General features: G+C 70.9%; 72 protein-coding genes and 2 pseudogenes. 38 read left to right on the top strand and 36 right to left on the bottom strand.

The features are described from left to right. Positions 1–454: 454 nt before the first annotated feature. Positions 455–1468: a cytochrome P450 gene (locus ABZ823_RS25120; RefSeq protein ID WP_361664560.1), complete on the top strand. Its 1014-nt coding sequence runs from the start codon at positions 455–457 to the stop codon at positions 1466–1468. A gap of 25 nt (positions 1469–1493) precedes the next feature. On the opposite strand, the gene ABZ823_RS25115 is transcribed toward ABZ823_RS25120, so the two are convergent. From ABZ823_RS25115 to ABZ823_RS25105, 3 genes and pseudogenes are all read right to left on the bottom strand, one after another. Further along, positions 1494–1901: a hypothetical protein gene (locus ABZ823_RS25115; RefSeq protein WP_361664557.1), complete on the bottom strand. Its 408-nt coding sequence runs from the start codon at positions 1899–1901 to the stop codon at positions 1494–1496. A gap of 379 nt (positions 1902–2280) precedes the next feature. After that, positions 2281–2710: pseudogene (locus ABZ823_RS25110) on the bottom strand (transposase family protein). 266 nt (positions 2711–2976) lie between these two features. Further along, positions 2977–3657 carry a GPP34 family phosphoprotein gene (locus tag ABZ823_RS25105; protein WP_361664554.1) on the bottom strand — a complete coding sequence of 227 codons (681 nt, stop codon included), beginning with the start codon at positions 3655–3657 and terminating at the stop codon, positions 2977–2979. A 485-nt stretch (positions 3658–4142) separates the two neighbouring features. On the opposite strand from ABZ823_RS25105, the gene ABZ823_RS25100 reads away from it, so the two are divergent. The 4 genes from ABZ823_RS25100 (at position 4143) to ABZ823_RS25085 (ending at position 8805) form a co-directional block, all read left to right on the top strand. Beyond that, a complete protein-coding gene (locus tag ABZ823_RS25100; RefSeq protein ID WP_361664551.1) occupies positions 4143–5771 on the top strand; it encodes an ABC-F family ATP-binding cassette domain-containing protein in 1629 nt (542 codons plus the stop codon). A gap of 391 nt (positions 5772–6162) precedes the next feature. After that, positions 6163–6939 carry a dimethylargininase gene (gene ddaH / locus ABZ823_RS25095; protein WP_361664548.1) on the top strand — a complete coding sequence of 259 codons (777 nt, stop codon included), beginning with the start codon at positions 6163–6165 and terminating at the stop codon, positions 6937–6939. Positions 6940–7169: 230 nt separating this feature from the next. Further along, complete coding sequence (locus tag ABZ823_RS25090) at positions 7170–8144, top strand: acyl-ACP desaturase (RefSeq protein WP_361664546.1); 975 nt, start codon at positions 7170–7172, stop codon at positions 8142–8144. A gap of 193 nt (positions 8145–8337) precedes the next feature. After that, on the top strand, positions 8338–8805 hold the full coding sequence (locus ABZ823_RS25085) for a hypothetical protein (RefSeq protein ID WP_361664543.1): 468 nt from the start codon (positions 8338–8340) through the stop codon (positions 8803–8805). 103 nt (positions 8806–8908) lie between these two features. Here the strand turns inward: ABZ823_RS25085 and ABZ823_RS25080 are convergent, their stop codons facing one another. The 3 genes from ABZ823_RS25080 to ABZ823_RS25070 all read right to left on the bottom strand — a co-directional run bounded on the left by ABZ823_RS25080 (position 8909) and on the right by ABZ823_RS25070 (position 10073). After that, positions 8909–9283 carry a hypothetical protein gene (locus tag ABZ823_RS25080; RefSeq protein WP_361664540.1) on the bottom strand — a complete coding sequence of 125 codons (375 nt, stop codon included), beginning with the start codon at positions 9281–9283 and terminating at the stop codon, positions 8909–8911. A 150-nt stretch (positions 9284–9433) separates the two neighbouring features. Then, positions 9434–9649: a hypothetical protein gene (locus tag ABZ823_RS25075; protein WP_361664537.1), complete on the bottom strand. Its 216-nt coding sequence runs from the start codon at positions 9647–9649 to the stop codon at positions 9434–9436. 172 nt (positions 9650–9821) lie between these two features. Next, positions 9822–10073, bottom strand: a complete 252-nt coding sequence (locus ABZ823_RS25070; RefSeq protein WP_361664534.1) for a WhiB family transcriptional regulator — start codon at positions 10071–10073, stop codon at positions 9822–9824. 282 nt (positions 10074–10355) lie between these two features. On the opposite strand from ABZ823_RS25070, the gene ABZ823_RS25065 reads away from it, so the two are divergent. Then, entirely contained in the window at positions 10356–11150 is a 795-nt protein-coding gene (locus ABZ823_RS25065) for a VOC family protein (RefSeq protein WP_361664531.1), read from the top strand. 84 nt (positions 11151–11234) lie between these two features. On the opposite strand, the gene ABZ823_RS25060 is transcribed toward ABZ823_RS25065, so the two are convergent. The 3 genes from ABZ823_RS25060 to ligD form a co-directional block, all read right to left on the bottom strand. Beyond that, the gene (locus ABZ823_RS25060) at positions 11235–12290 is read right to left on the bottom strand and encodes a LacI family DNA-binding transcriptional regulator (protein ID WP_361664528.1); all 1056 of its coding nucleotides are present in this window, start codon (positions 12288–12290) and stop codon (positions 11235–11237) included. Between the two features lie 97 nt (positions 12291–12387). Continuing rightward, the gene (locus ABZ823_RS25055; protein WP_361664525.1) at positions 12388–13338 is read right to left on the bottom strand and encodes a multicopper oxidase domain-containing protein; all 951 of its coding nucleotides are present in this window, start codon (positions 13336–13338) and stop codon (positions 12388–12390) included. A 115-nt stretch (positions 13339–13453) separates the two neighbouring features. Next, positions 13454–14479 (bottom strand): non-homologous end-joining DNA ligase, encoded by a 1026-nt coding sequence (gene ligD / locus ABZ823_RS25050; RefSeq protein ID WP_361664522.1) that lies wholly within the window; start codon positions 14477–14479, stop codon positions 13454–13456. Between the two features lie 172 nt (positions 14480–14651). Here ligD and ABZ823_RS25045 point away from each other — a divergent pair, with 172 nt between their 5' ends. Further along, positions 14652–15728: an ATP-dependent DNA ligase gene (locus ABZ823_RS25045; protein ID WP_361664519.1), complete on the top strand. Its 1077-nt coding sequence runs from the start codon at positions 14652–14654 to the stop codon at positions 15726–15728. 348 nt (positions 15729–16076) lie between these two features. Here the strand turns inward: ABZ823_RS25045 and ABZ823_RS25040 are convergent, their stop codons facing one another. Beyond that, on the bottom strand, positions 16077–16541 hold the full coding sequence (locus tag ABZ823_RS25040) for a MarR family transcriptional regulator (protein ID WP_361664515.1): 465 nt from the start codon (positions 16539–16541) through the stop codon (positions 16077–16079). 208 nt (positions 16542–16749) lie between these two features. On the opposite strand from ABZ823_RS25040, the gene ABZ823_RS25035 reads away from it, so the two are divergent. The 6 genes and pseudogenes from ABZ823_RS25035 to pcaD all read left to right on the top strand — a co-directional run. Then, entirely contained in the window at positions 16750–17532 is a 783-nt protein-coding gene (locus tag ABZ823_RS25035) for a CoA transferase subunit A (RefSeq protein ID WP_361664513.1), read from the top strand. After that, the gene (locus ABZ823_RS25030) at positions 17532–18176 is read left to right on the top strand and encodes a 3-oxoacid CoA-transferase subunit B (RefSeq protein WP_361664510.1); all 645 of its coding nucleotides are present in this window, start codon (positions 17532–17534) and stop codon (positions 18174–18176) included. Before ABZ823_RS25035 ends, ABZ823_RS25030 begins: the two co-directional genes overlap by 1 nt. 45 nt (positions 18177–18221) lie before the next feature. Continuing rightward, the gene (pcaH, locus tag ABZ823_RS25025; protein WP_361664507.1) at positions 18222–18995 is read left to right on the top strand and encodes a protocatechuate 3,4-dioxygenase subunit beta; all 774 of its coding nucleotides are present in this window, start codon (positions 18222–18224) and stop codon (positions 18993–18995) included. Between the two features lie 6 nt (positions 18996–19001). Continuing rightward, the gene (pcaG, locus tag ABZ823_RS25020) at positions 19002–19607 is read left to right on the top strand and encodes a protocatechuate 3,4-dioxygenase subunit alpha (RefSeq protein ID WP_361664504.1); all 606 of its coding nucleotides are present in this window, start codon (positions 19002–19004) and stop codon (positions 19605–19607) included. After that, complete coding sequence (gene pcaB, locus ABZ823_RS25015) at positions 19604–20935, top strand: 3-carboxy-cis,cis-muconate cycloisomerase (protein ID WP_361664502.1); 1332 nt, start codon at positions 19604–19606, stop codon at positions 20933–20935. Before pcaG ends, pcaB begins: the two co-directional genes overlap by 4 nt. Further along, positions 20932–21771, top strand: a pseudogene (gene pcaD, locus ABZ823_RS25010) (3-oxoadipate enol-lactonase); the annotation flags it as partial. The gene pcaB and the pseudogene pcaD, both read left to right, overlap by 4 nt. 39 nt (positions 21772–21810) lie before the next feature. Here pcaD and ABZ823_RS25005 read toward each other — a convergent pair. Beyond that, complete coding sequence (locus tag ABZ823_RS25005) at positions 21811–24498, bottom strand: AAA family ATPase (RefSeq protein WP_361664499.1); 2688 nt, start codon at positions 24496–24498, stop codon at positions 21811–21813. 327 nt (positions 24499–24825) lie between these two features. Between ABZ823_RS25005 and ABZ823_RS25000 the strand changes: the two genes are divergently transcribed. Next, the gene (locus ABZ823_RS25000) at positions 24826–25866 is read left to right on the top strand and encodes a DUF2510 domain-containing protein (protein ID WP_361664496.1); all 1041 of its coding nucleotides are present in this window, start codon (positions 24826–24828) and stop codon (positions 25864–25866) included. A gap of 237 nt (positions 25867–26103) precedes the next feature. Here the strand turns inward: ABZ823_RS25000 and ABZ823_RS24995 are convergent, their stop codons facing one another. Continuing rightward, a complete protein-coding gene (locus tag ABZ823_RS24995; protein WP_361664493.1) occupies positions 26104–26718 on the bottom strand; it encodes a TetR/AcrR family transcriptional regulator in 615 nt (204 codons plus the stop codon). A 205-nt stretch (positions 26719–26923) separates the two neighbouring features. On the opposite strand from ABZ823_RS24995, the gene ABZ823_RS24990 reads away from it, so the two are divergent. Both ABZ823_RS24990 and ABZ823_RS24985 read left to right on the top strand, forming a co-directional pair. Beyond that, entirely contained in the window at positions 26924–27841 is a 918-nt protein-coding gene (locus ABZ823_RS24990) for a phosphatase PAP2 family protein (protein WP_361664490.1), read from the top strand. Continuing rightward, entirely contained in the window at positions 27838–28830 is a 993-nt protein-coding gene (locus ABZ823_RS24985; RefSeq protein WP_361664487.1) for a hypothetical protein, read from the top strand. Before ABZ823_RS24990 ends, ABZ823_RS24985 begins: the two co-directional genes overlap by 4 nt. 85 nt (positions 28831–28915) lie before the next feature. Here the strand turns inward: ABZ823_RS24985 and ABZ823_RS24980 are convergent, their stop codons facing one another. From ABZ823_RS24980 to ABZ823_RS24910, 15 genes are all read right to left on the bottom strand, one after another. Further along, positions 28916–29707: a phospholipid scramblase-related protein gene (locus ABZ823_RS24980; protein WP_361664484.1), complete on the bottom strand. Its 792-nt coding sequence runs from the start codon at positions 29705–29707 to the stop codon at positions 28916–28918. A gap of 62 nt (positions 29708–29769) precedes the next feature. Continuing rightward, positions 29770–31821: a phosphocholine-specific phospholipase C gene (locus ABZ823_RS24975; RefSeq protein ID WP_361664481.1), complete on the bottom strand. Its 2052-nt coding sequence runs from the start codon at positions 31819–31821 to the stop codon at positions 29770–29772. A 345-nt stretch (positions 31822–32166) separates the two neighbouring features. Continuing rightward, a complete protein-coding gene (locus ABZ823_RS24970) occupies positions 32167–33699 on the bottom strand; it encodes a CYTH and CHAD domain-containing protein (protein ID WP_361664478.1) in 1533 nt (510 codons plus the stop codon). A 71-nt stretch (positions 33700–33770) separates the two neighbouring features. Beyond that, the gene (locus ABZ823_RS24965) at positions 33771–33926 is read right to left on the bottom strand and encodes a DUF6131 family protein (RefSeq protein ID WP_361664475.1); all 156 of its coding nucleotides are present in this window, start codon (positions 33924–33926) and stop codon (positions 33771–33773) included. Between the two features lie 63 nt (positions 33927–33989). Next, on the bottom strand, positions 33990–34547 hold the full coding sequence (locus ABZ823_RS24960; RefSeq protein ID WP_361664473.1) for a hypothetical protein: 558 nt from the start codon (positions 34545–34547) through the stop codon (positions 33990–33992). A 253-nt stretch (positions 34548–34800) separates the two neighbouring features. Next, on the bottom strand, positions 34801–36990 hold the full coding sequence (locus ABZ823_RS24955; protein ID WP_361664470.1) for a discoidin domain-containing protein: 2190 nt from the start codon (positions 36988–36990) through the stop codon (positions 34801–34803). A gap of 53 nt (positions 36991–37043) precedes the next feature. Continuing rightward, a complete protein-coding gene (locus ABZ823_RS24950) occupies positions 37044–38564 on the bottom strand; it encodes a glycoside hydrolase family 13 protein (RefSeq protein ID WP_361664569.1) in 1521 nt (506 codons plus the stop codon). A 170-nt stretch (positions 38565–38734) separates the two neighbouring features. Further along, positions 38735–39610, bottom strand: coding sequence for a carbohydrate ABC transporter permease (locus ABZ823_RS24945; protein ID WP_361664467.1), 876 nt, complete (start codon positions 39608–39610; stop codon positions 38735–38737). After that, positions 39607–40563, bottom strand: a complete 957-nt coding sequence (locus ABZ823_RS24940) for a sugar ABC transporter permease (protein ID WP_361664464.1) — start codon at positions 40561–40563, stop codon at positions 39607–39609. Before ABZ823_RS24940 ends, ABZ823_RS24945 begins: the two co-directional genes overlap by 4 nt. 5 nt (positions 40564–40568) lie before the next feature. After that, on the bottom strand, positions 40569–41915 hold the full coding sequence (locus ABZ823_RS24935) for a sugar ABC transporter substrate-binding protein (protein WP_361664461.1): 1347 nt from the start codon (positions 41913–41915) through the stop codon (positions 40569–40571). A gap of 110 nt (positions 41916–42025) precedes the next feature. Then, positions 42026–43024, bottom strand: a complete 999-nt coding sequence (locus tag ABZ823_RS24930) for a LacI family DNA-binding transcriptional regulator (protein WP_361664458.1) — start codon at positions 43022–43024, stop codon at positions 42026–42028. An 82-nt stretch (positions 43025–43106) separates the two neighbouring features. Then, on the bottom strand, positions 43107–43922 hold the full coding sequence (locus ABZ823_RS24925; protein ID WP_361664455.1) for an ABC transporter permease: 816 nt from the start codon (positions 43920–43922) through the stop codon (positions 43107–43109). A gap of 11 nt (positions 43923–43933) precedes the next feature. Continuing rightward, a complete protein-coding gene (locus ABZ823_RS24920) occupies positions 43934–44824 on the bottom strand; it encodes an ABC transporter permease (RefSeq protein WP_361664451.1) in 891 nt (296 codons plus the stop codon). 10 nt (positions 44825–44834) lie between these two features. Beyond that, the gene (locus ABZ823_RS24915) at positions 44835–46040 is read right to left on the bottom strand and encodes an ABC transporter substrate-binding protein (protein WP_361664448.1); all 1206 of its coding nucleotides are present in this window, start codon (positions 46038–46040) and stop codon (positions 44835–44837) included. A gap of 52 nt (positions 46041–46092) precedes the next feature. Then, complete coding sequence (locus ABZ823_RS24910; protein WP_361664445.1) at positions 46093–47130, bottom strand: ABC transporter ATP-binding protein; 1038 nt, start codon at positions 47128–47130, stop codon at positions 46093–46095. A gap of 114 nt (positions 47131–47244) precedes the next feature. Here ABZ823_RS24910 and ABZ823_RS24905 point away from each other — a divergent pair, with 114 nt between their 5' ends. Together ABZ823_RS24905 and ABZ823_RS24900 are read left to right on the top strand one after the other, a co-directional pair. Continuing rightward, the gene (locus ABZ823_RS24905; protein WP_361664443.1) at positions 47245–47991 is read left to right on the top strand and encodes a GntR family transcriptional regulator; all 747 of its coding nucleotides are present in this window, start codon (positions 47245–47247) and stop codon (positions 47989–47991) included. A gap of 40 nt (positions 47992–48031) precedes the next feature. After that, positions 48032–48787, top strand: coding sequence for a hypothetical protein (locus tag ABZ823_RS24900; protein ID WP_361664440.1), 756 nt, complete (start codon positions 48032–48034; stop codon positions 48785–48787). 75 nt (positions 48788–48862) lie between these two features. Here the strand turns inward: ABZ823_RS24900 and ABZ823_RS24895 are convergent, their stop codons facing one another. Beyond that, the gene (locus ABZ823_RS24895; protein WP_361664437.1) at positions 48863–49531 is read right to left on the bottom strand and encodes a hypothetical protein; all 669 of its coding nucleotides are present in this window, start codon (positions 49529–49531) and stop codon (positions 48863–48865) included. A gap of 222 nt (positions 49532–49753) precedes the next feature. Here ABZ823_RS24895 and ABZ823_RS24890 point away from each other — a divergent pair, with 222 nt between their 5' ends. The 5 genes from ABZ823_RS24890 to ABZ823_RS24870 all read left to right on the top strand — a co-directional run bounded on the left by ABZ823_RS24890 (position 49754) and on the right by ABZ823_RS24870 (position 54838). Further along, positions 49754–50410: a helix-turn-helix transcriptional regulator gene (locus ABZ823_RS24890; protein WP_361664434.1), complete on the top strand. Its 657-nt coding sequence runs from the start codon at positions 49754–49756 to the stop codon at positions 50408–50410. A gap of 32 nt (positions 50411–50442) precedes the next feature. Then, the gene (locus ABZ823_RS24885; RefSeq protein WP_361664566.1) at positions 50443–50976 is read left to right on the top strand and encodes a toxin-antitoxin system, toxin component; all 534 of its coding nucleotides are present in this window, start codon (positions 50443–50445) and stop codon (positions 50974–50976) included. A 22-nt stretch (positions 50977–50998) separates the two neighbouring features. After that, on the top strand, positions 50999–52174 hold the full coding sequence (locus ABZ823_RS24880; RefSeq protein ID WP_361664431.1) for an MAB_1171c family putative transporter: 1176 nt from the start codon (positions 50999–51001) through the stop codon (positions 52172–52174). Between the two features lie 109 nt (positions 52175–52283). Further along, positions 52284–53246: a polyprenyl synthetase family protein gene (locus tag ABZ823_RS24875; protein ID WP_361664428.1), complete on the top strand. Its 963-nt coding sequence runs from the start codon at positions 52284–52286 to the stop codon at positions 53244–53246. 173 nt (positions 53247–53419) lie between these two features. Then, positions 53420–54838, top strand: a complete 1419-nt coding sequence (locus ABZ823_RS24870; RefSeq protein ID WP_361664425.1) for an FAD-dependent monooxygenase — start codon at positions 53420–53422, stop codon at positions 54836–54838. A gap of 105 nt (positions 54839–54943) precedes the next feature. On the opposite strand, the gene ABZ823_RS24865 is transcribed toward ABZ823_RS24870, so the two are convergent. Genes ABZ823_RS24865 through ABZ823_RS24855 form a run of 3 tightly spaced genes read right to left on the bottom strand, consistent with a single transcriptional unit; the run spans position 54944 to position 57962 of the window. Continuing rightward, entirely contained in the window at positions 54944–56137 is a 1194-nt protein-coding gene (locus ABZ823_RS24865; protein ID WP_361664422.1) for a DUF6545 domain-containing protein, read from the bottom strand. Between the two features lie 55 nt (positions 56138–56192). Beyond that, positions 56193–57356: an MAB_1171c family putative transporter gene (locus ABZ823_RS24860; protein WP_361664419.1), complete on the bottom strand. Its 1164-nt coding sequence runs from the start codon at positions 57354–57356 to the stop codon at positions 56193–56195. A gap of 3 nt (positions 57357–57359) precedes the next feature. Continuing rightward, on the bottom strand, positions 57360–57962 hold the full coding sequence (locus ABZ823_RS24855; protein WP_361664416.1) for a toxin-antitoxin system, toxin component: 603 nt from the start codon (positions 57960–57962) through the stop codon (positions 57360–57362). 461 nt (positions 57963–58423) lie between these two features. Here ABZ823_RS24855 and ABZ823_RS24850 point away from each other — a divergent pair, with 461 nt between their 5' ends. After that, complete coding sequence (locus ABZ823_RS24850) at positions 58424–58648, top strand: hypothetical protein (protein WP_361664412.1); 225 nt, start codon at positions 58424–58426, stop codon at positions 58646–58648. Between the two features lie 26 nt (positions 58649–58674). Here ABZ823_RS24850 and ABZ823_RS24845 read toward each other — a convergent pair whose 3' ends face one another. Beyond that, positions 58675–59865 (bottom strand): amidohydrolase, encoded by a 1191-nt coding sequence (locus ABZ823_RS24845; RefSeq protein ID WP_361664409.1) that lies wholly within the window; start codon positions 59863–59865, stop codon positions 58675–58677. Between the two features lie 182 nt (positions 59866–60047). Between ABZ823_RS24845 and ABZ823_RS24840 the strand changes: the two genes are divergently transcribed. Further along, a complete protein-coding gene (locus tag ABZ823_RS24840; RefSeq protein WP_361664406.1) occupies positions 60048–61511 on the top strand; it encodes an ornithine decarboxylase in 1464 nt (487 codons plus the stop codon). A 157-nt stretch (positions 61512–61668) separates the two neighbouring features. Further along, positions 61669–62763 carry a glutamate--cysteine ligase gene (locus ABZ823_RS24835; protein ID WP_361664403.1) on the top strand — a complete coding sequence of 365 codons (1095 nt, stop codon included), beginning with the start codon at positions 61669–61671 and terminating at the stop codon, positions 62761–62763. A 3-nt stretch (positions 62764–62766) separates the two neighbouring features. On the opposite strand, the gene ABZ823_RS24830 is transcribed toward ABZ823_RS24835, so the two are convergent. Together ABZ823_RS24830 and ABZ823_RS24825 are read right to left on the bottom strand one after the other, a co-directional pair. Beyond that, entirely contained in the window at positions 62767–63456 is a 690-nt protein-coding gene (locus ABZ823_RS24830; RefSeq protein ID WP_361664400.1) for a 4'-phosphopantetheinyl transferase superfamily protein, read from the bottom strand. Beyond that, on the bottom strand, positions 63401–64309 hold the full coding sequence (locus ABZ823_RS24825; RefSeq protein WP_361664397.1) for a metallophosphoesterase: 909 nt from the start codon (positions 64307–64309) through the stop codon (positions 63401–63403). The genes ABZ823_RS24830 and ABZ823_RS24825 overlap by 56 nt, the downstream gene beginning before the upstream one ends. Before the next feature lie 366 nt (positions 64310–64675). Between ABZ823_RS24825 and ABZ823_RS24820 the strand changes: the two genes are divergently transcribed. Together ABZ823_RS24820 and ABZ823_RS24815 are read left to right on the top strand one after the other, a co-directional pair. Then, the gene (locus ABZ823_RS24820; RefSeq protein ID WP_361664394.1) at positions 64676–65803 is read left to right on the top strand and encodes an ATP-grasp domain-containing protein; all 1128 of its coding nucleotides are present in this window, start codon (positions 64676–64678) and stop codon (positions 65801–65803) included. Between the two features lie 221 nt (positions 65804–66024). Then, on the top strand, positions 66025–67713 hold the full coding sequence (locus ABZ823_RS24815) for a carbohydrate binding domain-containing protein (RefSeq protein WP_361664391.1): 1689 nt from the start codon (positions 66025–66027) through the stop codon (positions 67711–67713). Between the two features lie 79 nt (positions 67714–67792). Here the strand turns inward: ABZ823_RS24815 and ABZ823_RS24810 are convergent, their stop codons facing one another. Continuing rightward, positions 67793–69133 (bottom strand): 6-phospho-beta-glucosidase, encoded by a 1341-nt coding sequence (locus ABZ823_RS24810; RefSeq protein ID WP_361664388.1) that lies wholly within the window; start codon positions 69131–69133, stop codon positions 67793–67795. Positions 69134–69135: 2 nt separating this feature from the next. Between ABZ823_RS24810 and ABZ823_RS24805 the strand changes: the two genes are divergently transcribed. Both ABZ823_RS24805 and ABZ823_RS24800 read left to right on the top strand, forming a co-directional pair. Beyond that, the gene (locus ABZ823_RS24805; RefSeq protein ID WP_361664385.1) at positions 69136–70248 is read left to right on the top strand and encodes a beta-galactosidase domain 4-containing protein; all 1113 of its coding nucleotides are present in this window, start codon (positions 69136–69138) and stop codon (positions 70246–70248) included. A gap of 2 nt (positions 70249–70250) precedes the next feature. Continuing rightward, positions 70251–72101: a LamG-like jellyroll fold domain-containing protein gene (locus ABZ823_RS24800; RefSeq protein ID WP_361664382.1), complete on the top strand. Its 1851-nt coding sequence runs from the start codon at positions 70251–70253 to the stop codon at positions 72099–72101. A 42-nt stretch (positions 72102–72143) separates the two neighbouring features. On the opposite strand, the gene ABZ823_RS24795 is transcribed toward ABZ823_RS24800, so the two are convergent. Continuing rightward, a complete protein-coding gene (locus ABZ823_RS24795) occupies positions 72144–73031 on the bottom strand; it encodes an AraC family transcriptional regulator (RefSeq protein ID WP_361664378.1) in 888 nt (295 codons plus the stop codon). A 146-nt stretch (positions 73032–73177) separates the two neighbouring features. On the opposite strand from ABZ823_RS24795, the gene tkt reads away from it, so the two are divergent. The 8 genes from tkt to ABZ823_RS24755 all read left to right on the top strand — a co-directional run bounded on the left by tkt (position 73178) and on the right by ABZ823_RS24755 (position 82780). Next, the gene (gene tkt, locus ABZ823_RS24790; RefSeq protein WP_361664375.1) at positions 73178–75253 is read left to right on the top strand and encodes a transketolase; all 2076 of its coding nucleotides are present in this window, start codon (positions 73178–73180) and stop codon (positions 75251–75253) included. Between the two features lie 19 nt (positions 75254–75272). Beyond that, on the top strand, positions 75273–76418 hold the full coding sequence (gene tal / locus ABZ823_RS24785) for a transaldolase (RefSeq protein WP_361664373.1): 1146 nt from the start codon (positions 75273–75275) through the stop codon (positions 76416–76418). Beyond that, complete coding sequence (zwf, locus tag ABZ823_RS24780) at positions 76415–78157, top strand: glucose-6-phosphate dehydrogenase (protein ID WP_361664370.1); 1743 nt, start codon at positions 76415–76417, stop codon at positions 78155–78157. The genes tal and zwf overlap by 4 nt, the downstream gene beginning before the upstream one ends. Continuing rightward, positions 78154–79089, top strand: coding sequence for a glucose-6-phosphate dehydrogenase assembly protein OpcA (opcA, locus tag ABZ823_RS24775; RefSeq protein WP_361664367.1), 936 nt, complete (start codon positions 78154–78156; stop codon positions 79087–79089). Before zwf ends, opcA begins: the two co-directional genes overlap by 4 nt. Continuing rightward, on the top strand, positions 79082–80731 hold the full coding sequence (gene pgi, locus ABZ823_RS24770) for a glucose-6-phosphate isomerase (RefSeq protein ID WP_361664364.1): 1650 nt from the start codon (positions 79082–79084) through the stop codon (positions 80729–80731). Before opcA ends, pgi begins: the two co-directional genes overlap by 8 nt. Before the next feature lie 16 nt (positions 80732–80747). Further along, on the top strand, positions 80748–81629 hold the full coding sequence (gene gnd / locus ABZ823_RS24765) for a phosphogluconate dehydrogenase (NAD(+)-dependent, decarboxylating) (protein WP_361664563.1): 882 nt from the start codon (positions 80748–80750) through the stop codon (positions 81627–81629). Between the two features lie 6 nt (positions 81630–81635). Next, the gene (locus tag ABZ823_RS24760; RefSeq protein ID WP_361664361.1) at positions 81636–82262 is read left to right on the top strand and encodes a histidine phosphatase family protein; all 627 of its coding nucleotides are present in this window, start codon (positions 81636–81638) and stop codon (positions 82260–82262) included. A gap of 62 nt (positions 82263–82324) precedes the next feature. Then, positions 82325–82780, top strand: coding sequence for a TerB family tellurite resistance protein (locus ABZ823_RS24755; RefSeq protein ID WP_361664358.1), 456 nt, complete (start codon positions 82325–82327; stop codon positions 82778–82780). Positions 82781–82878 lie beyond the last annotated feature (98 nt).

Below are 82878 nucleotides of genomic sequence, written 5' to 3'. Positions count from 1 at the left end.
ACCGGGGGCTCGGACAGGTTGTTGGACGGCAGGTACGACAGCAGCTGCTTGACGTACTCGATCGCGTCCTTCTCGTCCCCGGCCATGTGGTATCCCTCATCCGCGCACGTCTCATTTCCGATGGAGCTGACCTTGATTCACCCGAATCGACTCTGCGGGACGTGCCGTCATGAAAGATCATCCTAAGCCCCCTACGTATTTCAGACGAGGAGGGTTGGCGGATTTTCGAAGCGACCGTCTTTCGTACACGCTTGCTGCCGCCCGCGAGTGCGGGGATGTGTGGAGACTCGCGCGCGGTGTCTACGTTGCCGCATCCCTGAGCGCGTGCCGCACGGTACTGCAGCGGACAAACCAAGAGTACAGTCGGGGATTGATGGCATTTCCTCCGACGACGCAGCCTCCTGACGCAGTTTTTCCGGTTCGGACTGAGGTGGCTCACGGCAGGTCGGCCCGAATGCGTGGACTGCGTCCTCAAGGTGTCGCTGGTCGCACACCGGAAATCGCCCGCGACATTAGGGAATTCGTTGCCGATTGGCCGGTAAACCAGGACCTGGAAGTACTCCCGATGATGCTTCGGACTTTCACAGAAATCGGGAACAAATTCATGTTCGGCGGCGACGCAACATACTTGGCTGAGGCAGTTGAAGGCCTTCGCAAGATCAGCGAGGAGATGCCGCCTCCCCGGTCCCGCTGGTACCCGGATGTCGACAAGCGGGCCAGGGCGTTCCTGCGGGCCCAGTTCACTCAGAAAGTCCAGGACGTGATCGATCGCCGTCGGACGGAGCAGAACACAGGCGAGGATCTATTGGCCCAGATGCTCCGGCCGTCCTCGCAATACGGGACGCTGCCCGATCGCGTCGTTATCGACAGTCTTGCCGTCATGGCCGTCTCCATGTCCGACATCCCCTCCGTGGCGGCCGGCTGGATCCTCCTCAGCCTGGCGCGCCATCCAGAATCGGCGAGGCGCATCGCTCGCGAGGCACAGTCGCTTCCCGCCGATCCGCAGGATGTGACCAGCATCGCTGTCGACAAACTGCATTACACGAAAGCCTTCGTCCACGAAGTTCTGCGACTGCATCCGCCGAACTGGCTTTTCAACAGACAGACCACCCGCCGTACCACGCTCAACGGCTACGAAGTCCCGGCCGGCGCCAAAGTCCTGGTATGCGCATACTCAGCACAGCGCGATCCCAGACAGCAAGAAGACCCGGACAAGTTCGACCCTTCGCGCTGGATGTCCAGCGATGGACAACTGCGGAAAGTCAATGCCTTTCTCTCATTCGGCGACGGTCCATCCAAATGCGGCGGGATCGCACTCGCAACCTTGGAACTCACCCTCGTAACAGCAGAGGCAGCCCGCCGATACGAATTCCACGAGCCACCAGGTCCTCTACCCTCACATGAGATCCATTCCAACGGATGCAACGCGCCTGCGGGCCTCAGGCTCCGGGTTACAACACGAATCTGACGAACCGGCAGGCCATCAGGACACCTCAGCTGGAGTGTTCCAGATGAACTGTATAGTTATGCTTCATCCCGTCGGCATCAATATAGCCACGCGCATTTGCGTACGCGCCCGTGCCGCCGGTGATAGCCGTCTTCCACGGCGGCGGAGGCCCCTGCCGCGTATTGACGAGCGTATTCTGCCAGGTTAGCTGCCCGTTACGGAGACTGTAGACGCCCGTGCACAGCTCGGTGGCCGGATGAGCGGGGGTAGGATTCACAGGTCCGGTGACCTGTGTGCACATCACTACGGAGAAACCGTACTTACGCCCGTTGTGGAAGAGTTTTTCCGAGATGAGAACCTGATCGCCGACCCCTGCCGATCTACCTGCACTGCCGCTTCTCTTGTATTGCGTCAGCTTCCCGTGCAGTTTGATCACGTCGTAGCGCGTGACCACTTCCTTGTGATCCTGGGGTCGGGATCTCGAAGACGCAGAGGCGGAGCCTCCGATTACTGCTAGTGCGATCATCGAAGCTACAACCAGGCAACGCCTCGAAATGGACATGGTCGCTTCCTTTCCGACGGTGATACTTACTGAGACGCAAGCAAGCATGACCATATACGGTCGAAGCGACATGGAAACGCTACCAGCGGCGTTTGAAATCTGCGTGTCGCACGATTCCTTAATCCCACCTCGAGACTCTCAAAATATGACACTGATGCAATGCACAGAGCACTGGAACGCATAATCAAATATTCAGCACCTCGTTCGAGGAAGCGGCGAAACGGGTCTCGTCCATATGGGGCGAGACCGCGTAAACATTCACTGAGCCTTTTCAGCGTTGCCTCTCCAGGGTGAGGACGGCTTTGGCGATGACGGTCATGCGGTTGGGCCTGATCCGGGATCTGCGGAAGAGCTGCCAGCACTTCGGCCGTGCCATGGCGCGCTCGACAGGGGCCCGGGTCTGGGCGAGGGCGCGGTTGACGGTGCGTTGAGTGGGAGTGAGCTCCCCGCCGGGCGGTCGTTTGAGGCTGGGGATCGGCGAGCAGCCCGGTGACGCAGGCGTGGGCGGTGCCGGCGGATATCCCGAAGCCGGCCGAGATGCGGGAGAGGGAGCCGTGGCGGCGCAGGTAGACGAGAGCGACAAGCGCACGCCGGTGCGGCGGCAGTTTCCACCGCCGGTCATCCTCACGCGTGACGATGAGCATCGTGACCCACTCGACCAGGGCGTGCGGGAGGTCGAGTGCGGCAGGATACGGAACCAACAGGGCTCCGCTGCCGATGGGTTGAGACTTCGAACACCTCCCTCAACGGCACGGAAGCCCTGTGCGTTGCGTACCCCTCCCTCACCCCGGCCCGTCACCCGATCAGTGGCCACGCTGAAAGAGCTCACTGATCGAGTGGCTCGGGTACTGCGCGCGGTGTCAGGGCTACTGTCACCGGTACGGACGGGTGTCACCGGTACGGACGGGGCGGCAGACCGCTGTGCCCGACGCGCTGGGAGGCCGTCGAGAGCGCCCGCACCAAGCACTCACCCGCAACCGCGGGCCCCGGTGGGCGGCGCGGCGGCTCCCGGCCCGGACACGGCCCCGCGTACGCCCTGAAGGACCCCCTCCAGTGCCGGAGCAGCGCCGCTGCCCCGCTCCGCCAGTGCCTCGATGCGCTCCCGGTACCGTGCGCCGTCCGCCGGACTCACCACCGTGCGCAGTCCGGCCTCGGCGGCCAGGGCCAGAAGGGCCACGTCGCGCTCGGACACCTGGGTGACGGACACGGGGCCCGTGAGCGCCTGCCGCGCCTGTCGTTGCAGCGTCTCCACCGCCTGCGTCCGCTCCAGCTCGTACTCCGGGGACCGGAAGAGGCCGAGCACCCTCCTGCTCTCGGCGCGCAGAAAACCGGCTGCGGCGAGCTGCGCGCGGACGTCGTCGAGGGTGAAGCGGGCGTATCGCGTCACCCAGGACGCCCAGGAGCGGGGCAGGGACTCCATGACGAGTTCGAGAAGCCCGTCCAGAACGGGATCGCCGCTACGGGCGTCGAGATCCGACGGGGTGACGACACCGGCCACGTCGACGAGCAGTCCGCGCCCCGCCAGCTCGACCAAGGCGCCCGCCCGCACCAGATGATCGAGCCGGCTGTCGCAGACGAGCCTGCGCCGGGTGGTGTCCCAGGCCAGCAGATACAGCCGGGCGGGCAGCGAAGGGGAGTCATCGGGCATGGGGGCCTCCTTGCTCGCGGCTCGACAGGCGCGGCTGGACGGCCTGTACGGGCGCGAGTGGGTGAGGGGGACGGGGAAGGGCGGGGTACGCGCTGGGGTGGGTGCGGAATACGAGTGCCCGGTACGGACTTGAATACGGCTGCCCGGGTGGTGAGGGGAAGCGGGTGTCACGAAGGTGCCCGCCGGACGCGGACGAGACGGAGGCCGCGGACGAGACCGAGACCGACGTTAATGCTTTGACACACCCTGGGCTTGTTCCTACCGTGGATCGCGGTCCTGTTGCCGTCGATTGGAGAAGGACGTTGCTCGTCTGAGGTCCTGAGACACCGCGTCACACAGCGCTGACCGCGTCTGTGTGCGTCGTGTGCGACCTCGGCGTACGAGCCGTCCTCCGGTGCGGGGCCCTTTCCGTGTCCGCGGACCGTCGCCCCCTGCGGTGTCTCACACGCGTTGCCCCACCCACTCCGAGCGAGCGCGAGGCCCGCATGTCACACACCCCTGCCATCACCTGTACGTCCCTGTCCTTCTCCTGGCCCGACGGCACCCCTGTCTTCGACGACCTCCAGCTCGCGTTCGGTCCCGGCAGGACCGGGCTCGTCGGCGTCAACGGAGCGGGAAAGTCCACCCTGCTGAAGCTGATCGCCGGAGAGCTCGTCCCGACCGGCGGCACCGTGCGCGTCGCCGGCGAGGTCGGTTACCTGCCGCAGAACGTCACGCTCGACACCGAGCTGAGGGTCGACGAGGCACTCGGCATCGCCGGGACGCGCTCCGCGCTGCACGCGATCGAGTCGGGCGACGCGGCCGAGGAACACTTCACGACCGTCGGCGACGACTGGGACGTGGAAGAACGCGCCGAGGCGATGCTCGGCGAACTCGGTCTCGGTCACATCGGCCTGGATCGCACCATCGGGGAGGTCTCCGGCGGCGAGTCCGTCCTGCTGCGGCTGGCCGCGCTGCTGCTGCGCCGCCCCGAAGTGCTCCTGCTCGACGAGCCCACCAACAACCTCGACCTGTACGCGCGCCGACGGCTGTACGCGGCCGTCGAGGCGTGGTCGGGAGTGATGGTCGTGGTCAGCCACGACCGTGAACTGCTCGAGCTGGTCGACCAGATCGCGGACCTGCGCGCCGGAGAGGTCGTCTGGTTCGGCGGCACGTTCTCCGCGTACGAGGATGCGCTGGCCGTCGAGCAGGAGGCGGCGGAGCGCATGGTGCGCGTCGCCGAGGCGGACTTCCGCAAGCAGAAGCGGGAACTGGCCGAGGCCCAGGTCAAGCTGGCCCGCCGCAAGCGGTACGGCCAGAGGATGTGGGACAGCAAACGCGAACCGAAGATCGTCATGGGGGCGCGCAAACGGGCGGCTCAGGAGTCCGCGGGCAAGCACCGCATCATGCACGAGGAGAGACTCACCGAGGCCAGGGAGCGGCTCGACGAGGCGGCGGGTGCGGTACGGGACGACGACGAGATCCGTATCGACCTGCCGTACACCGCGGTCCCGCCGGGGCGGTCCGTGCTGACGCTGAGGGACCTGGAACTGACGTACGGCCCACGGGTGGCGGGCAGCCTCGACCTGCACGGTCCGGAGCGGATCGCGCTGATCGGGCGCAACGGCGCGGGCAAGACGACCCTGCTGCGGACGATCGCCGGCGAACTCGAGCCGGTGTCGGGCGAGGTGAGGGCCCATGTGCCGCTGCGCTTCCTGCCACAGCGGCTGGACGTCCTCGACGACGGGCTGACGGTCGCGGAGAATGTGGCCCGGTTCGCGCCGGGCGCCACGGGCAACCGGATCCGGGCGCGGCTGGCCCGCTTCCTGTTCCGCGGCGCGCGGGCCGACCAGCCGGCCGGGACCCTGTCGGGCGGCGAGCGTTTCCGTGCCGCTCTGGCCGCGCTGATGCTGGCCGAGCCGGCTCCACAGCTGCTGATGCTCGACGAGCCGACCAACAACCTCGACATGGCGAGCGTCCGGCAGCTCACCACGGCCCTGGAGTCGTACGAGGGGGCGCTGATCGTGGCCGGGCACGATGTGCCGTTCCTGGAGTCGATCGGCATCACGCGCTGGCTGCTGCTCGACGGCGAACTCACCGAAACCACACCGGAGGCCGCGAGACACCCGGCGTAGAGAGAGCCCTGCGGAGGTCCGGACGCCGCCCGGGGTCCGGGCCCCTCCTGGGGGTGACCGGAGGCCGCCGGAGGTCCGGGCGGCCGGTGACCTTCAGGCTGCCCGGACAGCCCCACGAAGTCCGCCCCCCGGGGAACCCCGGGAACCCGGGGACCACCGGGGAACCCGGGGAACCCGGGGAACCCCGCGGAACCCAGAGGCCGCCGCGCCCCCGGAGGCCCGCTGACCACCAGGCGGCCCAGGGAGCCCCCGAAGTCCGCCAGAGTCCGTTTGCCGTCCATGGAACAGGAAGACCGCGGTACCTCCGCGGCGGCGCGTACCCGGGGGTTCGCCCCCGGGGGACGGCCCTGCATGATGGCGGGCGACATCAACAGCCGAGACGGAGTTCCACGTGCCCAGCAAGAAAGCCCTCGTCCGCCGACCGAGCCCCCGCCTCGCCGAAGGGCTGGTCACGCACATCCAGCGGGAGAAGGTCGATGTCGGCCGCGCACTCGAGCAGTGGGAGGCGTACACGGGAGCGCTGCGCACGCACGGCTGGGAGACCATCGAGGTGGAACCCGCCGATGACTGCCCGGACTCGGTGTTCGTCGAGGACGCGGTGGTGATGTACAAGAACGTCGCGCTGATAGCCCGGCCCGGCGCCGAGTCCCGGCGCGGCGAAACGGCGGGCGTGGAGGAGGCCGTGGCCCAGCTCGGCTGCTCGGTGAACTGGATCTGGGAGCCGGGCACCCTCGACGGAGGCGACATCCTCAAGGTCGAGGACACGATCTACGTCGGCCGCAGCGCCCGCACCAACACGGCCGCCGTCAAGCAGATTCGCGCGGTGTACGAACCGCTGGGCGCCCGGGTGGTCGCCGTGCCGGTGACCAAGGTGCTGCACCTGAAGTCGTCGGTCACCGCGCTGCCCGACGGCACCGTCATCGGCCATGTGCCACTCGTGGACAAGCCGGCGCTGTTCCCGCGTTTTCTGCCGGTGCCGGAGGAGTCCGGCTCCCACGTCGTACTGCTCGGCGGCGGAAAGCTCCTCATGGCGGCCAGTGCCCCGAAGACGGCCGAGTTGCTCGCCGACCTCGGGCATGAACCGGTCCTGGTGGACATCAGCGAGTTCGAGAAGCTCGAGGGCTGTGTGACGTGTCTCTCGGTGCGCCTGCGCGACCTGTACGACTGACCGGCTGAGCAGCGCCCCCCGCTTCGACCCCGCGACCCCTCGGCCACGGGGTCTTCGGCGTGCCCATCGCCGGTCGCGGCCCTGGTCTGACCCATCATGAGGACACCTGCGGGCGAACCGTATTTACGGCGCGCTTAACCTACGGGTTCGTAACCTACGACTACGTAGCCTACGATCCCGTAGGTTTCGGTGCCGCCCGCCGGTCTGTTCAGCATCTCCCTGGAGTTCCCGTGACGATCACCTCCCCCCACCTCGGCAGCGCGTCCGTGTGGACCGACGCCCGGCTGCTGTACGCCCTGGAGGAAGTGGTCGAAAAGGAGTTGAACCGCCATCTGAAGGTCGCCAAGGACTGGATGCCGCACGAGTACGTTCCCTGGAGCGACGGCCGCAACTTCCCGGGCTTCTTCGAGGACGGCACGGCCTGGAAGAAGGAGGAGTCCAAGGTCACCGAGGTCGGCCGGATCGCGCTGATCGTCAACCTGCTGACGGAGGACAACCTCCCCAGCTATCACCACGAGATCGCCACCCTCTTCGGCCGTGACGGGGCCTGGGGCACCTGGGTGCACCGCTGGACCGCCGAGGAAGGCCGGCACGGCATCGTGATGCGCGACTACCTGCTCACCTCGCGCGCGGTCGACCCCGACAAGCTGGAACGGTTCCGCATGTCGCACATGAGCGAGGGCTTCGAGTCGGACAACCGGCACTCGATGCTGCACTCCGTCGCCTATGTCGCCTTCCAGGAGCTGGCCACCCGCATCTCGCACCGCAACACCGGCCACCAGTCCGGCGACCCGGTCTGCGACCGGATGCTCACCCGGATCGCGACCGACGAGAACCTCCACATGGTCTTCTACCGGAACCTGCTGAAGGCCGCGTTCGAGATCGCACCCGATCCGACCATGCAGGCGGTCCGGGACGTCGTGGTGAACTTCCGCATGCCGGGCCACGGTATCCCCGGCTTCGAGCGCGCAGCCGCGCAGATGGCGATCGGCGAGGTCTACAACCTGCGCATCCACCACGACGACGTCCTCCAGCCGGTGCTTCGCTACCTCAAGGTCATGGAGATCGACGGTCTCGGCCCCGAGGGCCGCCGGGCCCAAGAGGAACTCGGCCTGTTCCTCGGCGGACTCGACGCCGAGGCCCTGAAGTTCGACGAGAGGCTGGCGGCTCGCAAGGCCCGGATGGCGGCGCGCGCGGGAGCGTAGCGCGGGCGGCCGTCGGCCATGCCAGGCCCCCGCCGTAACGTTTCAGCAGCAAACGCCAGGCCGCGCCACCCTTTTGCCACGGGGAACCGTCCATCAGCATGAATATGCCGGTTGGTGTTCCCCCGCGGGCATTCTCCGGTCCAGTCCCCGTACGACGCCTGGTCGGGCCGGGTGGCGGCCCCTGGAGCTGCTCATGACGAATGCGATGTGGACACACGACGTGGAGTGGCTCGCCGCCGCCACGCCGGACCCCCGGGCGGGCAAGCGGGGGTGGCACCCGGGCGACGGCACGGTGCTGATGGAGGCCGGACGGCACTGGGACCTGGTGAGTGTCCCCCGCCAACTCGGTCTGCTCACCCTCGACATCCTGTGGTACGACCCGGTGCGCACGCCCGGACCGACGCTGGTGGACTCGGCGGCACGCCGGGTGGGCTTCCTCGTTCCAGCGGATCCGGCCGTTCACTGGTACGGGGAGGGAGTGCGTCGCGCGGGCGCGGGGTCATGGGTCGCGGTGCCCCCGCCTGACCGGTCGCCGAGCCCGCTGGAGTGGATCGTTCCCCCCGATGGAAGCGGAGCGCTGCATTCCCCGCTCATGCTGCGGCTGGCACTGCGCGAGGCCGGCGAGACGCTCGCCGTCCTGGCACCGGTCAGCGAGGACTAGTGCCGGAGTGCCGCAGCCCCCGGGTAGCCCTCCCGGCGAATCAAGCAGCACGGCTGTCACCTCCGCGCGGACCACGGACCGCCGTGAGGCGGACGGCCCGGTCTCAGTCGGCCGTGTGGCCGGCGAGGAGCGCCACGCTCTCCTCCCATAGTTCCTTCTGCACGCGGGGGTCCCGGCCGGGCTCGGGGCACTCCAGCGGCCGGGCGTCGCGGACAGAGAAGTAGCCACCGCTGGTGCGGGCGAACGCGGGGTCGGTGGCGAGCCGCACGATGATGCCGGCGCCCTTGCGGGGGTCGCCGATCCTGAGGGCGTTCAGCAGACGCCGCAGGACCGCGGAGCCGGGCAGGTGACGGCCGAGTCCGGTGGCGTTGAAGCCGGGGTCGCAGCAGTTGACGGTGATCTTCCCGGCGTCCAGGCGCCGGGCGAGTTCCTGGGTCCACATGATGGTCATCAGCTTGGTGCGCCCGTACAGGGCCATCGACTCCCGGCGGCTGTAGGGATCGGTACGGCGCAGGTCCTCGGCCAGTGCGTACGCGGTCGGGCAACGCGGTCGCGGTGTCCGTCGATCGTCGACGACGGTCCGCCCGCGCGCCCCTGCGGCGGTGCCTCGGTGCCGGTCGCGAGCCTGTTACGCGGCTTCGTAGTGGTGTGCTTCCGCTCCGCGCCACTTCACCCACGCGGGGTCGTCCAGCAGGTCCTCGGCATCGGGCAGACCCGCCCGGCCCAGGAACTCGATCACGTCCTCGTCGGAGAACGCCAGCCCCAGGCTCTCCCCGCGCGCGGTCACCCGTCGGCCGCCGGTGCCCGACGGCGGATGAACGATGACAGGAGCCCGTCCGGACATGTCTCCAGGATCGTCCCGCGCGCCCGGACGCGCATCCGGACGGGGCACTGGCCACGATCCGTCCTCGTACCCGACGGCACAGCCCCGAGAACCCGCATTCCCCCGTCCCACGGCACCCCGCGTGCCGTTCAACGGGCCGGTCGGACGGCTCCCGCGACGGACCGGACGGACCTCATCCGTTCTCCCGCCCCCGCCGCAGTTGCAGCCGCTCCTTCTCGGACAGCCCGCCCCAGACGCCGAACCGTTCGTCGTGGGCGAGCGCGTACTCGAGACACGCGGAGCGGATCACGCACAGTCCGCAGATACGCTTCGCCTCCCGCACCGAACTGCCCGGCTCCGGGAAGAAGAAATCGGCCCCCGTCTGCGCGCACAGCGCCTGCTCCTGCCAGGCGGTGTCGTACGCGGTGCTCGCTTCGATGTGCATGCCCGTGAGCGTGCCGCGCGGCGAAAAACGTCCGATCAACGCGGGATCAACGCCTCACCCGTGGTCTCGTCCACGGCTCACAGGGTGCCCCGGTCCCATACGCCGACGCACGACGGCGCGCGGCGCCAGTGCTGCGGAGGTCCACTACACAGACCACTCTACCCGTGACCGACCGTCACAGGGGCCCAACCCATGACTCCGGCGGCGATTGTCGGTGGGCGGTGCAAGACTCGGCAGTGCAGGCACCGGGAACCCTCGAAGGACCCTCGAAGGAGGGCAGTCATGCTCACCACCCGCTTCGTCGACGGCGCCCCGAACTGGCTGGATGTCGGCACTCCGGACATCGACGGCGCCGTCTCCTTCTACGGCGGTCTCTTCGGCTGGCAGTTCGAGTCGGCGGGCCCCGAAGCCGGGGAGTACGGCTTCTTCCAGCTCTCCGGCAAGACGGCGGCCGGCGGTATGGAGATCACCGAGGAGCAGGGACCGCCCTCCTGGACCGTCTACTTCCAGAGCTCCGACGCGGAGGCCACGGTGAAGGCGGCCGAGCAGGCCGGGGGCAGCGTGCGTGTCCAGCCCATGGACGTCATGGGCGAGGGCCACATGGCCATCGTCGCCGACCCCGCGGGTGTGCCGTTCGGTGTCTGGCAGCCGGCCCGCACCAAGGGCATCGAGGTGGCCGGCTCGCCCGGCGCGCTGTGCTGGGTGGAGCTGTACACACCGGACATCGCCCGCGCCGCCGCGTTCTACCACCGGGTGCTCGGCTGGGAGACCGAGGGCGTGCCCTTCCCCGGCGGCACCTACACCTGCATCAATCCCGCGGGCGCCGGATCGGACGCCATGTTCGGCGGTCTCGTTTCGCTGGCCGACGATCCCGTGGAGGCGGGGTCCGACGCCCACTGGCTGCCGTACTTCGCCGTCACGGACGCGGACGCGACGGTGAGCAGCGCCCAGGAGCTCGGTGGCACTGTCCGAATGCCGGCGACGGACCTCGAAGGGGTGGGCCGCGTCGCCAGGCTCGCCGACCCGTACGGAGCGCGCTTCGCGGTGCTCAAGAACGCGCCGCAGCAGCAGGGCTGATAGTCCGTCAGGGACCGGCCGGAGCCGCGCAGCGCGCCCTTCACCAAGCCCGCGGTCCGCGCGCCCGCCCCCGCGCGCCCGCCCTCACGCGGACGCGCGCCGCACCAATGTCGTCGGCAGCACCACGCTGGACGGCGCGTCCCCCGCGAGGGACGCACCGTCCGGCCCCGGTGTGTCGCCGCGCCGGTCCAGGCGGCGCAGCAGCAGCCGCGCCATCAGCCGTCCCATCTCCTCTATGTCCTGACGGACCGTCGTCAGGGGCGGTTCGGTCTGCTCGGCGACCGGCAGCATGTCGTCGAAGCCGATGACGGCGACGTCGTCGGGCACCCGGCGCCCCAGCGCGCGGAGCACCCGGAGGGCGCCGGAGGCGGTCAGGTCGTTCGCGGCGAACACGGCGTCCAGGTCCGGGCAGCGCTCCAGCAGCCGGCGCATCGCGCGTTCGCCGCCGGTCGGGGTGAAGTCCCCTTCGACGATCAGCCGCGGGTCGGCGTCGACCATGACGTCCCGGAAGCCGTCGAGCCGGTCCACCGCGGACGTCTGGTCCAACGCGCCGGTGATGTGGGCGATGCGGCGGCGGCCGAGTCCCACGAGATGACGCACGGCCTCACGGGCCCCGCCGCGGTTGTCGCTGTCCACGTACAGGGTGCTGCGCGTGCCGTCGCCCCAGCCGGGCCGCCCGCCGAACACCGTGGGCACCCCGGCACGCTGCACCAGCTCAGGCAGCGGGTCCTCCAGGTGCAGCGAGAAGACGAGGGCGCCGTCGACATGGCCGCCGGCCAGGTACCGGCCGACCCGGGCGTGGTCGGCGCGCCCCTCCGTCAGCAACAGCACGAGCTGGGAGTCGTGCGCCGTCAGTTCCTTGCTGATGCCGCGCAGTTGGAGGGCGAAGAAGGGGTCGGCGAAGACCCGGGTCTCCGGTTCGGCGATGACGACGGCGACCGCGTCGTGCCGCTTGGTCACGAGACTGCGCGCGGCCTGGTTGGGCACGTAGCCGAGTTCCTCGACGGCCCGGCGCACCCGCTCGACGAGGGGCCCTCGCACACCGTTCCCACCGTTGACGACCCGGGACACGGTGGCCCGCGAGACCCCGGCCCGGGCGGCCACGGCCTCCAGGGTGGGACGCGGCGCGGTCTCGGTCACGTGGGGCCCCTCCCTCAGCGGTCGCGGATCAGGATAGCCCGCGACCCGCCTGTCGCTGAGAGCGTTCCCCGGCCCTGGCAGGGCCGGGGCCGGGCCGTCAGCCGCCTTCTTGGTGCTTGTGCACGTCGTAGGCCGGGATCGTTCCGTCCCGGTTCTTCACCAGGAACAGCCCGCCCATGCCCTTGTCGGCGTGGTGCTGCACATGGCAGTGGTACATCCACGCGCCCGGCCCGCCGGCCTCCCCCGCGATCACCTGGAAGCCGAAGGAGTCCCCGGGGCCCACGATCCTGTTGTCGATGATCGGGCTCGGATCGTCCGGTCCTGCCAGGAGGCCCGTACGGTTGTTCGCCCAACGATGGCCGTGCATATGGAAGGTGTGGTAAAGATCGCCGTGCGTGATCATCACGAACTCGACACGGTCCCCGAGCGTCGCCTGGAAGTCGGGGGCGAAGCCCTGCTCGTGGTTGTTGATCATCGTCTGGTTGAACACGATCGTGTGTGTTCTCAAGGGGAGGATGTCTCCCGCGCGGCGCACGATCACCGGCCCGTACAAGCCCTTGTGGATACCGTCCGAGCCGTGGTCCGTGCCGAGGATGTGGTCGTGGTAGTGCCAGTAGCCCGCGCTGCCCTCCCGCCAGGTGCCGTCCGCACGGCGGCCGGGGGCGTGGGTGCGCCAGACGTACGTGCGGGTGCCACCCGGCCGTACCCCGCTTCGGCTCCACCGGGTGCCGTCCTGCGCGATGTCGTAGTCCAGACCGTGCACATGGAGGCTCACTGTGCCGTCCGTCGTGTTCTCGAACTGGATGTACAGCGTGTCGCCCTCGACGATCTCGATCAGCGGGCCGGGGATCGTCGCCTTCCCCCGCTGAAGGCCGTAGCCCATGCGCCCGTCACTGAGCCTCTCGGCGTACATCTTGATGCGCTTGACCCGGCCGCCGGTAGGCGCCCTGCGCAGCGGCGTGCCGGCGGCCTGCGGGGCCACGGCCAACGAGGTCGCGACGGCCGCCCCGCCCAGCAGCATCCGGCGGTTGAAGCTGCGTCTGTCCATGCCGGACTCCCCATCCTATACGGAGTTCACGGAGAAGTGCCGCGGGGACGAACCGGGGACGGTAGCGGCACGGCGTGAGCTTATCCGCATGGAGGACAAATACTCCGTATTGCCCTTACATCGGCGGAGTGCCGTCTTTCCGGGCCCGGCTCGGCTGGACCCGCTTCGGCTCGCCCGGCATCTTCGGATACTCCGGCGGATAGGGCAAATCGCCCAGCCCGTGGTCGTGTTCGTCCCGCCGGGCCAGGTCCAGGAGTGCCTCCAGGGAGAAGGCGTGGTCGTCCATGTCCGCGTGGACGTCACCGAGCCGGGCGAACCGGTCCGGCATGGTCGCCAGGTCGAAGTCGCGGGGCACCACGTCATCGACCTCGTCCCAGCGCAACGGCGCGGACACCGGGGCGTGCGGCTTGGGACGCACGGAATAGGCGGAGGCGATGGTGCGGTCGCGTGCCGTCTGGTTGTAGTCGACGAAGATCTTCTCGCCCCGCTCCTCCTTCCACCACGCGGTGGTCACGTGCTGCGGCATCCGGCGCTCCAGCTCGCGGCCCACGGCGATGGCGGCGCGACGCACCTGGGTGAAGGTCCAGCGCGGTTCGATGGGCACGAAGACATGCAGTCCCCGGCCGCCGGAGGTCTTGGGCCAGCCGCGCAGCCCGCCGAACTCCTCGAGAACAGCGCGCAGTTCATGGGCGGCACGGACCGCGTCGGCGTAGTCGGTGCCGGGCTGCGGATCGAGGTCGATGCGGAGTTCGTCGGGGTGGTCGACGTCGTCGCGGCGCACGGGCCACGGATGGAAGGTGAGCGTGCCGTACTGGGCGGCCCACACCACGGCGGCGACTTCGGTGGGGCACATCTCGTCGGCGCTGCGGCCGCTCGGGAAGGTGATGTGGGCGGTGGGGATCCAGTCGGGCATGTTCTTGGGCGCCCGCTTCTGGAAGAAGAACTCGCCGGTCACGCCCTCCGGGTAGCGCTCCAGGGTGGTGGGCCGGTCGCGCAGGGCGCGCAGTATGCCGGGGCCGACGGCGATGTAGTACTGCGCGAGGTCCAGCTTCGTGAAGCCGCGTTCAGGAAAGAAGATCTTGCCCGGGCTGGACAGGCGTACCGTCCTGCCGCCCACTTCCAGCTCGACCGCATCGCCCATGCGAGCCACGGTAGGCGCACCGGACAGGCCCCGCACACCGGGCGCGTCGCACCGCGTGGCGGGCGCGGGTCGTCCGGTGCCGGCCCTGGTGTGAGGGGCGCGATCATCCCTGCTCCGGCCCGGGTGCGTACTCGACAGGCGGGTGCCAGGATCCCCTCCTAGAGTCAAAGCCATGGATCTGCCGGTGATGCCACCCGTCAAGCCGATGCTCGCCAAGCCCGTGGCGAAGATCCCGCCGGGCATGCAGTACGAGGCGAAGTGGGACGGGTTCCGGGCGATCGTCTTTCGCGACGGCACCGAGGTGGAGCTCGGCAGCCGCACGGGAAAGCCGCTGACGAGGTACTTCCCGGAGCTGGTGGAGGCACTGCGGGAGCGCTTGCCCGAGCGGTGCGTGGTGGACGGGGAGATCGTGATCGCCCGGGAGGGACACCTCGACTTCGACGCGCTGACGGAGCGCATCCATCCGGCGGACTCCCGGGTGCGCACGCTCGCGGAGAAGACCCCCGCCTCGTTCGTGGTCTTCGATGTGCTGGCACTGGACGACCGGTCGCTGCTCGACGTCCCGCTGAGCGACCGGCGCCGTCTGCTGGAGAAGGCGCTGTCGTCGGTGACGCCGCCGGTGCACCTCGCGCCCGCGACGACGGACCGCGCGGTGGCGGAGGAGTGGTTCAGGCACTACGAGGGGGCGGGGCTGGACGGAGTGATCGCCAAGCCGCTCTCCCTGCCCTACCGGCCGGACGAGCGGGTGATGTACAAGGTCAAGCACGAGCGCACGGCGGACGTGGTGGTCGCGGGCTACCGCTTCCACAAGAGCGGCCCGGTCGTGGGTTCACTGCTGCTCGGGCTGTACGACGACCGTGGCGCCCTCCAGCACGTGGGGGTCGCCGCAGCGTTCCCCATGAAAAGGCGCGCGGAACTCGTGGAGGAGCTGGAACCGCTGCGGATGGAGGACGTCGGGGGCCATCCGTGGGCCGCCTGGTCGGACGAGGCGGCGCACGAGACGGCCCGGCTGCCCGGTGCGCCCAGCCGCTGGTCGGGGAAGAAGGACCTGTCCTGGGTGCCGCTCCGCCCCGAGCGGGTGGCGGAGGTGGCCTACGACCACATGGAGAACGGAGTGCGCTTCCGGCACACCGCGCGCTTCCGTCGCTGGCGCCCGGACCGCACCCCCTCCAGCTGCACCTACGCGCAGCTGGAGGAACCGGTGCGATACGACCTCGCGGAGATCCTCGGCACTCCCGGCGGACGCTGACACAGGCCTTGGCGGCAGAGGGTGATCCGCATCGGCCCAGTGGTGCGCCCGGTCCGCTGAACGTAACGTTCCGCGGCAGCCGTGTACCGACGGACCAGGGCGTTCACGCCTCGAACGGCAGCCCGGCCCGCGCCGGCTCCCTCGCCGCGCCCTCCAGACCGTCCGCGGAGCGCCGCAGGCGCTCGTTCGCCCAAGCGCGCGCTGGGCCCCGCCGAAGACAGGGCCGCCACCACGGCACCTTGGCGGGCCCGCAACGGCACGGCCACCGCCGACACCCCTCCTCCCGCTCACCGTGGCTGCTGGCGTAACCGTGGGCGCGTGCCTCGGCCAGCCGCACGACCGCGCCGGTCAGCTTCCGGTCTTCGCGACGGGCGCCGGGTTGCGCAGCCCCTCGGCCGCCTCCGAGACGCGTCGGATCAGATCGAAGAAGAGGGCCTGCTCCTCGGCGGAGAGCGGGGCGAGGAAGACCTGGTTCATCCGGGCCGTGCGCACTGTCAGCTTCCGGTGCGTGCGCAGGCCGTCGTCCGTGAGGTGCAGCAGGAAGCGGCGGCCGTCCTGGGGGTCGCGGACCTTGTCCAGCAGCCCCCGACGGCCGAGCCGGCTGATCACCTCGGCGATGGTGGAGCGGTCCAGGCCCACCCGCTCCCCCACGGTGCGCTGGTCGAGCCCGGGCTCCGCGACGAGCGCGTTGAGGACCGCGAACTGCGGCGAGGTGATCTCCTCGGAGACCATCGAGTTCCAGAGCAGATAGTGCGCCTGCTGAAGTCGGCGGGCCAGGTGCCCGGGGTGGGTGGAAAGGTCCACCGCGGCCATGAGCGCTCCTGAGGTCGTTTTCGTTGGTGTACTGAACGATACTCGCCGACACCCGACCCGACCTCCGATGCCCAACCCCCCGTAACTCGACCTTTTCAAGGCCTTGACGCTTCTACGCCTGCGGTGGCAGCGTGAACCCACCCTCACCGAACACTCAGTGCCCTGACTAATTCGTCGAGAGGCGCGTGGAAGAGACGGGGCTTCACGGATGGACAAGGTGGTCGCCACGGCCTTGGAGGCGGTGGCCGATGTACCGGACGGCGCATCGCTCGCGGTGGGCGGGTTCGGGCTGAGCGGTGTGCCGGACGTGCTGATCCAGGCGCTGCACGAGCGCGGGGTCCGCGGCCTCGGCGTGGTGTCGAACAACTGCGGGGCCATGGAATCGGGTCTCGCGGTGCTGCTGGCCGCCGGACGGATCGCGCGGGTGACCGGCTCGTACATCGGGGCGAACAAGGAGTTCGCCCGCCAGTACCTGGGCGGCGAGCTGGAGGTGGAGATGATCCCGCAGGGCACCCTGGCCGAACGGCTGCGGGCCGGCGGCGCGGGAATCCCCGCCTTCTACACCCCGGCCGGTGTCGGCACTCAGGTGGCCGAGGGCGGACTGCCCTGGCGCTACGACGGGCAGGGCGGCGTCGCGCTCGCCTCACCGCCCAAGGAGGTCCGCGTGTTCGACGGGGTGGAGTACGTCCTCGAGCGCGGCATCCGCACCGACTTCGCCCTGGTACGGGCCGCGAAGGGGGACCGGCACGGGAACCTGGTCTTCAACAAGTCCTCCCGCAACTTCAACCCGCTCGCCGCGATGGCGGGCCGTGTGACGATCGCCGAAGTCGAGGAGCTGGTCGACCCCGGCGCCATCGACCCGGACGCGGTGCACCTGCCGGGGATCTTCGTCCAGCGGGTCGTGGCGCTGACACCCGAGCAGGCGGCGGACAAGAAGATCGAGAAGCGCACGGTCTCCGCACCGGGCGCACCGGGGGCGGTGAGCGGGTGATGGCCTGGAGCCGCGAGGCGATGGCCGCCCGGGCCGCGCGCGAACTGAGGGACGGTCAGTACGTCAACCTGGGCATCGGAATGCCCACGCTGATCCCCGATCACCTCCCCGGCGACGTCGAGGTCGTCTTGGAGTCGGAGAACGGGATCCTCGGCACCGGCCCCTACCCGGACGAGGACACCGTCGACCCGGACCTGATCAACGCGGGCAAGGAGACCGTCACGGTTCTGCCGGGAGCCGCGTTCTTCGACTCGGCGCTGTCGTTCTCGATGATCCGCGGCGGGCACATCGACGTCGCCGTGCTGGGAGCCATGCAGGTTTCGGCGCGGGGCGACCTGGCGAACTGGGCCATCCCGGGCACGATGATCACGGGAATCGGCGGGGCCATGGACCTGGTGCACGGGGCCCGCACGGTCATCGTCGTCATGACGCACACCGCCAAGGACGGCAACCCCAAGATCCTCACCGAGTGCTCGCTGCCGCTGACCGGCAAGGCCTGCGTCGACCGGATCATCACCGACCTCGGCGTGCTGGACGTGACAGGACACGGGCTGGTCCTCGTCGAGACCGCGCCCGGTGTGAGCGCCGGGGAGGTCGTCGCCAGGACCGGCGCCGAACTGACCGTAGCGGAGGGTGTCGGCTGAACGACGCCCCCGGCTCGCCCCCCTTCTCGAACGCTAGGAACCCGTATGGCCCTCACCCAGCAGGACATCGACCGGGAGATCGCGGCCGAGCAGGCCGCCTACGACAAGCGGGTCGCCGACGGCGCGCCCGTCGAGCACCACCCGCGTCGCGACTATGCCCCCTACCGCTCCTCCGCGCTGCGCCACCCCAAGCAGCCGCCGGTCACCATAGACGTCGGCCGGGACCCTGAGCTGGTGGAGTTGTTCTCGCCCGCCTTCGGGGAACGGGACATCACCGATGTCGACAACGACCTCACCAGGCACCACCGGGGCGACCCGATCGGCGAGCGGATCACCGTGTCCGGCCGGCTGCTGGACCGGGACGGCCGCCCGGTGCGCGGCCAGCTCATCGAGATCTGGCAGGCGAACGCCGCCGGCCGCTACGCCCACCAGCGCGAGCAGCACGACGCGCCGCTGGACCCCAACTTCACGGGCGCCGGCCGCACTCTCACGGACCGTGAGGGCCGGTACCGCTTCACCACCATCCGGCCGGGCCCCTACCCCTGGCGCAACCATGTGAACGCCTGGCGCCCGGCGCACATCCACTTCTCCGTCTTCGGCCGCGCGTTCACCCAGCGGCTCGTGACACAGATGTACTTCCCGAACGACCCGCTCTTCCCGTACGACCCGATCCTGCGGTCCGTGACGGACGACGCCGCCCGGCAGCGGCTGGTCGCGACATACGACCACGGCCTGTCGGTGCCGGAGTTCTCGCTCGGCTACCACTGGGACATCGTGCTCGCCGGCCCGGACGCCACCTGGCTCGAGGAAGGACGCTGACCCGCCATGACGAAGGTCGACACAAGCAGGCCGGAGAGCGCGCCGCCCACCCCGTCGCACACGGTGGGCCCCTTCTACGGGTATGCGCTGCCGTTCCCTGGAGGCGGGGACATCGCGCCGCTCGGCCACCCCGACACGATCACCCTCCGGGGCTATGTGTACGACGGCGAGGGCGCACCACTGCCGGACGCGCTCCTGGAGCTGTGGGGGCCCGGCCCGGACGGCACCCTGCCCACCACCGACGGCTCGATCCGGCGCGATCCGGCGACCGGCGGCCATCTCGGCCGCAACGGAGTGGAGTTCACCGGCTGGGGTCGCGTCCAGACGGACGCGAACGGCCACTGGTACGCCCGGACGCTGCGGCCCGGAGCGCGCGGCCGCAGCGCCCCGTACATCAGCGTCTGCGTGTTCGCCCGGGGCCTGCTCACGCACCTGTTCACCCGGATCCACCTGCCGGGTGACGAGGCGGCGCTCGCCGCGGACCCGCTGCTCTCCGGACTGGAGAGGGCGCGCCGAGCCACGCTGGTCGCCGTGGCCGAGGGCCCTGGCACGTACCGTTTCGACATCCGTCTTCAGGGCGAGGGCGAGACGGTCTTCCTGGAGTTCCAGTGACATCGGGCGCCTACGACGCCGGCCTGCTCGCTCCCGGCTGGGCCGCCTCGCCGACCGCGTCCGCGACGAGCGACACCGCGTATCTGCGGGCGCTGCTGGACGCGGAGGCCGCGCTGACCCGGGCCCAGTCCTCGCTCGGCCTGGCTCCCCAGGAGGCGGCGACAGCGGTGACCTCGGCAGCCGCGTCAGGGACCTTCGACCCCGGTGACATCGCCGTACGAGCCCGCGCCGGCGGCAACCCCGTGATCCCGCTCGTCGCGGACCTGACGCGGGCGGTCGGCGACGCGTACGGACCATATGTGCACCGGGGCGCGACCAGCCAGGACATCCTGGACACCGCGTCGATGCTGGTCGCCGCACGCACGCTGGACCTGCTGCTGGCCGACCTGGAGCGCACACAGCGGGCGGTGGCCCGGCTCGCCGCGCGCCACCGGGACACGGTCATGGCCGGGCGCACGCTCACCCAGCACGCGGTGCCGACGACCTTCGGTCTGAAGGCGGCGGGCTGGCGGTCGCTGGTGCTGGACGCCCGGGACCGCGTGCGGGCGGTGCGGGACGCGCTGCCCGTCCAACTCGGCGGCGCGGCGGGCACACTCGCCGCGTTCGCCGCGTACGGCGCTCGGGACCCGGGGACCCTCGTGAGCGCGTACGCCCGGGAACTGGGGCTCGCCGCACCGCAGTTGCCCTGGCACACCCTGCGCACCCCGATCGCCGACCTGGCGGGCTGCCTGGCCTTCACCGCGGGAGCCCTCGGCAAGATCGCCGCGGACGTCCTGCTCCTGGCGCGCACCGAGATCGCCGAGGTCGCCGAGGGTGCGGGCGGCGGCTCGTCCGCGATGCCGCACAAGGCGAATCCGGTCCGGGCGACGCTGATCGCGGCGGGCGCGCGGCGGGCGCCGCACCTCGCGGCCACGTTGTACGGGTCGTCCGCCGCCGAGGACGAGCGGCCCGCCGGGGCCTGGCACGCGGAGTGGGAACCCCTGCGCGACCTGTTGCGGCTGGTCGGCGGCGCCGCGCGCGACGCCGCCGAACTGGCCCAGGGGCTGCGGGTGAACGCGGACGCCATGCGCGAACACCTCGCTGTCACCGGTGGATTGATCGTCTCCGAGCGGCTGGTGGCCGAACTGGCGCCCGTGCTCGGCCGCGCCCGCGCCGAGGCACTGCTCACCGGTGCCGCCCGGCGTGCCCCCGTCGAAGGCCGTTCTCTCGCCGAGATCCTCGGGGAGCAGCCCGCGTCGAAGGACGTCGACCTCGAGGGGCTGACCGACCCGGCCCGCTACACCGGCTTCGCCGGGACCCTCACCGACCGTGCCCTGGAGCGCTCATGACCGACAAGGTGCCGTACCACCGCGCCGAGGGCCCGGCCACCGCTCCCCCGCTGCTGCTCGGGCCGTCGCTGGGCACCTCCCTCGCCCTGTGGGACAAGGTCGCGCCCGAGCTGTCCGTCACCCACCGGGTGGTCCGCTGGGACCTCCCCGGACACGGCGGTTCGGCGCCGGACCTCATCGGAGCGGGCGCGACGGTCGCCGACCTGGCCCGCCTGGTGCTGGCGCTCGCGGACTCGCTGGGCGTCGACCGGTTCGCGTACGCCGGGGTCTCGCTCGGCGGCGCGGTGGGGCTGCATCTCGCGGTGCACCACCCCGAGCGGGTCTCGTCGTTGGCCGTCGTCTGCTCGTCCGCGCACTTCAACGGCTCCCGGCCGTGGGAGGAACGGGCCGCGCTGGTGCGCCGGGAAGGCCTGGTGCCGGTCGCGGCGACCGCCGGGGACCGCTGGTTCACGGCCGGGTTCACCGTGCCGCGGCTCGTCCAGGACCACCGGGAGGCGGATCCGGCCGCGTACGCCGCCTGTTGCGACGCCCTCGCCGCGTTCGACCTCCGCGACCGGCTGACGTCGATCGCCGTACCGACGCTGCTGGTCGCGGGCCGTGAGGACCCGGCGACGCCGCCGGCGCACCTGCGGGAGATCGCGGACGCGGTGCCCGGCTCGGCCCTGGTGGAGATCCCCGGCGCCTCCCATCTGGCGCCCGCGCAGTGCCCGGAGGCCGTCCTGACGGCGCTGCGGTCGCACTTCTCGTGAGCTTCGTGGCGGGTCGTCCGACGCCGTCCCGCCGCGAGCGGCAGCCTGGTCTCGCTGACGGCGCTGGTCGCTCACGGGTACCACGACAGCCCTCGCGGCGCACAACCCTCACGCGGGACGAGCAGGTCACACAAGCCCCCGGTCGCCCTCCAGGGCCGTCTCCGCCAGGGCCGCCAGCCCGTCCGCCCCGCATGAACGGGCCAGCGTCAGCCCCCTCTTCAGCTCGGGCACCGACCGTGTGGCGATGCCGTACTCGACGCGCGCCGCCGCGTGCTCGTAGGCGCAGGGTGACGCCTCCAGATAGGTCACCGCCCGGGCGTACAGCGCGGTGGCGCGCTGCCCCGTCTCCAGGGCCGCGGCCACCCGCAGGGCCTCACCGATCGCCGTGTCGGTGCCCAACCGCTCGGCCTGCCGGCGGGCCGTCACGGCGAGTTCGGCGGCACGGCGTGGATCGTCGACGGCCAGCGCGCGGGCGAGGTCACCGGCCCAGGGAGCCAGCACGGTGTTGTGACCGCGCCCGGCGGCCGCCTTCTCGGCGGCCTCCAGCTCGCCCACGCCCTCCTCGGTGCGGCCGGTGGCGAGCAGCAGCCGGCCGCGGACGCAGCGGGTGTCGGGCAGCACGATGGTGGAGGGGTACGGAGGCGCGAACCCGTACCGCTCGGCGATCGCCCAGGCCTCCTCCACCTGCCCGCGGGCGAGCAGGGTGTCGACGAGTCCGCAGGTCGCGGACCAGTACATGGGCAGTCCCCGGCCGACTCGTTCGGCGAGGCGCAGGGATTCGCGCAGTGAGGCCTCCGCCTCCCTGAGGCGGCCCCGTCTGCGGTGGGCCAGTCCGACGTAGGCGTGGGCCAGGGCGAGGTGGCCGCCGCTCCACCCGGCGGACTCGTAGGCTCGCAGGGCCTCGGTGAACAGGCTCTCGGCCCGGTCGAGGCGGTCGGTGTAGGCGTAGGCGCTGCCCAGCATCAACAGCAGTTCGATGCCCCACTCGGTGTCGGTCCAGCCGAGTCCGGGGGCGAGGCGGCCGTTGACGAGAGCGCGGTCGCACAGTTCGACGGCCTCCTCGGCGTTCTCGCCGTGGGTCATCGCGTCGAAGCCGCGCAGGATGAGCAGGGCCCGCTCGGAGTTGTCCTTCCCGGTGCACATCCGGGCGAGTTCGGCCAGCTCCCGCGAGCGGGCCGGGGAGCCCTCCTCGGCCGCGTGGATGCCCTCCCACATGTAGTGCACGGCCTGGAGACGCATCCGGGAGGGCCCGGGTTCCAGGCGGGCGGCCTCCGCGTCGACGGTGCGGACCGCCTCGTCCAGCTGGCCGTTGTGCAACAGGGCCTGGGAGAGGCGGTAGACGGCGTCGACGCGCGCGTCGCCCTCCAGCCCGGGCATGGCGAGGGCCGTCTGGAGGTAGTCGATGGTGGTGGCGGGCGAGGTCAGCAGGGTGGCGCAGCCCAGCTCGAAGAGCACGTGCGGGTGGACGTCGGGCAGCGGCGGCTCCAGCAGGGCCCGTTCCAGACAGCGGCGTGCCGCCTCGGGGGCGCCGACGGCGAGGTGTTCACGTGCTGCCTCGCGCATCTGCTCGACCAGTTCCTCGTCGTCGTCCGGGTGGACCTCGAGGAGGTGGCGGGAGGCGGCCGCGGCGCCGAGTCCCGAGTCGGTGACGACCTGTGCGGCGATGCCGTGCATCGCGGTGCGCAACCCGTCGGGGATGGAGCGGTAGACGGCGCTGGCGATCAGCGGATGCACGAACACCAGCTCGCCGTCGGCCGCCTGACGGCTCGCCGGATCGGGCGCGGCCAGGATGCGGGCGGCGCCGAGGAGTTCGGCGCAGCGCACCGCCTCCTCGCGGCGCATGGTGGCGAGCCGTGCGACCAGGTCGACGGTGATGCCGGTGCCGAGGATGGCCGCGGCCCAGGCGAATCGGGTGGCTTCGATGCCGAGGCTCTCCAGGCGGGCGACGAGACCGTTGCCGCGGGCCGAACGGTTCAGGGCACGCAGTTCCGCGGCCGATGCCTCGACCGGTTCGAGCTGGCTGTCCTGCACCTTGGCGAGGAGTTCGACGGTCTCGTAGGGATTGCCGCCGGTCACGGCCCAGACCTCGCGGCAGAACGGGGCGTCGGCGTGTGCGCCGAGGGTGGCGCGGGTGAGTCCGGCGGTCGCTTCGGGCGTGAGCTCGCTCAGGGTGCTGACCGGGTGGCGGGCGGCCGCGGCGATCGTGTCGAGGCGGCGGGCGCTCTCTCCGGTGGCCTCGCCGGGGCGGAGGGCGACCACGACCAGCACACGCAGGTCGTCGAGGCGCTCGCAGAAGGCGGCGAGCCAGTGGAGGGTCTCCTGGTCGGCCCAGTGCGCGTCGTCGATGAGCAGGACCAGGGGCCACTCCCGTTTGGCGAGCCGGGAGACGGCGACGACCAGGCCGTCGCACACGCCGGTGGGGTCGGCCTGCCGGTCGCCCGGTTCGGCTATCCCGAGGGCGGGGCCCGCGACGTCGTACCAGTCGCCCAGGTACTCCCGCGCCTCCTCCGGCATCAGGGAGAGAAGCGCGGGCTGGAGCAGTTGCCGTACGACATTGAAGGGGACGGACGTGACGGTCTCCCCGCCGCGCGCCGACCACACCGTGCAGCCGCGCCGCTCCGCGATGCGGCGTGTCTCGGTGAGGAGCGCGGTCTTGCCGATGCCGGCCTCCCCGTCGAACATCAGCAGGCTCCCCGACGCGGAGGGCGAGGTGTCGTCGCGCAAGGCGTCCACGGCCTCGCTGACGACGGCAAGTTCCGCGTCGCGTTCCCACAGGGAAGCCGAGGCGGCCGCGCCGGGCCGTGCCTCCGTCATCCCGGTACCTCCCCAGGTCGCCCAAACGACGTACAGGTATCGAGCCTAGCCCTCCCTGGCGTTCGGCGGAGGTGGGTCGGGGCACCTGTTGCCGTGATGGGTGATGCGCGGGGTCCCGGGACGACGCGAGGGGCCGCCGACCAGCCGGGGAGCGCTGCCGTCGGTCAATTTATCGCAAAGCCCGCCCCAGTGCGGAGCCTGACGGTCCGCCGGAGAGCGAGGACGGGCCGGGGGGCGGGCCCATGACCTCCCGGCCGGGATCCGGCCGGGGGGCGGGCCCGCCCCGGCTCTCATCCCCCTTTCACGCACGCCTCCTAGGGTGGTTCCATGACGCAGGTGACTCCTCCCGGGTGGTATCCCGACCCGGGACAGACAAGTGACGGGCCCGCCTCCGAGCGCTGGTGGGACGGCAGGGCGTGGACGGACCGGACCCGCCCTGCGGAGCAGGCCGCCGCATGGGGTCCGCCGGCGCAGCCGCCGGGCGTCGGCGCGCCTCCGGGCGAGCCGTTCGGGGCCGTGCCGTATCCGGCGGTTGCGCCCGCCCCGGCCCGGCGGAGGCTGCGGACCGGGATAGCCGTCGCGGCGGCGGTCGCGGTCCTCGCGGGGATAGGCGGCGGTGTCTACGCCCTCACCGCGAACGACGGCGGCGGGAACTCGGCGCGTGCCCAAGGCCCCGGACGCGACGGCGGTTTCGGCGGTCAGGAGGGCCAGGGGGGCCAGGGGGGTCCCTTCGGCGACCGGGGCGGCCCCGGCAACCCGGGCGGGTCGGACGGCTCCGGAGGCTCGGACGGCCTGACACCCGCGCCCGGCCCCTCCGGGCAGCCGGGGACCAGGGACGGGTACGCCACCGACCCGTTCAACGGCATCAGCATCCCCGTGCCGGACGGCTGGAGCGGCGGAATCATCCAGGGAGGCGCGGCGATCCAGGCGAGCGGCCAGTACAAGTGCCCCGGTGACACGTCGAAGACCTGCAACACCGGCGGGGCGTACTCGGCGTCCGCGAAGGCGAAGGGGCTGACGGCCACCACGGCGGAGGCCGCGGCCAAGCAGGACATCGTCAAGAACGCCGAGGAGTCCTACGGCGGCACGTCCTACGCCGGTATCACCTCGCACCGGGTGCTCGCCTCGAAGGCGGTGACGGTGGCCGGGCGGAAGGGCTACATGGTCCGCTGGAAGGCGGTCACCGCCAAGGGCGCGGACGGCTATGTCGAGTCGCTCGTGTTCCCCTCGCCCGCCGGATCGGGGGAATTGCTCGTCGTCCGCTTCGGTATCGACGTCGGCTCTAACGCGCCGAAGCCCTCCGTCCTCGACCAGGTCGCCGAGGGCATCGAGGCGGCGTCCGCGAGCGGCGACGGACAGCATGTCTGAACCGGCAGCGCCGCGGCCCCGGCCGGACGCAACGGGGCCGGGCGGGGCTCCCCTCCGCTCAAGAGGAACCTCGCCCGGCCGGGGTGCGCGCCGCCCCCGTCCCCACGGTGCGGCGCGATCAGGCCCCGTCCGGTCATCCCACGGACGGCGGCCCGGTCTCTGATGCCCCAACAGGCAACGTTCGCCCCGTCACGACGCCCGGCACTCCTTGACGGGCAAACGTTGCCTGCCGGGGCACTAGGTCAGTCCGAGCGACGGGAGCACCGCCGCCTCGACGAAACGCACGAGGTACTCCTCGTCCGCGTACTGCCCGTCCAGCAGCGGGCGGGCGCGGAGCACGCCCAGCAGCTGGGCGGGGATGTACTCGAGGGCCGGGTGGTCGGCGCGCACCTCGCCGCGCTCGACCCCGCGCCGCAGGATCTCCTGCAGCGCCTTGATCTCGGGCTCGACCAGCGCTTCGCGCAGCGCCTGGGCGAGTTCCTGGTCCTGCATGACGGCGGGGCCGAGGGCCTGGACCAGCTTGGTGTCGCGGCGGGACCACGCCCCCGCGGCCCGTGCGGCGGCGCGCAGGTCACCGGCGAGGGAACCGGTGTCGACGCCCGCGATCCGCACACAGCGGTTTGACCGGAGGGCGGCCGCCACGAACTGGGGCTTGGTCTTCCACTGCCGGTACAGCGTCGACTTGCTGCACCGTGTGCTGGCGGCGATGCCCTCCATCGTGACCGAGTCGTAGCCGCATTCACGGATCTGCTCGAGCACGGCGTCGAAGAACTCCTTCTCACGCTCGGGTGTGAGCTTGGAGCGGCGCGAGGCGGCAACCGTCTCCGGTGCGTCCGCTGCCTGCGACGTCATGGCGTGGCACCTCCTCCGTCGTGGTCCCGGCCCGGTGGGCCGCTTCACACCAGTGTATCGATACGCGAGTGTACCGGTACGGAAGCGTATCGGTACACTGACGTATCGATGAGCCTTGGACAGGACCCACTCGATGTCGAGTGGGTCCTGTCCTGGGCTCACCACGCACCACCGCACGCAAGACCGTCAGCAAAGGGGCCGGGGGATGGATTCCCGAACCGAGCCTGAAACGGAAGGGGCAGCCGCGATACGCCGGCCGCCCCTCGTCCGGGAGCTCCTCCTGGTAGCCGGGCTCTTCCTCGTCTACAAGTTCGGCCGGCAGCTGGCGAACGGCCACACCGCCGAGGCCTACGGCAACGCGCAGCGCGTGTGGCACTGGGAGCGCTCCCTCCATCTGCCGGGCGAGGGGGCCGTGCAGGACGCGCTGCTGCACGGCGACACCCTCGTCCACGCCGCGAACCTCTACTACGTGGCCGTCCACTTCACGGCCACCACCGCCTTCCTGGTCTGGCTGTACGTACGGCGCCCCGCCCACTACCTCTGGGCCCGGCGGGTCCTCGCCCTGGTCACCGGCGCCGCGCTGGCGCTGCATCTGACGTTTCCGCTGGCCCCGCCGCGGATGCTGGGCGTGGCTCACCTGATGGACACCGGACAGGTCTTCGGCCCCACGGTGTACGGGGCCGAGCCGGAGAGCGACTCGATGGCGAACCAGTTCGCCGCCATGCCGTCGCTCCACTTCGGCTGGGCCCTGATGGTCGCGATCGGCCTGATCGCGGCCACCCGGTCGCGCCTGCGGTGGCTGTGGCTGCTGCATCCGCTGCTGACCCTCGTCGTGATCGTCGGCACGGCGAACCACTACTGGCTCGACGCGATCGTGGCGAGCGCGCTGCTCGGACTCGCGCTCACGGTGGTCCGCGCCCCGGCGCCGGCGTCGGAGGGGGCGCCGACGGCGGCCCCGCGCACCGTGCCCGCGCCGAGGCCCGCGGAACCCGCGACGGCCGCCCGGCGATCGACGTCCTCGCCGGACGTGCGGGCCACCCGGCGCTCGGCACCCGTGAACGGCACGCCCGCCGTCGGACCCTCGACGGCCGAGGGCCCCGGACTGGTGGGGGCGGGCCGATGAGCGCCGCGCTCCTCGCCGTCGTCCTGTCCCTGTTCTCCGCGGTCGCCTACGCGGCCGCCGCCGTGGCCCAGGAGCGGCTCGCCGCCCGGACCTCGGGCGCCGGCGCGCTGCGGCTCTTCGCGCAGGGCGCCTGGTGGTGGTCGGTTCTCCTCAATGCCTCCGCCGCGCTGCTGCATGTCGCGGCCCTCAAGTTCGGCCCGCTGACGCTGATCCAGCCGCTCGGCGCGCTCACCCTGGTGGCCGCCGTGCCGCTCGGGGCACGGGCGGCGGGACGCCGGGTCGGCGCGCGGGAGTGGCGGGGCACGGCCTTCACCCTGATCGGTCTGGCCGCGCTGCTCGTGACCGCGTCCGGGCCCGAGCCCGACGACGTACTGAGCCTTCCGGAGGCACTGGCCGTGGCGGGCGCGACCGCCGCCCTCATCGGTATGTTGGCCCTCCCCCACTCTCGGCCGCACTCGGCGGGGGCAGCCCGCCCCGGGCTGCGGTACGCGACCGCCTCCGGCGTCGCGTCGGGCGTCGCCTCGGCGCTGACCCAGACCGTGACGGTGGCGGCGACGGACCGGTCGGAGCCGGTGCCAGGTGCGCAGGTCGTCGTGGTGGCGCTGCTGGTGGCGGCGTTCGCGACGGGCGGTCTGCTGCTGTCGCAGAGGGCCTACCGGGACGGCCTCGGCGCGCCGCTCGCGGTGGTGACCCTCGCCAATCCGGTCGCCGCCGCGGTGATCGGACTCTCCCTGCTGGGCGAACACCTGCAGGGCGGCGCGGCGGGCCTGCTGCTGACGGTGGCGGGCGCGGCTCTGGCGTCCTGGGGCGTGGTGACGCTTTCGAGGTCGGCGCCCGTCCCGGCGGCAGGGGATGCGGACTTGCCGAAGCCCGGCGGGAACGCCGACCAGCCGGTGTCCGAGGACGCGGCCGACCACCCCGTCGCCGCGCTGCTCGCGCTGGAGCCCGAACCGATCCCGCTCGAGCCGTCCCTGGGCTCGGCACCCTAGGGCTGCCCCAGGGGATTTTCGTTCGGATTCGGATCCGCTGATCCAGACGAAGCCCCCTAGCCGTCTCCGGGCGGCTTCCCCGGGCTCAGCCCCATCCCCGGGAGTCCTGCTTGAGCGCGGTGTCCACGGTCAGCGCCGTCGCGACGACCAGGCTCAGCAGCGGCTCGGGCAACTGGTAGTGGATCTGGAGGACATAGTTGTCGGCCGTGGTGAACATCGTCTTCGCCAGGCCTTCCCAGGTCTTGGTGATCCGTGCGACCTCGTTCCCGGCGTGGTCGACGATCGCGAAGTTCCAGGCGCGCCAGTTCTCCGCCTTGATCGCGCCGACCTGCCGGCCGTCCACGTTCATCGCGAAGTTGATCTTTCCGAACATGTTCTGCTGGATGATCTCGCCCACGCGCTGCCCGTCCGGACGCTCGACCACCACGCGGGACTTGAAGATCTTCGCGGGCCGGACCAGTACGAGCTGGGGCCGTCCGTGGGCGTCGCGGATCTCCAGCTTGTGCGTCATGAACTGGTCGAGGCTGGAGACGAAGCGCAGGATCTTCTTCAGGGCGTTCTGTCCGACCTCGGTGACCGATCCGAGCCTGCTGCCGTGCTGGTCGAAGACGCTGTACTCGTTCGTCAGCTCGATCAGCTTGGCCTTCTGGTTCACGACCAGGACCGGTTCGCTGAACAGGGTGCCGCCGCCGGCTCCACTCGGGGCGACCCCGGCCTGCTGCTGCACCTGACGCAGGACGCGGGGGTCTGGGGGCGCGGCCTGCTGGTCCGCATGGGTGTGCTGGGTCCACTGGGCGCCGTCCCAGTACCGCAGGGTTGCTGGGCCCCCTGGCGGATCCGGGTACCAGCCTGCAGGTGTGTTCGATTGCGTGGTCACCGGGGCACACTACCCCGCGACCGCCGCCGCCGGTCGCGCGGCGGCGGTCCCGGATCTTCGGGTCAGCCGGTGACGATCGCCGGGTCGCTCACGCCCGGCTGCCCGTTCTCGACGTGTCCGGCGAAACGGCGCAGGAAGGTGCGGTCGGCCTCGGACGTCACGGTGAGGTCGTACCACCGCCTGCTCGCCCCGAGTTCGAAGGTGCGCCGCACGGTGGCACCGGCGCGGACCGTGACCGCCCACGCGTCACCGCCGTACGCGCAGACGACCTTGAGCCGCACCGTGCCGGAGCCCTTGTTGGTGAAGGTCAGCTCGACGTCGTCGCCGGTGTGCCGTGCGGAGACCTCGGGGCCCGCCGTCCTGTTCGGGCCCTTGAATACGCGCAGGAAGCCGTTCGGGCCGTGCACGCTCAGGTCGTAGGAGCCGCCCCAGTAGGCCGAGTTCCACGTGTCCGCCACGGTCCTGCCGGCCTCGGTGGTGTACGTCCACGGCCCGTCGGTGCGATTGCCGGAGGTGACGAGGAAGGCGGCGCCGGCGTGCGGGCCTGAGGTGAAGGCCAGCGTGAACTTCCCGGCCGCGGTGTCCGCGGAACCGTCCACGGAGGGCGCGTACTTGAGCGGGCGGGTGGGCCGCAGACCGGGCTCCTGCTTCGGCAGGACGGGGCTCGCGGGCGGCGCCGGCACGTAGTCGGGGTGCCGGTTGCGGTCCGGCGGCTGGTAGCCGTCCGTGGCCGGCAGGTGCACCGGCTCGGTGTCCTTGCGGGAGAAGTCGAACGCGGCGGTCAGGTCGCCGCAGATCGCGCGCCGCCAGGGGGAGATGTTCGGCTCCTGGACGCCGAAGCGGCGCTCGATGAACCGGATGATCGAGGTGTGGTCGAGGGTCTCGGAGCAGACGTACCCGCCCTTGCTCCAAGGGGAGACGACCAGCATCGGCACGCGCTGCCCGAGACCGTAGGGGCCGGCCGGGTGGCTGCCGTCGCCCTTGAAGAGGTCGGGGCCGGCGTCGACCGTGGACTTGCCCTGCGCGGCGGAGGCCGGCGGGAACGGCGGGATCAGATGGTCGAAGAAGCCGTCGTTCTCGTCGTACGTGATGAACACGGCGGTCTTCGCCCACACCTGCGGGTCGGAGGTGAGCGCGTCGAGGACCTGGGAGACGTACCAGGCGCCGTAGTTGGCGGGCCAGTTGGGGTGCTCGGTGAACGCCTCGGGGGCGACGATCCAGGAGACCTGCGGCAGCTTGCCGGACCTCACATCGGCCTTGAGCCGGTCGAAGAAACCCTCGCCCTTGCGGGCGTCGGTGCCGGTGCGGGCCTTGTCGTAGAGGGGGTCGCCGGGCTTGGCGTTCTGGTACTGCATGAAGTAGAGCAGCGAGTTGTCGCCGTAGTTGCCGCGGTAGGCGTCCTGGATCCAGCCCCAGGAGCCGCCCGCGTCGAGGCCGTCGCCGACGTCCTGGTAGATCTTCCAGGAGACCCCGGCGGACTCCAGGCGCTCGGGATAGGTCGTCCAGCTGTAGCCGGCCTCGTCGTTGCCGAGGACCGGGCCGCCGCCCTTGCCGTCGTTGCCGGTGTAGCCCGTCCACATGTAGTAGCGGTTCGGGTCGGTGGAGCCGATGAACGAGCAGTGGTACGCGTCGCAGATGGTGAAGGTGTCGGCGAGCGCGTAGTGGAAGGGGATGTCCTCGCGGGTCAGGTACGCCATCGTGGTGGAGGACTTGGCGGGTACCCACTTGTCGTACTTTCCGCCGTTGAAGGCGAGGTGCCCGTCGTTCCAGCCGTGGGGAAGGTCCTGGATGAACGCCATGCCCAGGTCGTCGGCGTCGGGGTGGAACGGCAGGATGTCCTTGGTGCCGTCCGACTGGTGCCAGACCGACTTGCCGTTCCGGAGGGTGACCGGGCGCGGGTCGCCGAAGCCGCGGACGCCTCTGAGCGTTCCGAAGTAGTGGTCGAAGGAACGGTTCTCCTGCATCAGGACGACGATGTGCTCGACGTCCTCGATCGTGCCGGAGCGGTGGTGCGCGGGAAGGGCCGCGGCACGCTCGATGCTGCTGGAGAGCGCGGTGAACGCGGCGGTGCCGCCCGCGAGCTGGAGGAAGCGGCGCCGATTCACTTGAGGCATGACGGAGTGACCTCTTGTCCTGAGCGGGGCGTGAGACGCCCAATGGTGAGAGAACCTGCGCGAAGCGAGTGTTCCAGCAACACCAAACGTCAGGAAAGGGTCGGATGGCGCCCATGTGAAAGTCGCCGGTACGAGTGATGCCGCCCGGCCCGATGCCTCCCGAAGTCCTGTGACGGCCGGCGCGGGAGGGGTGTCGTGAGCCGGTCGTGCGACGGAGGCGGCCCTGCCCGGACCCGACGGCACCGGCCACCGCTTCGCCCGCCTCCGCCGTGCCGGGTCCTCACCCGCGCCGGGTCTCGGACGCGCTCACCTCGGGCGCTCGGCGCTCGGCGCCCGGTGCCACGGTCACCGATACGTCCTGTCCGGCCGGGCTCGCGACGCCCGCCGCCAGGCCACCGGCAGCTGTTCCTCCCGCGCGCTCGCCGAGGCCCTCTCCTGGCCGTGCAGCAGGCCCCAGGTGAAGGCGGACTCGCCGGCCGTGTGCGCCGCCACGGCCAGACGGCGAAGCGTGTCACGGGCCACAACGCCGTCGTGGTGATCACCGCTGACCTTCTGTACCGCCTTGACCCGCTTGCCGAGACGGCGGGCGGGCTTGCCGAGGGCCGGACGGGCCGCCTGAGCGGCGTACCTCAGCCGCTTGGCGGCCTTGCGGGCCTGATGGATCGCCGTGTCGCGCTCCGAGCCCGGCGGCAGCTCCAGGGCCGGGACCATACGCCGCCGGAGTCGGTCGTACTCCTTCGTCAGCGCCTTGACCATCACCTTCTCGGGCGGCCGGGCGGCCTTGGCGCGCAGTGGCGGACGGGTGGTCAGCTCGTGCAGCCGCTCCAGAAGCTCCCTGTAGCGGGGCGAGGCCAGGGCGTCGAGGGTGCGCCGGCGGGCCTCGGCCCGCTGCGCCGCATCCCAGGCCGTCAGACGTGCGGTGACGGGACCGAGGACCAGTTCGCCGGGCAGCTCCCGCAGCCCCGTGCGCAGTCGGTCACCCAGCACTTCGTGGTCGCGTTCCGCTCCCAGCTCCCCGGCCAGCCACTTCAGTTCGGTGCGGATGGGCTCGGTGGCCTCGCGGTCCAGGACCAAGCGGTAGGACCGCAGGGCACTGCGCAGGCGACGGCAGGTGACGCGCATCCGGTGCACCGCGTCGGGTGTGCCGCGGCGCACCGCCGGGTCCAGCTCCACGAGTGCGCGCGCCTGTTCGCGGAGGTAGGCGCACACGTGCTCGCCGGCGGAGCCCGGGGCCACCCGAGGGGGCGCCTCCGGGGCGCCGTACTGATCCGGTGCCGTCTCCGCCAGGGCGCGGGCCAGCTTGGACGGGCTCTTCGCGCGGTCGATGCCCTTCTTGGCCAGTACCTTCTCGATACCGTCGAGCAGTGCGGGGTCACCCTCCTCGCCGAGCTCGACCTCCATCTCGGTCCACACGGCGTGATGGTCCTCGCCGAGCAGCGAGTCGGCACGCACGGTGTCCAGGCTCAGCTCGGCGAGGGTGCCGCCCTCGGTGTCGACGAGGTCGCGCACGGAACGGGTCGTCCGCAGGCGCACCACCGGCCGCAGTGGTGCGCCGCGGGTGCGGGAAGCGACCAGGTCACGGAGCGAGTCCGGGACCTCCTCGGACAACGGCACCCGGATCTCCTCGCGACTGTCGCCCTCCAGGGGCAGCTTGAGGTGCCAGCCGGCGTCCGTGCCGCCCGTCCTGCGTCGCAGGGTCGCCGAGCTGCGGGCCAGCCGCAGGTCGGCGGTGTCGAAATAGACGGCGTCCAGGTCCTCGATCCCCCGGTCGACCAGCGACGCGACCGGGTCCACGCCGGTCAGGTCGGGCAGCCAGGCGATGTCGTCGGCCGCAGGCGCCGCGTACTTGCGTTCTGTCTCTCGTTTCGACTGGGCCATACAGTGCCGGTTGACTGAATCGGGCGGGTCAAACACCTAGGCGCCCCCGCGCTTGCCGGTAGTGGCGTCGTCTACCAATAGTGGCGTCGTCCGAAGACGGCGTGCCCGAGGGAACCGAGGAGGAACAGGACGGCTCCGACGACGACCAGGATGATGCCGATCGTCCAGAGGACGGAGATGTTCGTCACGAAGCCGATGATGAGCAGAATGATCCCCAGGATGACCATGACGTCCTCCCTGCGAGGGGTGTTGTCACTGATGGCCGGGCGGCGAGGTGTGCCGGTTGTCCGTCACGTTCCCGCGGCACGCGGCCGCCCGCCGTCCGAGAGCAGCTCCTCGAACAGCGCACGGTAGTGGACCATGGCATTGCGTAGCTGCTCCGTGGTGGCCTTCCGCTGGGTGCCGAGCCGGTCGACCTCATGGGCCGCCCGATAGTGCTCCAGCGTCCGGCCGTGCTCGACCGACAGATCCCTCACCTGCTCCTCGAAGCCCTCCGTCGGATAGCCGCGGTCCCGCATCAAGGAGGTCACCAGGCGGTCGGCGTCGTGCACGGCGTCCTCGGGCCGGTCCACGAACTCCTCCTGCACGGTGGCCCACTCCCGGGCGTACCGGTCGCGGACACCGCTGGGCAGAGGCGTGATGTCGAGCGTCTCATGCCGTTTCTCGCGGGCTGTGAGCTCCCGTTCGGCCGCTCGCCGACCGCCGGTCTCCTCCACCGTCCTGTCGTATTCGGGGCCGAAGCGTCTGCGCAGTCGCCGACGGCGCATGAGGAGAGAAGACCCCAGTGCGATCAAGGCAAGCACCACCACGACGGGGATGATGATCGCCAGAAGTGTCCCGGTTGTCATCGGGCCACACCCCTTAAGACATGCCCGATAAGTTAGATAAGTTCTATTTCCGGTATCCCCCCGCGCCAGTGCCCGAAACCAGGGACCCGTCGGCGCGTGGAGGCCCGCGACGGGAAGCGTCGCACTCTTCACCGAGGCGACCTGGACGGTCACCCCGAGTGACCCCCGGGCGGATGGCCCCGCGCTTCGCCGGGCTCCGGACCCCTCGGATACGGGAGGATCCGGGCGGCGAGGCGCGGGGCCCCTCAGGGCGTCACGAGAGGTACGCCTCCACCTCGCTGAACTGGGCGGCCGGCCAGCCGGTGTTGGCGGTCACGTTCAGCCTCAGGTAGCGCAGGTTCGTGCCGTTCGGGAGGGTGACGGTCACCGTGTTGCCGGTCGCCGGGTCGAAGCGGTAGTCCTTCGAGCCGACCACGGTCGTGTACGCGGATCCGTCCGTGCTGCCCAGCACGGACAGGGTCTGGGTGCGTGCCTGCCAGGCCGCGAGCGGCGGCAGTTTCAGCACCAGTCGGCGCGCCGCCTGCGACGACCCCAGGTCGACGGTGAGGGACTGCGGGAAGGCGTTGTTCGTCGACTCCCAGTAGCTGTTCGCGTCCCCGTCGACCGCCTTGCCCGGGGTGTAGACGTCCTGGAAGCCGCTCGCGGTGGCCGGACGGCCCTTGGCGAGGTTGCGGTTCGGGTCCGGAGGCGGGTTGCCCTGGCCCGGCTGCGGCCAGGTCGAACAGTCTGACCAGGTGCTGCCCCAGCCGGAGTTGCCGCCGCCGTCGTTCAGCGTGAAAGCACCGGAGTTGGCCGGGTAGGGGCAGTTGTAGATGCCCGCCGAGCCCACTCCGGTGGCGGTCACATTGCGGAAGGTGGCGGCGCCCTGGGCCTCGGCCTGCACGACGACCGTGCCGGTGTTGCGCACGGTCGCGCCGTCCACCGTCACGTTTCTGACGGGGTAGCCGTGCCCGCCGCCGGAGACGAACTCGAAGGCGCTGTAAGGGCTGTCGTTGATCGTCGTGTTGGTGATGTTGACGGTGGCGTTGATGGCGCTGTCATAGGAGTCGACGCGCAACGCGCTCATGGGGTGGTTCCAGTTCGGGTTCATCGCCCCGGTGCGGACCAGCGTGTTGCCGTCGACCGTGATCGTGCCGGCCAGCGGATGGAAGGGGTCCAGGAACTTCTGGTTGGAGATGGCGATACCGCTGCCGAGGGCGTTGGTGTCGGAGATCAGGTTGTTCCTCACCGCGAGGTCCGTGCCGCCGTAGATCGCGATGCCGTTGGCGAGGTTCGGCTGCGAGATGGTGTTGTTCTCGAAGCTGCTGTTGGTGTCCGGCGAGTACAGCGACCACATGGCGAGCGCGTCGTCGCCCTGGTTGCGCAGGAAGTTGTTGCGGACCCGGACGCCCTTGGCGGTGCCGTTGAGGTTCAGACCGTCCGCGGTGGTGTCGAGGATACGGTTGTTCTCCACGACCAGGTTGTCGTTGTTGCCGGTCAGCCACAGGCCGACCTTCAGGTGCTGGAGCCACATCCCGGAGACGGAGGAGTTCGGGCCCAGCGAGCCGTTCACGAAGTTGTCGGGGCTGGAGTCCACCCGCTCGGTGACCTCACCGATGACGGCGAAGTCCTTGATGTGGACGTTGCCCGACGAGCCGGACTGGTCGATGAAGCGGGAGGTGCGCACCACGGAGTACCAGCCGCCGGCGCCCTGGAGGGTCACGTTCTGTACCCCGCTGAGCGAGGACGTCAGCCGATAGTCGCCCGGCGGGATCCACACCACTCCACCCTGGGCGGCGGCGATGGCGTCCCGGAAGGCCTGGGTGGAGTCCCCCTGTCCGCTTGGATCGGCTCCCCTGGAGGTCACGGAGACCGATCCGGCGGGCTGGGTGGCGGCCGCGGGGACCTGCTCGAAGTCGGCGACGTCGACCGTGACCTGCGTTCCCGTCGACTCGACGGCGACCTTGTCGCCCGCCTGGACGTTCTGCCCGAGCAGCAGCCGGGCGTTGTCGTAGAAGTGGTGGGTCTTCGCACCCGGGATCCAGCCGGTGTCGACGTAGGAGTACTTGGACGTCACCGCGAGGGTCTTCGACAGCCTGGTGCCGTTGACGTAGACGTTGAGCGTGCCGGACTGCCCGTCGGGAACGCTGTAGGCCACGTTCATGGCGTTGGCCGCACGCGGGACGGTGAACTCGACGCGCTGCCCGGACGTGAGGCGGACGGCCTGGCGGCCGGAGGCCTCGGAGGCGAGGGTGCCCTGGGTGTAGTCGGGGCCGATCCTCGTTCCGGTGGTGGTGGCCGACTCGGCCTCGACCGAGCTGAAGGGCAGGGTGGCGCCCGCGGCCGCGTGGGCGGCGGGTGCGCCGAGGGTGACGAGCATGCCGGCGGCGAGGGCGACGGCCGCCGCGATTGCCGGCATGCGCCTGACAGATCTGACCGTGTTGGTGCCGGGGTTGCCGTGCATGTGCTGATCCCTTCGTGGTGGGGGTACGGGGATAGCGCGGTGCGGGGCGGCTGTCAGGCGCGCAGCCAGACCGCCGTGTCCTTCGGTAGGCGGCCCCGTTCGTCCAGGGGGCCGCTGGCCAGCAGGGGCGGGGAGGAGGCGGGCAGTTCGACGGGGGTGTCGGCGAGGTTCACCACACAGCTCGCGCCTCCCGCTCGGGTGAAGGCGAGGACGCCTTCGGGGGTGGGCAGCCAGGTGAGCGGGCCGTCCCCGAAGACCGGCCGGAGGCGGATCGCCTCGCGGTAGAGGCCGAGCATGGAGCCGGGGTCGGCCGCCTGGAGGTCGGCCGCGTACGCCGGCCAGTACGCGGGCTGCGGCAGCCAGGGCTCCCCGCCGAATCCCGCGTGGGGTGCGTCGGCCCTCCACGGCAGCGGCACCCGGCAGCCGTCGCGGCCCGGGTCGGTGCCACCGGAGCGGAAGTACATCGGGTCCTGGATGCGGTAGGGGGGGATGTCGGCCTCGGGCAGGCCGAGTTCCTCGCCCTGGTAGACGTAGACCGCGCCCGGCAGGGCCAGCGACAGCAGGGCGGCCGCACGGGCGCGCCGGGTACCGAGAGCCAGGTCGGTGGGGGTGCCGAAGGCTTTGGTGGCGAAGTCGAAGCCGGTGTCCTCGCGGCCGTAGCGGGTGACCGTACGGGTGACGTCGTGGTTGCACAGCACCCAGGTGGCCGGGGCCCCGACGGGGGCGTGCTCGGCGAGGGTGTCGTCGATCGACCTGCGCAGCCGGCGCGCCTCCCAGGGGCATGAGAGAAACGAGAAGTTGAAGGCGGTGTGCAGCTCGTCGGGGCGCAGATAGCGGGTGAAGCGTTCGGTGTCCGGGAGCCACACCTCGCCCACGAAGACGCCGCCGTACTCGTCGGCCACCCTGCGCCAGGAGCGGTAGACCTCGTGCAGTTCGTCCCGGTCGACATACGGGTGGGGGTCGCGGCCCTCGACGAAGTCGGGCAGACGGGGGTCCTTGACGAGCAGGGCGGCCGAGTCGATGCGGACGCCCGCCACGCCCCGCTCGAACCAGAAGCGCAGGATGTCCTCGTGCTCCTGGCGGACCGCAGGGTGGGCCCAGTTGAGGTCGGGCTGCTCGGGCGCGAACAGATGGAGGTACCAGTCGCCGTCTGGCAGCCGGGTCCAGGCCGGGCCGCCGAACTGGGAGGTCCAGTCGTTGGGCGGGAGTTCGCCGCCCGGACCGCTGCCGGGTCGGAAGTGGAACAGCTCGCGCTCGGGGCCGCCGGCGAGGGCTGCGCGGAACCAGGGGTGCTGGTCGGAGACGTGGTTGGGCACGATGTCGACGATCGTGCGGATGCCCGTCTCCCGCGCTTCGGCGATCAGCTTCTCGGCCTCCGCGAGCGTGCCGAAGGCCGGGTCGATGGCACGGTAGTCCGCGACGTCGTAGCCGCCGTCCTTCATCGGTGACAGGTACCAGGGGTTGAACCACAGGGCGTCCACACCCAGTTCGGCGAGATAGGGCAGTCTGGAGCGCACGCCCGCGAGGTCGCCGGTGCCGTCCCCGTCACCGTCCGCGAAGCTGCGGACGTACACCTGGTAGATGACGGCGGAGCGCCACCAGGCGTCGTTCCGCGGCCCGCCCCGGGGGCCGTGGCCGCCCCGGTTGCCGTTGTCGTGGCGGTCGCCGTGGTCGTTGTGGTCCTTCCGGGCATGGGTGGGCTGTCCCACGATGCCTGCCTTTCTGCTCTGGGGACGGGTCGGCGTCAGCCCTTGGTGCTGCCCGCGCCGATCCCGGCGATGATGTGCCGCTGGAAGACGAGGAAGAGCGCGACCATCGGGATGCTGGCGATGACCATCGCGGCGATGAGCACGGTCAGCTGGATGTTCTGCGACAGCTGGACCAGTGCCACGCTGATCGGCTGCTTGTCGGTGTCGGAGAAGACCATCAGCGGCCACAGGAAGTCCTGCCAGACCGCGACCAGGGCGAAGATCGACACGACGCCGAGCACCGGTCGTGACATCGGCAGCACGATCGACCACAGGGTGCGCAGCCGTCCGGCGCCGTCGATCTCGGCGGCCTCCAGTACGTCCCTGGGGAGCTGGTCGAAGAACCGCTTGAGGAGGTACAGGTTGAAGGCGTTGGCGACCGCCGGCAGCCAGATCGCGAGGGGGTCGTTCAGCAGGCTCGTGTGGATCAGCGGCAGGTCGGCGACGGTCAGGTACTTCGGTACGACCAGCGCCTGGGCCGGGACCATCAGGGTGGCGAGGACACCGCCGAGGATGACCTTGCCTAAGACGGGCCTCAGCTGGGACAGGGCGTAGGCGGCGGCCGTGCACAGCACCAGCTGGAACAGCCAGGCCCCGGCCGCCTGGACCACCGTGTTCCACAGATGCTGCGGAAGCTGCATCAGGTCCCAGGCGTCGGTGTAGCCGCTGAGCTGCCAGTGCCGGGGTACGAGGGTGGGCGGGGTCTGGGCCACCTCGTCCGGTGACTTCATCGCGCCGGTCACCATCCAGTACACGGGGAAGAGGAAGGCGAGCGCGAACAGGGCGACGACAGCGGCGAAGACGGTCCAGTACAGGGCCTTGCCGCGCGGGCGGGCCAGAGCGGCCGGCGAGATCAGGGTCCGGGTGCTCATACGGTGTCCTCCCCGGAGCGGGTGAGCCGGAGATAGACGGCGGAGAAGAGGCCGAGCAGTACGAGGAGCATGACGCTCAGCGCGCAGGCCCCGCCGAAGTCGTTGTAGAGGAAGGCGTACTTGTAGATGAGGTACAGAACGGTGACCGTTGCGTTCTCCGGTCCGCCACCGGTGATCACGAACGGTTCGGTGAAGATCTGCATGGTGGCGATGATCTGAAGGAGCAGCAGCATCAGGATGACGAACCTGGTCTGCGGGATCGTCACATGCCGGACGCGCTGGAGGAGGTTCGCGCCGTCCAGTTCGGCGGCCTCGTACAGCTCGCCGGGGATGGAGGCGAGCGCCGCCAGATAGATCAGGACGGTGCCGCCCATGTTGGCCCAGGTCGCCACGAGCACCAGGGAGACGAGAGCGGTGTCGGCGCCGTTGGTCCAGTTGGAGGTGGGCAGGTGCAGAAAGCGCAGCGCCTCGTTGGCAAGACCGGCCCCGGGATCGTAGAACCACTTCCACAGCAGGGCGCTGACCACCGGCGGAATCATGACCGGCAGATAGACCACGACCCGGAAGAAGGCCCTGGCGTGCCGGAGTTCGTTCAGGACGAGGGCCAGCACGAAGGGGACCGCGAAGCCGATCAGCAGGGCGAGCAGTGTGAAGGTGAGCGTGTTGCGCCAGGCCGCCCCGAACTCCGGGTCGTGCAGCACCCGGGTGAAGTTGGCGATGCCGACCCACTCGGGCGAAGAGCCGGGCGTGTACTTCTGGAAGGCGATCACGACCGCGCGGATCGCCGGATACCAGGAGAACAGGGCGAAGCAGACGAGGCCGCCGAGGAGGAAGCCGTACGCGCGCGCCTGGTCGGCGAGGCGGCGCCGCCCCCGGCCCCCTGCCGGGGTCGGCGCCTGCACCGGGTGTACGGCGATCGCCTCTACGGGCCGTCGTGCGGCGGTCTTCGTCATGGGTGTCAGCTCCGGGCCAGGATGGTGTCGATCTTCCCGGAGGCGTCCTTGAGGAGCTGGTCGATGTCGGCGTCCTTCTTCGTCAGCACGGCGGAGACGGTGCCGTCGAGGACGGAGTAGATCTGCTGGGCGTTGGGCGGCTCGATCTTCATCCGGAGGCTCTGGTTGCCGTCCAGGAAGGACTGGTAGTTCTCCACCGGCACATTGGCGTTGGCCTTCTTCGCCTGCTGGTCCCTGGCGTCGGCGGCGCCGGTGAACAGCCGGGGCTCGGGCAGGCCCACGGGTGCGTTGTTCTTCTTGGCGCGGGCGTAGTCGCCGAGGAAGCCCTTGCCCGGGGTGAGGAACATGTGGTCGAGCCACTTCAGGCCCGCCCGGATCTGCGCGGGTGTGTCCTTCTTGTTGAACATGTAGCCGTCGCCGCCGATGAGCGTGCCCTTGTCGCCGGGCATGGGGGCGATGGCGAGGTCGTCGTAGTTGCCGCCCTTCTCCTTCACCAGGATCGGGATGTTGTCGGGGGCGGAGAGGTACATGCCGAGCTTTCCGGAACCCATCATCTGCTGTACGTCGTTGATGACGAGGAGCTGCTTGCTGCCCATGGAGTTGTCGGTCCAGCGCATGTCGTGCAGGTTCTGAAGCGCGGCGCGCCCCTCGGGGGTGTCGACCGCGGCCTTCTTGCCGTCGGCGGCGACGACGTCACCGCCCTGGGAGTACAGCTCGGCCGTGAAGTGCCAGCCGCCCTGGTTCTGGGCGCTGTAGTCGGCATAGCCCACGGTGCCGTTGCCGAGCGCGGCGATCTTCTTGGCGTCGGCGCGTACTTCCTCCCACGTCGTGGGCGGCTTGTCGGGGTCGAGGCCGGCCTTCTGGAAGAGCTTTTTGTTGTAGATCAGGCCCATGGAGTAGCCGGTGCGCGGAATGCCGTAGATCCTGCCGTCGACGGTGTAGATGTCGCGCAGCTGCTTCTGCAGGGTGTCGTAGCTCTTCAACTCCTTGACGTACGGGGTGAGATCGGCCGCCTGCCCGGTGTCGACGACGTGCTCGACATCCGTGAAGTACGTGTAGAACACGTCCTCCATCTGGCCTCCGGCGAGCTTGGCGTCGAAGGTCTTGGGGTCCTCGCAGGGGAATGCGTCGTGGGCGACGACGTCGATGTCCGGGTTCTGCTTCTCGAAGGAGGCGATGTCCTCCTCGAAGAACCGGCGGTCGACCTTGGCGCTCTTGGGCGGCTCGCAGTTGACCGTGATGCGCGTCTTGCCGCTCGCGGGGCCGTCGTTCGACCCGCAGGCGGAGACGGCGAGGGCGAGGGAGCAGACGCCGATCGCGGCGAAGGTGCGGCGGAACCCGGTGCTTCTCATCGGTGGACCCCTCTGGGCAGGAGCGGTGGGCGCCGCACACTCAAGCACCGGCGACATCTCTTCGCAAGATGTCGCGCAGAATCTGTAATTATTCGACAGCAGGATGGATCTCAAGCACGAGGCGCTTGCGCGGTCGATCCGCGCACCACCAACTCCGGCTCGAACAGCAGCTCGTCGGCCTGTACGGAGCTCCCGCCGATCTGGACGCTGAGCAGCTCGACCACGGCCTTGCCCATCGACTCGATGGGCTGCCGGACGGTGGTGAGCGGGGGTTCCGTGCAGTTCATCAGCGCGGAGTCGTCGTAGCCCACGACGGAGATCTGCCCGGGCACCTCGAGCCCCTTGCGGCGGGCGGCCCGCACGACGCCCAGGGCCAGCGGGTCACTGGCGCAGATGAACCCGGTGACCCCGCGGTCGATGAGCTTGGCCGCCGCCGCGTGACCGCCCTCGATCGAGAACATGGCGCGGGCCACGAACGCGTCCGGCAGTTCCCCGGCGATCGCCCGCGCCGCCGCCAGCTTGCGGGCCGAGGGCACATGGTCGCCCGGGCCCAGCACGAGACCGATCCGCTCGTGGCCCAGCGAGGCGAGGTGCCGCCACGCCTGCTCGACGGCCACGGCGTCGTCGCAGGAGACACCCGGGAAGCCGAGGTGCTCGATGGCCGCGTTGACCAGCACCACCGGGATGTTCCGGTCCGCGAGCAGCCGGTAGTGGTCGTGCGGGGCGTCCGCCTGCGCGTACAGCCCGCCGGCGAAGACCACACCGGACACCTGCTGTTGCAGCAGCAGCGTCACGTAGTCGGCCTCCGAGACACCGCCCTTGGTCTGGGTGCACAGCACCGGGGTCAGCCCCAGCTGGGCGAGCGCGCCGCCGATCACCTCGGCGAAGGCGGGGAAGATGGGGTTCTGCAACTCCGGCAGGACCAGGCCGACGAGCCGCGCCCGCTCGCCGCGCAACTGCGTGGGCCGCTCGTAGCCGAGGACGTCGAGTGCGGAGAGCACCGCCTGCCGGGTGGCTTCGGAGACTCCGGGCTTGCCGTTGAGCACCCGGCTGACCGTGGCCTCGCTGACCCCGACCTTCTTCGCCACCTCAGCAAGTCGTCGCGTCATGCACGCAAGAATAGCGCAAGTAATGCAAGACGCTTGCGTAAGCCAGGGGTAGCCCGCCGGGTCGGCGGGATACCCCTGGCCGCTACACCCGGCTGCCGGTCGCCGTGTCCGACGACAGTCGCTGGGCGAGGTAGATCGGGAGGACGGACAGCAGGACCAGAACGGCCGCGACCACGTTCACCACCGGGGCCTGCTGGGGCCGGGTCATATTGTTGAAGATCCAGATGGGCAAAGTCTCGATGCCGGGACCGGCGGTGAACGTCGTCACCACGATCTCGTCGAAGGAGAGCGCGAAGGCGAGCAGCCCACCCGCGAAAAGCGCCGAGCGCACCAGCGGGAAGGTCACGTCGGCGAAGGCGCGGAAGGTGTTCGCGCCGAGGTCCATCGCCGCCTCCTCGTACGAGCCGGCGGTACGGCGCAGCCGGGCGACGACATTGTTGAACACGACGACGATGCAGAAGGTGGCGTGGCCGACGATCACGGTGAACAGGCCGAGGCCCACGCCGAGCGGCTCGAGAACCGTACTGAACGCGGAGTTGAGGGCGATGCCGGTGACGATGCCGGGCAGCGCGATCGGCAGGACCACCACGAAGGAGATGGCGTCCCGGCCGAAGAACCGGTGCCTGGCCACCGCGAAGGCGATGAGTGTGCCGAGGGCGAGCGCGATGGCGGTGGCGCCGAGCCCCGCCTTCACCGACACCCACAGCGCCTCTCGCGCACCGGAGTTGCCCCATGCCACCGACCACCAGTGCAGGGTCAGTCCGGGCGGCGGCCAGCTCGCGCTGCGGTCCGGGTTCAGGGAGTTGACGAGGACCAGCAGCAGCGGCACGTAGATCACCGCGAAGCCGAACCCGGCGGCGACGCGCAGCGCGATGCGCGAGGAACGGGAGAGTTGCACGGTCGGCTCCTCTACAGACTGCTCAGGGCGCCCGTGCGGCGCATCGCCAGCAGGTACAGCACGATGACGACGACCGGGACCGTGCCGAGGGCGGCGGCCATGGGCAGGTTGAGTTCGATGTTGGAGTAGACGAGGTTGCCTATGAGCTGTGTCTTGCCGCCCACGATCTGCACGGTGATGTAGTCACCGAGGCTGAGCGAGAAGGTGAAGATCGAACCGGCGGCGACCGACGGCAGGACCATGGGCAGGACGACGGAGCGGAAGGTCCGGCCGGGCCGGGCACCCAGGTCCGCCGAGGCGTCGAGCAGGCTGGCGGGCAGCTGCTCGAGCGCGGTGTGGACCGGGAGGATCATGTACGGCAGCCAGAGGTAGGTCAGCGTGATGACGGCCGCCGGGAGTCCGAACCCGGGCCCGCTCAGCCCGAACGGCTTCAGCATCCAGTCCGCGAGCCCGCCCTGGGACAGGATCAGCCGCCACGCGTACACCTTGACCAGGTAACTCGCCCACAGCGGCGTGAGGATGGCCACCACCAGCAACGGGCGCCACCTGGGCCGGGCGACACGGGCGGTGTAGAAGGCCAGCGGGAAGGCGATCACCGCGCACAGGACGGTGACCGCGAGGGCCACGCCGATGCTGCGCAGGATCACCTGGCGGAAGACGGAGGTGGTCAGCAGCGCCTGGAAGTTGTCGGTGGACCAGACCTTCACCACCTCGGAGGTGAAGGAGTTCGTCGTCCAGAACGCGGAGACGAACAGCACCGTAAGCGAGCCGAGATAGAGCACGGCCAGCCACAGCAGGGGCGCGGTCAGCAGCAGGGACAGCCGCAGCCGCCGGCGGCGGTGCAGCAGCCCGGCGAGCCGCCGGACGGGGGTCCGTCCGGCGGCCGGCAGGGTGGCGCTCATCGTCGTGACCTCAGCCCTTGATCTCGGTCCACGCCTGGACCCACTTCGCGTACGGCACGCACTTGACGTCGGTGCGGCCGTCGAGGCACTGCTCGATGGGGGTGTTCCAGAAGGCGACGCTCTTCCAGTAGGCCGTGTCGGCCGCGTGGTAGGTGGTGCAGAAGTTCTTGTCGCTGGTCTCGGCGCACGCCTTGGCGTTGGACGGGGCCTCACCGAAGTACTCGGCGACCTGGGCGTTGACCTTCGGCGAGATGATCCAGTTCAGCCACTGGTAGGCGCAGTTGGGGTGCTTGGCCTTGGCCGAGAGCATCCAGGTGTCGGACCAGCCGGTCGAGCCCTCCTTGGGCACGAAGGCCTTGACCTTGGCGCCCTCGCTCTGTGCGAGGTTGGCGATGACCTGCCAGGTGGTGCCGACCACGGAGTCGCCGCTCTTGAAGGCGGACACCTCCTTGAGGTAGTCGCCCCAGTACTCGCCGACGTCGGCGTTCTGCTGCTTCAGCAGGGCGACGGCCGCGTCGAACTGCTTCTGGTCCAGCGCGTACGGGTCCTTGATCTTCAGCTCGGGCTTGGTGGCCTTGAGGTAGAGCGCGGCGTCGGCGATGTAGATCGGGGAGTCGTACGCGGTGACGTGGCCCTTGTACTTCGACGCGTCGTCGAAGACGGCGGACCACGAGGTCGGCGCGGGCTTGACCTTCTCCGTGTTGTACATCAGCAGGTTGGCGCCTCGTCCGTGCGCGATGCCGTACGCCTTGCCCTTGACGGAGTTCCACGCCTGGAGCTTCAGGTCGCCGAACACGTCCTTGTAGTTCGGCACGAGGGCGGTGTTGACCGGTGCCGCGTCGCCGGAGGCGATCAGGCGCAGGGATGCGTCGCCGGAGGCGGAGACCGCGTCGTACTCGCCGGTCTTCATCAGCTTGACCATCTCGTCGGAGCTGGCCGCGACCTTGGAGTGAACCTGACAGCCGGTTTGCTTCTGGAAGTCGCTGACCCAGTTCACCTTGGCGTCGTTGGAGCCGTCCTCGACATAGCCGGCCCAGGCGACGAGGTTGACCTGCCCCTCGGACTTGCCGAGCTTCGACTGGGCCTTGAGGTCCGGCGGGTTGAGGCCGGTGGAGGAGGAGCCGCCCGAGCCGGACGAGCCGGACGACCCGCAGGCGGTGGCCGCGAGCAGCACCGCGACGGCGGCGGCGGCTTTGAGAGTACGAGTGAGACGCACGACGTTCTCCATAGGTGACGGTGGCGGTGTGGGGGGCAGCGGGCGTGGGGGGTCAGCCGGCTTCGGGGACCTGGACGGCGTGGCGGCGGTGCCACTGGAGGCGCACCCGGGTGCCGCGGTAGGCGGCGACGTCCTCGGAGGAGGTCTCCAGGTTCTGCTGGAGCGCGGTGAGGCGTCCGCCCGCGTCGAGGTCGACGAGGAAGCGGGTGGCGTCTCCCAGGTAGACCACTTCGGCGACGGTGCCGGTGGCGGTGGAGTGCTCCGGCTCGTCCGCCATGGCGGACTCCTTCAGGACGCGGATCTTCTCGGGCCTGATGCTGTACGTGCCCCCGGTGCCGACGACCTGCTCGGCCGCCGCGCCCTGGAGCAGGTTCGAGGTGCCGACGAAGGAGGCGACGAACGCGGTGGCGGGGCGCTCGTAGATCTCAGCCGGGGTGCCGACCTGCTCGATGCGGCCCTGGTTGAAGACGGCGATGCGGTCGCTCATCGTCAGGGCCTCCTCCTGGTCGTGGGTGACGAACACGAAGGTGATCCCGACCTCGCGCTGGATCGCCTTGAGTTCGACCTGCATCTGCTCGCGCAGCTTGAGGTCGAGGGCGCCGAGCGGCTCGTCGAGGAGGAGCAGACGGGGGCGGCCGACGAGGGCGCGGGCGAGCGCGACCCGCTGGCGCTGGCCGCCGGAGAGCTGTGCGGGCCGCCGCTTGCCGAAGGCTTCGAGGCGTACGTCGGCGAGCGCCTCGCGGGCCCGGGCGAGCCGCTCGGCCTTGGGTACCTTGCGGACCTTGAGGCCGTAGGCGACGTTCTGCTCGACCGTCATGTGCGGGAAGAGGGCGTAGTCCTGGAAGACGGTGTGCACGTCCCGCTCGAAGGGCGCGAGGCCGGTGACGTCCTGGCCGGCCAGCTCGATGGTGCCGGAGGTGGGGCTCTCGAAGCCCGCGATCATGCGCAGGACGGTGGTCTTGCCGGAGCCGGACGGGCCGAGCATCGAGAAGAACTCCCCGTCGGATATCCCCAGGTCCACTCCGGCCACCGCGGTCGTGTCACCGAACTCCTTCCGCAGCCCCTGCAGCCGGATCGCGCTTCCCTCCATGGACGGGAACCTTTCTGGTGCACTCTTCCGTTCTTGCCTTCGACTCGTAAAGATATGAACTCATAGTTCAAAGCTCAAGACCCCCTTAGGGTAAAGGTTGAGTCAACGCACAAGGTGGTGGCCGTGAAGCACAACTGGGGCGGCGGGGCCCGGAGAGCCGTGTTCTCTCCGGTGGACACCCGCGCGCGCGTGGAGACGGTCGTCCGCCGCCTCAGCGACGCCATCGAACTCGGGCTGCTCGCCGACGGGGAGCAGCTCCCCGGCGAGAGCGAGCTGGCGGGACAGCTCGGCGTGTCCACCGTGACCCTGCGGGAGGCGCTCATGGCGCTGCGGCAGCAGGGCCTGGTCACCACCCGGCGGGGACGCGGCGGCGGCAGCTTCGTCTCACTGCCCGCCGACCCGGCCGAGGAGCGGATCAAGCAGCGGCTGGCCGGCTGGAGCACGGAGGAGCTGCGCGATCTCGGCGACCACTGGGCGGCCGTCTCCGGCGCCGCCGCCCGTCTCGCCGCCCAGCGCACCGAGCCGGACGATCTCCAGCCGCTGCGGCGCACCCTGGAGGAGTTCGCGGCGGCCGAGGACGCGGCGGCCCGCACCCGGGTCTACGGCCGGTTCCATGTGGAGCTGGCGGCGGCCGCACAGTCCGCCCGGCTCACCCGGGAGCAGGTCTCGCTCCAGACGGAGGTCGGGGCGCTGCTGTGCCTCGTCCTCGGGGACGACTCCTATTGCGAAGAGGTGGCGGACCGTCATCTCTCCGTGATCTCAGCGGTGCAGGATGGGGCGCACGAATCGGCCAGGGAGCTGGCCGAACGGTGCGTACGGGAATCGACGGCACGGCTCATCGCGCTGCGCCTCGCCCTGTAGGACGCGCCGGCCTTCGGTCCGTGTGCGCGGGAGGGCGTCGATGAGCACGAGCCACGGTCTGGTCGCCCCGCCCGAAGGCGACGTGGCGGCACGGGTGCGGTCCGCGCTGGAGGCGGTGTTCGACGCCGTTGCGGAGACCCGCGCCGACACGACGGCGCTGCTCGCACGGGTGGCGGGCCGGGGCCGAGGGCCCGCGACCGTGGACCTGGCGGCGCTGCGCCCGGGCCTCCACGCCCGGCTGCTACGGCATGAGCTGGTCTCCGGGGTCGGGTTCGTCGCGGACCCCGGGCTGCTGAGCGACGTTCCGGCATGGCTGGAGTGGTGGCAGACCGGCGCGGGCGGCGGCGTACGGCCCCTGCTGCTCGACCTGGACCCGGCGCGCTCGGCGTACTCCGACTACACGCACTGGGACTGGTTCGCGCTGCCCCGTGACACCGGGCGGCGGGCGGTGGCCGGCCCCTACGTGGACTACCTCTGCTCCGACGAGTACAGCCTCACCCTGTCGGCGCCCGTCCACGTGGCGGGTCGCTTCGCGGGCGTGGTCGCGGCCGACGTCTACCTCCGGCACTTCGAGGCGGCGGCGCTCCCGCTGTTGCGCGCCCTGCCCTCGCCCGCCCACCTGGTCAATGCCCGCGGCCGGGTGGCGGCCTCGGCCGACCCCGCGCATCTGGCCGGATCGCTCACCAAGGGGCCCGACTTCGCCGCCGTACTGGAACGGGCACGACCGGAGGTCTGGCGGGGGCTGCGGCTGGTCCCGTGCGACGGGATACCGCTCGTGCTCGTCGTCGGCCGCTGAGCCGGACGGCCGCCGCGGGCCCCGGCGCCGTCGGTGACCTGAACACCGACGGAGCCGGGGCGGTGGAGAGAGTCTTCACTCCGGCTGCACGGGCACCACGCTGAGGTGGCCCGTCGTGCGCCGGGTTCGGCGCGGACCCCGCCCTGCGGGCGCCGGGCGGCGCGCCTCGCGCAGCACCAGCGTCAGTTTCGAGTACCCCATGGCCTCCAGGGTCTTGGGCGTCTCCCCCACCACCCGGCAGTCGCCGCCCCAGCGCGGATCGGGGTGCAGCAGGGGGCGCACCGCCCCGTCGTGCTCCATGGCGTGCGAGCCGACCGCGCGGATCCAGTGCGGCAGGCCCTGCCGGTAGGCGGCCTCCATGATCGGGTCCTGGGCGATCTCGCGGCGGATGGCCTGGAGCCCCTGGTCGTGGCCGTGCCGCTCCACCGCCGCCGCGAAGTGTGCCAGCATCGGCAGGCACCAGCTCGACTCGTGCTCGCCGAGGACCGTGCCCGCCTCCGGGTGGAACAGCACGAATCGCAGGAAGTTGTCACCGGGCATGGCCGTCGGATGCGGCCCGACCCCGCGGAAGAGGGCCTCGAACGCCGTGTTCGCGAGCACGACGTCCCAGCGGTGGTCGAAGACGACGGACGGGAAGGGGACGGCTTCCAGAAGCATGGCGTAGTCCCGCAGATACGCCCTTGCTTCCGGACTCTCGGGGACGGGCCGCGGCTGCGACCGCTGCCCTCCTGCCTGAAACGCCATCGGGAGGTCACCCCTCTTGCCCTTGCGGCCTTCACGCGGCGCCCCGATCCTGCTGCCCCGGATCGAGCCGTGTCAACTATCGTGGCATTTGGCGTCCGTTGACGGCCGAATCTCGCCACAGTTGTGGCGAGACCTGGATGTGAGTTCGAGACAACGGTTAATCTCCGGGTGGTTCCGGACGACCATGAGAACGATGTGAGAAGAGACGTAGGAGATCTGTCGGTGACGGATGGCTTCGAGGTTCCGGGCGCCACGGCGACGGGTCTGCTGCCGGCCGTCGTGGCGCGGGTCACCGCCCTCGCCGACCGGCTGGGCGTGCCGCACGAGGAGATCTTCGACGTCGCGCGCCTGTCGGTCGCCTCCGGGGTCCCGGAGCCGGTGGTGAAAGCCCTGCTGAGCGGTGTGCCCGCCGGGGAGCCGGATCTTCAGACGCGCTTCCTGCAACGGCTCGACCTGTTGCGCCGCACCCGGCTCAAGCCCAACGGCCGCAAGTACACCCAGCAGGAGATCGCCGACGGCGCGGGCATGTCCCGCCAGCAGGCGGGTGCCCTCATCAACGGCGACCGGCGCCCCACCATGGAGCACTGCGACGCCATTCAGCGCTTCTTCAGGGTGCATGCCGGGTTCCTCACGGCCGAGGACCCCGAGGCGCTCGCGAACGTCCTCCAGCGCTCGGAGCAGGAGCTCCTCCAGCAACTCGCCGACCGCGAGCGCGCGGCGGCCGACACCGCCGACGATCCGCTGGAACGGCTGCTTCAGGACCACGGCGTCCGCGGCATCGCCTGGCGGGCGGCCCAGCTGCCCACCGACCAGCACCGCGACAAGGTCGCGGAGTGGCTGGACATGCTCCTGGAGAGCGTCAAGCGGCCCGAGTCCTGATCCGGGGGAGAACCGTGGGCATCGGAAGGGAAATGCGCCGCCTGTGCGGCGAGTTGGTCGCGGAGCTGTCGCTCCCGGTACCGGCGGCACCCGCCGACCTCTACGCCGCGCTGTGCGCGGGCATGAGCAGACGGCGCGGCCGTCCCGTCCAGTTCCGTACGGCCCCCTTCCCGCCCGGTACCGCGAGCGGCCTCTGGCTCGACATGGCCGACCAGGATCTCGTGGTCGTCGAGGAACGCACCGCCCCCGACCACCAGTTGGTGATCCTCGGCCACGAACTGTGGCACATGAACGCCGGCCACCACGGCCACCCCGTGCAGGGGGCGACGGTCGCGGCGCGCCTGCTGAGCGACACCGCCGACCTGCAGGCGACCGTGCGCAAGGTCGCCGCCCGCACGTACTTCGACCTCTCCGACGAGAAGGAGGCCGAAAGCTTCGGTCTTCTCTTGGCCAGCAAGTGCCGTACGTGGCTGGCCGGTTCGTCGCTGCGCGGACCCGTCACGCGGGACGACCTGGCGGGCCGCATCGAGGCGTCGCTCGGCTACCGCGGGCCGCAGGGCCGCTGAGCGGCCCCGGGGCACCGACACGATGGACGGTTCGAGCTACTACATACCCGCCACCGCGATGGCGGTCGCCTTCGCCTTCAAGGCACCCGCGCTGCTGCGCTCCTGGCGCGATCCGCTGCTGCGGTCCGTGTGCGCGCTGCTCGCCCTGGCGGCGTCGGTCTTCTTCTTCGCGGCGCCACCGACGATCACCGAGGTCAACCACCTCACCGGCATCACCAATGTCTCGGCCCCGCTGGTGTACGCCCTGCTGAGCGCGTTCAGCGCGTCCTGCCTGGTGCTCGTCGTCAACTGGCGGGGCGGGCCTCCCGCCGTCACCGGCACCCTCACCCGGCGGATCACCATGGGCTACGGCGTGGTCATGGCCGCCCTGGTCGTCCTGTTCGCCCTGGGCGACGCGCCGGTGGAGCGGCTGCGGGACTTCGACACCTACTACGCCCGCGCCCCGTACATCCGCGAGATGATCGTGCTGTACCTGGCGGCGATGACCGTGGCGGGCCTCGCGATGACCGTGCTGTGCTGGCGGTGGGCTCTCCAGGTCCACGGCTGGCTCAGGGCCGGACTGCTGGTCATCGTGACCGGCTATCTGTTCAACCTTGCCTATCTGGCGACCAAGTTCACGGCCGTGATCGCCCGTTGGAGCGGCGGAAACCTCGACGACCTCAGCACCTACGCGGCCCCCGCGCTCGCCTCCATCGGCGGCCAGGTCAGCGCCGTGGGCTTCTGTCTGCCGCTGGCCTGCCAGCGCGTCGGGGACAACTGGGCCACCTGGTCGACCTATCGCCGGCTCGGACCGCTGTGGCGCGAGCTGAGGCCGGTGTCCACCCACACCGGCCGCGAGGGGCGCATCTCCTGGTGGTCGTCGGCGGAGCTACAGGTCACACAGCGGGAGTCCGACATCCACGACGGCATGCTGAGCCTGTACCCCTACTTCGACCCGGCGGTCCGCGCACGCGCGTACGACGCCGCCGTGGCGGCGGGCTCCTCCCCGGTCCAGGCGCGGGCGGAGGCCGACGCGGCGATGGTCGCGGCGGCGGTAAGGGCCAGGGCGGACGATCCGGAGGGCCGGGTCATCGGCACGGCACAGGCGGCTGCCGGACCCCACGACAGCCCGCGTGACCTCGTGCGCATGTCCCTGGCCCTGCGCAGCTCACCCGTCGTCGCGGCCGTCCGGGGCTCGGCCGGAGCGCGGCTTCCATGACGAACGGGCCGACGGGCCGAGAACGCATCAGTCGCGCCCGGACAATGCCCGGGACCGCTCTCCGCGGAGAGTGCGCATCACGCCGACCGCAGGCGCATGGGGGTGCCACGTGAAGACGTACCTGGATCTGCACCGGGAGTTCTCCGCCGACATCGACGCGGAGCTGGAGGCCGTGCTCGCCCGGACGGGCGGGTCCGCGCCCGCCGTCCGCGACGCCGTCGCCCGGCTCCTGCGGCACCAGCCGATGAAATACCCGCTGTCCGTACTGCCGTTGCTGGTGCACGGCGCGGAGACCGGTGAGCCCGCACCGGCCCTGCCCCTGTCGGCGGTGCACGTGCTGTGGTGGACGTCGGCCTGCTATCTCGACGACCTGGCCGACGGAACGGGCGCGACCCTGCCCGAAGGCCTCGGCCTGCACGAGGCGCTGCTCGCGGCCATCGTCACCGGACAGCTCCTGCCGCTCCAGGTCCTGGACTCGCCCCGGGTCCCGGCCGCCGTCCGGCCCGCGTTGACGGCCGAACTGCTGAACAGCGGGGTGGCGGCCGCCGAGGGGCAGATGGAGGACATGCGCAAGACCAGGGGCGAGGCGAGCCGGAAGGCGGTCCTCGATGCCTACCGGGGAAAGTCGGGCGCTCCCTTCGGCATGATCACGGCCATGGCCGCGACGCTCTCCGGGGCGAGGGACGAACGCACCGACCGCTGGCGGGAGTTCGGTCACTCCTTCGGCATTCTGTGGCAGATCTTCAATGACTACGAGGACCTCGCGTCCGGCCGCCACGAGGACCTGCTGAACGGCACGGTGACCTACGCGCTGGCGTGCGCCCTGGAGGAGGCGTCCCCGGGCGAGCGGCAGCGGATCCTGGACCTGCACGCCGAGGCCCGTACGTCCGCGCAGGCGCGGTCGGCTCTGGCCGGCGTCCTCCTCGGCCCGTCCGTCCTGGCCCCCTGCGAGAAGGACATCGGGGAGTTCCGCGACGAGGCGTACCGCGTCCTGGACCGGCTCGGCGGCGACGAGGCGTACGTGTCCGTCCTGCGCCGGCTCGTGGAGCGGACGTCCCGGCTGCGCCCGTGACCGACCGCCCCGTGCGGCGCCGCCGTGGCGCCCGCGCCGCCTCCGCTCCGGTCCCGTCCGTTCCAGCCCCATCCGCTTCCGCGGCGTGCCCGTGCTCGCCGCAGTGTTCCCGCGCCCGACGTGTTCCCGTCCCCGCAGTGTTCCCCGCCCCGCGACAGAAAGAGTGCCAGGTCATGTCTGACGGAGTTGTCCCCCGCCGCGCCGCGGTGGTCATCGGCGGGGGCATGACGGGCATGCTCGCCGCGGCGGTGCTCGCCGACCACGCCGACGTCACGGTCGTCGAACGTGACGTCCTGCCGGACGGCCCCCTCCCCCGCAAGGGGCTTCCGCAGGCCCGGCACGCCCACATCCTGTGGTCCGGTGGTGTGAAGGCCCTCGAGGAACTACTGCCGGGCGTCGTCGACCGGCTCGTCGCGTGCGGCGCCCGCAAGGCCCGCATCATGACCGACCTGGTGTCCAAGGCCCCCTCGGGCCAGTGGTTCCGCCGGTTCGCCCGCAGTCACCACGTGAACCTGCTGTGCAGCCGTGATCTGCTCGACGCGGTCGTGCGCGAGCGCGTCCTCCGGGACCCTCGCATCACCTTGCGGTCAGGAACCGAGGCACTGGCTCTGGAGGGCGGCGCGGACCGCGTCAGCGGCGTACGCGTACGGTCGGCGCAGGCGACGAGCACCCTCACGGCCGACCTGGTCGTCGACGCCGGCGGACGGGCCGCCCGGGCCGCCGTCTGGCTGCGGGAACTCGGCCTTCCCCCGGTGCCCGAGCGCACGGTCGACGCCGGCGTCGCCTACGCCAGCCGGCTCTATCGCGCACCCGGGGGCGCCTCCGACGGCTTTCCCGTCGTCAATGTCCAGGCCGACCCCCGGCAGGCCCCCGGCAGGGGCGGCATCATCACCCCCGTCGAAGGCGGCCGGTGGCTCGTGACCCTCTCGGGAACGCGCGGCGGGCAGCCCACCGCGGACAACGAGGCCTTCCTAAGCTTCGCCCGCTCCCTGCCCCATCCCGTCATCGGTGAACTGCTCACCGACGCCGAGCCCCTGACCGACGTCGTCACCACGCGGAGCACCGCCAACAAGCGGCGCTACTACGAGAAGACCCCCCGCTGGCCGGAGGGCTTCGCGGTCCTCGGCGACGCCGTGGCGGGCTACAACCCGGTCTACGGCCACGGACTGAGTGCCTCGGCGCTGAGTGTGCTCGCCATGCGCCGCGTTCTGCGCCGGCAGCACCTCACCGCTCCCGGGACGGCCCGGCGCATCCAGAAGGCCGCGGCGCGCCCCGTCGAGAACGCCTGGAGTCTGGCCGTGGGCCAGGACGTGTTCTACCCGGGTGCCAGTGACCAACCCCCCACCCGGCTCGAGAGGATGCTCGCCGCCTTCGTCGACCGCGCCGTCGACGCAGGATCACGGAACCCGCGGGCGCTGCGGGTGCTTCTCGATGTGATGAGCATGGAGGCATCCCCGGCCCGGCTGCTCCTGCCCGACATGCTCGCGCTGGTCTTCCTCGGCCGGAAGAAGCCGCTCCTCGACGGTCCTCCGCTGACCCGGCAGGAGTGGAAGGCCGCCACGGGCGCGGTGCCGCTCGGCCGGGAGGACTGACCGCGGCGGACGGGGGGCGGACGGGGTGTCCGTGCGCCCGCCATGGCCGCGCCGAACCGCTGGGGCCGCCGTCCTGAGGACGGACGGCCGACGCCATGGGCCGGGTCAGGTCGGGGCCTGGTCGCGGCGGACACGGCGGCGTCGGCGGACGTCCTTGACGACGCGGGACCGAAGGGCGCGGGAGAGCCTGGCCAGGTCACCCGTCGTGGGAGGCGTGCCGGGCGGGCCGAGGGGCGCCCGCACGGGCGAGGGCTCGTCGCCGACGACGCTGTACGAGTCGACGGCGGCGGCGATCACCGCCGCCTCGGCGATGATGCCGGCGTCCTGCGCCCCCGCCCCACGGGCGACGGCGGCGGCGTACGCCTCGTTCCATATCCGGTGGTCGAAATGGCTGCGGCACGCCACGATACGGTCGGAGATGTAGGTCTGACGCTGCGTCAGCCGCAGTCGGAACTCGAGAGTCCACCAGGGCAGGGGCAGCAAGGCGAGGCCGGGCGCGCCGGGGACCGCGCTGACGGTCCTGGCGAGCGGGCCGAGTTGCCAGTACCGGACGGCGTCCTCGCTGCGGCGCCCGACGAGCGGGAGGATGAAGCCCACGGCGACGAGGAGGGCGCTGGGCTGGCCCATGCTGGGTGCGACACCGGTGGCCAGCACGTCCCAGTTGTGCCCCGTCCACCGGGCGCCGATCGCCACGAGTTTGGCGCCGTCGTAGCCGGCGTAGTGCATCAGATAGCCCAGGGCGAGGGCGCGCAGACCGACCCGCATGGTGCCGTGCACATCACGCGACCAGCGCCAGCACAGGTGGCTGCACACGTAGGAGGCCAGGCCGTGGGCGAGCAGGTACAGCAGGATCATCTCGCGGATGCAGGGGGTGTCGGCGTAGTACACGTCGAAGTCGGTGCGCCGTTCGACGGGGGCGTCGCCGAGGACGTACAGGGTGACGATCAGCACCCACACCAGCAGGTGCAGCGCGATGATCCACTGCGACAGACGTCGGGTGTGGCGCTTGTCGGGGCCGCCGCGCCAGTTCAGGACGAGCACCACCGAGGCCGCGGAGAAGCCGGTGAGCGCGCAGTAGACCAGCGGGGCCGAGAAGTTGGACACTCCGGTGGTCCGGTTGACCAGGATGATCGTCTGCGGCGCGGAGGTGAACAGAACGCCGGATCCCACCAGCAGCAGGGCGCAGATCGAGGACAGCAGCCAGTCCCGGCCCCGGGCGCGGACCAGGGCGGGTAACTTGAGCAGGCAGGCCAGGAGCAGCAGGCCGCCGGCGACGTAGAACCCGAGGTTGGCCTTCATCCTGCGAGGGCCTCGGGCGGTGCGGTCGGACGGGGTTCCGGCTGGGCGCGTAAGGTCATGCCGGCCGGCTCTCCGGCCTGCCGGCCGTGCGCAGCGTGTCGGCGACGATGGGGGTGTGGACGGCTCGGGAGACCCGGACCAGGTCGCCCAGGTTGCCGTCGAGCGTGGTGGGCAGATACGCGCCGGGCACGGGCTCCTCGGGCGTGCCGGCCCGGGTGGCGGCCACGACCATGGCGGCGGCGCCGATGGCCTCGGCTTCCGGGGCGCTCGCGCCGGCGGAGATCGCCCGGTTGTAGGCCCGCTCGCGGACCCGGTCGTCGAAGCGGGGCTCCAGGCGGTTGATGCCGTCGCGGATCCCGGTCTCCCGCTGGGTGAGACGGAGGTCGATGTCCCCCAGGGACCGCCAGGACAGCGGCACCCAGTACCGCCGGTCGGCCGGGTCGACCAGGAGTCTGAACAGCGGCCGCAGGCGGGCGTAGGCGGTGACGCTCTCGATGCGCGGGCCGACCAGCGGCAGGGCGTAGCCGACGGTGACGAGGGCGGCCGCGACGGCGGCCACACCGGGGGCGAGGTCGGTGCTCAGGGTGTCCCAGTGCCGTCCCGTCCAACGCCCCACGACCGCGGCCAGTTTGACGACGCCGAAGACACCGTTGAGCAGCCAGCCCGGCACGAGGACGGCGAGGCCCCTGCGGGTCCAGCCGGTCACCTTCCGGGACCAGCGCCAGCACAGCGTCGTCGTGGCGAACGCCGCCACCAGGTGGGCCACCAGGTACAGGGTGATCATCTCGGCGAGGCCCGGGGTGGTGGCGTAGTAGGTGTCCAGGTCGGTTCGGCGTTCGACGGGTGCGTTGCCCACCGCGAACAGCACCCACAAGGCGACGATGACGGCGGCGTAGGCACTCAGCCAGCCGAGGGCGACACGGCGCACGTGCCGCGGCTCGCCGCCGCGCCAGTAGACGATGACGACGAGGCAGGCGGCGCTGAAGGCGGTCACCACCGTGTACACCAGTGGTGCGGCGAGGTTGGGGATCCCCGTCAGCTCGTTGATGGCGGCGACGCTGGCGGGGGCGGACAGGGTGAAGGAGACCCCGGCCGCGAGCACGACCGCGCACAGCGACACCAGCGCGGGGTCACGCCTGCTGTGCAGCAGCCTGGGAATCCTGATAGCGAGGCCGCTCCACAGGAGCAGTGCCGTCAGATAGTAGAAGCGACCGTCCACGACTCAGACCCAGAGACCTCTGCCCAGCGAGTCCTCGATGCGTCCGGCCACCTGGCCCAGGTCGGCGCGCCAGTGGGTCCTGCGGAAGGTGCGCAGGTCGGTGCCGAGCCGCAGACCGAACATCTCGGCCTCCGCCTCGTGGCGGTCGTCGAAGCGGGTGCGGGCGGCGACGCCCATCTGGGGCGCGCCGAGCCCGCCGAGTCTCGTGTCCCGGGCGGCGAGGAGCCGGCGTACGACGTCCTCGACGGCACCGGCCTCGAAGCTGTGCGCCCGCGCGGTGGCCCGGCCCGCCGGGATGTGGGCTCCGCAGTGCCCCTCGAACATGTGCCATATCTCATGGCCCAGGATGACGTGCTCGTGCTCGCTGTTGGTCGTGTCGTCGCGCACGGCCACGATGTCCATGTCCTCGAGATCCAGCCACAGTCCGCTCGCCGTGCCCGGCGGGAAGGTGGTCCGCTTCAGCACCACCGGGCGGCCTCGCAGACCGGCGAGGATGGTGCCGAGCGCGGCGAAGATCTCGTCGTCGTCACCCGGCGCGGCCAGGGCCAGGCGGGCGAGCAGTTCGGCGCTGAGCTCTTTCATCCTCTTCTCGCGCCTGGTCTTCACGTCGTCACTCCCCGTTCTTCGACGTCGGTGTCCTAAGCCGCGGGTGGTCGCCCGCGGCGGGACGGTGGCCGGTCCCTACGGCCCGTGGAACATCCAGATCGCCACAGTAGTCATTTCTCCGTGGTCCTCAACCGACCTCGGGCACGAGGGCACGGGGCAACGGAACGCAAGCCGGACAACCACATCCTGCCGACCCGTACAGGTGTCGGCAACTGCTCCGTTTCCCCGCCGAGATCGCTGCCCCCCAGCGTCATCGGGCGCGGAAACCGGCGCACTTGCAGACGGCCGGCTCCGCTGAGCGGGCGAACCCCAGGCGTAGGCCACGTGATTGTCAGTGGTGGGCGGCAAGCTGGGGGTGCGCCACCGATGCGCGCGGCGACCGGTCGCGTTCGGGGGCGTGCACCGTGCACGTACCGCCGCGCGCCCCGGGGCCGCGCGGCCGACCCGGGGAGAGTCGACCGATGCCGACCGCCGCCGTACTGACCGACCGCGAACGCGCCGCCGTACAGGCCTATCTGCGCCTCCTCCACACCGTACGAGCAGCATTCGACGGACCGCCGGATCCGCTGCGACCACCCGTGGTCCCGACCGCCGCCCTGGCCGAGGCGGACCGGGCCCTTGCGGAGGCGGGGCTCACGGGCACCGAGGAGGAGTTCTTCCGTCTGTGCCGGCAGTGGTGCCCCTGATCGGTGTCCCGTGGGCCGCGGCGGTCTCAGAGACCGGCCGCGACCCGGGACCGGTGCTGCCGCCAGGCCTCCTCGCGCAGATCCCGGCGCAGCAGGACGTCGGCGGCGGTGCACGCGAGCGCCTCGGTGGCGGCGAGAAGGACCGCGCGGGCCCGCTCGGAGGCCGCCGCCTCGGCGAACTCGGCGGTGTGGTCGGACCCGTCCTCCTCCATGATCGCCACGAAGGGGTGGATGGTGGGCAGCCGGTCGCTGACGTTGCCGACGTCCGAGGAACCCAGGTACACACCGGGGGCAGGGGGAGTCAGCGCGATTCCCTTCCCGGACAGGTGCTCGGCGAACCGGGCGGAGAGCACGTCGCTGTCGCGGAAGTGCTCGTACCGGACGGTGGCGCGCTCCACCTCGGCCGTGGTGCCCGTGGCCCGGGCGACGCCCTCGGCGCAGTTCCGCAGCTGCTCGACGAGGTCCTCCAGCGCGCGGGTGGTGAGCGCCCGCAGCCCGAACTGCCCCTCCGCGTAGTCGGGGACGATGTTGGTGGCCCGGCCGCCGTCGGTGATGATGCCCTGCACATGGGAGGCCTCCGGCAGTCGCCGGCCCACCACGGCCAGGACGTTGAACAGCTCGACGAGCGCCGCCAGAGCGTCGATGCCCTCGGTCGGGTTCCCCGTGGGATGGGCGGCCCGACCATGGAAGGCGACCCGGTACTGCACCTGTGCCGTCAACGGCGCGTACCGCCAGTCGTACACCCCGGGGTGGAACATCAGCGCCGCGTCGACGCCGTCGAACACCCCGGCCTCCGCCTCGATGGCTTTGCCGCCACCGCCTTCCTCGGCCGGTGTGCCCACGGCCATCACGCATCCGTGCGCGCCGCCCAGCACGCTGTGCAGGGCCAGTGCCGCTCCCAGGCCCGCGGCCGCGATGAGGTTGTGCCCGCAGGCGTGGCCGAGACCGGGCAGGGCGTCGTACTCCAGGAGCAGCGCGACCGCGGGACGGCCGTCGCCGGAGCGCGCGGCGAACGCGGTCGGCATCCCCGCCACCCCGCTCTCGACCGTGAGGCCCTCGCGTGCCGCCATGCCGGTCAGCAGCTCGGCCGCCCGGTGTTCGGCGAAGGCGTACTCGGGATCGGCGTGCAGCGCGAGGGCGACGTCCCACAGGAGGCCGGCCCGCCCGGCCACCGCCCTGCGCAGCTCCTCGTGGACCTCGTCGGGTGTGCGGGTCACCTGGCCTCCTTCGCCTCCGGCTGCGATGCCCCTCGAGCGTGGGTTCCACGGTCCGGGACCGCGACACGCCCTAGTTTCGAACGTCTCGCGGGTGGAACCCGGTGTGGCGCCGGCACCGGCCGCCCTTCGAGCGAGGTCCGGGACGGCGACCCGAACGCTGGGGAGCGACCTGGAGGCAGCAGATGGATCACTCGCGGGTTCCCGTGCTGGAGGCGCTGGAGGAGTTCCGGCGCCGAGGGGACGTGGCCTACGGCCCTCCGGGCCACAAACAGGGCCGTGGGGCCGATCCGCGGGTGGCGGACATCGTAGGGCTCGACGTCTTCCGTTCGGACGTGCTGTCCCTCAACGGACTGGACGACCGCCGCCAGTCGCAGGGCGTGCTCAGTCAGGCCCAGGAACTGATGGCGGACGCGGTCGGCGCCGAGCGGGCGTTCTTCTCCACCTGCGGCAGTTCCCTTTCGGTGAAGACCGCCATGATCTCCGTGGCCGGCCCCGGCGAGAAACTGCTGGTGTCCCGCAACGCCCACAAGTCCGTGGTCGCGGGCATCGTGGTCAACGGAGTGGTGCCCATCTGGGTGCATCCGAAGTTCGACGCGGAACGGCACCTGGCCCACCCGCCGGAGCCGGACGACGTGCGCCGTCGCCTCCAGGAGCACCCGGACGCCAAGGGCATGCTGCTCATCACACCGACCGACTGGGGCACCTGCGCGGACGTCCAGGGCGTGGCGCGGGTCTGTCACGAGTTCGACGTCCCCCTGATCGTGGACGAGGCCTGGGGCGCCCACCTTCCGTTCCACCCCGCGCTCCCCGCCTGGGGCATGGACGCCGAAGCCGATCTGGTGGTGACCAGCGTCCACAAGATGGGCGGTGCCATCGAGCAGAGTTCCGTCTTCCATCTCCAGTACGACCGGGTGTCGCCGGAGGTTCTCAAGCAGCGGGAGGATCTTCTCGGCACCACCAGCGCCTCGTCCTTGGTGTACGCCACCCTCGACGGCTGGCGGCGCCAGATGGTCGAGCAGGGACACGGGCTTCTGGAGTCCGCGCTGCATCGCGCGGAGCGGATCCGGGCCGGGGCCGGTGATCTGCCGGGCCTGCGGCCCATGGGCTCCGAGGTCGTCGAGGCGGGGCTCGCCGCCGAGTTCGATCCTCTGAAGATCGTGATCGACGTGCGGGAGCTCGGGGTGACGGGAATGCAGGCCGCCGAATGGCTGCGCGCCCACCGTCACGTCGATGTCGGCGGCTCGGACAGCTGCCGCATCAGCGCCTCGATCACATACGCCGACGACGACGAGACCGAGAAGATCCTGCTGGACGCCCTGCGCGCGCTCGTCGAGAACGCCGACGGCATCGAGCGGCAGACGCCCGTGCGCCTGCCGCAACCCTCGGCACTCGAACTGGAGCAGGCCATGACGCCGCGCGAGGCGTTCTTCGGCACGGCCGAACACGTGCCCGCCGAGCGGGCGGCGGGACGGATCGCCGCCGAGACGATCAGCCCCTATCCGCCGGGCGTCCCGGCGGTGGCCCCCGGGGAGGTGATCACCGCGGAGGTTGTCGACTATCTGCGCAGCGGTGTCGCCCATGGCGTGCTCATCCCTGACGCGGCGGATCCCACGCTGGAGACGCTGCGGGTGGTGGCGAAGGACTGAGGACCAGGTGGGACCGGTTTGAGCCGGTCCGCTCGCGGAACTTGGTGGTGGCCTTCCGGGGCAGACGGGCAGTAGCGGGCGCAGCGTGCGCCCGGGCAGGAGGGAGCCCGTGCTCCGCAGGGACGGTATGCGGTGGCGAGGGAGGGAAAGGTCGTCGATGACAACGGTCGGTGTGGAAGAGGAGTACCTGCTGATCGACCCGGTCACGGGTCGTCTGGCGGCACGGGGAGAGAAGGTGCGGGCTGCGGCCGGCCTGGCGCCGTTCGTCGCCGGCGACGAGATCCAGGCGGAGCTTCTCCAGGCGCAGGTCGAGGTGGCCACCCCGGTGTGCGCCACGCTGGAAGAGGTCGGGGGCCATCTCCTGCGCCTGCGGCACGCCGTGGCGGGAGCGGCGGAGGCATGCGGCTGCCGGCTCGTGGCCAGCGGTACGCCGCCGCTGGCGGAGGGCCCGCCCGTACCCGTCACGGACAAGGCCCGATACCGGGAGATGCAGCGGCAGGCCCCCCAGTTGGTGGCCGAGCAGATGGTCAACGGCATGCACGTGCACGTCGCCGTGCCCAACCGGCACATGGGCGTCGAGGTGCTCAACCGCCTCCGCACATGGTTGCCGACGCTGACGGCCATGTCGGCGAACTCCCCGCTGTGGGAGGGGCACGACACGGGATTCGCGAGCTGGCGCACCATCGTCTTCGACCGCTGGCCGGTCAGCGGCGTCCCGCCGTACTTCGCCGACGAGACGGACTACGACCGGCGGGTGCGACGGCTGCTGGCGACAGGCGTCATCAGCGACACCGGGCAGCTGTACTGGCAGGCCAGGCTGTCCGACAACTACCCCACGGTGGAGGTCCGCTGCCTGGACGTCCAACTGCGCGTGGACGACGCCGTGATGTTCGCGGGACTGATACGCGCCCTCGCCGACACCGCGATGCGCGATGCCGCGACCGGCGGCTCGGCGCCCGAGGGCGAGATGGAGTTCGTGCGGGCGGCGATGTGGCAGGCCGCGCGCTACGGACTGAGCGGGGACCTGATCGACCTCGGTGGCAGGCGCCGGCCGGCCGACGAGGTGGTGTACGGGCTTGTGGAGCATGTCGGCCCCGCCCTGGAGGCGTACGGGGACACCCGGGAGGTGACCTCGTTGGTCCGCCGTCTGCTGGAGCGGGGCACGGGCGCGGAGCTTCAGCGCAAGGCGCTGGCCACCGGGGGCCTGGAGGCCGTCACCGGCATGATCACGGACGCCGTGGTCACGCCCTAGCCTTCACCCGGGGGGCCGGGGTACGGCGACGGCCGTCGCGGCCAGCCCCCGCTCCGCCGTCCACCGGCCCTCGAAGGTCTCGACGGGGTGGCCGTCGACCACTGGCCCCGGGACCAGCAGTCGCGCCCGGAACCGGCCCGAGGCGCCGGGGACGGCGCCCGGGTCGATCTCTATGTCGGCCTCCTGGAAGTCGAGCCACTTCCCGGTCAGGGGGAACCATGCCTTGTAGACGGACTCCTTGGCGCTGAACAGCAGCCGGTCCCAGTGGACGGACGGGTGGCTGTGGGCAAGGGCCCGCAGCCGCGTCTGCTCGGCGGGCAGCGCGACCGCCTCCAGGACGCCTTCCGGCAGCCGGTCGTGCGGTTCCGCGTCGATTCCGAGGGAGACCAGGTCGCCGACGTGCGCCAGCGCGGCGGCGCAGTAGCCCTCGCAGTGGGTGATGCTGCCGATCAGCCCGTCCGGCCAGCGCGGTGCGCCGCGCTCGCCGGGCAGGACGGGCCCCCGCGGGACACCGAGCTTCTCCATGGCCTGTCGTGCGCAGCCCCGCGCGGCCCGGAACTCCCGGCGCCGCTTCTCCACGGCCCGCGCCACGACCGCCTCCTCCTCCGGGTAGAGGGGGACGCCGTCGCCGAGCGCGTCACGGCCGTGTGCCTCCACGACCGCGACCGACCCCGGGAGCAGCTCCTCGATCACCTGCTGGGACCTCCATCGGAAGAATGCGGCGCAGCCGTCCGGGCGGCGCCGCGCGAGGGCGCCATTCGCGGGGGTAGCCCACCGAAACCTCTTCGAAGCGAACGCCGTCGTGGTGGGTGGTGCGGGGAATGTGCAGATGTCCGTAGACCATGCAGGCGACCCGGAACCGGCGGTGCCAGTCGGCGGTCAGCCGGGTGCCGCACCACATGGCGAACTCGGGGTGGCGCAGGATCTCCGTGGGGTGCCGGTCCAGGGGGTAGTGGTTCACCAGCACGGTGGGCAGATCGTCGGGGATCTCCTCCAGCCTGCGCTCGGTCTCGGCCACCCTGGCGCGGCACCACGCCTCGCGGCTCGGGTAGGGGTCCGGGTGCAGCAGATACTCGTCGGTGCACACGATCCCGGTGCCGTGGGCGTAGTCGAGCCCCTGCTCCTTGGTCGTGCAGCCCTGCGGCAGGAAGGTGTAGTCGTAGAGCAGGAAGAGCGGCGCCACGGCCACCGGGCCGCCCGGCCCCTCCCAGAGCGGATAGGGGTCCTCGGGTGTGGTCACGCCCAGGTCCCGGCACATGGCGACCAGGTGTGCGTAGCGCTCGACGCCGCGCAGGGTGACGGTGTCCCTCTGGTGGGTCCACAGCTCGTGGTTGCCCGGCGCCCAGATCACTTTGCGGAAGCGGCCGGCCAGCAGTTCCAGCGCCCAGCGGATGTCGGCGACGGTCTCGGCCACGTCGCCGGCGACGAGGAGCCAGTCCTCGTCCGAGGTGGGGCTCATGCGCTCGACGAGGGCGCGGTTCTCCGGGTATCCGATGTGCAGGTCACTGATGGCGAGCAGCTGTCCACGGCCGTCCGTCGACTCCACTCTCGCCCCTTTCGAGAACCGAATACGACCACAAGACCACATCGGGCCGCCGACGGACAAGAGCGACCCGCGACGGCCGCCCTCGCACCCAGGGAGAACGGCCGGTTTCCGCCTGCCGGCGCGTCCCGCCGAAAACGGCGATCGCCCGCCTGCTCGCGCGCGCCGGAACCGCCCCTGCCGTCCAGGCAAGCGGGGGGGAATCCGTAACACTCGCGTAGCCCTGGGTTGGTCCGGGAGGGCCTATGATCGCCCCAACACCTCCGCCATGGACACCTTCTCCACGCACGGCGGTTCGGTGTACCTCCTCCTCCCCTGGCCGGGCACGGCCTGCTCCGCCCTGCCTGCGCACCGTGAAAGGCGGCCTGCATGCTCTCTTGCGTACGCGTCTGGCTCAACCGCACGTACGCGGAGAACGTGTTCTTCATGGATCAGCTGCGGAGAAATCCCGGCGACCGGGCCGTCGAGATCCACGCTACGCACGGCGACCCCGACTCCCCCGTCCTGGCCGCGGCGGACACCGCCGAGTTCGAGCCGGAGGGCCTGTCCCCGGCCGCGTACGTGGAGTACGCCCTCGACCAGTGCGCGCGCCGCGGCATCGATGTGTTCGTGCCCCGTCTGCACCAGGAGGCGATCGTCGCGCACCGCGCCGAGTTCGAGGCGGCCGGTACGGTGCTGCTGGCGCCGACCGCCGAGGCGGTCGCGGTCTTCCGGGACAAGGTGACGGCGTATCAGGTCGTCCAGTCGATCGGGATTCCGGTGCCGCCGTGGTGGCGGGTGGCGAACGAGGACGAACTGGTCGCCGCCGTCGAACAGTTGGAGGCCGGGGGCCACAAGGCGTGCTTCAAGCCGGCGGCCGGCGCGGGCGGGGTGGGCTTCCGCCAGATCACGCGCGCCCCCTTCTCCCTGGCGCACCTGAGCGGATTCCCGGGCCCGTACGTGCCGCTGGACCTGGTCGTCCGGGCGGTGCGCGAGGCCGAGGAGCCCGTCGACTGGCTGGTGATGCCGCGCCTCGAGGAGCCGGAGGTGTCGGTCGACTGCCTGACCGGGCCCGACAACCTGATCCGGATGGCGGTGGGCCGCACGAAGAACGGCCGTCGCCGGGGCTTCACGCTGCACGAGCGGTGGCTGGAGCCGGCCAGGCGCCTGGCGGAGGGCTTCGGACTGCACTACCTCTCCAACATCCAGTTCCGGATGTACCGCGACGAGCCGGTGCTGCTCGACGTCAACACGCGTCCTGCGGGCGGACTGCATCAGCTGTCGTTGTGCGGTCTCAACGCTCCCTGGGCCGCTCTGCAGTTGGCCCTCGGGGAGGATCCGGGCGAGGTGGTGCCGCCGTTCCTGGGCACGGACTACACGGTGGTGTCGGGGCCGCGGCCGGTCCGCTCCCTTTCACTGCCGCGGCAGCGGGACGACGAGCCGGAGCAGGCGCCGGTCGGGCCCGCGGTCCCGGTCGCCGCGGTCGAGGTCGGCTCGGCTCAGGCCCTGCCCTTGTAGCGTCCCGGCGGTCACGGCGCCGGGCCCGGTGAGCGCTGGGCCCGGCGGAGGGGCGGTTCCCCCTGGCGTCGTGACGGTGCGAGGGTGCGAATCCCGCACCGGTCTGGACCAATTCTCCCCGCGACCCTTGACACCGAGATTGGTCCATACCAACTTTGTTGCGCACCCTTCTGCACTTTCCCCTGCACTCCCGAACCCCCCTTCCTCTTCAGGGAGATCGCGTGCGCACACTCCTCAGACGTTCCAGACGTGCCTTCTTCGCCCTCCTCGGCTCCGCCGCCCTGGCGCTGGGCGGAGCCGTCGCCCTCCCCGGGACCGCACAGGCGGCCAACATCCTGTCCAACCCCGGCTTCGAGTCGGGCAGCCTCTCCCCCTGGTCCTGCACCGGCAACCTCGGCTCGGTCGTCTCCAGCCCCGTCCACGGCGGCTCCAAGGCCCTCGCCGGGGCCGTGAGTTCGAGCGACAACGCGCAGTGCAGCCAGACCGTCTCGGTCCAGCCGAACACGACGTACAGTCTCAGCGGCTGGGTCCGCGGCAGCTATGTGTACCTCGGCGTGAACGGCGGCGCCTCGACCTGGACGACGTCCCCGTCGGCGTACAGCCCGCTGTCCGTCTCCTTCACCACCGGCGCCTCACAGACCAGCGCCACGATCTACGTCCACGGCTGGTACGCGCAGGGCACGTACTACGCCGACGACATCAGTCTGGACGGCCCCGGCGGAGGTGGCGGCGGCTCCGACACCCAGGCACCGACCGCGCCCACCGGCCTGGCCTCAACCGGCAAGACCTCCTCGAGCGTGTCGCTGAAGTGGAACGCCTCGACGGACAACGTCGGCGTGACCGCGTACGACGTCTACAGCGGCTCCAGCCGGGTGCTGAGCGTCTCCGGGACGTCCGCGACGGTCAGCGGCCTGTCGCCCAGCACCGGCTACACCTTCACCGTGAAGGCGCGCGACGCGGCCGGGAACACCTCCGGGGCCTCGAACTCGGTGACGGTCACGACGGACGCGGGCAGCGGCGGCGGCACCGGCTTCAAGCAGGCGGCGCCCTACCTCTACGAGGGCTGGGGCGACCCGCCGAACCCGAGCACGGTGATGAGCGCCACCGGCATCAAGTGGTTCACGATGGCGTTCGTGCTCGACTCGGGCGGATGCACCCCCGCCTGGGACGGCAGCCGCGCACTGACCGGCGGCGTCGACCAGACCGCCATCAACCAGATCCGCTCCGCGGGCGGTGACATCGTCCCGTCGTTCGGCGGCTGGTCGGGCAGCAAGCTCGGCGCCAACTGCTCCTCCGCGAGCGCGCTCGCCGGGGCACTCCAGAAGGTGATCGACGCCTACTCCCTGAAGGCGATCGACATGGACATCGAGAACACGGACGAGTTCGAGAACGAGGCCGTGCAGGCCAAGATCCTGACCGCGCTGAAGACGGTCAAGGCCAACAACCCCGGCCTGAAGACCATCGTCACCTTCGGCACCTCGACAACAGGCCCGACCTACTACGGCAACCGGCTCATCGAGCAGGCCCAGTCGCTCGGCGCCAACATCGACGTCTTCACCGTCATGCCGTTCGACTTCGGTGGCGGCTCCGACATGTACGGCAACACGGTGAACGCGGCGGAGGGCCTGAAGGCCAAGCTGAAGTCCACGTTCGGCTGGGACGACGCGACGGCCTACTCCCACATCGGCATCTCCGGCATGAACGGCCTGTCCGACCAGCAGGAGAACACCACCCCGGCGATCTGGGCCCAGATCCGCGACTGGTCGAACGCGCACCACATCGCCCGGCTCGCCTTCTGGGCGGTCAACCGCGACCGCCCGTGCGCGGGCGGCGGTGTGGTGAGCAACTGCTCGGGCATCAGCCAGAACACCTGGCAGTTCACGTCCATCACGGCCGGATTCACCGGCTGAGCACCGGCGTGGGGGTGTCCGGACCAGGCACCCCCACGCCCCCTTGCCTCAGAAGGCGTCAGCAGGTCTCCCGGCGGGATCATCCGAGGTATCCGAGGCCGGGGTGGACGGCGGTGTAGCCGTCGACGAGCCGCCGGGCGACGTTGACGGAGTCGACGAGCGGGTGGAGCGCGAACGCCTTCACCGCCGTGGCACGGGAGCCGGACTCGGCCGCGGACAGCACCTCGCGCTCGACCGCCTTGACCGAACAGACCAGGCCGGTGGCGTGGCCGGGCAGCGGGTCGACCGGGACGGGGTCCGCGCCGAGCGCGCCCACCAGGCAGGGCACCTCGATGACCGCCTCGGAGTCCAGCACGGACAGGGTGCCGCGGTTGCGCACATTGAGGATCAGGGTGGTGCGCTCGTCCCGGGCGATGGCCCGCATCAGGGCGAGGGCCACCTTCTCGTAACCGCCGGACAGGTCCTCGGCGTCGCGTTCCCCCGCGCCCGCCGTCTGACGGTTCTCGGCCATGTAGGTGGCCTCGCGCTCGGCCCGCGTGCGGTCCCAGGTCTCGAGGGCCGGGGCGTCAGGGCGCCTCATCTCCTCGTAGAAGCGGGCCTGCTGGTCGCGCAGGAAGGCGCCGCGGGTCTTCTCGGCCTCCTGGTACGCGCGGACGGCCTCGCGGTTGAAGTAGTAGTAGTGCAGGTACTCGTTCGGGATCGCGCCGAGGGACCGGAGCCAGTCGGCGCCGAACAGCCTGCCCTCCTCGAACGAGCCGAGCAGGGCGGGGTCGGCGAGCAGCCGCGGGAGTTCGTCACGGCCCGCGACGCGCAGGCCGCGCACCCAGCCGAGGTGGTTGAGGCCGACGTAGTCGATGAACGTCTCAGGCGCCTGCGCTACGCCGAGCACGCGGGCGATACGGCGGCCGAGCCCGACCGGTGAGTCGCAGATGCCGATGACGCGGTCGCCGAGGTGGCGGGACATGGCCTCGGTGACGAGGCCCGCCGGGTTGGTGAAGTTGATGACCCAGGCATCGGGGGCGAGCCGGGCCGCGCGCCGCGCGATGTCGACGGCGACGGGCACGGTCCGCAGACCGTACGCGATACCGCCCGCGCCGACGGTCTCCTGACCGAGGACGCCCTGTTCGAGCGCCACCCGCTCGTCGTTCGCGCGTCCCTCCAGGCCGCCGACGCGGATCGCGGAGAAGACGAAGTCGGCGCCGCGCAGCGCCTCGTCGAGATCGGTCGTGGCGGTCACCTCGGGCGCGTCCGGCACGCCCGCGGCCTGTTCCGCCAGCACCCGCGTCACCGCGGACAGCCGTGCGGCGTCCAGGTCGTGCAGCACCACACGGGTGACCCGGCCCTCGGCGCGGTCCCCGAGGAGCGCCGCGTACACGAGCGGCACCCGGAACCCGCCGCCGCCCAGAATCGTCAGCTTCACGCTTGCACCTTTCCCGCCACGATCACCTCGACGCCCGCCTCCTCCAGGCAGGACCGGGTCGCCGGGGGTCGACCGGCGCGTTCGTCACCACCACGTCCGGGTCCCCGGGCCGCAGACCTGCGCCATGCCACGCCGCGAACACTACTCAGCCGTCCACCTGGGAGAAGTTCCTGGCTGCGGGCGAACAGCCCAAGAGGCGACCGCTGATCCGGTGCGAGTACGGCCATGCCATGGGCGACGGCAACGGCATGCCGGCCGACCACTGGGCCGCCATCGAGACCACCCCGGGCCTTCAGGACGGCTTCACCTCGGAGCTTTGGTGCCACGGCATCGTCCAGCGCGTGAGCGACGGAAGACCGGCCGGGCGCGGCGGCGCCGGGCTGTATGACAACGGTGTCGCCGCGCCCGGCCACCGCTGGGCGTACGGCGATGACGTCGGCGACGACCCGAACGACGGCACGTTCCGCGCGAACGGCCTGGTCTTCCCGGATCGCACGCCCGAGCCGGCGATGTGCGGGCATCCGGAGATCGCGGCGCCGGTCCGAATGAAGTGCTTCCGGCACGAGGGCATCGTCCTCCGCAACAACCAGCGCTTCCGGGGACTGGACTGGCTGACCGCCGAATGGCAGCTGTCGCGGGCCGACGGCCCCACGCTCACCGCCCCGGCCGAGCTGCCCCGCCTCGCTCCGGGCGAGTGCGCCGCGGTACCGCTGCCGTTCGCGCTGCCGCTGGAGGGCGGCGAGACCTGGCTGACCTTGCGGGTACGCACGGCGCACGACGAGCCGTGGGCGCCACGCGGCACCGAGGTGTGCGTGCCGCGGGTACGGCTGCGAGGGCCCGCCCCCGAGGCGGCCGTTCCCCTGCCGGGCGGAACCGTCGAGGTCGACGGGGAAGGCCTGCTGATCCACCCGCTCCTGACCGCCCCCGGACACCACGACCGACCGGCGGCCCCCCGCGGGTGTGTGGTGCACATCGACGGCGCTCACCGGGGCCTGAGCACCGCCTCGTGCGGCCCCGACACCTCTGCCTCCCTTCCGCTCCCGCCAGATGTCCACCGCTGGAGCTGGACCGGCGCACCCTCTGACCCACCGACCTTCACGGATCTCTCGGAGTAGATGTGTGCACTTCCCACGAGCCGGCACAGAGTCCCGCACCGGAGACCGCCCGGGCCGGTCGACGCGGCTTCCTGCGGGCGACCGCGCTGCTGGGCGCGGCGGCCACCACCGGTGCCGCCCTGCCGACGGCCGCCGAGGCGGCACCGGCGGGCGGCGGGCGGTGGCGGCCCGACCCGGACAGCCGCCGTTTCACGCTCGCCGTCATGCCGGACACCCAGTACCTCTTCGACGGGCCGAGCATCGACCCGGCGCCGGTCGAGGCCTCGCTGCGGTACCTCCTGGAACACGGCCGGGACGAGAACATCGTGTTCCTCTCCCACCTAGGCGACCTCACGCAGAACGGCGCCGGGGAGGAGTTCGCGGCGATCGGTGACGCGTTCCGGCTGCTCGACCGGCGTGGCGTCGGCTACAGCATCCTCGCGGGCAACCACGATGTGCGGTCGTCGACCGACGACCAGCGCGGCCCGACGCCGTACCTCGACACCTTCGGCCCGGACCGCTTCAAGGGCCGCTCCACGTTCGGGGGCGCCTCCCCCGACGGCTACAACACCTTCCATCTGTTCCGGGCCGCCGGGCGGGAGTGGATGGTGCTGGCCCTGGACTGGCGGCTGTCGGAGCAGGGGTACGCCTGGGCCAGGGACGTCATCTCCCGGCGCCCGAGGACGCCGGTGATCCTCACCACGCACGAGCTGGTCGTCGGGGACGACGCGCTGTCCTCGTACGGGCAGCGGCTGTGGGACCGGCTGATCGAGGACCACGACCAGATCTTCCTGACCCTCAACGGTCACTACTGGCCCGCCGGCCGCGCCACGCGCAAGAATGCGGCGGGCCACGACGTCCACCTTCATCTGACCAACTATCAGAACCGGTACTTCGGCGGCGCGGCGATGATCCGTCTGTACCACTTCGACCTCGACCGGAACGTCATCGACGTGGAGACCGTCTCCCCGTGGATCCTCGGCCGGGCCGCGAAGGGCCTGAACCGGCTGGAGCGGGAGGAGATGGAGCTGAGCGGTGACGCCGACCGGTTCTCGGTCGGCGTCGACTTCGAGAAGCGGTTCGCGGGCTTCGCCCCCGTCCCGGCGCGTCCGTCGCGGCCGGTGTCGAAGATGCTCGTCCCCGGCACGGTGGCGTACTGGCGCTTCGACGGACAGGACGACGGGGCCGCCGTCACCGGTACGGTCCGCGATCTGTCCGGGCGCGGCAACGACCTCGCCCTGGTCAGGGTGAACGGCGGCTCGCTGACCTGGTCGTCCGACCATCACCCCGACCAGCCGGGGCACGGCAGCCTGGAATTCCAGGGCTACAGATCGCCGCTGAAGGGCGCGTATCTGCGTACCGTCGACGGGGCGCCGCTCAACTCCGCCACCTTCGCGTCCGGTTACACGATCGAGGCCTTCTACCGTCTCCCCGCGGACTGGGAAGCCGCGCACCACGCATGGTCCGGGCTCGTCAGCCGCACCGGCACGGGCGGCGCCGCGGGCAAGACCGCCGACGACCCCGACGAGCCGCTGGCCACGCTGTCACTGTCCGACGGCCCCGGACCGCAGTGGGCGGTGCGGCCGCTCAACCAGGAGGGGATCGCCACCAACTGGGGGGACGAGACGGCACGGGAGAGGTGGTGGCACGTGGCCGTGGTCAACGACGGCCGGCACACCACCCTGTACGTCGAGGGCTGCCCGGTCGCCCGCAACCCGAAGGCCGCCGCCGTCGGCCTGAGCTCGGTCGGACTGCCGTGGCTGCTGGGTGGCTACGAGTACGCCGGGAAGATCGACCAGATCCTGCACGGCCGGCTCGGCGACGTCCGGGTCGTCGCCCGCGCGCTGCCGGTCACCTCCTTTATGAACCACTGAGCCGAAGACCTGCGGGGGGCGGGCCGAGCGCTCGCCCCTTCGTCATCTCAGCTCCGCCCGGAACGCCGCCGGTGTCGTGTCCGTGTGCTGGTGGAAGAACTTGGAGAAGTTCGCCGCGTCGGGGAAGCCGACGGCGACGCCGACACGGCCGATCGGCAGGTCCGTGTGTGCGAGCAGGCGTTTGGCCTCCAGGATCACCCGCTTGTCGATGAAGCCCTTGGGCGTCTCGCCGGTGGCGGCACGGACGGCGCGGACCAGGGTGCGGCGGGAGTAGCCGAGGGCGTCGGCGTACGCGCTGACGCTGTGGTTCGTGGCGAAGCCCTGCTCGACGGCGTCCCGGAACCGGGTGAACGTGGTGTCGGCCTGATCGCGCGCCGCGTCGGCGGAGCCGGCCGCGAGGTGCCCGAGACGCAGCAGGAACGCGGTCAGGGAGTGGCGCAGCACTGCCGTGCGCAGGCTCAGCGGCAGGGTTGTCGTGTCCTCGTACTCGCGTTGCACGTGGTCCAGGGACGCGCGGAGCGCGGCGAGGCCGGCCGCGTCGGGGTGCAGCAGCGGCGGCAGGTCGTAGCGGTACAGGCCCGTGGCCTCCACCGCGGCGCGCGGCAGAAAACCGGGCTGCATGGTCAGCACGGTGCCGCGGTACTCGCTCGACCGGGAGAAGCGGTGGACCTGACCGGGGCGTATCCACAGAACGTCACCGGCGCTCGCCCGGTACTCGGCGAAGTCCACCATGTGCGACACGGGGCCGCCGTTGAAGAACATGACGATGTGGAAGTCGATGCGGTGGACGCGGTCCAGGGGCGCGTCCTCGTGCCAGGTGCGGCCGGACCCCATGGGGCCCACCTGGATGCCGACGCCGCAGACGCTCAGGTCGACGGGGAACGGGTACGTCCGGATGCCGTCGTCCTCTTGCGTGTTTCTGTCCGCCATGTCCTTCTCGTGCCACCTCGGTCCCACCGTCGATGTCCCACTTTCACCGAAGGCTGACACAGGGGCACCTTCCCCCGCAAAAGTCAGACTTTTAGATTCGACGACGTTCCACCAGAGATCACGTATCCAGTGAGGACTTCTTGAAGATGAGTGCGCAGAGCGCAGACGGATTCGAATGGACCGACCTCGACCGGCGAGCCGTCGACACGGCCCGTGTTCTGGCCGCCGACGCCGTACAGAAGGTCGGCAACGGCCACCCGGGCACCGCGATGAGCCTGGCACCCGCCGCGTACGCGATCTTTCAAAAGGTGTTGACACACGACCCCGCGGACCCCGAGTGGACCGGCCGTGACCGTTTCGTCCTCTCCCCCGGCCACACCTCGCTGACCCTCTACACCCAGCTCTTCCTCGCCGGCTACGAGCTGGAGCTGGACGACCTGAAGGCGTTCCGCACGCACGGTTCGAAGACGCCCGGTCACCCTGAGTACGGCCACACGGCCGGTGTCGAGACCACCACCGGCCCCCTGGGCCAGGGCGTCGCCAACGCGGTGGGCATGGCGATGGCCGCCCGCTACGAGCGCGGCCTGTTCGACCCCGACGCCCCCGAGGGCACCTCCCCCTTCGACCACACGATCTGGGCGATCGTCTCCGACGGCGATCTGGAGGAGGGCATCTCCGCCGAGGCGTCCTCGCTCGCCGGCCACCAGAAGCTCGGCAATCTGGTCTTCCTCTACGACGACAACCACATCTCCATCGAGGGCGACACCGCGACGGCGTTCTCCGAGGACGTGCTGAAGCGGTACGAGGCCTACGGCTGGCACGTGCAGCGCATCGAGCCCGCGGAGAACGGCGACATCGACGTCCACGCGCTGTATGCGGCGCTCAAGGCGGCGCAGGCCGAGACCGAGCGCCCCTCGATCATCGCGATGCGCACGATCATCGCCTGGCCCGCCCCGAACGCGCGGAACACCGAGGCCGCGCACGGCTCGGCGCTCGGCGAGGACGAGGTCGCGGCCACCAAGCGGGAGCTCGGCTTCGAGCCGGAGAAGACCTTCGAGGTGTCCGACGAGGTCCTCGCCCACACCCGAGGGGCCCTCGACCGCGGCGCCGAGGCGCACGCCGCGTGGGACAAGCGGATCGCCGAGTGGCGCGACGCCCAGCCGGAGCGCGCGAAGCTGTTCGACCGCGTCGTGGCGGGTCAGCTGCCTGAGGGCTGGCAGGACGCGCTGCCGGTGTTCGAGGAGGGCAAGGCGGTGGCCACCCGGGCCGCCTCCGGCAAGGTGCTCCAGGCCCTCGGCGCGGTCCTGCCCGAACTGTGGGGCGGCTCCGCCGACCTGGCCGGCTCCAACAACACCACCATCGACAAGAACAGCTCCTTCCTGCCCAAGGGCAACCCGCTGCCGGAGGCGAGCCCCTACGGGCGCACGATCCACTTCGGCATCCGTGAGCACTCCATGGCCGCGGAGATGAACGGCATCGCCCTGCACGGCAACACCCGCGTCTACGGCGGCACCTTCCTGGTGTTCTCCGACTACATGCGCAACGCGGTACGCCTGTCGGCGCTGATGCAGCTTCCCGTCACCTATGTGTGGACCCACGACTCCATCGGGCTGGGCGAGGACGGCCCGACCCACCAGCCCGTGGAACACCTGGCCAGCCTGCGGGCCATCCCCGGCCTGAACCTGGTCCGCCCCGCGGACGCCAACGAAACCGCGATCGCCTGGGCCGAGATCCTCCGGCGGCACTCCACCGACCCGGCCCCGCACGGTCTCGCGCTCACCCGCCAGGGCGTGCCGACGTACGCCCCGAACCCCGAGGCGGCCAAGGGCGGTTACATCCTGCGGGAGTCCTCCACCGGCACGCCGGACGTGATCCTCATCGCCACCGGATCCGAGGTGCAGCTCGCCGTCGCCGCGCGCGAACGGCTGGAGGCCGAGGGGGTGGGTACCCGGGTGGTGTCGATGCCGTCCGTGGAGTGGTTCGAGGAGCAGTCCGCCGAGTACCGCGAGCACGTCCTTCCTCAGTCCGTGAAGGCGCGCGTGGCGGTCGAGGCGGGCATCGCGCTGACCTGGTACCGGTACGTCGGTGAGAGTGGACGCATCGTCTCCCTGGAGCACTTCGGTGCCTCGGCCGACGCCAAGACCCTGTTCGCCGAGTACGGCTTCACGGCCGACAACGTGGCCGCCGCCGCGCGGGATTCCCTCGCCGCCGTCCGCGGTTGATCCGATCGTACGAAGGAAGATGAGCACAGTGACCGAAGCAACCACAGCCGCGGAACCGTTGAAGCGCCTGTCCGGCGCGGGCGTGTCGATCTGGCTGGACGACCTGTCCCGCAAGCGGATCGCCTCCGGCAACCTCGCCCAACTCCTCGCCACCAAGCAGGTGGTGGGCGTCACCACCAATCCGTCCATCTTCCAGGCGGCCATCGGCTCCGGGGAGGGCTACGAGGAGCAGCTGGCCGACCTGGCCGAGCGCGGCGTGACGGTCGAGGAGGCCGTCCGCATGATGACCACCGCCGACGTGCGGGCCGCCGCCGACATACTGCGGCCCGTGTACGACGCGACGGACGGCCGAGACGGCCGGGTCTCCATCGAGGTCGACCCGCGGCTCGCGCACCGCACCCGGGCGACCGTGGCGGAAGCCAGGCAGCTCGCCTGGCTGGTGGACCGCCCGAATGTGATGATCAAGATCCCGGCGACCGAGGCCGGCCTGCCGGCCATCACCGAGGTCATCGGGCAGGGCATCAGCGTCAATGTCACGCTGATCTTCTCCCTGGAGCGCTACCGCCAGGTCATGGACGCCTATCTGGCCGGCCTGGAGAAGGCCAGGGCCGCCGGGCTCGACCTGTCCGCGATCCACTCCGTCGCCTCCTTCTTCGTCTCCCGCGTCGACACCGAGATCGACAAGCGTCTGGCGAAGCTGGGCACGGACGAGGCGCTCGCGCTCAAGGGAAGGGCGGCACTTGCGAACGCCCGGCTCGCCTACGAGGCGTACGAGGAGGTCTTCGCCGGCGAGCGCTGGCTCGCCCTCGCCGGGGCCGGAGCAAACAAGCAGCGCCCGCTGTGGGCCTCGACCGGGGTGAAGGACCCGGCGTACAAGGACACGCTGTACGTCGACGAACTGGTCGCGCCGGGCACGGTGAACACCATGCCGGAGGCGACCCTCGACGCCACCGCCGACCATGGCGACATCCAGGGCGACACGGTGACCGGCGGCTATGCGCAGGCCCGCGCGGACCTCGCGGCCGTGGAGCGGCTCGGGATCTCGTACGACGAGGTCGTCAAGCAGCTCGAGGACGAGGGCGTCGCCAAGTTCGAGGTGGCCTGGCAGGACCTGCTGGACGCCGTCACGACATCGCTGGAGAGCAAGGGGGTTGACGGGGAATGAGCAAGGAACGTCCCGCGACGAAGGGATCCGCGGCCGAGGAGAAGGCCGAGGGAACCGTGGTGACGGAGACCGGGACCCGGTCGGCCGAGGACCCCGGGACCTCCGGGGCCAAGGGCTCCGACGCGGCCCCGCAAGCCTCCGGCGCGACGCAGCCCTCCGACGCGGCCTCGAGGATCGGCGCCGTGGCCGGGAAGACCCACGGACCGATCCCGGTCTCCGACTGGACCAACCCCCTGCGTGACGCCCGCGACCGCAGGCTTCCCCGCATCGCCGGTCCCTCCGGTCTGGTCATCTTCGGTGTCACCGGTGACCTGTCCCGCAAGAAGCTGATGCCGGCCGTGTACGACCTCGCCAACCGCGGACTGCTGCCGCCGGGCTTCTCACTGATCGGGTTCGCCCGGCGCGACTGGGCCGACCAGGACTTCGCCCAGGTGGTGCACGACGCCGTGCGCGAGCACGCCCGTACGGAGTTCCGCGAGGAGGTGTGGCAGCAGCTCGCCGAGGGGATGCGGTTCATCCCGGGCGACTTCGACGACGACACCGCCTTCAAGCAACTGCGTGCCGCCGTGGACGAGTTGGACGCCTCACGGGGCACCAACGGCAACTACGCGTTCTATCTCTCCGTACCGCCGAAGTTCTTCCCCAAGGTCGTCCAGCAGCTGAAGAGGCACGGCCTCGCCAGCGCGCCCGAGGGCTCCTGGCGGCGCGCGGTCATCGAGAAGCCGTTCGGGCACGACCTGGCGAGCGCCCGCGAGCTCAACGCGATCGTGCACGACGTGTTCGAGCCGGACCAGGTCTTCCGCATCGACCACTACCTGGGCAAGGAGACCGTCCAGAACATCCTGGCGCTGCGCTTCGCCAACCAGATGTACGAGCCGATCTGGAACCGGTCGTATGTCGACCACATCCAGATCACGATGTCGGAGGACATCGGGATCGGCGGCCGGGCCGGCTACTACGACGGCATCGGCGCCGCCCGCGACGTCATCCAGAACCACCTGCTCCAGCTGATGGCGCTGACTGCCATGGAGGAGCCCATCGCGTTCGACGCGGAGGCGCTGCTCACCGAGAAGCTGAAGGTCCTGAAGTCGGTGAAGCTGCCCGAGGACCTCGGCGCGCACACCGTGCGCGGACAGTACGCGGCCGGCTGGCAGGGCGGTGAGAAGGTCGTCGGGTACCTCCAGGAGGAGGGCATCGACCCGCACTCGAAGACCGACACCTACGCGGCGATCAAGCTGGAGGTCGACAACCGCCGCTGGGCGGGCGTCCCCTTCTACCTGCGCACCGGCAAGCGGCTCGGCCGCCGGGTCACCGAGATCGCGGTCGTCTTCCAGCGCGCCCCGCACTCCCCCTTCGACACCACCGCCACCGAGGAACTCGGGCACAACGCGATCGTCATCCGGGTCCAGCCCGACGAGGGCATGACCGTGCGCTTCGGTTCGAAGGTGCCGGGTACGTCGATGGAGATCCGGGACGTCTCGATGGACTTCGCCTACGGCGAGTCGTTCACCGAGTCCAGCCCGGAGGCCTACGAACGGCTGATCCTGGACGTACTGCTCGGCGACGCCAACCTCTTCCCCCGCACGGAGGAGGTGGAGGAGTCCTGGAAGATCCTCGACCCGATCGAGGAGTACTGGGAGAACCACGGCCGGCCCGCTCAGTACCCGGCGGGTACCTGGGGTCCCCGCGAAGCCGACGAGATGCTCGCACGAGACGGACGGAGCTGGCGCAGGCCATGAAGATCGATCTGACCGACACCAACGCAAGCAAGATCAACAAGGCGTTGGTCCAGGGTCGCCGTGCCATCGGCACTCCCGCCGTGGGCATGGTCCTGACCATGGTCATCGTGACCGACGAGGAGAACGCCTACGACTCGGTGAAGGCGGCAGAGGACGCGTCGCGGGAGCACCCCTCGCGGACCCTGGTCGTCATCAAGCGGCACGCCCGCACCCCCCGGGACCGCACCGCCTCCCGGCTCGACGCCGAGATCCGGGTGGGCTCGGAGGCCGGCACCGGCGAGACGGTCGTACTGCGGCTGTACGGCGAGGTGTCCGACCACGCCGACTCGGTGGTCCTGCCGCTGCTCCTTCCGGACGCTCCGGTCGTCGTGTGGTGGCCGGTCGACGCGCCGGAGCACCCCGCCAAGGACCCGCTGGGCGCCCTCGCCCAGCGCCGGATCACCGACATGTACGCCGTCGAGCACCCGCTCGACGCCCTGAGGGCCCGGGTCGCCTCCTACGCCCCGGGCGACACCGACCTGGCCTGGACACGGCTGACGCCGTGGCGGTCGATGCTGGCCGCGGCGCTCGACCAGGCCCGTACGAAGGTCACCTACGCGGCGATCGAGAGCGAGGCCGAGAACCCGAGCGCCGAGCTGCTGGCCCGCTGGCTGGGCGTCCGGCTCCAGGTACCGGTGGAGCGGGTCGTCACCGGTGGACCGGTGATCACGGCGGTGCGGCTGGGCACCGAGAAGGGCGAGATCGTCATCGACCGCCCCGAGGGCCCGCTGGCCACGCTGACCCTGCCGGGCCAGCCCCCGCGCACCCTCGCCCTGAAGGTGCGCCCCACCTCCGAACTGATCGCCGAGGAGCTGCGCCGCCTCGACGCGGACGAGATGTACGCCATCGCCCTGCGCGGCGACGGCGCCAAGGAGAACGCCAGCCATGACTGACAGTCCCAGGCTCACCCGACGCCCCGAGTGGACGGCCCTGGAGGACCACCGCGCCGGCCCGCTGCTCCACCCCGATCTGCGCGAGTTCTTCGACCGGGACCCCGGACGGGCCGAGCGCTACACCGTGCGCGTCGGCGACCTGCTCATCGACTACTCCAAGAACCTGATCACGGACGAGACCCTCGCCCTGCTCCAGGAACTGGCCGCAGCCACCGATGTGTTCGGTCTCAGGGACGCCATGTTCCGCGGCGAGAAGATCAACGTCACCGAGGGCCGGGCCGTGCTGCACACCGCGCTGCGCGCCCCGAGGGACGCGGTGATCGAGGTCGACGGCGAGAACGTGGTGCCCAAGGTCCACGCGGTCCTCGACAAGATGGCCGACTTCGCGAACCGGGTCCGCTCGGGCGAGTGGACCGGCCATTCCGGCAAGCGCATCAAGAACGTCGTCAACATCGGCATCGGCGGCTCGGATCTGGGCCCCGCGATGGCGTACGAGGCGCTGCGCCCCTACACCGCCCGCGAGTTGACGTTCCGCTTCGTCTCCAACGTGGACGGCGCCGATCTGCACGAGGCGGTCCGGGATCTGGACCCGGCCCAGACGCTGTTCATCGTCGCGTCCAAGACGTTCACCACGATCGAGACGATCACGAACGCGACCTCGGCCCGCTCCTGGCTGCTGGCAGCGTTCGACGGTGACGAGAAGGCGGTCGCCCGGCACTTCGTCGCGCTGTCGACGAACGCCGGGAAGGTCACCGAGTTCGGCATCGACCCGGACAACATGTTCGAGTTCTGGGACTGGGTCGGCGGCCGCTACTCCTACGACTCGGCCATCGGTCTCTCGCTGATGATCGCCATCGGCCCGGAGCGGTTCCGTGAGATGCTGGCCGGCTTCCGCCTCGTCGACGAGCACTTCGAGAACGCCCCCGCGGAGGCCAACGCCCCGCTGCTGCTGGGCCTGCTCGGCATCTGGTACGACGACTTCTTCGACGCCCAGACTCACGCGGTGCTGCCGTACAGCCACTACCTGTCCAAGTTCACCGCCTATCTCCAGCAGCTGGACATGGAGTCCAACGGCAAGTCCGTGGACCGCGAGGGGCGTCCGGTGGACTATCAGACCGGTCCGGTGGTGTGGGGCACCCCCGGCACCAACGGCCAGCACGCCTACTACCAGCTCATCCACCAGGGCACCAAGCTGATCCCGGCGGACTTCATCGGTTTCGCCCGCCCCGTGGACGAGCTGAGCGGCGAACTCAAGACCCAGCACGACCTGTTGATGGCGAACTTCTTCGCCCAGACCCAGGCGCTCGCCTTCGGCAAGACCAGCCAGGAGGTGCGGGCGGAGGGTGTGCCGGACGAGCAGGTGCCGCACCGCACCTTCAAGGGCAACCGCCCCACCACCACGATCCTCGCCACCGAGCTGACCCCCTCGGTCCTCGGCCAGCTCATCGCCCTCTACGAGCACAAGGTGTTCGTCCAGGGAGCCGTCTGGAACATCGACTCCTTCGACCAGTGGGGTGTCGAGCTGGGCAAGGTCCTCGCCAAGCGCGTCGAACCCGCCCTGACCGAGGGCGCCGAGGTGCCGGGTCTGGACCCGTCCACCGCCGCCCTCGTGGCCGCCTACCGCACGCTCAGGAAGAAGTGAGACTGATATGACGCAGATGCAGTTGGGCCTCATCGGCCTCGGCAAGATGGGCGGCAACATGCGCGAGCGTATCCGCCGCGCGGGCCACACCGTCATCGGCTACGACCGCAACCCCGAGGTCTCGGACGTCAAGACCCTGGCCGAACTGGTCGAGTCCCTCGAAGCCCCGCGTGTGGTCTGGGTGATGGTCCCGGCCGGCGGGGCCACCCAGTCCGTCATCGACGAGCTGAAGGACCTGCTGTCCCCCGGCGACACCGTGGTCGACGGCGGCAACTCCCGCTGGACGGACGACGAGAAGCACGCCACCGAGCTCGGTATCAAGGGCATCGGCTTCGTCGACGCGGGCGTCTCCGGCGGTGTGTGGGGCCTGGAGAACGGCTACGCGCTGATGGTCGGCGGCGACAAGGAGCATGTCGACCGCCTCCAGCCGATCTTCGATGCGCTCAAGCCCGAAGGCCCGTACGGGTATGTCCACGCCGGCCGGGTCGGCGCCGGGCACTTCTCCAAGATGGTCCACAACGGCATCGAGTACGCGATGATGCAGGCCTACGCCGAGGGCTGGGAACTGCTGGAGAAGGTCAAGTCGGTGGAGAACGTCCGCGAGGTCTTCCGCTCCTGGCAGGAGGGCACGGTCATCCGCTCCTGGCTGCTGGACCTCGCGGTCAACGCCCTCGATGAGGACGAGCACCTGGGCAAGCTGCGCGGTTACGCCGAGGACTCCGGCGAGGGCCGCTGGACCGTGGAGGCCGCCGTCGCCAACTCGGTGCCGCTCCCTGCGATCACGGCGTCGCTGTTCGCGCGGTTCAGCTCTCGGCAGGACGACTCGCCGCAGATGAAGATGATCGCGGCGCTGCGGAACCAGTTCGGCGGTCACGCGGTCGAGTCGGCGAAGGAGTAACGAGCCGTGGGCGACCTCCTGCTGGTCCGCCACGGCGAAACCGAGTGGAGCCTGTCGGGACAGCACACCAGCTGGACCGACCTCCCGCTCACCCAGCGAGGCGAGGAACAGGCCAAGTCCCTCGCCCCTCTGCTCGCCGGACGCACCTTCGCGCAGACCCTCACCAGCCCGCTCGGCCGGGCGATACGCACGGCGGAACTCGCCGGGCTGTCCGGCCCCGTTCCCGACGCCGATCTGCGCGAGTGGGACTACGGCGGCTACGAGGGCATCACCACGGCGGAGATCCACCGCACCCGACCCGAGTGGTGCCTGTGGACCGACGGGGCGCCGCCCGGACCGCCCGGGCATCCGGGCGAGTCGCCCGACGAGGTGGCGGCGCGCGCGGACCGGGTGCTGGCCCGTATCGCACCCGGGCTCGCACAGGGCGATGTGATCCTCGTGGCCCACGGTCACTTCCTGCGCGTCCTGGCCGCCCGCCGCCTGGGTCTGTCGGCCGCCGAGGGGCGGTTGCTGCAACTGGGGACGGGGACGGTCAGCCGGCTCTCCACCGAGCACGGCTGGCCCGTGATCGCGGAGTGGAACGCCAGCGGAACTTCCGCGGCTTCCCGCCAGTTTCCTTCTACGTTGCCGTAGAAACGAGAGGTCACGGCCCGTCCACCGGGGCGGGCCGGCCTCGACGACGTAGGGAGTTCTCCATGGCCCTGTGGGACCGCATCAGGGAATCCGCCTCGACGATGCAGACCCAGCTCGTGGCGAAGAAGAACGATCTGAAGAGCGGCGCGTTCCGCGACGCGAGCATGGCGATGTGCGCGCTCGTGGCCGCGGCGGACGGCACGGTTGACCCCTCGGAGCGCCAGCGCGTCGCCCAGCTCATCGCCACGAACGAGGTGTTGCAGAACTTCCCGGCCGACGACCTTCGCCGCCGCTTCGAGGACAATCTGAACAAACTGACCGCCGACTTCGCCTTCGGCAAGGTCAGCGTTCTCCAGGAGATCGGCAAGGCGAAGAAGAAGCCCGCCGAGGCGCGCGCGGTGATCCAGATCGGCATCGTCATCGGGGGCGCCGACGGGAACTTCGACAAGGACGAGCAGGCGGTGGTCCGGGAGGCGTGCTTCGCGCTCGACCTGCCGCCGCATGAGTTCGACCTCTAGTGCCAACGCCGTTCAGTTAAGGCGGGGCTGTGGGTGTCAAGGGCTGTTCGTAAGCATGGCGATGCTGATGGTGGCTCTGTAGGTGGTGCGGTCGATGG

The sequence above is a fragment of the Streptomyces sp. NPDC047079 genome (assembly GCF_040643755.1).
In the GTDB taxonomy this organism is placed as follows: domain Bacteria; phylum Actinomycetota; class Actinomycetes; order Streptomycetales; family Streptomycetaceae; genus Streptomyces.
Note: the sequence above shows the minus strand (reverse complement) of the source record. Positions and strands in the feature narration are given on the sequence as shown.

Excerpts from the sequence above, each read along its gene's own strand:
- ABZ823_RS25100 (WP_361664551.1), top strand. The coding sequence starts at position 4,143 with ATGTCACACACCCCTGCCATCACCTGTACGTCCCTGTCCTTCTCCTGG.
- ABZ823_RS24870 (WP_361664425.1), top strand. The coding sequence starts at position 53,420 with ATGTCTGACGGAGTTGTCCCCCGCCGCGCCGCGGTGGTCATCGGCGGG.
- ABZ823_RS25065 (WP_361664531.1), top strand. The coding sequence starts at position 10,356 with ATGCTCACCACCCGCTTCGTCGACGGCGCCCCGAACTGGCTGGATGTC.
- ABZ823_RS24975 (WP_361664481.1), bottom strand. The coding sequence starts at position 31,821 with ATGCCTCAAGTGAATCGGCGCCGCTTCCTCCAGCTCGCGGGCGGCACC.
- ABZ823_RS24985 (WP_361664487.1), top strand. The coding sequence starts at position 27,838 with ATGAGCGCCGCGCTCCTCGCCGTCGTCCTGTCCCTGTTCTCCGCGGTC.
- tal (WP_361664373.1), top strand. The coding sequence starts at position 75,273 with ATGAGCACAGTGACCGAAGCAACCACAGCCGCGGAACCGTTGAAGCGC.
- zwf (WP_361664370.1), top strand. The coding sequence starts at position 76,415 with ATGAGCAAGGAACGTCCCGCGACGAAGGGATCCGCGGCCGAGGAGAAG.
- ABZ823_RS24755 (WP_361664358.1), top strand. The coding sequence starts at position 82,325 with ATGGCCCTGTGGGACCGCATCAGGGAATCCGCCTCGACGATGCAGACC.
- ABZ823_RS24970 (WP_361664478.1), bottom strand. The coding sequence starts at position 33,699 with ATGGCCCAGTCGAAACGAGAGACAGAACGCAAGTACGCGGCGCCTGCG.
- ABZ823_RS25080 (WP_361664540.1), bottom strand. The coding sequence starts at position 9,283 with ATGGCCCTGTACGGGCGCACCAAGCTGATGACCATCATGTGGACCCAG.
- ABZ823_RS24820 (WP_361664394.1), top strand. The coding sequence starts at position 64,676 with ATGCTCTCTTGCGTACGCGTCTGGCTCAACCGCACGTACGCGGAGAAC.
- ABZ823_RS24835 (WP_361664403.1), top strand. The coding sequence starts at position 61,669 with ATGACAACGGTCGGTGTGGAAGAGGAGTACCTGCTGATCGACCCGGTC.
- ABZ823_RS25045 (WP_361664519.1), top strand. The coding sequence starts at position 14,652 with ATGGATCTGCCGGTGATGCCACCCGTCAAGCCGATGCTCGCCAAGCCC.
- ABZ823_RS24945 (WP_361664467.1), bottom strand. The coding sequence starts at position 39,610 with ATGAGCACCCGGACCCTGATCTCGCCGGCCGCTCTGGCCCGCCCGCGC.
- ABZ823_RS25120 (WP_361664560.1), top strand. The coding sequence starts at position 455 with ATGCGTGGACTGCGTCCTCAAGGTGTCGCTGGTCGCACACCGGAAATC.
- ABZ823_RS24895 (WP_361664437.1), bottom strand. The coding sequence starts at position 49,531 with ATGGCGTTTCAGGCAGGAGGGCAGCGGTCGCAGCCGCGGCCCGTCCCC.
- ABZ823_RS24940 (WP_361664464.1), bottom strand. The coding sequence starts at position 40,563 with ATGACGAAGACCGCCGCACGACGGCCCGTAGAGGCGATCGCCGTACAC.
- ABZ823_RS24990 (WP_361664490.1), top strand. The coding sequence starts at position 26,924 with ATGGATTCCCGAACCGAGCCTGAAACGGAAGGGGCAGCCGCGATACGC.
- gnd (WP_361664563.1), top strand. The coding sequence starts at position 80,748 with ATGCAGTTGGGCCTCATCGGCCTCGGCAAGATGGGCGGCAACATGCGC.
- ABZ823_RS25005 (WP_361664499.1), bottom strand. The coding sequence starts at position 24,498 with ATGACGGAGGCACGGCCCGGCGCGGCCGCCTCGGCTTCCCTGTGGGAA.
- ABZ823_RS24795 (WP_361664378.1), bottom strand. The coding sequence starts at position 73,031 with ATGGCGGACAGAAACACGCAAGAGGACGACGGCATCCGGACGTACCCG.
- ABZ823_RS25055 (WP_361664525.1), bottom strand. The coding sequence starts at position 13,338 with ATGGACAGACGCAGCTTCAACCGCCGGATGCTGCTGGGCGGGGCGGCC.
- opcA (WP_361664367.1), top strand. The coding sequence starts at position 78,154 with ATGAAGATCGATCTGACCGACACCAACGCAAGCAAGATCAACAAGGCG.
- ABZ823_RS25075 (WP_361664537.1), bottom strand. The coding sequence starts at position 9,649 with ATGTCCGGACGGGCTCCTGTCATCGTTCATCCGCCGTCGGGCACCGGC.
- tkt (WP_361664375.1), top strand. The coding sequence starts at position 73,178 with ATGAGTGCGCAGAGCGCAGACGGATTCGAATGGACCGACCTCGACCGG.
- ABZ823_RS24955 (WP_361664470.1), bottom strand. The coding sequence starts at position 36,990 with ATGCACGGCAACCCCGGCACCAACACGGTCAGATCTGTCAGGCGCATG.
- ABZ823_RS25105 (WP_361664554.1), bottom strand. The coding sequence starts at position 3,657 with ATGCCCGATGACTCCCCTTCGCTGCCCGCCCGGCTGTATCTGCTGGCC.
- ABZ823_RS24840 (WP_361664406.1), top strand. The coding sequence starts at position 60,048 with ATGGATCACTCGCGGGTTCCCGTGCTGGAGGCGCTGGAGGAGTTCCGG.
- ABZ823_RS24850 (WP_361664412.1), top strand. The coding sequence starts at position 58,424 with ATGCCGACCGCCGCCGTACTGACCGACCGCGAACGCGCCGCCGTACAG.
- pcaG (WP_361664504.1), top strand. The coding sequence starts at position 19,002 with ATGACGAAGGTCGACACAAGCAGGCCGGAGAGCGCGCCGCCCACCCCG.
- pgi (WP_361664364.1), top strand. The coding sequence starts at position 79,082 with ATGACTGACAGTCCCAGGCTCACCCGACGCCCCGAGTGGACGGCCCTG.
- ABZ823_RS24935 (WP_361664461.1), bottom strand. The coding sequence starts at position 41,915 with ATGAGAAGCACCGGGTTCCGCCGCACCTTCGCCGCGATCGGCGTCTGC.
- ABZ823_RS25070 (WP_361664534.1), bottom strand. The coding sequence starts at position 10,073 with ATGCACATCGAAGCGAGCACCGCGTACGACACCGCCTGGCAGGAGCAG.
- ABZ823_RS24885 (WP_361664566.1), top strand. The coding sequence starts at position 50,443 with ATGCGCCGCCTGTGCGGCGAGTTGGTCGCGGAGCTGTCGCTCCCGGTA.
- ABZ823_RS24995 (WP_361664493.1), bottom strand. The coding sequence starts at position 26,718 with ATGACGTCGCAGGCAGCGGACGCACCGGAGACGGTTGCCGCCTCGCGC.
- ABZ823_RS24900 (WP_361664440.1), top strand. The coding sequence starts at position 48,032 with ATGAGCACGAGCCACGGTCTGGTCGCCCCGCCCGAAGGCGACGTGGCG.
- ABZ823_RS24960 (WP_361664473.1), bottom strand. The coding sequence starts at position 34,547 with ATGACAACCGGGACACTTCTGGCGATCATCATCCCCGTCGTGGTGGTG.
- ABZ823_RS25040 (WP_361664515.1), bottom strand. The coding sequence starts at position 16,541 with ATGGCCGCGGTGGACCTTTCCACCCACCCCGGGCACCTGGCCCGCCGA.
- ABZ823_RS24880 (WP_361664431.1), top strand. The coding sequence starts at position 50,999 with ATGGACGGTTCGAGCTACTACATACCCGCCACCGCGATGGCGGTCGCC.
- pcaH (WP_361664507.1), top strand. The coding sequence starts at position 18,222 with ATGGCCCTCACCCAGCAGGACATCGACCGGGAGATCGCGGCCGAGCAG.
- ligD (WP_361664522.1), bottom strand. The coding sequence starts at position 14,479 with ATGGGCGATGCGGTCGAGCTGGAAGTGGGCGGCAGGACGGTACGCCTG.
- ABZ823_RS24920 (WP_361664451.1), bottom strand. The coding sequence starts at position 44,824 with ATGAGCGCCACCCTGCCGGCCGCCGGACGGACCCCCGTCCGGCGGCTC.
- ABZ823_RS24965 (WP_361664475.1), bottom strand. The coding sequence starts at position 33,926 with ATGGTCATCCTGGGGATCATTCTGCTCATCATCGGCTTCGTGACGAAC.
- ABZ823_RS24865 (WP_361664422.1), bottom strand. The coding sequence starts at position 56,137 with ATGAAGGCCAACCTCGGGTTCTACGTCGCCGGCGGCCTGCTGCTCCTG.
- ABZ823_RS25085 (WP_361664543.1), top strand. The coding sequence starts at position 8,338 with ATGACGAATGCGATGTGGACACACGACGTGGAGTGGCTCGCCGCCGCC.
- ABZ823_RS25000 (WP_361664496.1), top strand. The coding sequence starts at position 24,826 with ATGACGCAGGTGACTCCTCCCGGGTGGTATCCCGACCCGGGACAGACA.
- ABZ823_RS24910 (WP_361664445.1), bottom strand. The coding sequence starts at position 47,130 with ATGGAGGGAAGCGCGATCCGGCTGCAGGGGCTGCGGAAGGAGTTCGGT.
- ABZ823_RS24930 (WP_361664458.1), bottom strand. The coding sequence starts at position 43,024 with ATGACGCGACGACTTGCTGAGGTGGCGAAGAAGGTCGGGGTCAGCGAG.
- ABZ823_RS25035 (WP_361664513.1), top strand. The coding sequence starts at position 16,750 with ATGGACAAGGTGGTCGCCACGGCCTTGGAGGCGGTGGCCGATGTACCG.
- ABZ823_RS25030 (WP_361664510.1), top strand. The coding sequence starts at position 17,532 with ATGGCCTGGAGCCGCGAGGCGATGGCCGCCCGGGCCGCGCGCGAACTG.